Source organism: Polaribacter sp. KT 15, from assembly GCF_900143115.1.
GTDB classification, from domain to species: Bacteria; Bacteroidota; Bacteroidia; order Flavobacteriales; family Flavobacteriaceae; genus Polaribacter; species Polaribacter marinaquae.
This window is the reverse complement of sequence record NZ_LT670850.1, coordinates 1,828,388-1,943,730: the sequence shown is the minus strand read 5'-3', so window position 1 is coordinate 1,943,730 and position 115,343 is coordinate 1,828,388. Positions and strand designations below refer to the sequence as shown.

The window sequence follows — 115,343 nt, the reverse complement described above, 5'->3', positions numbered from 1 at the left end:
TGCTGTATTAAATTGCATACTACTAATCGTACTAATTTTACCTGCATTTTCTTGAATCTGATATTTAAAAACTCCTAAATTATCTGGTAAGCCAATCGCAAAACTTTCTGGTATAGCTTCAATCTTATAACCTTCGGGTATTTTAATTGAAACTACATTTTTCACTTTCCATGGTGTTGTAAAATCAACCGGAAACTTTCTTTCTTCTAATTTAAAAGGATTTCTACGTTCTGTTAAAAACAATAATGGTTCTATATATAATTTACCGTTTACACTTTCTATCAATCCGTCGCTATTAAATTTTATAGTTCTTGTAGGTATCTTATAAATGTTTTTATCATTTAAAATTTTAATATCTTCTATTTCTACATTTGTTTTTTCCTCTAAACCTGTTACAACAGCTTCTTCTGTTAGGTGATTGTGATTTTTTCTATAAGTTAAAGCACTTAAATTACTAAACTTTGTTCTGTAAAGACCGCTAATCATTAAATCATCAGAAATATTAACCATTATATTATTATCTTCTGTTGCGTGTTTTGTTGTAGCTAATTTTACCCAAGATGAGTTACCATCTTTTGTGATTCTTCTACCATTCCAATTCAATGCTCTTGTAGGTAAAATATTTGGCGTACTATATGGTTCTGTAGCATCAAGTAAAACTATACCACCAGAAGTTAATTCTACAACAGAAATAACATAATTAAAACCGTCTATTGTTGGAAAAAAAGGCACTCCGTTTGCTCTTGTACTTACTAAAACAGGGTCTGCATTTAGGCCAGAAGTACGCAACATAGATGTTAGCATTAAATTAATATCTGCAACATTACCTACTCTATCTTTAAAAGCTTTCCTTACACCTTTATCTGAATAAATACCATAATATTCATTCCATTTAACTCTCTGTTTAACAAAATTATAAATATTGAATAATCTATCTACCTCTGTTTTACTTTCTGCTAAAATTTTATTTAAATCGTCTTTATAATAACTCGATTTTGACAACTCTCCTCCGAAGCTAGAAGATTTATAAATTTGTTTTGCGACTTGTTTCCAAGAGTTGGAGTAAGATCTAAAATCTCCACCTATATTAACAAAGTTTGTTGATTCTAACTCATATTTCAAACCTCCCCTATATGTATTTATATTACTTACAAAAGGTTCATTATTTTTTAAAGCTGGTATATAAGTCGCTTTAAAATTTGATCTATTAGATTTATAATCAATTTTATCTTGGCTAAAAGTAGTTTTGCTTACATATACTCCAGTCCTTTGTTTAGAATTTATAACAATCGAACTATTTTCTACAGATAATTGTGGTCTTATTATATAATAACCTTTAGAAGCTACTTTAAAATTATAAAATTCTGGTATTTCAACTTCATAATCTAATTTTTTTACTGGAATATCAAATTGAAATTCTAAATCGTCTATTTTATAGTAAAAAGGTGAATTAATTTCATATTTGATATCAATTACACTTCCAACCTTTACATCAGGCATTGTAATTTTCTTTTGATTCCAATTATCATTAACTTTTTCTTTAAATACATTTTTGTTTGATAGTTTCTTTTTAACTATTTTACCCTTATTTGAATTAAATACATAAGCTTTAAGTCCATATATTTTTTCATCCTTTCCATTATCTGAACTGTAATAAGGTATAATTACAGTGGCTTTATCAAAACCATCCTTACTATAAACTTTTATCCTTTCATGTATTTTTGTAATCAACTCAAAACCTGAGCTTTGATTGTAATTAAAATAAGTTCTTCTTTTTTTAAAGAGGTAAGCAGCATCTGCTGTAGAATCTAGAGGATAAAATTTTTCTTCTAGTTCTTCTTTACTCACTTTACCAAATTTATAATCTTGGGCAAGTATAGATAGTTGGGTTGTTAATAATAATAGTAGAGGTAATACTTTTTTCATTTTCATTAATTTTTATTTATTGCGATTCTTAAATTTTCATATTTGGCAATACTTCTTCTAAAAGTTCTGTAAGATTTATAATCTTCTTTAGAATAAGTCCCTTCTTTTATAATTAGTGTTTTGTTATAGATAAAAGATTTTTCATTAATCTTTGTAAATGAAACTTTATACGTACCAAACTTTGAATTAATTATTTTTTCTGAAGGAAGCACGCTCAATACGTAATTTTCTGGCAAGGTTATTTTGTATGTGTCTTCGTCTTTATAGCCTCTATAAATTTTAAGTGGTAATTTTCTTTTTCGGTACCTTTTTGGCACATAATTATTTCTGTTGAATACATTTACTCTAAACAAATACTCAGATTGTGATGTAGATGCATAATTTTTTACATTTAAAACTATATCCTCTTCAAATATAATCTCTTTTTTATCATTCTTAAGTTCTACAGATTCTATGTCAGTGTTATTATTATAAGACCAAATATTAGATTTATAAGTTTTAATTAACTCTTCGTTCGTGTAAGAATCAAAATGTTGTTTATCATCATATTGTAATCCCTTTGAAACAATATTTAATGTAGCTTTTAAAGAACCATCTTTATTCAACTGAATATCAGCAGAAGTTACTTGTAAGTTTTTTTCATCCTTATAAGAAGCTGTTCTTTTAATAATACCGCCTTCTGGTGTTACAACTAGTACGTTTCTATCATGTGTAAAATCGCCTAAAAAACCAAAAGGCATATCTTGACTTGTACATTCTAACCAAACATCTTTATTTTTTGTAGGAATATTTAAAATCACATGATTTCCCTGTATAGATGTAAAATCTTTATCAATGTCCCTTTTCTCATCAGCATAAACAACTGTATAGTAAGATGTAACGCCAGCAACATTTAACAAAGCCTTTGTGTAATTGGTTAAACCCTTACAATCTCCATAACCGACTCTGTCTACTTCTTTCGCTGCTATTGGTTCCCAACCACCAATACCTACTTGTACACTTATGTATCTTGTTTTGTTTTGCATATATTGATACACTAGTTTTGCCTTTTCTATAGGATCTTCGATATCTTTTACTAAGTTTTTAATTATTGTAACTGTACTTGGATCTAACGCATCTCTACCATTTAATAGTTTAGAATGCATCCATAACCCAAATTCTTGCCAATTCTTATAAGACCCTGGCACACCTTTTAAATAAAAATTATTTAATGCAATTAAGGCTTTTGGTAATATTTCTCTGTAATGAACTGTTGAATTTTCTTGTTTATAACCTGGTTGATTTTCTATTGTAAAAAGTATTTCAGACTCATTTTCTAATTCTTTTACTGCAAAATCTTTAAAGTTTGTTTTTTTTGTTCTCCACGGAATTTTCTTTGGATTATTAATTTTATACGAACTTTTTTCGACTGAAACATAATAACCATTTATAGGTTGCCACCAAGGTATAAAACCCGTTGTTGATGTTTTATATTCTGATTCGAAAACAACTGTATAAGGATAAGATATTGGTGTATAATCTATGTATTTTACTCTAGAGTCTGAGTATAATGTACCGCCATCAACAGCACTTACATCTGTAAAATCTCTTTTTTTATACTTTTTAATTTCTGTACCATTAGCATCAAAAACTTTTACAGATAAATCTGTAATCTTTGTGTCTTCATCATAACCTTCTACTAATCTAGCATCTACATTGCCTAATTTATTTAGAACGGTTACAACTTCTCTTTTTTGAACAGTCATTCTATCGAAATCTTCTATTGTAATTTCTATAGAATTATCTCTTACAACTGCATTTGCATTTTCTAATAAATTAACTGGGATAGATTGGTAAGAGTAATCATTTTCTTGGGCCTTGATTATGTAAAAGGTAAAAAATAGGCAAATGAATGCCAGGTAAGAACTTTTTTTCATGCAACAATTTTTTATAGCGATGCAATATAAAAAGAAAACCCAAAACTTTCGTTTTGGGTTTATAATTTTTTCGATTTAAAGTTTAAATCAAATTATGCTTTTGTGTTAACTGTAAAAGAAAACTCAATCATATCATCAATAAACTTATCTTTTAAGTTATCAAAGAATTTTTTAGAACCGTATTTTACATTAAAATCTGCTCTATCTACATTAAATTTTTCACTTTTAAATGTTGTAACATTTCCTTCTGTAGTTAACGTAGCAGGTATTGTTATGCTTTTTGTAACATCTTTTACTGTTAAATTACCTGTTACAGCTAATTTACCTTCTGCTTCTTCTACATTAGTAATAACAAATTTAGACATTGGGTATGTTGCAACATCAAAAAAGTCTGGCGCAGATAAATGCCCAACTAATTTTGCACCACCTTCTGCATCTAAATCTTCGTTTTTCATAGAAGACATATCAACAACAAAAGTACCACCAACTAACTTACCTTCTTCTACGTTTAAAGAACCTTCTTTTAACATAATTGTACCGTTGTGTGCACCTGTTGGCTTTGTACCTTTCCAAGTAATTACAGAACTAGCAACATCTACATTATTTAAATCTTGCGTAGCTTCTACTTTTACCTCTTCTTTAGCTTCTACTTTTTCTTTCTTTTCACTTTTACATGCAGTTAAAACTGATGCTACTAATACTAATGATAAAACTACTTTTTTCATATTACTTTAATTTAATTAGTTTAAAATATTTTCCATGGCAAATATACAACGCTTTTATTTTCCTTGGAAAGTATTTTTTACTTTTTTATAATAAAATTAACAACATGTGCTGCTGCTTGCAAACCAAACGCTGCAGGCATAAAGCTTATTGTACCATAATACGATTTCTTAAAGTTAGTTCCGTCTGTAATTTTTACACTCTCCGGAATTTGAACTTCATCAGAAAAAACAGCTTTAACACCTTTATCTACCTTTCTTTCTTTTAGTCGTTTTCTTAAAACTCTTGCCATTGTGCAATTTTTAGTTTTAGAAATATCTTTTACCTTAATTTTAGTTGCATCTAATTTACCACCGGCACCCATAGAAGAAATAATTTTAACTTTTTTTCTTCTAGCTGCTACAATTAAATTAACTTTTGGCGTAATACTATCTATACAATCTAATACATAATCAAAATCTTTAGATACAATTTCATAAGCTCTTTCTGGAGATAAAAACTCTTGCAAAACTGTTAGTTCTATAGTAGGATTGATATCTTTTAATCTTTCTGCTAAAACTGTTACTTTTGGCTTACCAATTGTAGAGTTTAAAGCTGGTAATTGTCTGTTTTTATTTGTTTCATCAAAAACATCACCATCTACAATTGTCATTTTATTTACACCTGCTCTAGCTATAAATTCTGCTGCATAAGAACCAACACCACCTAAACCAACTACTAAAATATTGGCATTTTTTAATTTTTCTAAACCTTCTTTTTGCACCAATAACTCCGTACGCTCTAACCAACTCATTAAATAAATATATTTTTAAAATTTTGCTCTACTTGTTTTTGAAGTTCTGTTACTTCAATATTTTTAATTTCTGATGCTTTTTTGTAAACATCAAAAATAGTTACATCATCATTATCTGTTTCTAAAAGAATAGCGTTTAATGGCAATTTTTTAAAAACCTCTGCTATTTTATTTCTATTGATAATTGCCTTTCCAAAAGACAATATAATTCCGTTTTTAAGACAACTTTCTGCAAGTTGCAAACTTTTATTAAATCCATGAAACACCCAAACTTGTTTAGGTTTTAATGTTTTTTTTAACTCAATTATTTCTTGATGTGCTTTAACACAATGAATTATTAACGGCTTTTTATATTTTTCTGACAATTGAATTTGTTTAACAAATACTTCTTTCTGAGTTTGAAAATCTACTTCTGTTAATTTATCTAAACCGCACTCTCCTATAGCTAAACAATTTTTATGCTGTATCTTTTCTTCTAAAACCTTAAATTGTGTATTAAGTGTTTTTACTTTAATAAACCAAGGATGAATACCAATTGAAAATGGATGCGAAAAATTTTCTGATACAGGATATTTATTTACAATAGACAAAACATTTTCTTCTTTAGAAAAAGTATGCGTATGTGCATCGAAATAATTCATCAAAACTATTCTTTGTTTTTAGAATCTATAATAATTGTAACTGGACCATCATTTAAAAGTGCTACTTTCATGTCTGCACCAAACTCACCTGTTTGCACTTCTTTATCGATATTTTTCTGAAGAGTTTTTACAAAGTTTTCGTACAACGGAATTGCAACATCTGGTTTTGCAGCTTTAATATAACTTGGCCTATTTCCTTTTTTGGTCGAAGCATGTAAAGTAAACTGACTTACAACGATTACGTCGCCTTTAGCATCTAAAAGAGACTGATTCATTACACCGTTTTCATCATTAAAAATTCTAAGGTTTGTAATTTTACGCACTAACCAATCGATATCTTCTTGCGTGTCTTCGTTTACAATACCAACTAGAATTAAAAGCCCTTGGTTAATTGCTGCTACTTTAATTTTATTTATGGTTACACTTGCTTCTGTAACTCTTTGTATAACAACTTTCATAAGAATTTAAATTTTACAAAACAGCTATTCGTTGTCTTCTTCATTCCAAACATCTGTTCTAAAATGTTCTTTTTCTTCTTCTCCGTTTAATATTTGAAGATAACTTTTATAGCGAGACCACGAAATTTCTTCATTTTCTAGAGCATCTTTTACAGCACATTGTGGCTCTTTAGTATGTATACAATTGTTAAATTTACAATCTTGCTTTAATGCAAAAAATTCAGGAAAATAATCGCCAAGTTCGTATTTGTCTATATCTACAACTCCAAAACCTTTAATTCCTGGTGTGTCTATAATTTTTGCATCGAAACTTAAATCGAACATTTCTGCAAATGTTGTAGTGTGTTTTCCTTGACTATGTTGATCGGAAATTTCTTTAGTTTTTAGGTCTAAAGTTGGTTCTACAGCATTTACTAATGTAGATTTACCAACACCAGAATGCCCAACAAACATAGATGTTTTACCTAGCATTAATTCTTTTACTTGATCTACATTTTTGTTTTCTGTTGCAGAAACCTCTATACAAGTATAACCAATAGCTTGGTAAATGTCTTTTAAGTATAAAATTTCTGCTCTTTCTTCTATTTCGTACGAATCTATTTTATTAAAAACCAAAACTGTATCTATTCTGTAAGCTCTTGTAGAAACCAAAAAACGATCTATAAAAGTTGTAAAAGTTGGCGGATTATTAATTGTAATTAACAAAAAAACCTGATCTACATTAGCGGCAATAATATGTGTTTGCTTAGAAAGATTCACAGATTTTCTAACTATAAAGTTGTCTCTGTCTAAAATCTTTTTAATAACACCTGTTTCTTCGTCTCCTTTTTTTTCGATATCGAATACAACATTGTCTCCTACAGCAATAGGATTGGTGCTTTTAATTCCTTTTATTCTAAACTTCCCTTTGATTCTACATTTATAAAAATCTCCTTCTGTAGATTTTACTTGATACCAACTTCCTGTAGATTTGTATACGATTCCTGTCATTAATACAAAGATGCAGAATTTTAAATTAATTTAGTTATCAGTTCTTATGATTTTCGAATTTATAAGATAATTGTATCGAGAACTTTAAGTTAAGTGTAAGTTTTTGATCTTTATTTTTAAATACTGAAGAATTTTAGATTGAATAAATCCATAAAAAAATCCTTCAAGTTTTTATGCTTGAAGGATTCTATTTTTTATGAACTTCCTTTTATAGTTTGCGCTACACGTTAAGGATTGAGTGGTTTGTTTGAGCTCTTTTTTGTTTTTTCTACAAAAAAAGCGAGTAACGAAAGCCTGACCCTTGTGGTAACGCCCAAAAACTATCCTTTAATAATTTTTTCTTGATGATTGATAGATTCTTGATGAATTGCTTTAAACATTTTTAAAACAAACTCTTCACTTAACCCTTTACTTTCACCTTCTAAAATCATGTTTCCTAAGATTTCGTTCCATCGTTTCGATTGCAAAACTGCAACGTTTTTATCTTTCTTTAAAGCACCAATTTGATCTGCAATTTTCATTCGTTTTCCTAAAGTTTCTACCAACTGGTTATCTACCACGTTAATTTGTGCTCTTAGGTTATCTAAACTGCTTTTATATTCTGCTTCTGTGTTTGTTTCTTTTCTAATTTTTAGATCTTCCATGATTTGCTTTAACTTCGTTGGTGTAACTTGTTGTGCAGCATCTGACCATGCGTTATCTGGATCGAAATGTGTTTCTATCATTAAGCCATCGAAGTTTAAATCTAAGGCAGTTTGAGAAACATCAAAAATCATTTCTCTGTTCCCTGTAATATGAGATGGATCGCAAATTAATGGTAAATCTGGAAATTTATTTTGAAACTCGATAGCAATTTGCCATTCTGGAACATTTCTATATTTTGTTTTTTCGTATGTAGAAAAACCTCTATGAATTGCTCCTAAATTTTTAATATCTGCTGTATATAAACGCTCAATACCACCTAACCATAAAGCCAAATCTGGGTTTATTGGGTTTTTTACTAAAACAATTTTATCTGTACCGTGTAACGCATCTGCAATTTCTTGCATAATAAATGGTGATACAGCTGTTCTTGCACCAATCCAAAGTAAATCTACATCATGCTCTATGGCTAATTTACAGTGCGCTGCATTGGCAACTTCTGTACAGGTTTTCATGCCTGTTTGTTCTTTTACTTTTTTAAGCCAACCTAAACCTAATGCACCAACACCTTCAAAATTTCCTGGTCTTGTTCTAGGTTTCCAAATTCCTGCTCTATAATAGTTTACATCAGAATCTTTTAATTCGTGTGCGATTTTTAAAACCTGTTCTTCGGTTTCTGCACTACAAGGCCCTGCTATTACTAGTGGATGATCTAGTTTCATATCATCCAACCATGTTCTTAATTCTTTTGTATTCTTCATTGTTCTACTTGTTTTGGCTCTTATTTTATGCCGTTTAAAATTTGTTTTATATAATTTGTATTCTCCATTTCGTTAAAAATTTCAGAGAAATTATCTTGTTGCATCAATTCTTTAAATTTTTGTAAATTATTGATGTATTCTTCTAACGTTTCTATTACGTTTTCTTTGTTTTGTTTAAAAATTGGTGTCCACATTGCTGGCGAACTTTTTGCCAAACGCACTGTTGATGCAAAACCAGAACCTGCCATATCAAAAATATCGCGCTCGTTTTTTTCTTTATTTATTACTGTTTTACCTAACATAAATGCGCTAATGTGAGATAAGTGCGAAACATACGCAATATGCTTGTCATGCGAAACAGGATCCATGTAACGAATACGCATTCCAATAGCTCTAAAAAGGTCTAATGCTTTTTCTTGCAATTTAAAAGTTGTTTTTTCTACCTCGCAAATAATATTCGTTTTCCCTTTATATAAGCCAGAAATTGCTGCTGATGGTCCTGAGTTTTCTGTTCCAGCAATTGGGTGTGCTGCTAAAAAATTTCTTCTTTTTGGATGATGTTCAACCACTTTACAAATTGCTTCTTTTGTTGAGCCTGCATCTACAACCAACGTATTATCAGAAATTTTATCTAAAATTATTGGTAATAATTTTACAGTAGCATCTACCGGAATCGATACAATTACTAAATCGGCATTTTCTAAATTATCTAAAGTTGCTTTTTCTTCTATTACACCTAATTTTAGAGCTTCGTCTAAATGGTTTTCATTGGCATCAATTCCGAAAATTTTAACTTCTGGATTGTTATTTTTTATATCGACAGCAAAACTACCGCCAATTAAACCAATACCAATCATGTATATATTTTTCATAATCTATAATCTTGATATTGCTTCTTTAATTATATCTGTTGTTACACACAATGAAAAACGAATATATCCTTCTCCTTGCGAACCGAAAATGGTTCCTGGTGTTATAAAAATATCTTTATCGTATAAAACTGCATCTGTAACTTCTTCAGATTTTTTTCCTTCGGGTATTTTTGCCCAAACAAATAAGCCTGTTGCGTTTTTATTATAAGTAGCATCTAATTTATCTGCTAATTGCCAAATTAGATTTCTACGTTCTTCGTAAATTTTATTTTGATCAGAAAACCAACTATCAGATAATTGTAAAGCTTCTATTGCTCCTTTTTGAATTCCGTAAAACATACCAGAATCCATATTCGATTTTACTTTTAAAACTTCGTCGATATATGTTGCATTACCTAACAACATACCAACTCGCCAACCAGCCATATTAAAAGTTTTACTTAAAGAGTTCAATTCTAAAGCAATGTCTTTTGCGCCATCAACTTGTAAAATACTAATAGGGTTATCATTTAAAATAAAACTATACGGATTATCATTTACAATTAAAATATTATGCTTTTTACCAAATGCTACTAATTTTTCAAAAGTTATTAATGTTGCATCTGTACCTGTTGGCATATGCGGATAATTTACCCACATAATTTTTACATTAGATAAATCTAGATTTTCTAATGCTTCAAAATCTGGTTGCCAATTGGTTGTATCACTTAAATTGTAAAACAATGGTTCTGCACCCACCAATTTTGTTACAGATGTATACGTTGGATAACCAGGATTCGGAATTAAAACTTTATCGCCTTCGTTTAAAAAAGCCATAGAAATATGCATAATCCCTTCTTTACTTCCCATTAAAGGCAAAACTTCATTTTCTGGATTTGCATCTACAGAAAACTTGCTTTTATAAAAACTTGAAATTGCATTTCTTAATTCTGGTAAACCTTGGTAAGATTGATATTTATGTGCACTCGAATCACCCAAACTATTAGAAATTGCGTCTAATACTTTTGTGGGCGGTTGTAAATCTGGAGAACCAATTCCCATATTAATAATTGGTTTTCCTGCAGCAGCTAAACCTCTAACTTCTCTTAATTTTTTAGAGAAATAATATTCTTGTACTGTATCTAATCTTTTGGCAGCTTTAATCATTTTCTCCCATTTTTATACGTTCCTAATATCTTAAATTCTTCTGCCATTATTTCTATAATAGCTTTTGCTTTTTCGTAATCTTTGTAAGCATCAAAAGTAACATCAACAAAAAATGAATATTTCCAAGGAGATTCTATAACCGGTAAAGATTGAATTTTAGTTAAATTCATTTTACAATCGCTTAACACATTTAATATTGCTGCTAAACTTCCTCTTTTATGATCTAATTGAAATTTTAAAGATGCCTTATTAACTTTTTCGTTTATTTCTGGCACTGTTGTTTGTACAATTACAAATCTTGTTGCATTGTCTTTTATTGTTTGAATTTCATCTTCTATTACCTCTAAATTAAAAATTTCTGCAGCAATTTTTGGAGCAATAGCTGCAATACCAATTAAATTTTCTTTAGAAATTCTCTTTGCTACTTCTGCAGTATCTACATCTTCTACTAATTTTATCTGCGGATATTTTTTAAAGAACTCTTTACATTGTAATAATGCCATCGGATGCGACCAAACCTCTTTGATGTCTTCTATTTTCTGACCTTCTAAAGCCATTAAATGATGGTGTATATTTAGATATTCTTCACCGGTAATATGTAAATTATTTTTATCAATTAATGCATAATTTGGTATAATAGAACCTGCAATTGTATTTTCGATAGCCATAACACCAAGGCTTGCGGTTGCATCTAATAAATTATCTACCAAAGTATCAAAAGACATGCATTCTATTAAATCTATAGATGCACCATAAAAGTCTCTTGCAACTTTATGATGATTTGAACCTTCGGCTCCTTGTATGGCGATTACTTTTTTCATGAATTGATATCAAAAAAAAAGTCTCGAATTAAATTCGAGACTTTATATATTTTTTATTTTGTTTAATAACATGATACAAAGTCTCTCCTCTTACTAAAAAAGTAAAAGTAAAAATAGAAACGTGCCCAAGTGTTATTTAACATATTGATTCTCTTTATTGATGTGACAAATCTAAAGATTATATTGAGACAAACAAATTATATCGCATTTTTTATAAAAGAATTGACAATTTGGTAAAATATACTTAATAAAAAGTATTGGTTTTATGAATTTCTTTAATAATTAATCAATGTATCGTAAAGTTAATATCTTAATATATTATTATCCTATTAAGATATAGGATATCAAGCCATTAAAATGAGATTATTGTATTGCAATTTCTTTATACAAGATTTATTTTTATCAGAAAAATAATAGTATATTTGCACCTTCAATGAAAAAATTTCGTTGATATACATAATAATCATTTAAATAATATTGGCATGTACTTAACTAAAGAAGTTAAAGAAAGCATTTTCGAAAAACACGGTAAAGGAAAAAACGATACTGGTTCTTCAGAAGGGCAAATCGCGTTATTTACGCACAGAATTAACCATTTAACAGAGCATTTAAAAAGAAATCGTAAAGATTTTAATACAGAGCGTTCATTAGTAATGATGGTAGGTAAACGTAGAAGTTTATTAGATTATCTAAAGAAAACTGAAATCAACAGATATCGTGCGATTATCAAAGAATTAGGAATTAGAAAATAATTCTTACAAAAAAGAGGCTCTATAAACGTGCCTCTTTTTTATTACAATAAATTTAAAAAGTCTGATGCTAACTACATCAGCAACAATATAAAAAATCAAAAATAGTAACAGCATTTTTGAATTTCCATTGCAACAACAAACAACAACACAACAACACAAAGTATTAAAAAATTAGAATTAAAATTTTATGATTCCAAAAGTATTTAAAGAGGTTATAGACCTTGGTGATGGAAGAACCATCTCATTAGAAACCGGTAAATTAGCAAAACAAGCACACGGTTCTGTTGTTGTTCAAATGGGAAAAGCAATGTTATTATGTACAGTAGTATCTAATTACAAACAAGCAGATGTAGACTTTTTACCTCTTACGGTAGATTATAGAGAAAAATTTGCAGCTGCAGGTCGTTATCCTGGTGGTTTCTTTAAAAGAGAAGCAAGACCAAGTGATGGTGAAGTATTAACAATGCGTTTAGTAGACAGAGTTTTACGTCCGTTGTTTCCAAAAGATTACCACGCAGAAACTCAAGTTATGATACAGTTAATGTCTCATGATGAAGATGTTATGCCAGATGCATTAGCAGGTTTAGCTGCTTCTGCCGCTATACAATTAAGTGACTTTCCTTTCGAATGCCCAATTTCTGAAGCACGTGTTGCAAGAGTAAACGGAGAATTCGTTATCAACCCAAGTAGAGCACAATTAGCAGAGTCTGATATCGATATGATGATTGGTGCCTCTGCAGATTCTGTTATGATGGTAGAAGGTGAAATGGATGAAATTTCTGAAGAAGAAATGGCAGATGCAATTAAATTTGCACACGAATCTATTAAAGTTCAAATTAAAGCACAAGTTGCTTTAGCAGAAGCTTTTGGTAAAAAAGAAGTACGTGAGTACGCTACTGCAGAACAAAATGAAGAATTAGCAAAAAAAATACACGATTTAGCTTACGATAAATGTTATGCTATTGCAAAACAAGGAACTTCTAAAGCAGAACGTGGTGCTGCATTTGCAGAAGTAAAAGAAGAAGTAATTGCTACTTTTACAGAAGAAGAATTAGAAGAATTTGGTGGTTTAGTATCTAAATACTACAGCAAAGCAGAAAAAGAAGCAGTAAGAGAATTAACTTTAAGTGAAGGAATTCGTTTAGACGGAAGAAAAACTGATGAAATTAGACCAATTTGGTGTGAAGTAGATTACTTACCATCTACACACGGTTCTTCTATTTTTACTCGTGGTGAAACTCAAGCATTAGCAACAGTAACTTTAGGAACTTCTAGAGAAGCTAACAAAATAGACATGCCATCTTATGAAGGTGAAGAATCTTTCTATTTACATTATAACTTCCCTCCTTTTTGTACAGGTGAAGCTAGACCATTAAGAGGAACATCTCGTAGAGAAGTTGGTCATGGTAATTTAGCACAACGTGGTTTAAAAGGAATGATTCCTGATGATTGCCCATATACAGTAAGAGTTGTATCAGAAGTATTAGAATCTAACGGTTCTTCTTCTATGGCTACAGTTTGTGCGGGTACAATGGCTTTAATGGATGCTGGTGTAAAATTAACGAGACCAGTTTCTGGTATTGCTATGGGATTAATTTCTGATGGTGATCGTTATGCAGTTTTATCTGATATTTTAGGTGATGAAGATCATTTAGGTGATATGGATTTTAAAGTAACTGGTACTGCAGAAGGTATTACTGCTTGTCAAATGGATATTAAAATTAAAGGATTAAGTTACGAGATTTTAGTAAATGCTTTAAAACAAGCTCGTGATGGTCGTTTACATATTTTAGGTAAATTAACTGATACTATTGAGGCACCAAGTGCAGAAGTAAAAGCTCATGCACCGAAAATGGTTAACAGAAGAATTCCTAACGAATTAATTGGTGCATTTATTGGACCAGGTGGTAAACACATTCAAGAATTACAGAAAGAAACTGAAACTACTATTGTAATTACAGAAGACGCTGTAACAGAAGAAGGAATTATAGAGATTTTAGGAACAAAACCAGAAGGTATAGAAGCTGTTATTTCTAAAATAGAATCTATGATGTTTAAACCAGAAAAAGGTTCTGTTTACGAAGTAAAAGTAATTAAAATGTTAGATTTTGGTGCTGTTGTAGAATATACAGAAGCTCCAGGAAACGAAGTTTTATTACACGTAAGTGAGCTTGCTTGGGAACGCACAGACAATGTTTCTGATGTTGTAAAATTAGGAGACATTTTAGATGTTAAATATTTCGGAATTGACCCAAGAACTAGAAAAGAAAAAGTTTCTAGAAAAGCTTTATTAGAAAAGCCAGAAGGTTATGTTGCTAGACCACCAAGAGACGATAAGCGTTCTGGAGGTAGAGACAACCGTGGAAGAGATAACAGACGTGATGACAGAAAACCTAGAGAAAATAAAAAAGACTAATTTTTAAACTTTTTTATCTAAATACTAAAAATCGCCAAAATTATTTTGGCGATTTTTTTTGTTTAAAACGTAATAATCTAAATGCTTTTATTTTCTTTGTACTCTCTATATGAAAATTCAACGTATTACATATTTATCTTTAGGTACAAACCAAGGAAATAAGCTAGAAAACCTCCAAAAAGCCATCAACTTAATTGGAGACAAAATTGGCGCAATTCAAAAAATATCATCAATTTATAAAACTGCTTCTTGGGGTTTTGAAGGTAACGACTTTTATAATATATGTATTAAAGTCTCAACATATTTACCACCAGACACTTTACTTAAAGATGTTCTATCAATTGAACAAGAGTTAGGTAGAGAGAGAAAATCAACAGAAAATTACGAAAATCGAAATATCGATATTGATGTTTTATTATTTGAAGATGAAATTATATTTTCTAAAAATCTAATTGTACCACACTCTAAAATGTTACAAAGAAAATTTGTAATGGTTCCTTTAAAAGAAATAGCATCTAATGTAATTCATCCTATAGAAAAAAAACAAATCAATGTATGCTTACAAGGTTGCACCGATCAATCTGAAATAGAAAAAATAAGCGAACAATTGGTAAGACCAATACCAATTACAGAGAAATACAATTACATTGCAATAGAAGGTAATATTGGTGCTGGTAAAACTTCTTTAGCTAAAATGATGTCTGATGAATTTAATGCAAAATTAGTATTAGAGAGATTTGCAGACAACCCGTTTTTACCTAAATTTTATGAAGATAAAGATAGATACGCTTTCCCTTTAGAAATGAGTTTTTTGGCCGACCGATATCAACAACTTAGCGATGATTTAGCACAATTCGACTTATTTAAGAACTTCATTGTTTCAGATTATTATATTTTTAAATCTTTAATATTCGCGCAAGTTACTTTATCTAATGATGAGTACTTATTGTATCGAAAAATGTTTAATTTAATATATAAAGAAATTACTAAACCAGATCTTTATGTGTACTTATATCAAAACACTGAGCGACTTTTAGAGAATATTAAAAAAAGGGGAAGAACATACGAGCAAAATATTGAATCTGAATATCTAAAAAAAATACACGACGGTTATAAAAGCTTTATATCAACGCAAGAAAACCTGAACTTATTAATTATAGATGTGTCTGAAATAGACTTTGTTAACAACAAAAAAGATTACAATTTTATCATAAAAAAAATAAAGTATAATTAAAAAAAATATTATACTTTTGCACCGATATTAATTCCCCCCAAATTTGTTAAATATTATATACTATACCCACAATGAGGAGAATTTTTTTAATTGCAATTTTAACTTGTTTATCAAGCACTGCAATATTTAGTCAATTTACTACAGACGAAATTACTTACGGAAATAGAATAGATTTAGAAAACTCTAACAGTTGGGCTGTTGGTGGTGGTTTCAGTAACTTTATTATGCACGGAGATTTGCGTTCTATTGGTACTGGTGACGATACCAATTACTTTAACTTTGGTGGTTATGCTTATGTAAATAAAATGTTTAACCCACTTTTAGGTTTAGAATTTAAAGTTTCTTACAATAAAATTTCTGGTGGAGCTCAATATTTTTCTAATGAATCTAATTACTTTGTACTCTATTCTGAAAACAAAGTAGTAAATCAAGATAACTTAAACTTTGAAGGTGCGGCTTATGGTGCAGAACTAAATTTAATTTTTAGTTTTACAAACTTATATCAAACAGCAGCTTCAAAATGGCACGCAGCAGGATACTTTGGTGTTGGTTATCATCAATACAACTCTACATTATATGAAAGATTTTCTGATGGTAGAAATGTAGAAATTGTAGATTTTGGATTTAATCCATCAAGAAATAGCCAAAATGCAGCTAGTTCTATTTATTTATCTGCACAATTTGGTCTTAAAAGAAGATTAAATAAAAAACTAGATTTAGAATTTAGAACAGGTATGTACTTTAACTACGAAGATCATTTAGATGCTGCAATATCTAATAAACAAGATTGGGAAACATTTTTTGTTTCTAGTATAGGTGTATCTTTTAAATTAGGAAAAAAGAAAGTATTTACCATTTGGGGTGACGAAAACGGAGACAATAGAGGTAAATTTCAAATTGTTGATACCGACAAGGATGGTGTAATGGATGAATTAGACATAGAACCAAATACGCCTGCAGGTGTAATGGTTTATGGTAATGGTAAAGCTGTAGATTCTGATAAAGATGGTTTACCAGACCACAAAGACAAATGTCCTTTAGAATATGGTCCTGAATCTAACGAAGGTTGCCCATTAAATGTAGATTCTGATGGCGACGGTATTATGGATGGTAAAGATCTTTGTCCTGCAACTCCAGGAACTGTAGAGAACAGAGGTTGTCCTAAACCAGAACCAAATACTAACAATGCGTCTAACATTAACAATCAAATTGCATTATTAGCAACTAGTATATACTTTGATACTAACAGTGATAGAATTAAAACTATATCTTTTAGTACTATTGATAAGATTGTTAAATTAATGAAGCAAGTGCCAAATGTTAAGTTCCTTATTGAAGGGCATACAGATGACAGAAACAGTGATAGATATAACTTGTACTTATCTCAAAGAAGAGCAAATGCAGTTAGAAAATACATGATTAAAGAAGGTATTAGTAGTGATAACCTTAGCGCAAAAGGATTTGGAGAATCTAGACCTAAATTCTCTAACGAAAACGCTGGTGGTAGACAACTAAACAGAAGAGTAGAGATTAAACCTTCTGGTTCTTTAGAGTAATCTAAAACCATAAAAATTATAAAGAGAGCATATATTTTAATATATGCTCTCTTTTTTTTGAGGAAACTCCATAAAAAAAAGGATGTAAATAAATACATCCTTTTTTCAATTAAAATACTTTTATAATGTTACTACTTTTTAAGCTCTAATTTTTCTGCAAAATATTCACAAAAATCTCTCATTGTAGCACTCATTTTTTGATCATCTGTGGCACGTTCAAAAGTATCTGCCATAGATACCAAAGTTTGATGATAAAATTGTTTCATTTCATCAACAGGCATATCTTTTGTCCATAAATCCATACGTAATGTATCTTTCTTTTTATGATCCCAAACAGATATCATAATAGATTTAGAAGTTTCATTTTCTATGCCACCATCTTTGGCAGTCCAAGAAATTTCTTCTGGCACTTTATTTTCGTCTAAACCAACGTTAAATTTAATTTCTGAGTTATGTTTTACTGACATTATTTTCTAGGCTTATATTTAGATTTTTTATATAAATCTAATTCGTTAATTTCTAAAAGTTCTTGCAAAGATACATCATTCTGTTTCATATAAGAACGAACAATTTGCCAACCTAACCAAACACCAGCTCTACCAGGAGATAAATTATCTTGCCCCATATAAAACTTAGAAAAAGGTGCTAGTTCTAAAAAACGCTTATTCAATTTTGTATCGGTACTAAAAAGTAGTTTCTTTTCTATAAAGTACGCCCAAATTTGCTCTTCATTTTCTTTAATCCACATAAATTTATCTTCTTGATATCCTATTTTTTCGATATCAGAAACATTTGGTAAATAAAAATCTAACAAGTACATTTTTTTTCCTTCATTAATCATTTTAGCAATAAAACTTCTTTCTCTAGAAGGTAGAACTTGCCTTTTGATTATCTCGTTAGCAACATCTACAATAATATGATTTTTGGTGTTATTTGCCTTAATATAAGTTGGATAATCATTATAAAACCTGTGATTTTTGCCTAGATAAACATCTAAGGAAATAATAAGTAAACTATCTGCATAAATTACTCGACTATCATAATCTATGTTGGTTAACATGGTTACTACATTTGGCGCTTCAAATTTTGGATTGTAGTATTTTACATGCTTAAACAAAGAGGTTAGCTGACTTTTAAGCGGATTAATGTCTTTATAAATAAGTTGAGTTTCATTAAAAAGTTCTAACTCTTCTTTATTTTTCATTTTTGAAATTGAAAGACTATCTGAAATTTCTTTTGGAAAAAAATAAGGATATGTTTCTTTTAATTCTTTTAGGTTTTCCTTTTTTGATGTGTAAAAATCTACATCAAAACGCTTCACATCAAAATTAACAGTAGTGTTAGAAACATCTATTTTATTTATACTATTACTAGTATTACATGAATAAAAACTAAATAAAACCGCTAAAATCACTAGAAAAAATCTCATAAACTTTGTATATTGCTAATAGAATTATAAACGTTAAAAATACTAAAATAGTTTATCTAATGAATACAGAAAAAGTAGCAATTCATATTATTTCTTGGTTAAAAAGTTATGCTGAAAAAGCTGGTGTAAAAGGTTTTGTTGTTGGTGTTTCTGGCGGAATTGATTCTGCTTTGACATCTACACTTTGTGCTAAAACCGGCTTACCAACTTTATGCGTAGAAATGCCAATACACCAAGCAGAAAGTCAGGTTTCTAGAGCCGAAGAACATATTAAACAATTAAAAGAAAAATTTTCTAATGTTTCTGAAGTTAGAGTGAATTTAACATCTACTTTTGAAGATTTTAAAAAAGTTGTACCCAACGCAGAAAGTTCTGCTAAACTAGATTTAACTTTAGCAAATACCAGAGCAAGGTTGCGAATGACTACTTTATATTATTTTGCAGGTTTACACAGTTATTTAGTTGCCGGAACAGGAAATAAAGTTGAAGATTTTGGTGTTGGTTTCTATACTAAATATGGTGATGGAGGCGTAGATTTAAGTCCTATTGCAGATTTAATGAAATCTGAAGTCTATGATTTAGCAGCTTATCTAAATGTACCAGAATCGATTCAAAAAGCGCAACCTACAGATGGCTTGTTTGGAGATAGCAGAACCGATGAAGATCAAATTGGGGCTTCTTATGATGAATTAGAATGGGCCATGAAAATGCAAGATCTACAAAAAAATGAAGATGATTTTACAGGAAGACAAAAAGAGGTTTTTAAAATATATGAAAGGTTAAACAGAATTAATCAGCACAAAATGGTACCAATACCAGTATGTGAAATTCCAGAAAATTTGAAATAAAAAAAATCCCGTAATTAAATTGCGGGATTTTTTTTGCATTTTAGGGTAAAAATTACAGCAGATTTGCCGCAATCATCATTTTTTTAATTCTCATATACGCTCGTCTTTTAGAACCTTTAGAGATTTCGAATGGAAGAAGAATAAAAAGTTGAACAATTTTTAATAGTTGTAATACTCTTTTCATAATAAATTATTTTTCTTTAGCACGTGCAATATACAAAAATTCTATTCTGAAAAATGATACCTTAGTAGGGGAAAACACCCAATTTTACAATTTAATAACTTTAAACAACTCTATTTAACTTTTCGAACAACCTTATTTTTAGACCCGTATAGCTTTTTATTGTCTCTAAATCTATAGCGGCATCTTGACTTCCTTCTTTTATCAAGTCTTCTATTTTCTTCCCAATTAAAACTCGTCTTAAATTAAAAACAGCATCACTTACTAATTTCGGTAAAATGTCTAAAGCACCTTTAACTTCAATATTTTGACCTTCCCAATCACTTAATTGATGCTTTTCCTCATCCATAATAATAGATGTAACAGTAGAAGAAATGTCTGAGTTTTTATGGTTCACCAACGCATCTATTTCTAGTTTTTCATACTGATTTAATTGATAAATAACTTCTGTATAAATTTCTTGAAAAATAACATTTGTAAACTCTGTTTCGTCTTCTTGTAGATGCAAATATATTTCTGCAGAAACATTATTATTATATTTTCTTTGTGTTACAGTTATTCTACCCTCTTCATCCTCATTCTCAATTTCTTCTAAGAATTCAGCTTCTTCATTTCCAAATAAAAGTAAGATTCTAATAATTTCTTTTTCTAAAATAGAAAGTTGGTCTATCTTTTCTGCAGCAGTTTTACCTTTAACCAAGCCCATAGGAGCCTTTTCTTTATTTGCAAAATATTCTGCTGGTGGTTCGTTGGGATCTTGCTGAGAATTGTTTTGTTTTCTATTTATCTTATTTCTGTCTTGAATTCCTTTTTTTAATAATTGCGCTAATTCACTAAAAAGCACACGCTCAGAAATATCCATAATTCGAGCACACTCTTGCACATAAACTTCGCGTTGAATACCATCTGGAATTTTAGAAATACTTGTTACAATATCTCTAATTACACCCGCCTTTTTTACAGGATCGTTATTAGATTCTTTTAACAGCAAAGAAACTTTAAACTCTATAAAATCTTTAGACGATTCTTCTAAATAAGCTTTTAATTCTGTCGTTGAATGCGATTTTGCAAAACTATCTGGATCTTCTCCATCTGGAAACTGTACAACTTTTACATTCATACCTTGTTCTAGAATTAAATCTATACCTCTTATAGAAGCTCTAATTCCTGCCGCATCACCATCAAAAAGAACGGTAATATTTTTTGTAAGTCTATTTACAAGTCTTATTTGATCTGGTGTTAACGCTGTACCAGAAGACGCAACTACATTTTCTACACCAGATTGATGAAATGATATTACATCTGTATAACCTTCTACCAAGTAACAATTATCTTGCTTTGCAATTTCTTTTTTTGCTTGATAAAGGCCATATAAAATTTTACTCTTGTGATAAATATCGCTTTCTGGTGAATTTAAATATTTAGCTGCTTTTTTATCCGCAGTTAAAATTCTACCACCAAAACCTAAAATTCTACCAGACATAGAGTGTATAGGAAACATAACACGACCTTTAAATCTATCGAATTGTTTTGTTTCTTTAACAATAGTTAAACCTGTAGAAGCTAAATATTTAAGATCATATCCTTTTTTTAAAGCTGCTTTTGTAAAACCATCCCACTCGTCTAAACAATAACCAAGTTCAAAAGTTTTTATCGTATCATCTCTAAAACCTCTTTCTTTAAAATAAGAAAGCCCAATAGCTTTCCCTTTATTAGTATTTAATATGATATCATGAAAGTAATCTTTGGCATAAGTAGATACCATAAACATACTTTCTCTTTCGTTCATCTGAGCTTTTTCTTCTGATGTTTGCTCAGTTTCTTCAATTTCTATATTATATTTTTTTGCGAGCCATTTAATAGCTTCTGGATACGAGTAATGCTCGTGTTCCATTAAAAATGATATAGCATTTCCTCCTTTTCCAGTAGAAAAATCTTTCCAGATTTGCTTTACAGGAGAAACCATAAAAGATGGTGATTTTTCATCTACAAACGGACTTAATCCTTTAAAATTACTTCCTGATTTTTTTAGCTGAACAAACTCACCAATAACCTCTTCTACTCTTGCAGATTCAAAAACGCGGTCTATGGTACTTCTAGAAATCATTTCTTTTAATTAATTAGTGTAACAAATATAATAAGAAGTTATTCTTATAAAAAAGAGATCTCACAAGTTTAAAATAACTTGTGAGATCTTAAGTCTAAAACAATATTTTTTAAGAAGCTGCTCTTAACTTTTTTAATGTTGTATTTGTCAATTTTGCTTCTGCGTACTCTTTTGTAACATTAAATTCTTTATCGTCTGAACTTGGTAACTCAAACATTGCATCTGTAAAGATAGCTTCACATAAAGAACGTAATCCTCTAGCACCTAATTTATACTCCACAGCCTTTTCTACAATGTAATTTAAGGCATCTTCTTCTATTGTAAAAGATACATCATCCATCGTAAAAAGCTTAGAATATTGCTTAATGATAGAGTTTTTTGGCTCAGTTAAAATTGCTCTTAACGTTTTTGCATCTAAAGGATTCATATAACTTAATACCGGTAAACGACCAATAATTTCTGGTATTAAACCAAAAGATTTTAAATCTGAAGGAATAATGTATTGTAATAAGTTTTCTTCATCTACTTTGTCTTCATCTAAAGAAGCTCCAAAACCAACAGCTTGCATATTTAAACGCTTGCTAATTATTCTTTCTATTCCAGAAAAAGCTCCACCAGCAATAAATAAAATTTCTTTAGTATTTACTTCTATAAATTTTTGCTCCGGATGTTTTCTACCTCCTTTTGGCGCTACATTTACAACTGTACCTTCTAATAATTTAAGTAATGCTTGTTGTACCCCTTCCCCAGAAACATCTCTTGTAATTGATGGATTATCACCTTTTCTAGCAATTTTATCTATTTCATCAATAAAAACGATACCTCTTTGGGCTTTATCTACATCGTAATCTGCCGCTTGCAATAGTCTACTTAAAATACTTTCTACATCTTCACCAACATAACCCGCTTGCGTTAAAACTGTTGCATCTACTATAGAAAATGGAACATTTAACATTTTGGCAATTGTTTTTGCAACCAATGTTTTACCTGTACCGGTTTCTCCTACTAAAACAATATTAGATTTTTCTATTTCTACCTCATCTTCATCATCTTTGGTTTGTAATAATCTTTTGTAGTGATTATAAACCGCAACAGACATAGAACGTTTAGTTTCATCTTGACCAATTATATATTGATCTAAAAACTGTTTAATTTCTAAAGGTTTTTTTAATGTTAAATCTTTAGAAAGTCCGCTAGATTTTGCTTCAGTAATTTCTTCTTCTACAATACCATGAGCTTGTTCTATACATTTATCACAAATGTGCGCATCCATACCTGCAATTAACAAGTCTGTTTCTGCTTTTTTTCGTCCGCAAAACGAACACTCTAAGTTTTCTTCTTTCGACATTATATCAGCTTTTGATTCAGCTTAAAAATAAGCTGAAATTCTTTATACTTTTCTTGCTAAAACTTCATCAATCATTCCGTAAGCTTTCGCTTCATCCGCTTTCATCCAATAATCTCTATCAGAATCGTTGTGAACTTTTTCAATTGTTTGTCCAGAATGGTTTGCAATAATTGCATACAATTCGTCTTTTAATTTTAAGATTTCTCTTGCAGTAATCTCAATATCAGATGCTTGCCCTTGAGCACCACCTAAAGGTTGATGAATCATAATTCTAGAATGAGGTAACGCAGAACGTTTACCTTCTTGACCTGCACACATTAAAACGGCTCCCATAGAAGCTGCCATACCTGTACAAATTGTAGCAACATCTGGTTTTATAAACTGCATTGTATCATAAATACCTAAACCTGCATAAACACCTCCACCTGGTGAGTTTATATAAATTGAAATATCTTTATTAGCGTCTACACTTTCTAAAAATAATAATTGTGCTTGTATAATATTTGCAACTTGATCATTAATACCAGTTCCTAAAAAGATAATTCTATCCATCATTAAACGAGAAAAAACATCCATTTGAGTAATATTCATTTGGCGTTCTTCCATGATATATGGAGTTAAACTACTTGTAATTTTTGTATAATTTGTACTGCTTATTCCGTGGTGTTTTGTTGCGTATTTTTCGAACTCTTTTCCGTAATCCATTTTCGTGATTTTGTTTTAAGTTTAATACTGTAAATATAAGAACTATTTCTTACTCTTTTGCTTTGCGTTAGTTGCTAAAAAAACCCGAATAAAATAATTCAGGTTTTTTGTATATAATTATGCTATAATTTAAATCTTAAAGTAAGATTCAAATGAGGTATAAGCTATTATTTGTATGCTTCTTTTACAAACTCTTCGTAAGAAAGTTCTTTTGTCTTAAAAGTCATGTTTTCTTTATAAAAAGCTAACAATTTCTGACTAATTAATTGTGTTTGTAATTTTTGTGCTTCTTCTTGGTTTTGTAAAATTCTACCAGCAATTTCATCCAATTCTTTTTCTTCTGGATTCATGTTACCAAATTGAGCCATTTGCGTACGGATAAATCCTTTTGCATAGTCTACCAATTCTGCATAGTCTAATTTAATGTCGTTATCTTTCATAATCTTACCTTCGATTAATTGATAACGTAAACCTTTTTCTGATTTTTCGTATTCTGCTGCAGCTTCTTCTTCTGTTAAAGGTTTTTCACCTGCAGTTGCTAACCATTTCTTTAAGAAATCTGCTGGTAAATCGAATTTAGTATTTTCGATTAAGTGCTCTATTACAGAATTTAATAAATGTTGATCTGACTGTTGTAAGAATTGTTTTTCTGCGTCTTCTTTAATTTTTTCTCTTAATTCTGTTACAGAAGAAACACTACCGTCTGCAAACAATTTATCAAACAATTCTTTGTCTAAATCTGCTGGTTCTGTTTTAGTAATTTCTTCTACAGTTAAAGTTACTTTAATATCTAAATCTTTAATTTCATCTGCAGAAACACCTAAAATATGTTGCAACTTATTGTTGTCTTCGAATAATTTTTTAGTTTCTAATTCGATTACATCACCAACTTTAGCACCTATAACTTTCTTTTCGTTTTTCTTTCCTTTAAGATCGTTTACTAAGAAAGTACTCTTTTTTTCGATTCCTTTTTCTTCGTTTACAAAAGTACCAGTTACATTAGAGTGCTCTGTTGCTTCTTCTAACGTAGACATTTTACCATATCTAGTCTGAATGTTTTTTACCTCTTCATCTAATAAATCTTCTGTTGCAACAATGTTGTATTGATTAATCTTTTTCTTAGATTTTAAATCAACATCAAATTCTGGTGCTAAACCTAATTCGAATTCAAAAGAAAAAGTTTCTGCATCCCAGTTGAAATCGTCTTGTACTCTTGGTAAAGGATTACCTAAAATATCTAACTTTTCTTCTGTTAAGAATTTATTTAAAGATTCTTGTAAAAGCTTGTTAACCTCATCTACCATAATAGATTGACCATATTGCTTTTTTATCATACCCATTGGCACGTGTCCTTTTCTAAAACCAGGAACATCTGCTTTTTTACGGTAATCTGATAAGATATTATCTACTTTTGCCTGATAATCTTCTGCAACAATATCAACTTTTACAACTGCGTTTAACGCATCTATGTTTTCTTTTGTAATATTCATTTATTTGTTCTTTTATCTTGAAAAAATCGAGTGCAAAATTAATTATTTTTTTTTACTTAACAAGTATTTAAGTACTTCTATTTCAGTAGAAAAAAATTAAAATTACCTCTATAACTTATTATGTATTAATTTTTATTGTTGTCTTTTAATAAAGAAAATAATGCCGATCTAAAAATGGATAGTAAAATACTGAATAACAAGGCCGAAAAGAACCCAGAAACAGCAAAACCAGACACTAACTTATCTGCAAGTAAAATTATTATGGCGTTAATTACAAAAATAAACAAGCCAAAAGTTACAAGTGTGGCCGGTAAAGTAAAGAAAATTAACAATGGTCTAACCACCATATTTAACAACGCAATAACTGCGGCTACTATTATTGCAGACACGTAACCAGAAACCTCTACTCCTGGTAAAATATTTGCTAGCACTATTACAGCTAAAGCGGTTAGTAAAATTTTTAAAAATGTTTTCATCTAATGATTTTATATTATCAAAATAGCGAAAACTATACCAAATGTAAAAGACTGCTTTTTTGTCAGTAAAAAGTAAAATTTATACTTATTTACTTTTTTGCAACTCTGTAGCTTTTCTTTCTAATTCTGCCTGAAACTCTTCCATTACAGGCTTTACAGTACTTTCTGGAATATCAGAAACCTTAATATACATTAAACCATCTACAGCATTATTAAACTTAGGATCTACATTAAAAGCAACCAAACGTGCATTTTGCTTAACATACTTTTTAATTAAAACAGGTATTCTTAAAGCACCTGGTTCTATCTCATCTATAATTTTATCAAATTTTTGCATATCAGATTTTGTTGCATCAAAAACAAAATCTTTATCACCATCTTTTAATTTAACCTTGTATTCTTTCTTCGGATAAATATATTGTGCAATGTAAGGATCGTAATAATGAGATTTCATAAACTCTATCATTAACGATTTTGAAAAATCTGAAAACTGATTGCTAATAGAAACTCCGCCCATTAAATATTTATACTCTGGATGACGCAAGGTAACATGTACAATTCCTTTCCATAATAAAAATAACGGCATTGGTTTTTGCTGATATTCGCCAATAATAAAAGCTCTACCCATTTCGATGGTATTTTCCATCATTTGATGCAGTTCTGGCTCTACTCTAAATAAGGTCTGAACGTAAAAACCGTTAATTCCGTACTTTTTATAAATTTCTTTACCAAGACCCATTCTATATGCGCCAACCAAAACATTTGCTTCTCTATCCCATAAAATTAAGTGATGATAATACCTATCATATTTATCTAAGTCGATAGATTTATTTGTTCCTTCACCAACAGCTCTAAAAGTTATTTCGCGTAATCTACCAATTTCATGTAACAAATTAGGTATTTCTTTTGCACTTGCAAAAAACACTTCGTAGTTTTTACTTTCTAATAATCTACCGCCATTATCTCTAATAGCATTTACTTCTTTTACAAAAAGATCTGTGCTTCTTTGTGCTGTTATTTTTTTTGCTGGCTTTTTAATTTTGATATTCTGTGCAGAAATTAACTTGTGCGCTTTTTCAAAAGGGTTCGCCAACATGTAGGTTTTCTTCCTTATAAATTCATAAAACGCTGGTATTTCTTTAAACTCGTTTTGATCTTTTACAGAAATCGGTTTTCCTATTCTAACTTTTACAACTCTACCACCTTGATTCATTACTTCCGAAGGTAATTTTGCTGTTCTTAGCGTATCAGATATTTTAGATAGAAAGTAAAATAATCTACTATTTTTTGCATGAAAATAAATCGGAATAACTGGTACGTTTGCTTTTTTAATCAATCTAACAGCACCTTCTTCCCATGGTTTATCTACATTTAACTTACCATCTTTGTAGGTAGAAACTTCTCCTGCAGGAAAAATCCCCAATGGCTTTCCTTCTTTTAAATGCAATAAAGCACTTTTAATTCCGGCAACGCTAGATTTTGCATCCTTTCTAGTTTCAAAAGGATTAACAGGCATTACGTAAGGTTTTAATGGCTCTACTCGATGCAATAAAAAATTAGCGATAATTTTGTAATCTGCTCTTTTTTCGATTAATAGTTTTAATAGTAAAACACCATCAATACCGCCTAAAGGATGATTTGAAACAGTTATAAACGGCCCATCTTTAGGTATACGTTTTAAATCCTCTTCCGGAATTTCGAATTTTATATTACAATCATCTAAAATTCCGTTTAAAAAATCTAAATCAGATTTATTTTTGTTCTTATCGTAGATTTTATTGATAGCAGAAATGCGCAGAATTCTTAACAGAATCCAACCAATAAAAGTTCCTAAAAAGCCAAATTTTTGTAAACCAATTACTTGCGCAATTTCTTTAGATGTTACTAATGCCATAAATTATAATTAAAGCGAACTGCAAACATACTAAAAAAACAGATATTGTCTTATTAATTTGTTGCCAAAACAATTTGTATAGTCTCTTTGTTTACCTGTGTTAATAAAGAGGATCCTTTTTCTTCTATACTTGCAACGGCTTTATCATCAAAATGACGCACGGTAAATAAATCTACGCCTTTTTGAACATCAATTTTAAACTCGTTTTTAAGTTCATTGTAAAACGCCTCGAAGCCTTTAAATTTATTATCAATACAAACAGAAAAACTAATTGCAGAGTTTTGTATTAAATTAACTTTTAATTGATAATCGTGTAATTTCTTAAATATATAACTAATGTTATTTTCTACCATAAAAGAAAAATCTAATGCCGAAATAGAAACTAAAATCTGATCTTTCTTAACAATAAAACATGGTATTAATGGTTCTAAATTAGATCCTTTAGAAATTCTGGTTCCAGCTTCTTTAGGGTTTACAAAAGAACGCACCAATAACGGAATTTCTTTTCTTTCTAATGGCTGTAATGTTTTTGGATGAATTACAGATGCACCATAAAATGCCATTTCTATAGCTTCTTCATAAGAAATTTGTTTTAACAAAGTTGTTTCTTCAAAAACTCTTGGGTCGGCATTTAAAACTCCTGGTACATCTTTCCAGATAGTTACATTTTCTGCATTTAAACAATAAGCAAAAATTCCTGCAGTATAATCAGAACCTTCTCTACCTAAAGTTGTTGTGTTTTCGGTATCATTTGCGGCTATAAAACCTTGTGTTATGTTTAATTTGGTAGCATCTACTTTTTCAGTAATAATTTGTTGCGTCAAAGTCCAATCTACTTTAGCATCTCTATAATTACTATCTGTTTTAATATAATTTCTAACGTCAAACCAATTATTCTGAATTCCAACTTTTGTTAGATAAGCACTTACAATTTTTGTTGATAAAAGCTCTCCGAAACAAATAATTTGATCGTACACATAATTATACCTTTGTGATGTATTTCTGGCTAAAAACCAACTTAACTCACCTAATAAAATGTCTATTTCTTTAAAAATAGCATCATCTTTATCAAATAAATCAGACATTAAATTTTTATGAAAATCTTCTATAACTCCTAAGTTTTCAGATAATTTATCTGTTTTATTATAGTAAGCTTCTATAACCTCTTCAAAAGCATTTGTAATCTTACCCATTGCAGAAATTACCACTAATGTATTTTCTGTTCCTTCGTTTTGTAAAATACTTGTTATATTTTTTACACTTGCGGCATCTTTTACAGAAGCTCCTCCAAATTTAAAAATCTTCATTACTAATTATTTTGAATAAATTTTGCTAAATTTTCTTTGTTCATTTGTACTACAGACCAATCATTTAAATAAGTAGCACCTGTGCTTTTGTAGAAATCGATGGCATTTTTGTTCCAATCAATTACTTCCCAAGCAACTCTATTAAAATTATTATCAAACGCATATTTTAAAACTGCTTTATAAAGTGCTTTACCTGCGCCTATTTTTTGCTTGCTTTTAGTTACAATCAAATCTTCTAAATGTATTGTTCTTCCTTTCCAAGTAGAATATCGTTCGTAAAACAACGCAATACCGATGATAGTATTTTCTTGTTCTGCCACATAAATCTTAAATTTAGGATCTTTAGAAAAACCATCATTAATTAAATCTTCTACAGTTATCTCTACTGCATCTGGTTCTTTTTCAAAAACAGCCAATTCTGTAATTAAATCTAATACAGCTTGCATGTCTCCTTCTTGTCCTAATCTTATTTTAAAGTCCATGTTTCTAATTTTTTGTCAAAGATAGTCCTTTCGTTTTCGCTTAAAAATAATTAAATATTTTGCACAGTTATTTTCGATTTGTTTAAATTTTAAAATAATAAATAGTTAATATGCAAAAAACAAGTAAGATTTTTACCAAAAAAAAGCTGTACGAAAACGGTGTAGTTGTCTAAATTTTAGCATCTTTGTAACATTAACTATACACAACAACATGTTACCAAAAAAACAGACTTTAGGAGAATTTATTATTGAAAATCAGCACGCTTTTAAATACAGTTCTGGCGAACTATCTAGTTTATTAAACTCAATTAGATTAGCTGCAAAAGTTGTAAATCACGAAGTAAATAAAGCTGGTTTGGTAGATATTATTGGTGCTCACGGAGATACAAACATTCAAGGTGAAGATCAACAAAAATTAGATGTTTATGCAAATGATAAATTTATACAAACACTAACTAGAAGAAATATTGTTTGTGGCATTGCCAGTGAAGAAGAAGACAGTTTTATCTCTATAAATAGTATCGACGAGAACAATCAAAATAAATATGTTGTATTAATAGACCCTTTAGATGGCTCTTCTAATATTGATGTAAACGTTTCTGTAGGAACAATTTTTTCTATTTACAGAAGAGTTACACCAACAGGAAGCCCAGTACAACTAGAAGATTTTTTACAAAAAGGTGTTGAGCAAGTTGCAGCTGGTTACGTGGTTTATGGTACATCTACAATGCTAGTTTATACAACCGGAGATGGTGTAAATGGTTTTACATTAAACCCAGCAATTGGTACATTTTATTTATCGCACCCAAATATGACGTTTCCAGAAGATGGAAACATCTATTCTGTTAACGAAGGAAATTATTTCGATTTTCCAGAAGGTGTAAAAAAATATATAAAATACTGTCAAGAAGAAGAAGGAGAAAGACCTTACACAAGTAGATATATCGGTTCTTTGGTTTCAGATTTTCATAGAAATATGATAAAAGGAGGTATTTACATGTACCCAAAAGGTTCTAGAAATCCGAACGGAAAATTACGCTTACTTTACGAATGTAATCCTATGGCTTTTTTAGCGGAACAAGCAAATGGCTATGCTTCTGACGGTTACACTAGAACCATGGAAGTAGAACCAACAGAATTACACCAAAGAGTACCTTTTGTTTGTGGAAGTAAAAATATGGTAAACAAATTAGAGGAATTTATGCAGAAATACGGCGAATAAATCTTATTTATACTATTATAAGTTAACAAAAGGCTAATATTTTGTTCAACTGCATCATATTGAGTAAATTTACAGTATTAAAATAATACGAACTTTAAAACTTAAAAAAATGGCTTTTCAATTACCAGAATTAGGATATGCATACGATGCTTTAGAACCTAATATAGATGCTAGAACTATGGAAATTCACCATACAAAACATCACAACGGATATACAACAAAATTAAACGGAGCAATAGAAGGAACTGATTTAGAAGGAAAATCTATCGAAGATATTCTTGCTAATTTAGATATGAGTAATGGCGCTGTAAGAAATAACGGTGGTGGATTTTACAATCACTCTTTATTTTGGACAGTAATGAACCCAAACGATAGAGGTTATTTATCTGGAGATTTAAAAGACGCTATTGAAAGCGCTTTCGGATCTAAAGAAGCATTTATCGACGCTTTTTCTAAAGCAGCAGCTACTCAGTTTGGTTCTGGTTGGGCATGGTTATGTGTTTTACCTGGTGGTAAAGTAGAAGTTTGTTCTACACCTAACCAAGACAACCCATTAATGCCAGGTGTAAACTGCGAAGGAACTCCTATTTTAGGATTGGATGTTTGGGAACATGCATATTACTTAAACTACCAAAACAGAAGACCAGATTATATTAATGCATTTTTTAATGTAATTAACTGGAACGAAGTTGAGCGTAGATATGCTGCAGCAAAATAAATAGAAATCTTACTTAAGATAAAAAAAGCATCCTTTTTAAGGATGCTTTTTTAGTTTATATAATAAGGATTTAATCAATAATAATCTTTTTATTGAACAATCCCTTTTCTGTCTTAATAACTAAAATATATACCGCTTTAGACAGTTTGTTTAATTTAAAGTTTAACTCACTTTCATTACTATTTATATCCTGATTAAAAACTTCAGCTCCCAAAATATTAAACAACTTTACAGTTTCTATCTGATAATTAGATGTATTTTTAATTAAAAACTCGCCATTATCACCTCCTTGAATACTTAATAAAAATTCATCCTCTTTAAAATCTTCATTAGTTAATGTTTTATCTGTAAAAGTGATAAAAAACCTATCATCATAAGTACCCGATGCTAAATTTAGAGATTTTGGAGCTTCATCTAAATTATAGAATTTATTTAAAACTCTATCATTTAAATACACAGGTGTGTTAATTTTTATCTTTTCACTTATAGAAAAAGTAACTTCTCGATCTTGATCTAACTGAACTACCATCGGTATTTCTAAAGATTCGTCAAAATTAAACGTACCAGTAATAATATAAGGACTAGTAGAACCCTTAACTTTTAAATACAAATCTGTTGGTTGCAAGCCCCACATAACTGCATCGAAACCAATATCATACTCATCTGTTAAACCTCTAAACACTGTTGCTACTGTTCGGGTTCTAACTTCACTTTCAGATAAATTAAATTTAAAATCAATCTTTATGGTTGAAAAATCTCTAGTGCTTTTTTGTTTTGATGATGTTTTAGCAACTATTACACCAGTATCAGATAAATCATTTAAGGTTCTTTGTGAATTTTTAAAAACTAAAGTACCAGAACCTGGTGTTTCTTTTGTCACAAAAAATGCCTGCCCAATCGGTAAATATCTTCCTCCACCGACTGTTACCCCGCTAACAATAGTATTATAAGTTCCAGAATAATCTCCTCTAACATGAGTATTATCAGAAGAACCGTTATAAATATAAATTACACCATTAAATTCTGATGAATTATCACTTATAAATGCTTCTGCATCTAGTGCAGAAGGATACGGGTTACCTATTAAATTAAATTTATTTTGATCTAATGTAAAAGAATAATCTCCATCGTTTGGTGTACCAGAAAAAGTAAATGTAGCACCAACACTTTTCATATTCCACCCTTCTCCTGGAAGAAAAATAGGATCTGTTGGATCTACAAATCTTGTCCAATCACTAGCATTTACAAACTTAGCCAACCACCTAGAACTAATACTTATAGGCTCTGATGACGAATCTCCATCAAAATTAGGAGTAAAATTAATGTCAGCAGCTTCACCAACAGTTGGAGTTGCAGATGTAGCTACATTTGTTCCATCTTTTAAAACATCGTTTATTGAAAAAGGAGTGCCTGGTGTTGTACCAGAGTTTCTTACTGGAGATGACCAATAACCAGATTGATATACAGATGAGCTTGTTGCAGTTTGATCTACGAAAAGTTTACCTGACCCTGAGTTTAAATTATTACCAGTTGTATGAGTTTGTACTAATTGAGAACTACCAACTAATCTTAGTTCACCGTTATTTAAAATACCATTTTTAACTTTTAGTAACACGCCAGAATTAACAGATAAAATTCCTCCGTTTTCAATCTCAATCTCTCTAACAACAGCATCCTCGGTTAAAGTTAGCGAACCATTAGAAGTGCTTTTTACCAACAATTTAAAACAGCCATCTGTTAAATCTGGCACATTTGTAGTGGCAGAACCATTATAGTATTGCGTATCATCAACAACTATTAAATCTTGGTATTCTACAGCAAAATAATCATTATTAGAAAAAACCACGTTGTTAGCTTGATATAAACCACCACCAATGTCTGCTAAATCATAAGTAGATGTTGGTGATAATAAATCACTGTCATTATCTATAACTAATTTAAGTATAGCACAATCTTCTTTACTAGAAATATCTACGGATGATAAATCTAATATAAAACTAACGTCACCAACATCATTTCTTTTACTAATTCGCCATTTAGTAGAAGTTCTTTGTTGATAATTATCTTCATTTGTTTCAAAAACGATATCCTCTTTATTATCTCTACCCCAAAATAAAAACTCATCATTTGCAAGACTACTTGGGTTATAAATCCTAACAATTCCTGTTCCTTGAGAATCTACATGATTAGAACCATCTGTTGCTTGACCAATACCCGCAACATCATGATCAAAATTACCAGCAGATGAATCATCTTCATCGTAAAAATTATTTGAATTTAAGGTAATATTATATTTTGCCGACAAATAATTACTTACAATAATTCTTTCTGCTTCATTAATATATTTATTATACATAATTACCTCTGCAAAATCTCCTTGATGCGCTTGTGAAGCTACATAATCACCATCATTTCCTCCTGCTCCATCATCTTCACTATCTTGTTCACCAGCCAAAGCTAAAGAACCGCCAGAAGTTATAATTCTACCACTAGGAAAATTAATATTTCTATCAGTTCCGTTAAGAGATGTATTTGCCGTTCCAGAAGTTTGCCATCTATAACCAACAACATTCCAGTTTGCAGTGCTTACATTTAAGCCAGAACCCCTTGCCTGATTAGTAACATACATAGACAAATTATTGCTATTAAATAATAGAAAATCGTTATTAAGAGCAGATGATGACGCATAAGATAACACTCCGTCACCTCCTTCATTTGCATTTTCAGTTTTATTTACATAGAAGCCAGAAATTGCTGTTGTTGGAAAGTTTGTGAAGTTAGTTTTTCTCAAACGCCTATTAGATTCTTCGAACCTAACTGCATCATAGCCGTTAACAATATTTTTCTTAATTATAGGCTGAAAAGTAACATCTTCTTGAGTTAAAGTTGAATTATAACCCGATAAATCTGACCAAGAAGCAAAAGGAGCATTGTCATTTTCAGAAATATCATCTGGGTTTGTCCATAGCACAAGACTAGAAGTACCATCAATACTACCTACACCGCCGGGACCTAAATATCCTTCTGCTACAGGAGGTGGTGCTGTATAATTAACAGTAATTGTCCAACTATTATTATCAACCTTATTTTCATTAACACTACAGCCAGTTACTGTACCTTCCCAAATTACTCTTAAAACATCCATTTGAAAAGTCAAAACCCCTGTAACACTTACGCCATTTGCTATTGTTAAACCAGATCGAGCGTAAGATAATGTTCCTGGGCTATCTCCAATACCTGCAGTATAATTGTTCTCGCTTACAGCACCTTCAACATAAATTAATCTAGATCTTTGGTCTGACATCCAACCTTGAACACGTGCCGTCATTTGATAAACAACATCTACACTCGTAACAATAGATCCTGGCGGTACAATAACTTGCAACTCTGACAACGGAGCACATTGACTAGAATCCTCAAAACCTGTCGGAATATCTCCTGAACTGTACGTTGCAGTTGAAGTTTGAGCACTTAAAATAGCACCATAAAAAAGATAAAAAATAAAAATTATTCTTTTTGCTTGTTTTAACATCTTTAAAATTTTTTAAACTTGTTAACACATTACATAAGGTAATTCTTGGGGGAATTTTTCTTACATCAATTTTGATATTGATAATGTTTATCTTACTAAAATAAGGATTTTATTTTGATTTTACAATTAATAAGCTCTTTTATCGTTTCCTTCATAGTAATTAATAAAAGCTTCATTTACAACTCTATGACCACCAGGTGTAGGATAATCTCCGGTAAAATACCAATCTCCTAAGTTATTAGGGCAAGCCTTATGCAAGTTCTCTACAGTTTGATAAATTACCTCTACATCTGCCTTAACATCTTTTGTTTTTAGCATTTGGGCAATTTTTGCTGATATTTCTTCTGTTGTAAATGGTGCGTAAATTTCTTTTACATAATTTACAATTTCTTCATCTGCCTTAGATTGTTGCTCTTTAGATTTTTTATAAACTTCGCTTATAATATCTTCTTGATTTGTATCTTTTAATAATTCTATCGCAGCTTTAAACGCAATAAAAGCATCAATTCTGGCCATATCTATACCATAACAATCTGGGTAGCGTATTTGAGGCGCAGATGAAACAACCACTATCTTCTTAGGGCTAAGTCTATCTAATATTTTAATAATACTTTTCTTTAAAGTTGTTCCTCTTACAATACTATCATCTATAATTACAAGATTGTCTGTAGGTTTTACAACACCATAAGTAATATCATAAACATGTTCTACAAGGTCATCTCTAGAACTATCATCAGCAATAAATGTTCTTAACTTTGCATCTTTAATAGCTATTTTTTCAAAACGAGCTCTTTCAGATAAAATCTCTGTTACTTTTTGAGCAGATAACTTAGTACCACCTGCTAAGATTTTTTCTGTTTTTTGCTGATTAAGTAAATCTTCTGCAGCTTCCGTCATTCCATAGAAAGAAGTTTCTGCAGTATTTGGTATGTAAGAAAAAACAGTGTTAGAAATATCGCTATCTATCGATTTTAATATTTTAGGAAATACTAATTTACCTAGGTTTTTTCTTTCTTCATAGATTGATGCATCACTTCCTCTAGAAAAATAAATACGCTCGAAAGAACAAGCTTTGTTTTCTCTTGGTTCTAAAACTTGTTTAATAGCTGTTTTACCATTTTTCTTAATAATTAAAGCATGCCCTCTTTCTAATTCTTGTACTTTATCAATTTCGATATTAAATACTGTCTGAATTACGGGTCTTTCTGATGCTACAACTACAATCTCTTCATCTTCGAAGAAATATGTAGGTCTTATTCCGTTTGGATCTCTTAAAACAAAAGCATCTCCGTGGCCAACTAATCCTGCCATTGCATAACCACCATCCCAGTTTTTAGAAGACCTTTTTAAAACTTTTTTTATGCTTAAATTTTCTTCGATATAAGGCGAAGCATTCTTTTTATTAAAACCTTTCTTTTTTGCTTTCTGATATAATTTAGCCACTTCATCTTCTAAGAAATGACCAATTTTCTCCATAACGGTTACTGTATCTGTAAATTCTTTTGGATGTTGCCCCAACTCTATTAACTCTTCTAATAAATGTTTAGAATTAGTCATGTTAAAGTTACCTGCAACAATTAAGTTTTGATGTTTCCAATTACTTTGACGTAAAAACGGATGCACACTTTCGATACTGTTTTTACCAAAAGTACCATAACGAACATGACCTAAAAATAAGTTACCTATGTAAGGCATGTTTTCTTCTTGCCATGCTACATCATCTTTCTTATCTGGGTTTTGTTCTAAAACACCATTTAAGCGATCGTTAATTTGCCCAAAAACATCTTGTATTGGTTGCGATTTGTTAGAACGAACTCTGCTAATATATCTAGTACCAGGTTCTACATTAAATTTTACACTTGCAAAACCTGCACCATCTTGACCACGATTATGCTGCTTTTCCATTAATAAATACATTTTATTAATTCCGTAAAAAGCAGTACCGTATTTATCTTTGTAAAACTGTAATGGTTTTTTTAATCTAACAAGTGCAATTCCACATTCATGTTTAATAGCATCACTCATTTTTATAATATTTTTAGTTGTATTGTGTTGTTATTGTTGCAATTATATCAAAAAAAAATCCGCAGTTTAAACCGCGGATTTACATTAAGATAATTTTATATCAAATTGTGTTAAGTCTTTAAAAGCTTGTAAGCGCGTTTTAACTTCATCTGTTGTTAGCTCTTGCATGCGCTCTGTACCAAATTTCTCTACACAGAAAGAAGCTAAGTTAGAACCGTAAATTATCGCGTTCTTCATGTTTTCGAAAGATATATCTTCTGTTTTTGCTAGATATCCGCAGAAACCTCCTGCAAATGTATCTCCGGCACCAGTAGGATCAAAAACTTCTGCTAATGGTAATGCAGGTGCAAAAAACATTTTTCCTTCATTAAATAATAAAGCTCCGTGTTCTCCTTTTTTAATTACTACATATTTAGGTCCCATTTCGTGGATTTTCTTAGCAGCATTTACTAAAGAATATTCACCAGATAATTGGCGAGCTTCTTCATCATTAATTGTAATTACATCTACTCTTTTTAAAACAGTATGTAAATCATCTAAAGCAATATCCATCCAAAAATTCATAGTATCTAAAACTATTAGTTTTGGTTTTTCTGTCATTTGATCTAAAACAGAAGCTTGCGTTAACGGGTGTAAATTACCCAACATTACAATACCTGCATCTTTAAAAGAATCTGGTACAACTGGTGTAAACGTTTCTAATACATTTAATTCTGTTACTAAAGTATCTCTAGAATTCATATCGTTGTGATATTTACCGCTCCAGAAAAAAGTTTTACCTTCTTTATCTACTTCAATACCATCTGTATTAATTCCTTTAGAATTCATCATTTCTAAATAAGAATCAGGGAAATCTCCACCAACAACAGATACAACACCTGTTTCTACTCCAAATTGAGATGCTGCTAAACCTACAAAAGTTCCAGAGCCTCCTAAAATCTTATCTGTTTTACCAAAAGGTGTCTCGATAGCATCAAAAGCTACTGTACCAACTGCTAATAATTTACTCATTTCTTATAATTTATGCGTAATTTTGCTTTTTACAATAAAACGCTTTTTGAAAGCGCAAAAATAAGTTTTAAAAATGACTATCAAAGAAATACAAGAAGAAATTATTGATGAGTTTTCTATGTTTGATGATTGGATGGATCGTTACGAATACATAATAGAGCTTGGTAAATCTTTGCCTATGATTGAAGATACACATAAATTAGACGAAAATTTAATTAAAGGATGCCAATCTAAAGTTTGGTTATATTCTGAATTAGATGCAGATAAAATTAAGTTTACTGCAGATAGTGATGCTATTTTAACTAAAGGAATTGTGGCATTATTATTGAGGGTATTCTCGGAACAAAAACCGGCAGATATTTTAACTGCAGAAACCACTTTTATAGATCAAATAGGTTTAAAAGAACATTTAAGTCCTACGCGAGCAAACGGTTTGGTATCTATGGTTAAACAAATAAAATTGTACGCAATTGCGCAACAAACTAAATTACAGAATTAAGAAATTATATAATGACAGATAAAGAATTAGAAGAAATTGGAGATAAAATTGTAGGTGTTTTAAAAACAATTTACGATCCAGAAATACCTGTAGACATTTATGAGCTTGGTTTAATTTATGATGTTTTTGTTTCTGATGAAAATAATGCAAAAATTTTAATGACACTAACATCTCCGAACTGCCCAGTTGCAGAGAGTTTACCTGTAGAAATTGAAGATAAAGTTAAGTCTTTAAAAGAATTAAATAACTGCGAAGTAGAAATTACATTCGACCCAACTTGGACACAAGAAATGATGAGCGAAGAAGCAAAACTAGAGTTAGGAATGCTTTAATTACATATAAATTTAACAGAAAAAGCAATTATTAATAATTGCTTTTTCTGTTAATAAAACTTAAGTTTTTATTTATTTTAAACAATAAAGTAAAAATATAAATGGCAGAAGAAATTATAAATAGAGTAGCAAATAGCAAGTTAAAAACCTTTGACCTAGAAGAGATTTATCCTGAAGGAAAAAGAGTCTCATTTGATATTAAAGATTGGCTATTTGAAGAAATAATTTTAAAAGAAAAAGATTTTAGAAATGCAGTAAAAAATCATGATTGGTCTCAATACAAAAACTGTTTTGTAGCTGTTAATTGCTCTGTAGATGCAATTATACCTTCTTGGGCTTTTATGCTAATTGCTGCAGAAGCAACACCATATGCCAACAAAGTTGTTATTGGTAATTTAGAATTATTAGAAACTGTTTTATACCAAGAACTTTTAAATTTTGTCGATCTTAGAGATTATGCAGATTGCCCTGTAATAATTAAAGGTTGTGCAGAAAAACCAATACCAGATTCTGCATTTGCTTTTTTAATTGCAAAACTACAACCTATTGCCAAATCTATTATGTTTGGCGAAGCTTGTTCTACAGTACCTTTATATAAATCGAAGAAATAAATTTACACATTTATAAATCAAAAGAAATTAACATTAAAAACACTTAAAATGAGAAGACTAGCAACCCTTCTTTTATTTATTTTTATAGCAAGTAATTCTTATTCTCAAAAGAAGAAACTAGACACTTTACCTAAGCCAAAATGGAAAGTAAACGGTAGACTTGCCTTTGTTTTTAATCAATCTTCTTTTTCTAATTGGGCTTCTGGTGGCCAAAACACAGTTGCAGGAAACATCAATATAAATTACGATTTTAATTATAAGAAAAATAATGTAAACTGGGATACTCGATTATTATCTGGTTATGGTTTAAGTCATATCAGCGAAAAAGGCTACAGAAAAACAAACGATCGATTTGAACTAAATTCTTTATTAGGTATAAAAACAACAACTTATTGGTTTCTTTCTTTTATTGCCAATTTTAAAACACAATATACCAAAGGGTTCGATTATTCAAAAGAGCCTAAACTACTAGTATCAGAGTTTTTATCTCCTGCTTATTTAACTTTTGGACCAGGAATGTTATGGAAAAAATCTGATGACTTAAATTTAAACATTGCACCAGCTACAGCCAGATATACATTTGTAAACGAGTTTTTCACAAAAGATTCTGGTAAATTTGGTGTAGACGAAGGTAAAACTCTTGCTTTTGGACTAGGTTTTAACCTTTCTGGTTACTATAAATTTGCCTTGATGAAAAATATTGAAATGGAAAACATCTTAACAATGTATACAGATTATCTTGCAAATGTTGGTAATGTCGATTTAGATTATCAAACAAATTTGCGTTTTACTGTAAATAAACATATTAAAATGCACATGACTTTTCATACAATTATTGATGATAACTCATCAAGTAAAATTCAATTTAGACAGCTTTTTGGTTTAGGCATGAATTATAGCTTTCACGAAAAAGTGACTTATTAATATTTTTCTTGTCTAAAAGAATAAAAGTGTACTTTTGCACGCTTAAATTTAAAAATAGTCAACATGAAAAAATTATCAATCTTAATTTTATTGGTATTTATTAGCTTTTCTGCAAGCGCACAAACAGCAGAAGAATTAAAGAAGGAACAAGCTCCTAAAAAAGCTCAAATTGCTAAATTACAAGGAGAAGTTAATGCGATACAAGCAAAAATTGATGCTTTACCTGGTTGGAGAAAAGGTGCTTTTGGTACTATAGGTGCAAGTTTATCTGGTTTTAACAACTGGTACGCTAGAACAGCTCCTACTGCATCTGCAGGTAATATTGGTGTAACTGTAAATGGTTTTGCTAATTTAATTGAAGAAGACTTTTTCTGGAGAAACTCCGCTGCAATTAACTTAGGTTGGGTTAAGTTAGATGAAAAAGGTGTTGCCGGAGACGAAGGTTTTGATACTGCTACAGATGTATTTACAATCTCTTCTTTATACGGTAAAAGGTTAAATAAAAAATGGGCTTTATCTGCACTTGCAGAATACAGAACTACAATTATAGATAATTTTAACGATCCTGGTTATTTAGATTTTGGTGCTGGTCTTACTTGGACGCCAACAAGCAACTTAGTAGTTGTTATGCACCCAGGAAACTACAACTTTGTATTTAGTAGTGGTGAAACAGTTTTCGAATCTTCTTTAGGTGCTAAAATTGTTGCAGATTATTCTAAAAAATATGGTAAATTAAGTGTAAAATCTAATTTATCTGTTTTTCAAAGCTATAAAACTTCAGACTTATCTAACTGGACATGGACAAACTCTTTTGGTTACACTGTTTGGAAAGGAATTGGAGTTGGTTTAGAATTAGGTTTACGTAAAAACAAACAAGAAGCATTAAACAATGCATTAATAGACAATCCTGCAGAAACTTTTTCTACTGTAGACAACAAATTACAATCTTATTATTTAGTTGGTATGAGCTATGCTTTCTAAATAGAAAACAATATTTTAAAAGAAACCTCAAGAAGAAATTCTTGAGGTTTTTTTATTTTATGTAAATTAGCATCTCAAATAAATAATACATGACTTTATTAATAATTTTTGCAACAATTTCTATTTTCTTTTCTTTTTTATGCTCTATTTTAGAAGCTGTATTGTTAAGTATTACGCCAACTTTTATCAATCTTAAAAAAAGTGAAGGTGAACAATATGCTACGCAATTAGAAACTTTTAAAAAAGATGTTGATAAGCCTTTAATTGCTATTTTAACTATTAACACCATTGCACATACGGTTGGTGCAATTTTAGTAGGTGTGCAAGCAAAAGTTGCTTACGCAGAAATGTATGGTACAGATGTAAAAACAGTATTTGGCATTAAAATTACAGAAGATGTAATGGTTGGTTTAGTTTCTACTATAATGACAATTTTAATTCTAGTCGCATCAGAAATTATACCTAAAACCATTGGAGCTACTTACTGGAAACAACTTGCTAATTTTACAGCTAAAGCTTTAAACATAATGATTTTCCCGTTGAAATGGACAGGAATATTATGGATTTTACAATTAACAACAAAGTTAATTGGTGGCAAAGGTCATGGAAGCATTTTAAGCAGAGAAAGCTTTTTAGTAATGGCAGACATGGCAGAAAAAGAAGGTGTTTTTCAGAAAAATGAAAGTAAAGTTATTAGAAACTTACTTGGTTTTAAAGAAATTAAAGTAAATGATGTAATGACACCAAGATCTGTAATAGAAACCGCAGATGAAACTCAAACAATAAGCTCTTTTTATAACGATCATAAAAAATTAAGATTCTCTAGAATTCCTGTTTTTTCTGAAAACCCAGATGCAATAACAGGTTACTTTTTAAAAGATAATTTATTGGAAGCAATTATTAATGGTAAAGGTGAAGAAACTTTAGCTACTATTAAAAGAGATATTGTTGTTACAGAAAGAGAATTATCTATACCAGATTTGTTTGACAAACTAATCAAAGAGAAAGAACACATTGCACTTGTAGTAGATGAATATGGTTCTGTAAGCGGTCTTGTTTCTCAAGAAGATGTAATAGAAACTTTACTTGGTTTAGAAATTATGGATGAAAGTGATTCTGTTGCAGATTTACAAGCTTTAGCAAGAAAATCTTGGGAAAACAGAGCAAAAAGAATGGGCATTATAAAAGAAGATGATTCAAAAGAATAATCTTTAAAATGAAAGCATAAAAAAAATCCTACTGCAATACTTCGCAGTAGGATTTTTTTTATTCTTCCTCTTTATATTCGTAATATAAAAAGTCGTTATAAGGAAAACGCTGAACATGTATTTTCTTTACTTCTTCGTACGTTTTGTCTTTAAAATCATCTAAATTTTCTTTATTTAGCGCAGAAATAAATATTGATTCTACTTCTTTATCGTTCATCCAAGTTTTTTTCCAGTCTTGTAAAGTATAATGCTCTTTCCCTTTTTCTGTTTCTAAATCATCTGCATCAATTGTTTCATGCTCGTAAGCATCAATCTTATTAAACACCATTAAGGTAGGTTTATCTGCACATTTAATATCATCTAATATTGTATTAACAGATGCAATATGATCTTCAAAATTAGGATGCGAAATATCTACAACATGCAATAACAAGTCTGCTTCTCTAACCTCATCTAAAGTAGATTTAAAAGATTCTACCAATTGTGTTGGCAATTTTCTAATAAACCCAACAGTATCTGTCATTAAAAAAGGAATGTTTTTTATAACTACTTTACGAACCGTTGTATCTAAAGTTGCAAATAATTTATTTTCTGCAAAAACATCACTTTTACTAATCACGTTCATAAGTGTAGATTTACCAACATTGGTGTAACCAACTAAAGCAACTCTTACCATCTTACCACGATTCTTTCTTTGAATCGCCATTTGCTTGTCTATTGTTTTTAGACGTTTTTTTAATACGGATATTTTATCACGAATTATACGTCTATCTGTTTCAATTTCTGTTTCACCAGGTCCACGCATTCCAATACCACCTTTTTGTTTATCAAGGTGTGTCCAAAGTCTTGTTAAACGAGGTAACAAATATTCGCTTTGGGCAAGTTCTACTTGTGTTTTTGCAGAACTAGTTTGTGCTCTTTGCGCAAAAATATCTAATATTAAATTGGTTCTATCTAAAATTTTACAATCAAGAATTTTTTCGATATTTCTTAACTGTGCAGGCGATAACTCATCATCAAAAATAGCTGTACCAATTGCATTGGCATGTATAAAATCTTTAACATCTTCTAGCTTACCAGCTCCTAAAAAAGTTTTCGGATTTGGTCTTTCCATTTTTTGCACAAAGCGTTTAACAACAACACCGCCGGCAGTTTGTGTTAAAAACTCTAATTCATCTAAATATTCATCAGATTGTGTTTCGTTTTGTTGCTGTGTAATTACACCAATTAAAACTGCTTTTTCTGAAATTGCTTCTTTTGCGTCTATCATAGAATGCAAAAATACAAACAATTCTTGTCTTTTAGGCCAAAAAAAAACCTTAGCAAAAGCTAAGGTTTTATATTACTAATTCAAATTCAAAACAGAAAGTTTACAACGTTTTCTGCGCAACAAAAGTAGCTTAATAATAAAAGAACTATGTATTCTTTACATTAAGAAACCCTTTAATTTTTGTTAATTTAGTTTTGTTTTAAAAATTTTACAGGCACTCTATATGTTTTTAAAATTTCTAATTTTTCTATAGATGCTATTTGGTAGTTTAATCTTTTTTTTATGAAAGAAGTTACATTCGGTTTTTTAGAATCTACAGATACAACAATTATCTCTCCTTTTTTGTTTATAATAAAGTCTACAGTAGTTTTTATGTTTGAGTCTAGATTTCCTTTATAGTTTCCTAATAATTCGATAATTTTTTTTCTTAATTTTAAATCGATTTCTTTCACGTCGTCATTGTTGTTAGAAAACGTAGATACACTTGTCAATAATGCTACTAAAAATACAATTGCTAATTTTTTCATGATTAATTTTTTAAAAATTCTTTTTTTTTGTGTTGCTAACTTGCACTGTAAAATTAGTTTAAGAGTTCGAAAAAAATCAAAATAAAATGTTATAAAAACAACTTTTTTAAGTTAGAAATCAGTTAATTACACCGGTTTTAACACTTAAGAAATATTGCTTATATTTTATTAAAAAAAATAAAATTTAAAGTAAGTTATCACTAAAAACCACAGTTTAATATCAATACTACAATACAAATAGCTTTTAGATTTTAATTCGATAAAATCACTAGTTAATTTAATGTAAAGTCTGTAGATTATTTTGTTACTTTTACCATTAAAATATTTATATGTTTCCTTCGATTAAGTCTTCTAAACAAAGTAAAAAAATTACAACAATTGGTTTTTACAATGTAGAAAATCTGTTTGATACAGAAGACAATCCTAAAACTTTTGATGATGATTATACAAGTGACGGAAAAAGAAAATGGACATACAAAAGATATAAGATAAAAATTAAAAAATTAGGCTCTGTAATATCTCAACTAGGTTTAAACAGGTCTAAATATCCGCCTGCAATTGTTGGTTTGGTTGAAGTAGAAAACGCTAAGGTGGTTAGAGATTTAATAAATTCTTCTAACTTAAAAAAGCATCATTATGGTTTTGCACATTATGATTCTCCTGACGAAAGAGGTATTGATGTTGCCTTATTATACAATAAAAGAGTTTTTGAATTTTTAAAATCAGAAACATTCCCAGTTTTTCTAGAAGATGACGAAGGCGAAAGAGATTATACAAGAGATATTTTAAAAGTTAGCGGTAATTTACATGGCGAACTTGTACATATAATTGTAAACCATTGGTCTTCTAGAAGAGAAGGTGCAGCAGAAACAGAACACAAAAGAGTTACCGCAGCAATTACTGCTAGAAATATTATAAAAGACATTAAAGACAAACATTACGATGCAAAAATAATTGTAATGGGAGATTTTAATGACGACCCAACAAGTAAGAGTGTAAAAACCTTGGTTTCTGATGATTTTATAAATCCGATGGAAACTATTTTAGACAGAGAAAAGTTAGGTTCTTTAACCTATGATGGTAAGTGGAATTTATTCGATCAGATTATATTTTCTAAAAATTTCACAGAAAAGAAAGAAGGAAAACTTTACTTTACACACGCAGAAGTATTTAATAAAGAATGGTTAAAAATTTTTAAAGGAAAATTAAAAGGCAGCCCGTTTAGAACTTATATTGGTCCTTGGTATCAAGGCGGATTTTCAGATCATTTTCCGGTATATGCTTTTCTAAAGAAAAAAGACGAGTAACTACTCTTTACCTACATTTTTAAAGGCACTTCTTAGTTTTTCATCATTAATAATATACTTTTTATATTTTCCATCTTTATATCTAAAATAAATAAATATTGGCATAAATATAAAAGACAAGTACAAAACGCCTAACCCCATTACAACTTGGGCTTTTTCGTGTTCTGTATTAATTAAATATGCTCCTAATGCCATCCAAACTAAAAAGATAACAAACATTATTTTTAACGCTAATTTCATGTTGCAAAATTACAAAAGTTCTATCTTTAATTTCTAATTTTATTAAAAATGAAATCGATTTTAGTATTTTTACTTGGTTTATTACTTATTTCTTGCACTTCAAACAAAAATAAATTTAAAATGAATAACAAAATTGTGATTGCTCACAGAGGCGCTTCTGGTTACTTACCAGAACATACGCTAGAGTCTAAAGCTATGGCTTACGCAATGAAACCAAATTTTATAGAGCAAGATTTAGTACTTAGTAAAGATGATGTTCCTGTTGTTATTCATGATATTTATTTGGATGATGTTACAGATGTTGCAATAAAGTTTCCTCATAGAAAAAGAGAAGATAATAGGTTTTATGTAATAGATTTTACTTTTGATGAATTGCAAACTCTTAATGTTTACGAGCGTTTCAATCCAAAAACTGGTAAGCAAGTTTATAAAGACAGATTCCCTACCAAAACAGGTAACTTTAAATTACATTCTTTGCAACAAGAAATCGAATTGATACAAGGTTTAAATGCTTCTACTGGCAGTAATATCGGAATTTACCCAGAAATTAAAGCTCCTGAGTTCCATAAGCAGGAAGGTAAAAAATTAACAGAAATTGTTTTAAAAGTTCTTACTGATTATGGCTACACAACAAAAAAAGACAATTGTATTTTACAATGTTTTGATGCTAAGGAATTAGAACGAATTAGAAAAGATTTAAAGTCTGATTTATTTTTGGTGCAATTGATAGAGTTTACGGAAGAAACTAAGCAATTAAAACATTTTGCAAGTTATTCCGACGGAATTGGGCCTTGGTACAAACAAATTTTAGATAAAAAAGTTAATGGCAAATGGCAGTTTACTTCTTTAGTTTCTGATGCACATCAATTAGATTTAAAAGTGCATCCTTATACATTTAGAGCAGATGCTTTAGATGAATTTTCTACATTCGAAGAAATGATGCAAACCTTAATTTATGAAGCAAATATAGATGGTGCTTTCACAGATTTTCCTGATAAAATGGTAAACTTTATAAACTCTAATAATTAAGATGGATAAACTTGTTTATAAAATTAGTCATGCCACAAATAATTTACAGATTTATAATACTGAAAATGAGTTTGCATTTTTTTCTAGTTGGTTTTTAGAATTTGGTAAAACAACCGCAGAAATTTACAATACCGAAGAAGAAATTATTTATAAAATTACCAAGAAATTTAAATTCTGGAAATGGCGAATTTCTTATGAAATTGAAACTAAAAGAGGCAAAAAACTAGTTTTAATTTCTGGTAATAAGCAAAATTCAATTTTTAAACTTCAATTAAACGACTCTAATTTTGAGGTTAAAATTCACTATTTTGACAAAAAATCTATTTTTAAAAACGGAGTTAAAATTGCAGAAATAGACGAATCTTTTTTCTCCTCTAAAGAAAAAAACATTAGTAGTGTATTGCTTTCAAATAAAGAAGACTTAGAATTAATCTTTCTTATATTTTCTTGCTTAAAAACAGGCGAAACACATCAAAAGCCGATAATGAAATCTCAAAAAGAATGGATTTCTATAAAAGAGGAATGGTCTTCTTAAAACCACTATAGCTTTGGCAAGCTTTTTAGCCCTGATTGAAGCGGCATCCTTTTTATTATTAATTTGTGAAGCTATGAATAAATTAATAATAAAAAGATATAGCAGAAAGCAGGAAATTGCTTCTAAAAAAACTAATTAGTAACTTCTATTAATTTATTTCTATACGCGGTTAATAATTTCGATTTCGAGATAAAACCAACATATTTTTCATTTTTTACAACGGGTAAATTCCATGCGTTGCTTTCTTTAAATTTTTGCATCACTTTTTCTACCGAGTCATTATGAAAAATTATTGCTGGCGCAGATTTCATAAAATCTGAAACAAAAGTTGTTTCGTATTGTGATTGATCGAACATCATTGGTCTAACATCATCAAGTAATACAATTCCTAAAAAGCGTTTTTCGTTGTCTAAAACCGGAAAAATATTACGTTTCGATTTTGCCACTGCATTTTTTAGCATTGCGCCAAATGTAGTTTCTGGTGTAATTGGTATAAAGTTCTTTTCTATTAATGTATCTATTCGCATCATCATTAAAACATTTTTGTCTTTGTTGTGCGTAATTAATTCTCCTCGTTTTGCCAACTCTACCGTGTAAATAGAGTTAGAAATAAAGTATTTTGTAAAAGCAAAACTAATAGCGGCAACCAACATTAATGGTACAAATAAATCGTAACCACCGGTAATTTCTGCAATTAAGAAAATTGCGGTTAAAGGTGCGTGTAAAACTCCGGCCATTAAACCTGTAATACCAATTAATGTAAAATTAGATTCTGATACAGAAAAACCTAATTGATTGATAATTTTAGCTATTGCATTACCCAACACAGAACCCATAAATATTGTTGGTATGAAGATGCCTCCAACTCCGCCAGCAGCAAATGTGGTTGTCATTGCAATTGCTTTAAAAATGGCAATTATCAACAACATAAAACCTACCATATATGCGTTATTTAAATCTACATTATAAGGTATATCTTTTAAAGCATTTGCTGTATTGCCATTTAACAAACTATTTATTAAACCGTAACCTTCACCGTATAAAGGCGGAATTAAATACAACATAATTCCAATAGCAATACCGCCAATAATCAATTTTTTAAACGGACTCGAAAATCGCTCGAAAAAACGTGTTATTGCAAAATACATTTTAGAAAAATATACGGATGCTATTCCTGTAAAGAAAGCCAAAACAATATAAAAAGGAATATCTTTTACCTGAAAGACATCTACCAACTTAAACCCAAACAAAACATCTGTTCCTGCAAAAAAATAAGAGGTAATTATTGCCGAAACTGATGCTAACAATAACGGAACCAAAGATGCAAATGCTAAATCTAAACTAAAAATTTCTACGGCAAAAATAATAGCAGCTACAGGCGCTTTAAACATAGAAGACATTGCACCAGCAGTTGCACAACCAATTAACAACAATCTGGTTTTTGCATTCATATGAAATAATCTAGCAACATTAGATCCCAAAGCCGCACCAGTACTTACCGCAGGCCCTTGTAAACCTGCAGAACCACCAAAACCAACTGTTAACGGTGCTGTTATTAAAGAAGCAAACATTTTGTAACGTTCTATAATTCCGTTTTTCTTAGAAATAGAATGCAATGTTGTAGATATACCGTGCCCAATTTCTTTTTTAATAATAAACTTTTTAATAGAGTACACTAAAAACAAACCAATTATAGGAAAGATGAAGTACAACGAATAATGGTAATCTTTTATTAAATTTCCTTCTAATAAATCTTCTATTACAAAGGTTAAATACTTTAATATGAAAGTTCCAACACCTGCTAAAAAACCCACAAAAACACTTAAAACATAAATAAACTGTCTTTCAGAAATATATTTATATCTCCAAATTAAAACCTTTTTAAGTATTTTATATTTGTTCGGCATTTAGTTTTTAATAGATAAAAAATCTGTACCTAAATAAGTATTGTCTTTATTAAAATACCAAGCTCTAGCTTTTGGCATTTTAATATTATTTACAATTTCTAAATTAGAAAGTATAATGTATTCACCATCATTTTTGGTCTCATCTTTAAAAAATTGATACACTTGCATTGCATACGTTTCAGGATCAAAATAAAAGTACCAAGTATCTTTACCTACTTCTTTACTGTAAGTTGCTTTTAACACCAAATAGTCTTTTCCTTTAAAAGTTTTCTTTGCTACTTTTTGATCGATAATTGTACCATTATCTTTTAATTTCATTGGCAAACCGTACAAATAAGTGTAATAGTTTTTCATGAATTTTGCACGTTCGCAATTTAAACTGTATTTCTTTTTTTGTGCTTCGGATGGATTTGTATTACCATTAATAGCAAAACTGCAATCTGTTTTATGCACTGCATATTCTGTAATAATTGTATCTCTTGCAGCTTTTAAAAAAAAGTATTGTTCTGGCAAATTAATTCTGATTCTACTTTTTCTAGGACTTCGTTTTGGGGTTTCCATCGTTACAAAAAATTCTCCAGAAAAGGTAGACCAATTACCACTTGGATCGTGAAAATTAATTGCTTTCTCCAAAAGTTCATCACCAGTAATTTCTTGAGAAAATAGTGTTATCGATACTAAAAGTAAAAAAATTGTAGCTAAGTTTTTCATAACTTAAAAGTAATAAAAAATCCCGCAAAAGCGGGATTTCCAATTTTATTCTTTATCTTGAATATTTAATTTCAAACTTAATTCTGTTAGTTGCTCATCGTCTATAAAAGCCGGTGCATCTATCATTACATCTCGACCAGAATTATTTTTTGGAAACGCAATAAAATCTCTAATCGTTTCTTGTCCGCCTAAAATAGCAACCAATCTATCCAAACCAAAAGCCAAACCTCCGTGAGGTGGCGCTCCGTATTCAAAAGCATCCATTAAGAAACCAAACTGTGCTTTCGCTTCTTCCTCAGAAAAACCTAAATGCTTTAACATAGTCGCTTGAATTTGCTTATCGTGAATTCTAATTGAACCTCCACCAATTTCGTTTCCGTTTAAAACTAAATCATACGCATTTGCTTTTACTTCTCCTGGTTTAGAATCTAACAACTCTAATTGCCCTGGTTTTGGCGAAGTAAATGGATGGTGCATTGCGTGGTAATGCCCAGTTTCTTCATCTAATTCTAATAATGGAAAATCGATTACCCAAAGTGGCGCAAATACTTTAGGATCTCTTAATCCTAAACGTTCTGCTAACTCCATTCTTAAAGCAGACATTTGTGCTCTTACTTTGTTTGTTTCTCCAGACAATACACATACTAAATCACCTGGTTTTGCACCTGTAATTTCTGCCCATTTTGCTAAATCTTCTTGATCATAGAATTTATCTACAGAAGATTTAAATGTTCCGTCTTCGTTTACACGTGCGTAAATCATACCTAAAGCACCAACTTGCGGACGCTTTACCCACTTTATAATATTATCTATTTCTTTTCTTGTATATGCGTTTCCGCCAGGAACTGCAATACCAATTACCAATTCTGCAGAATTAAAAACACCAAAATCTTTGTGTTGTGTAATAGCGTTTAACTCGCCAAACTCCATACCAAAACGAATATCTGGTTTGTCGTTTCCATACAAACGCATTGCATCATCATACAACATTCTTGGAAATTTATCTACCTCTACATTATTTACTTCTTTTAGTAAATGACGTGTTAATCCTTCAAAAATATTTAAAATATCTTCTTGTTCTACAAACGCCATTTCACAATCTATTTGTGTAAATTCTGGTTGTCTGTCTGCACGTAAATCTTCGTCTCTAAAACATTTTACAATCTGAAAATATTTATCCATTCCACCAACCATCAACAATTGTTTAAATGTCTGCGGCGATTGTGGTAATGCATAAAATTGTCCTTCATTCATTCTAGAAGGTACAACAAAATCTCTTGCGCCTTCTGGCGTAGATTTTATTAAATATGGCGTTTCAACTTCTATAAATTCTTGATCAGACAAGTATTTACGAACTTCCATTGCTACTTTATGACGAAAAATTAAACTGTCTTTAACCGGGTTTCTTCGAATGTCTAAGTATCTATATTTCATTCGGATGTCTTCTCCTCCATCCGTTTTATCTTCAATTGTAAATGGTGGTAATTTTGCTTCGTTTAAAATTTCTAATTTAGAAACCAAAACTTCTACCTCACCAGTTGGTATGTTTGTATTTTTAGATTCACGTTCTATTACCGTTCCTGTAACTTGTATTACAAATTCTCTACCTAAAGATTTTGCCTTATCCATCATTTCTTTTGGCGTGCGCTCTTCATCAAAAATAAGCTGAGTAATTCCGTATCTATCACGTAAATCTACCCAAACCATAAATCCTTTATCACGTGATTTTTGTACCCAACCCGCTAAGGTTACCTCTGTATTTATATGCGATGCTCTTAACTCGCCACAAGAATTACTTCTATACATTATTTCTAAAAATTTAAGATGCAAAATTAAACAATTTCCTATTAATATTGGTTTTTTGGGCGTTCATTTCTTATCAGAAATGGCCCGCTTTTCGCACTCGCTTTTTTCGTACCTCAAAAGAGCTCAAACAAATGCTACAATCGGTAACGCAAAATCCGTCTTATTCTTTGTAAATTTGCTTTATGAGCGTAATAAATATTCAAGAAAAATTTAACTTGTTTCAAGACTTATGGTCTCCAAAAAAAGTTGGTCAATTAAACGGACAACAAGTATTATTGGCAAAATTAAAAGGCGAATTTGTTTTTCATAAACACGACAATGAAGACGAACTTTTTCTAGTTATAAAAGGAACTCTAGACATCGAATTACGAGATAAAACAGTAACTTTAAACCAAGGAGAATTTTATATTGTACCTAAAGGTGTAGAACACAAACCTATTGCAAAAGAAGAAGTACATGTTGTTTTATTTGAACCTTTAAACATAAAACACACCGGAGATGTTATTGCAGATATTACTGTAGAAACGTATGAGTCTATTTAACAATAAACTGTTATTAGTTTTTCTTTTTGATTACTGATAATTAAGAAACGATTAAAAACAATGAGTAAATTATATTTAGTACCAACACCAATTGGTAATTTAGAAGACATGACTTTTAGAGCTATAAAAGTTTTAAAAGAAGTAGATTTTATTTTAGCAGAAGATACACGCACAAGTGGCAAATTATTAAAACATTTTGAAATTGCTACGCAAATGCACAGTCATCATATGCACAACGAACACAAATCTGTAAAAGGAATTGTACAAAGAATTCAAAACGGAGAAACGTGTGCTTTAATTTCTGATGCCGGAACACCTGCAATTTCAGATCCTGGTTTTTTACTAACAAGAGCTTGTGTAGAAAATAATATTGATGTTGAGTGTTTACCTGGCGCAACAGCTTTTGTACCAGCACTAGTAAACTCTGGATTGCCAAATGATAAATTTGTTTTCGAAGGATTTTTACCCGTAAAAAAGGGAAGACAAACTCGTTTTCTTTTTTTAACCGAAGAAAAAAGAACCATGATTTTTTACGAATCGCCACACAAACTGTTAAAAACTTTAGGCCATTTTATAGAATATTTTGGCGCAGAAAGACAAGTTTCTGTTTCAAGAGAACTCACAAAAATGTTTGAAGAAACTGTAAGAGGAACCGCAACTGAGGTTTTGGCTCATTTTACAAAAAAACCTCCAAAAGGAGAAATTGTAGTAATTGTTGAAGGAAAATCATCTAAATAAAACTAAAAACCTCAATAAATAGAAAAATTATTTATTGAGGTTTTTAATTATCGCTTAATAAAATTCTTAATTCTTCGTTGTAATTAATATCACACCATTTGGCGCATTATATTTTTTCAAAGCTTTTTCACCTTTTAAAACCTCCATTTTTTCAATATATCTTGGCGCTAAAGAGTCTAAAACTTTTCTACTTGAAACCACACCATCTATAATTACTAGCGGCTCCTTTTTAGTGTCTTTAGTTAATAATTTCTCTTTTTTTTCTTTATCAGACCAATCTATAGGTTTATAATGCTTTGTATTAATTATAATGACTCCATTAGGCGCATTATATTCAGCTAACGCCTTTTCTCCTTTTAAAATATGCATCGATTCTATTTGAGATTGATCTATTAACTCAACAGGAAACTCAAACTTTTTTCCGTCTACTATAATTAGTGGCTTTTTATCATCTTTTACTTTTACATATAGGTTTTTCTTATTTGTATTTTGAGCTAAAACAGTAAAATTACATGCCATTAATAGCACTAATAAGATGGTTATTTTTTTCATGATATTTATTATTTTAATTTAGTTTTTATTCTTGTTTAGTATACACAATTATCAATTCGTCTTCAAAAATGATGGTTTCATTATCAGTAAACATACTTCTTGCTTCATTAAGTAAAAGTTCTTTTTCTTCAGTGCTCTGCTCATTATTAGAAAAACTATAAAATGCTAACGTAATTAAAACCGCTACAGAAGCTACAGCTCCAAAAAATTTATATCTAAAACTGTATTTGTTTGCTATTTTAGGTTCAAAAGAATTCCATAGTTTATCATTAAAATTATTTGGAGCAACTTTTTTGTTAGTTTTTACAAAATTTGCCCAATTTCCTAATCCTTCTTCGGTATTCTTTACACTATCAAACAAATAAGCTTCTTCTTCTAAAGTAGTATTACCTAACTTATATTTTTCTACTAAATTTTTAATATTTTCCTCTTTCATAACTGTATGTTTTTTCTAAGGTTGTACTAATTTGTTTTCTGGCTCTAGAGAGTAAAACTCTTACATGCGAGGTTTTAATTTGTAATGCGGCAGCTATTTCTTCAAAATCGAAACCATCTAAATCTCTCATTATAAATACTTCTTTCTGTTGCTCTGGTATCGTTTTTAAAATTGTACTTATGTGGCTATTCAACTCTTCCCATTCTAAATTTAGATGCTCATTTGTAGATTTTACTAATTTTAAAACATCCGAAGAATCTTCTAGTAAAACTTTCTTTTTTCTTAATAAATCTAAACAATAATTACGAGCAGTTAAGACTACAAAACCCTTAATATTAGGATGTTTACTTAACTGTTTGCGCTTGTGCCATAATTTTATCATTATTTCTTGTATTGCATCTTCTGCTTTAGAAGTACTGCCCAACATTCTACTTACCATAGGAAATAGCAATTCTGATAATGAAAAAACGGTATGTTTAAAGTCTTGTTTGGTCATTCTATATATATAACGTTAAAGTAGATATATTTATAACAGCGATTTGGTTTTTATTTGAAAATTCTTAAAAATTTGATTTTACTTATAGTATTTTTGACTTGATAATCTTATTTGATTCAAAAACAAAAAAATGATCATTCAAGAATTTAAGACAAAGTTAAAATCGAATCCTAGCGCTATATTATTTGCTGACACAATGCAAGTAATAGAAGACAACTATAATTTTACACCAACTCCTTTTAAAAACGGAACTATCGAAAATAAAGCAGGTGAAAATGCTGGTTCTTGTAAATTATTTGCTTTTGCAAAACTTCAAAAATTAACCAAAGAAGAAACTTTATTTTGTTTTGGTGAACATTATAAAAATGTTTTAGAGGATGCAAACGGTACTTCTCACCAAAACATTAGAAACTTTATGAAAACTGGTTTTGATGGTTTAACTTTTGAAAGTGAGGCATTAACTTTAAAGTAAATAAGTTCATAAAATTAGTAATTGCATTAAACTTAGGTTTTATTCTGTTCTATTTTTGATGAAAATCTAATTTTATGGAATCTAAACATTACGACGTTTTTGTAATAGGAAGCGGAATTGCAGGACAAACAGCTGCTAAAATTTGTGCCAAAAACGGACTAAAAGTTGCTATTGCAGACAAACAAGCCTTTGGCGGCACTTGCGCTATTAGAGGTTGCGATCCTAAAAAGGTAATGCTTCAGTTTGCTGATATTTTAAAAAAAACAGCAGACTTAAAAGGTTTAGGTATTAAAAAAGTTCCAGAAATTAGTTGGAAAGACATCTTAAATTTTAAAGATTCTTTTGTAAAAAAAGTACCTAAAGAAACCGAAGAAAATTTAACGGAATTAGGCATCGATTTATACCATCAAACTCCAAAATTTAAAAGTAAAAATGAACTTTTAGTTGAAGGAAAGTTAATTTCTGCAGATAAGTTTGTTATTGCAACGGGCTTAACACCAAGAAAACTAAATTTTGAAGGTGCTAATTTCTTAAAAACATCTAGTGATTTTTTTAATCTAACAAAATTACCAAAATCTGCAACTTTTATTGGCGCCGGTTATGTTGGTATGGAATTTTCTTATCTTTTGGCTACACTTGGTTGCAAAGTTACAATTATCGATAGAGGTGAAATGGCATTGTCTCAATTCGAACCTTTTTTAGTTAAAAAGCTTGTAGATAAAATGCAAAAAAGTGGTATTAATTTCATTTTTGAGGCAGAAATTGATTCCGTAGAAAAACTTAGAAAAAATTTTAGGGTTCATTTTAAACATAACAAGAAGATAAAAAAGGTAAAATCTACTGTAGTTTTTAATACTTCTGGTCGTGTGCCAGCAACAAATTTATTAGATTTAGAAAACGCAGATATTAAAAACGACAATACTGGTGTTTTAGTAAATAATTACCTTAAAAGTAATAGCAATAAAAATGTGTATGCTTGTGGCGATGTTTCTAGCAAATCTTTGCCATTAACACCGCTTTCTGGTTTACAAGGTTATATTGTTGGTAACAATATTTTAAAAAATAATTCGAAAAAATTTAGCAATCCGCTGGTACCTTCTGTCGTATTTACAAATCCTAATTTGGCAACAGTGGGCTTAACAGAAGAAAAAGCTAAAGAGCAATATAATGCTATTAAAGTTTTTAAAGGTGATGCATCTCACTTTTACAATGCAAAAAAAGAAAATGCAGATTTGTATGCTTATAAAATAATTGTAAATGATAAAACAAAAGTTATTGTTGGTGCTCATTTATTATCCGCAGAGGCAAATGAATGCATTAATATTTTTTCGATGGCAATTCATCAAAAAATGACGACTAAAGAATTTAAAAAGCTTATTTTCACATATCCTTCTTTTGCTAGCGATTTAAAGTCGATGCTAAAAGATTCAGATTAATATATGTGAAACAACTTTTATCAGAAATAAAAAATTGCAGAATTTGCGAACCTCATCTAGATTTAGGAGCAAATCCTGTTGTTACTGCTCATAAAAATTCGAAAATTGTAATTATTGGGCAAGCTCCCGGAACAAAAGTGCACAAATCTGGAATTCCTTGGGATGATGCAAGCGGGAAACAATTACGTAAGTGGTTAAATGTTACTGATAAAGATTTTTATGATGTTGAAAAATTTGCCATAATTCCGATGGGTTTTTGTTACCCAGGAAAAGGAAAATCTGGCGACAAACCTCCAAGAAAAGAATGCGCTCCGCAATGGCATCAACAATTATTCGATTTTATGCCAAATTTAGAATTGGTTATTTTAATAGGCATGTATGCGCAGAATTATTACTTAAAAGAAAAAGCAAAAAGAACACTTACAGAAACGGTAGATAATTATCCAGAGTATTTACCAAGCTATTTTGTACTACCGCATCCTTCGCCAAGAAATCGATTTTGGTTAACAAAAAATTCTTGGTTTGAAAAAAATGTAGTCCCTACTTTACAAAAAACAGTTTCTAAAATTATCAAATAAAAAAACTACATTTATAACTTCTAAATTTAGAGTTATGCTTAAAAAAATTGTTTCCTTTTTAATAGTATCAATACTTATAACCAATTGTAAAAAAGAAGATGAAGTTGTTATACTTTCTACTGATAATTATTCTGATGTAATTAATAAAGAATTTACAGGAGATTTAGCCTACGAAACAACTGCTTTTGTAGAAAAATATTGGCGTGTAGTTGGAAATACTGGCTTTAACGAAAGTGTTTTTAATATTGCTAAAAACTTAGAAAAAGCAGGTTTTATTTTAGAAGAAAAAGCTACCGAAGGTAATTTATTAACCTATAGAATCGAAAAAAGACCTTTAAAAAGACCAACTTGGGAATCTGTAAATGCTAACGTAAAAATTAAAGGAGATGCTACTTATTTGTTAGAGCACGCAACCAATAGAAACATGATTGCATTAAACTCTTATAGCACACCAGAAAAAGGAATTGAAGCTGATGTTGTGTATATTAAAGATGTAAAAAATCTTGGTAAAACAAATGTAAAAGGTAAAATTGTATTTGCAGAAACGAGTCCGTATAGAATTTTTAAGACAGCAATTATTGATGGCAAAGCAGCGGGAATTTTAACCTATAATAATCCTGATTATTTACAACCAGAAAAAAACAAAACTTCTATTCAATTCAGATCTATTCCTTTAGATACCGTTCATAAACCTTGGGCAATTGCACTCTCTTTTGAAGCTAAAGAACGCTTAAAAAAGTCTTTAGAAAAAGGAAAAGTAACTTTAAATGTAAACGTAGAAACTAAAATTTATCCATCCGAAGAATTAACAATTGTAGCAGATATTAAAGGTACAGAAAGGCCTAAAGAACGTTTGGTATTTAGTGCGCACATACAAGAACCTGGCGCCAATGATAATGCTACCGGGGTTGGTGTAGCTCTAGAAATGGCAAGTTTAACAGCAAAATTTATAAAAGATAAAAGCTTTACCCCTAAAAGAACTCTAACTTTTTTATGGGGTGATGAAATTGTTTCTACAAGAAGATATGTTCAAGAAGATTCTATTAGAGCAAAAAATATAAAATGGGGAATTTCTTTAGACATGGTTGGTGAGAATACTGATAAAACTGGCGGAGTTTTCCTTATCGAAAAAATGCCAGATCCGAGTGCTATTTGGACACGTGGAAATGATAAACACACAGAATGGGGTGGTTCTAAAATGAGTTTAGACCAAATGAAACCACACTATTTAAATGACTTTTTAATAAATAAATTTAAAGCTCAAGGTAAACTTGCTAATTGGCAAGTAAGTACAAATCCTTTTGAAGGTGGTAGTGATCACGTTCCTTTTTTAAGGGAAAATATACCGAGTGTTTTATTTTGGCACTTTACAGATCAATTTTACCATACAGATAATGACAGAATTGATAAAGTTTCTAAAACGACTCTTAAAAATGTAGGTACAACAGCATTAATTGCCGCTTACACTTTACTAAATGCTGATGCGAAAACAGCAAAATCAATTATAACTGAAATTGAAATCGCTGCAAAAAGTAGACTTAATGAAGAACTTAAGCAAAGTAAGATAGCTATAAACAACAATCAATCTCTAGAAACGCAAATAGAAATTATTACTGCTTGGAATAATTGGTATCAAAAATCAATAGAAACCACCACAGATTTAGTTATCAATAAAGATGATATTAATAAAGAAATCGTTCGTTCTAAAAAGTTAATAGATTCGATATCTAAAACTATTATATTTAAGCTTGCAAAAAATTAAAGCATCAATTTTTGTTTGCTCTTTTCTATTTTTTGATACATTTTATTAAAAAACATTTTTCTAGCAACAGAGCTTTCGCCAGAAATATTTGTAGAATATTGCAGTTGTTTATTTAAATGTTTTTCTACTTGAACACTTGTTTCTACATCTGTTACTTTAAAATAAGTTAAATTAGTGTAGGGTACAAATGCTTTTTTTAAAGTATCTGTTTGCATAAAGATAGTATCTGATAAAGAGATAAGATTATTGCAATATAATTTAAAAGTATTATCGTTTACGGCTCTCTTTTCATATTTAGCCTGTTGTTCTAATTGCTGTAATGTATTTACCAATCCTTCTAAAATTGCTATAGCTTCATCTTCTTTTAATAAGCCAATTTCAAAAAAGTAAGTTATTTGGTTTATTAAATTATCTATTGTAAAATCGTTCCAAATTTCTATTAAAGCTACTTTTTTATAATTTTCTACAAAAGAATCATAAGCATCTAAAATGGTATCTGAAGGGTTAAAATTAGCAAAAGAAATTGTTTTAACATTCTCTTTTTTTGGCAACATACTCACTAGCAGATATATTCTAAATTTTTTTAAAATACTATTATTAATATGATAACAAGGTAGGTCATTTGCACAACTTATAATTTTTCCCTTTTTAGAATTTAGTACTGCCTGAATTTCAATATTACAAGTATTTAAATAATTGTATAAAAAATCTATAGAAATTTCACCGTGGGTTTTCTCTACGCTTATCACCTTATTTTCTGATGAATTTTCTGATGATAAATTTTTAAGATCTAAATTGTAGTGTTTAGATAAAACAAGCGCTTCGTTTAAAGTAAGTGCTGTTTTACCTTTAATTCTTCTGTAAGCTGCATCGTAATTTACATCTAAAACACTAGCAACGTCTTCAATTAAAGAGACATTTTTTGGTAAGTTTTCTCTAATTAACTTAAATAATCTTTCTTCTGCCTTATTCATTCTGTCCTATCATTCACTTCTATCAAATTTTACAAAATATAATTTGCCATTTTGTGAAATTTGCAATAATAACCTTCTTTATTTAACTAAATTTGAAATTAAATTGAAGAGGTTGGGGGACCTTTACATTTGAAAAACAAGCCTTTTCAGTATTATTTGAAAAGGCTTTCTTTTTGTAAATATAAAAAGTTTCTACGTAATTTTAAAATTAAACATGTTTACCAACTTCAAAACCATGTTTTCCTAAGTACTTATCGCCACTTTCAATTGCATCTTCTTCTAGGGTTGTTCCCATAGAGTCATTCCATCTATTTAAGTAGCCAAATAAAGAAATTACACCTAACATTTCTACAATTTCTCCTTCGTTCCAATATTTATATAATTCTTCTTTAATTTTTGCATCTACTGCATTTGGCACCATTGATGCTGCTAAAGAAAAATCTAATGCTGCTCTTTCTGCATCAGAAAAAGCAGGATGCGTTTTATACTCCCAAATATTATCTAATTGCTCTTGTTCTGCACCATAACGCTCTGCAGCTCTAATTGCATGTGCTTGGCAATATCTGCAACCAGTAGCGTTACTAGAAACCCAAGCAATCATTCTTTTTAACGCAGAAGTTACTTTACCTTCATTTGCCATAACTGCTTTATTTAGATTGATAAAAGCTTTTGATATTGCAGGCCTTCGCTGCATTGTTAGTACTGAATTAGGACAAAAACCCAAAGTTTCATTAAAAAATTCTGCTAACTTTTTTGTTTCTAAATCGTGCTCTGCTTCTAGAGGAGTTACTAATGCCATATTTTTATATCTTTAATTAATTTGTGCTTACATTTGTATTAAAGCACAATTTAATACTTCATTTTTAAAAAAATAGATTTTATGATTAAAAATACAGTTACAACGGTTTGGACACAGAAATCGCAATTTGAAACTGATAACCCAAGTGGGCATAAATTTACAATGTTTGATAAATCGCAAGATAACGGAGACGTGGTTGGTTATGCGCCAAAAGCATTAATGTTGTCTTCTTTAGCTGGTTGCTCTGGTTTAGATGTAGTTTCTTTATTAACTAAAATGCATGCAGAAGTTGCAGATTTTAAAATTGAGGTTACAGCGAATTTAACAGACGAACATCCAAAATTTTACGATAAAGTAAAAGTAGATTATCATTTTTCTGATGCAGAATTACAGCCAAAAAAAATACAAAAAGCGGTAAATTTATCGGTTACAAAGTATTGCGGTGTTATGGAAATGTTTCGTCAATTTGCAGATGTAGAGATAGAAATTCATTTGCATAATTTATAAAAAGTAGAAAAAATTGCTATGAGATGGACGCTTAAGCAAAATCCAGAAAAAGAAAAAGTAGAAAAATTAGCAAAGGATTTACAAGTAAATAAAACAATTGCTACCATACTTTGTCAAAGAAATATTGAAACTTTTGACCAAGCAAAAAGTTTTTTTCGTCCTAGTTTAGAAGATATTCACGATCCTTTTTTAATGAAGGATATGGATTTAGCAGTAGAACGTATAGAAAAAGCAATTGCCAATAATGAAAACATTTTAATTTATGGTGATTATGATGTTGACGGCACAACTGCAGTTTCTTTGGTTGCCTCTTATTTAAAAACTATTCATCCTAATATTGCAACTTATATTCCAGATCGATACGCAGAAGGTTATGGGGTTTCTTATATAGGAATTGATTTTGCGCATGACAATGATTTCTCTTTAATTATAGCTTTAGATTGCGGTATAAAAGCAATCGAAAAAGTTGCTTACGCATCAGAAAAAAACATAGATTTTATCATTTGCGATCATCACAAACCTGGTGATAAAATACCAGAAGCTGTTGCAGTTTTAAATGCTAAAAGAGACGATTGTACATATCCTTTTGATGAACTTTGTGGTTGTGGTGTTGGTTTTAAATTGATACAGGCTTTGGGTTCTAAAAGAAACCAAAACATAGAAGATTTTATACCTTATTTAGATTTAGTTGCTACTGCAATTGCTGCAGATATTGTACCTATGAATGGCGAAAACAGGGTTTTGGCATATTATGGCTTGCAAGTTATTAATGAAAATCCTAGAAACGGAATTAAAGCAATAATTCATCAAACCAAAAAAACAACGCTTACAATAACAGACGTGGTTTTTATAATTGCACCAAGAATTAATGCTGCCGGAAGAATGAAACACGGTAATTATGCTGTTGAATTATTAACAGAAATGGACTTTGACTCGGCAGTAGAATTTGCTGCAGCGATAGAAATTTTTAATGCCGACAGAAAAGATTTAGATAAAAAAATTACAGATCAAGCTTTAATTCAAATTATTGATAATGAAGAAGAAAATTGTTTTACATCTGTAGTTTATCAAGAAGATTGGCACAAAGGTGTTATCGGTATTGTTGCCTCTAGATTAATAGAAACCTATTACAGACCAACTTTAGTTTTTACAAAAAGTGGCGATAAATTAGCTGCTTCTGCAAGATCGGTAAAAGGTTTTGATGTTTACAATGCATTACATGAATGCGAAGAATTTATAGAGCAATTTGGCGGACATAAATATGCAGCTGGTTTGACTTTATTGCCAGAAAATTATCAAAATTTTAAAAATAAGTTCGAAGAAGTTGTAAAAAATACAATTGATAAAGAATTATTAACTCCAGAAATTTCTGTGGATGCCACAATAGAATTATCTGAAATAACTCCAAAATTTTTTAGAATTATCGAACAAATGCCACCTTTTGGTCCAATGAACATGAAACCAACATTTGTTTCTACTTGCGTTAGAGATAATGGTTATGGTAAACAAGTTGGTGCAGATAAAAGTCATTTGAAATTAAATGTTTTTCAGGGAGATAATAAACAAACTTTTGGTGCAATTGGATTTGGTTTGGGTAATAAAATTGAGCACGTTAAAAACAATTTTGATATTGCTTATGCCTTGGATGAGAATGAATGGAACGGACACAAATCGATACAATTGGTTTTAAAAGACTTAAAGTAACTCGCAAAAAACTAAATTTTTGCAAACAAGTTTAGCCCTGATTGAACGGCTTGTTTGAGCTCTTTTTTATTCTTTTTCGGAATAAAAAAAGCGAGTAGTGAAAGCAGGAAATAGCTTCTAAAAAAAAATAAAACCCACTTCTAAGAAGAAGTGGGAAAATTGCTATGAAAAAGAAATGATAAGAAGTTTCTTATCATAATTGTTTAGACGTATAACTTTGTATAAACTTACAAAAAAACTTAAAAATTATTTTTCTATTGTCATTAAAACCATTCGCAACTCCATATAAGAAAACGTTTTATCTACTTTTTCTTTAAGTTCTGTTAGGCTTTTAAATTCTATTTTTTCAATCTCGTCTACTAATTTTTTATATTTTTTTAACGGAATTAACTCTAAAATATCGACATCGCCAGAAGGAATATAACTTGCCAAATGACTTTCTATTGTATTGGTTGTTAAACTACGTTCTTTAGCGATTTCTTTAACCGAAAGCCCCGACCTAAACAACTCTAAAGTGATTTGTTTGGTTGGTTTTTTGTCTTCTCTTTTTTGCTCGTTTTGCTTATTAATGCCATTTTCTTTGCAATATGTTTCTATAACTTCTAAAATTTCTTCTCCGTATTTAGAAACACGTGTTTTACCCATTCCTTTTACATTAAGCAACTCTTTTTCGGTTCTTGGTAAACTCTCGCAAATTGCATAAAGAGTTTCTTGTGTAAATATTTGAAATGCTGGTATGTTTTCTGCAACTCTAATTTCGTCTCTTAATTCACGTAATTTTAGCGCCAACAAAGGGTCTTTTCTGTTCGATATTTTTTTCTTTTTTGCTGTGGGTGCAGATTTTTGCAAAACTGCTTTTGCTCTAACTTCTAAATATTTATCTACCTTAAAGCTTTCTGTCATTTTATTTAAAGCAAATAATTTTTCTAATAATTTTTCTTGAAGTGCATCAAATTGCTTTTTAAAATCTGTTTTTACCGATTTATTATCCGAAGAAAATGCAATGGTATTTAATGGTTTTAAAATGTTGTTTTTAGTTTGATTTAAAAAATAATTTACAGCTTTTGTAAAACGCTCTTGAATTTGAGAGCTGTTTTCTGGTAGAATATTGTCTTCTGATATTTCTGATAATTGCCTTTTAAAGCCGTTAGAAACTTTCATTAAAGCTACTACTCCATCGTCTTTTATTGTTTGTAAATGATCGATAACATCACCTTTTATGCTTGTTTTATTTTTGTAATATATATCGATTAATCGAGTGGTTGGATATAAAAATGGTTGGTAATCGAATAATTCTGCAATTAAATTTAATTGAAATTCCTTTTCAGAATTATTTAAAACAGTTTCGTCTGGATGATTTTCTTCTACACTTTCATTAAAAACACTTACGGTTCTATCGTTAATAATTGCGTTGCTGGTAATTGGCGTTTTTAAAACCAAACCTTCTAAAGAAGTACATCTACTTAAGGCAACATAGGTTTGCCCGTGTGCAAAAGATGCTTCTGCATCGATAATTGCTTTGTCGAAAGTTAAACCCTGACTTTTATGAATTGTAATTGCCCAAGCCAATCGTAACGGAATTTGAGAAAAAGAACCCGAAATGTCTTCTTTTATTTCTTTAGTTTCTTCGTTTATAGAGTAATTGATGTTTTCCCACTTTTCTCTTTCTGTAACAATTTCTTCTAATTCATCACCACAATGCACTGTTACCGTTTCTCTAGAAATATCTGTTACGATACCTATTTTACCGTTAAAATATCTTTTTTCTGGCGAAGAATCATTTTTGATAAACATTACTTGTGCACCAATTTTTAATTCTAATTTTTCTGAATTTGGATATGAATTCTCGTTAAACTTACCAGATACTTCTGCATCAAAATAATAACTTTTATTTTTTATTTTATTTAATTCTGAATTGTTAATTAAATTGGCTCTATTATTATGTGTTGTTAAGGTTATATAACCATCGTCTTTTGTTGGCGAAAAAGATGGATTGTAATTTTTATTTAAAATTTTAGCAGATTCATCAGACAAAGTATCGGTTCTAATTTCATTTAAAATCTTAATAAAATCTTCGTTTTTCTGACGATAAATATGCTTTAATTCTATTGATACAACGTTTGCTTCTTGGTACGCTTTAGAACTAAAAAAGTACACGGTACTGTAATGCTGTTGCAGTAAACTCCATTCGTTTGGTCTAACAACTGGCGCTAATTGTTGCAAATCTCCTATCATTAAAACTTGTGCACCACCAAATACTTTATTCCTATTTTTATAACGACGCATTACTTGATCGATACCATCTAACAAGTCTGCTCTAACCATAGAAATTTCGTCAATAATTACTAAATCTAAAGACTTAATAATATCTATTTTAGTTTTAGAAAACTTACGTTGTTGGTTTGTATTTGCTATTTGATTTGGTAATATAGGACCAAATGGCATTTGAAAAAAAGAATGAATAGTAACGCCTTTTGCATTTATTGCAGCAACACCTGTTGGCGCAACAATCACCATTCGTTTAAGAGAATCTGATTTTATTTTATGTAAAAATGTAGTTTTTCCAGTTCCTGCTTTTCCGGTAATAAATAAATTACGATCTGTCTTTTCTATAAATTGTAAAGCAAGTTCTAACTCTGGGTTTTTTGGCATTGTAGCTTTTTATTGCAAGGTAAATAAATTCAAAAAGAAAAATCTATTTAATATTTAAGAACGTAAAATTTTCTCCATTTTTCTTCCTTTAGCAAGTTCATCTATTAACTTTTCCATTTGTCTACATTTTTTATAGACTTCAAATTCGTCTTCGATTTCTTCAATTCTATAACCACAAACAACTCCTTTTATTAAATGTGCATTTGGATTTATTTTTGCTTGTTCAAAAAAAGTTCTAAAGGTTACTTTTTCTTCGATTAAAGATTGTAGTTTTTCTTCATTAAAACCAGTTAACCATTCTAAAACCTGATGAAATTCTTCTTTCGTTCGTCCGTTTTTTTCTAATCTATCCCAATAAAGCGGATAAATAGATGAGAAAACCATATTGGCAACTTTTTCATTTTTTTCTGGTGTAACTTTCATGTTTGTAGATTTAAATTAAACCAATCCTTTTATTCTTTTTCATAATCGTGTACAAATGTAATTTTAGAACTACTCGCCATTAAATTGGGGTTTGTACCTTCAATTCCTTCTGAAATTGGTTGATTTCTTACTTCATAATACTTTACCCAACTTGCCATTGGTTTACCTGATTTATCATTAAACGTCATCGGATGTGTAAGAAAAGGCAAATCTTCTTTAGACAAATTTTGAGAAGAAAACATTTTGTAAACTAATTCAGAACAGTAATAAGAAGTATCATCCCATAAAAAAACTGCATCATAAGGTATTCCAATTCTTTCGATTCCGTAATTAATTGCTTTAGAAATATAAGGCTGATACATACTATCTAATCTTGCAACTGTAGTTTGAGATTTGTCTTGCTTATTTTTATTTCGATTCAAAAATTCAGTTATCGGTGTTTTGCTAATTCCTATTTTCGGAATTGCTTCTACCACAAACCATTTATCATCTTCTTGCATTGCAATACCAACATGAGAATAATTTTTAGCTTTAGAGGTTGCAGTTACATCTTTTATAGCATTATCTATTTCGTCTGTTCCTGTATTTTGAAATAATAAATCTCCTTGTTGTAGCTTAAACTCTTTCTTTTTTTTATCAGTAGTACAACTAAGTAATACCAATATGGTTAATAAAGTCGCTATCAATGATTTTAATATTTTATGCATCATTATAATTTTATTTTCTACTTAACAAAGTACGTGTTTTTTAATGAATTATTGCTAATTTGATGAATCCTAAACTAAAGACGTTATTAGAAATACTTCAAAAAAAAAACCCAAACTTAATAGCTTGGGATTTTTTAATATCAATAAAGTAAAATACTATTTTACATTTCTAATGCTTTCTTAGGATTGTTGTCCATTAACAATTCTACAGGATTTTCTAATGCCTCTTTAACTGCAACTAAGAAACCTACAGACTCTCTACCATCAATTATTCTATGATCGTAAGATAAAGCAACATACATAATTGGTTGTATAATAACACCACCGTTAACAGCCATTGGTCTGTTTACGATATTATGCATTCCTAAAATACCACTCTGTGGAGGATTAATAATTGGTGTAGATAACATAGAACCAAATACACCACCATTTGTAATTGTAAATGTACCACCGGTCATTTCATCAACAGTAATTTGCCCGTCTCTTGCTCTTAAAGCCAAACGTTTAACTTCACTTTCTACACCTCTAAAAGATAAGTTTTCTGCATTTCTAATTACAGGTACCATTAAACCTTTAGGTCCAGAAACCGCAATAGAAATATCTTGAAAATCGTGTTTTATTTGAAAGTCTCCATCAATCATAGAATTAACATCTGGATACATTTTTAAAGCTCTAACAACTGCCAAAGTAAAGAAAGACATAAAACCTAAACCAACACCGTGTTTTGCTTTAAAATCTTCTTTATATTCTTTACGTAAATCAAAAATTGGTTGCATGTTTACTTCGTTAAAAGTAGTTAACATAGCTGTTTCGCTTTTTACTGCAACTAAACGCTCTGCTACTTTTCTACGCAACATAGACATTTTTTTACGCTCTGTATTTCTAGAACCATTCGCTGGCTGAGTTCCCATAGAAGGTACAGCTTTAACTGCATCATCTTTAGTAATTCTACCATCTTTACCAGTTCCGTTTACAGATTTAGCGTCAATACCTTTTTCTGCCAAAACCTTTTTTGCTGCTGGCGATGCTACACCAGATGCATATGTGTCTTTTTTCTCTACTGCAGGCGAAACTTTTTCTGTTTGTGCAGGTGCTTCTTTCGTAGGTTTTGCATCATCATTAGAGGCATCTCCTTCTGGTTTAGCAGCACTTGTATCAATTAAACAAACTACAGCACCAACGGCCACAGCATCACCTTCTTCTGCCTTTAAAGTTATAATTCCACTTTCTTCTGCAGGCAATTCTAACGTTGCTTTGTCTGAATCTACTTCTGCAATTGGTTGATCTTTTTCAACATAATCTCCATCTTCAACTAACCAAGTTGCAATTTCTACTTCTGTAATTGATTCTCCTGGAGAAGGAACTTTCATTTCTAAAACACTCATGGTTTCTTATTTTACTTTTGCTAAATAAATAGCTTTTTAATTACTTTATTTTCTATTCTTTTTGGGCGTTTTAACAGGCTTTACACTATATCTTTTAATTTTTTGTTCTCGATACAAATTTGCTCATTCTTCTCAAATTTACTCGAACTGACAAAATTAAAAGGATGTCGTTTCAATCCTTAACGCGCTTACTCATTATCATTAAAAACGCTATCAATAACCGCTTTATGACGTTTTTTAAATCTTGTACTAGAACCAGCTGCTGGTACTGCATAATATTTACGAGAACGAACATTTAGTTTTACTAAATCAAAACGCTCTAACATAAAGCTCCATGCACCCATATTTCTTGGCTCTTCTTGTGCCCAAACATAGTTTTCTACGTTCGGATACCTATCTATTACTTTTTGTAATTTATCTAAATGTAAAGGAAATAATTGTTCTATTCTAACAAGAGCAACATCTTCTCTACCTAATTTTTCTCTTTCTTCTAATAAGTCGTAATAGAATTTACCCATACAAAATACTAATTTCTTAACATTTTTAGGATTTAATGTATCATCTATTACTTCTTGAAATTCTCCTGTAGCTAACTCTTCGATAGTGTTAATCGCTTTCGGGTGTCTTAATAAACTTTTTGGCGTAAATACAATTAACGGCTTTCTAAAATCACGTTTCATTTGTCTACGCAATAAATGATAAAAATTTGCCGGAGTTGTACAATTTGCAACTGTCATGTTATCTTCTGCACACAACTGTAAATAACGTTCTATTCTTGCAGATGAATGCTCAGATCCTTGTCCTTCATATCCGTGAGGTAATAAAACAACTATTCCGTTTTGTAACTTCCACTTATCTTCTGCTGCAGAAATATATTGATCAAACATTATTTGAGCACCGTTAGAAAAATCTCCAAACTGAGCCTCCCAAATAGTAAGTGTATTAGGGTTTGCCATGGCATAACCATAATCGAAACCTAAAACACCATATTCAGACAATAAAGAATTGTAAATATACATCTGTCCTTTATTCTCTGGATTTGTGTTTAATAGGTTAATTCTTTCTTCTGTAATTTCATCTCTTAAAATGGCGTGTCTATGAGAAAAAGTTCCTCTTTCTACATCTTGACCAGAAATTCTTACATTAAAACCTTCTTCCATTAAAGATCCATATGCTAAATTTTCTGCCATTCCCCAATCTAACTCATTGGTTTCAAAAGCCATTTTTGCTCTACCTTGCAAGATACGTTCTGCTTTTCTTAAAAACTTAACACCATCTGGTACCGTAGAAACTACTTTTGCAATATGTTTAAGCTGTTCTGCTTTATAACTTGTATCTACAGGTTCTAACATTGTGGTTAGATCTTCTCTATCAAAACCTTCCCAAGTAGATTTCATAAATTCTTTTACCTTAGAATTTTTATCTTCTTTTGATAAATCGAATTCTCTTTCTAGCATTCCTTTAAACTCAGAAGTTATTTCTGTTAAATAACCTTTGTCTATGCTACCTTCTTCAATTAACTTATCAGCATAAATATCTTTAACATTTTTATGTTTAGATATTGCTTTATATAATTTAGGTTGTGTAAAACGAGGTTCATCACCTTCATTATGCCCATATTTTCTGTAACCTAGCAGGTCAATAAAAATATCTGTCTTAAACTTCATTCTAAACTCTAAAGCCATTTGCATTGCATGACAAACTGCTTCTGTGTCATCTGCATTTACATGTAAAACTGGTGATAATGTAACTTTACCAACATCTGTACAGTATGTACTAGAACGTGCATCTAAATAATTTGTAGTAAAACCAACTTGGTTGTTTACAACAATATGAATTGTACCACCTGTTTTATATCCATTTAGTTTTGCCATTTGAACAATTTCATAAGCAATACCTTGACCAGCAATTGCTGCATCACCATGAATAACGATTGGTAAAATCTTACTAGAATCTCCGTTATATTTTCTATCAATTTTAGCTCTTGTAATACCTTCTGCTACTGCTGCAACAGTTTCTAGGTGAGAAGGGTTAGGAACTAAATTCATTTTTATTTCATTACCATCTCTATAAGTTTTACTTAAAGTTAAACCTAAATGGTATTTTACATCTCCATCAATGTCATCATCTTCAAAATCTTTACCTTCAAACTCGCTAAATAAATCTCTAACTGGTTTTTTAAAGATATTAACCAATGTATTTAAACGACCTCTATGAGCCATACCTAAAACACATTCTTTAACACCAAATGTTTCTGCTGCTTCTCTTAATGCAACACTAATACCTGGTATTAAAGCTTCACCACCTTCTAAAGAAAAACGTTTTTGACCAACATATTTAGTTTGTAAAAAACTTTCGAAAGAAACGGCTTGGTTTAATTTGGATAAAATATATTTTTTTGCATCTACAGAATATTTAGGATGATTATCGTTTTCATTCAAACGATTTTGCCACCACTTTAATTTTTCTGGATTTCGCATATACATGTACTCTACACCAATAGAATCGCAGTAAATGCTTTTTAAGTGATTTATAATTACAGATAGTTTTACTCTACCTAAACCTAATACATCTCCTGCAGAAAACTCTTTATCTAAATCGTTTTCGGTTAAACCAAAGTTAGATAACTCTAATGTTGGTTGGTATTGCCTTCTATCTCTAACAGGATTTGTTTTAGTAAATAAATGTCCTCTTGTTCTGTATCCATTTATTAAATCTACTACTAAAAATTCTTTTTTTACATCTTGAGGAATCTCTATCGAAGTTTCTTCATCAGAAAAAGAATAATTTTCATTTGCTAAATCATATCCCTGAAAAAAGCTTCTCCAACTTGGTTCTACAGAATCAGGATTAATTAAATATTGATCGTATAAATCGGCTATAAAGCCCGTATGTGCTGCGTTTAAGAACGAAAATTTGTCCATATAATAGTTTGTGCTTTATGTTTTAAGCATATTATTATAGCAAAAATACAATATTTTGAAATTAAAGAAGAATTTATTCCAAATATATTAAAATGAAAAAAAAATCATTTTTTTTTGAAATTTATTTGGTGAAGTATAAAAAAGGTGTATATTTGCACTCGCAAAACACAAATAGTGTCGCAAACTCCTCTTTAGCTCAGTTGGTTAGAGCATCTGACTGTTAATCAGAGGGTCCAAGGTTCGAGTCCTTGAAGAGGAGCAAAGTTCATAAACATTGACTGCGAAAGTAGCTCAGGGGTAGAGCATCACCTTGCCAAGGTGAGGGTCGCGGGTTCAAATCCCGTCTTTCGCTCTAATATGACAAGCATACCAATGCTGAAGTGGTGGAATTGGTAGACACGCTGGACTTAAAATCCAGTGGTCAGTAATGGCCGTATGGGTTCAAGTCCCATCTTCAGTACTAAAACCGTAACATTTATTTGTTACGGTTTTTTTTATGCGCTATTTTTTAGACTTTTAAAACACTTGATTACTAACTCCTAGATAAATTAAAACATTAAAAAAGGCTAATTTTATAAATAAAATTAGCCTTTTTTAATGTTTTTGATACTGATTAAGAAAAGTATATATAAATACCAATTACTATTATACAAATAAAAACTCCTACTGGTTTTAAATATTTCCACGGAGTAATATCTACTTCTTTAGAATCAAACTGTATATATGCTTCTTTTCTTGGATAAAACTTTCCTATCAACAACATAATAATAACATTAAACAAAAAGAGTATAGCCAAAATATGTAAAAAATGTGGATATGTATTGCCTGTTATAGTTTCTACACCATTTACAATTTCAATTACATCAAAATTAGGCTGAATAATAAACTGACTAATAGAATATAATACAACACCTGATATTAAACCAATTTTTGCTGCAATTGCAGGCACATACTTGGTAGTATAACCAACTACTACAATTGTTAAAATAGGAATCGAATATGTACCATTAATTTCTTGTAAATAACCAAAAACACTTCCTGCATTTGCGATAAATGGCGCAACAACCATCGCTAAAACTGCCAGAAATACACCAAACGTTTTTCCTGCTTTTACAACCTGCTTTTCTGTTGCGTCTTTTTTAATGTATTCTTGATAAATATCAATACCAAAAAGAGTTACGCAGCTATTTAAAGCTGAATTAAAAGAACTTAAAATAGCACCAAATAAAACTGCTGCAAAAAAACCAACCAATGGTTTTGGTAATACTTCTGTTACTAAAGATGCGTATGCTAAATCTGGTTTTGCCAATTCACCTTTAAAAATATGAAAAGCTATGATTCCTGGTAAAACCAATAATAACGGACCTAATATTTTTAAAAATGCAGCATATACCAAACCTTTTTGACCTTCTTTTAAGTTTTTAGCTCCTAGAGCTCGCTGAATAATTGCTTGGTTTGTTCCCCAATAAAAAAGGTTGATTAATAGCATACCCGTAAATAACGTAGATAAAGGAACATAAGAATCTTCTGAACCTGTAGAAATGAATTTCTCTGGATGCATGGTCATTAAAGTATCTATACCCGCAAACATATCTCCGTCACCGATGTAAGTTAAACCAAAATACGGAATCATCAAACCTCCAATAATTAATCCTATAGCGTTTATTGTATCTGAAACAGCAACCGCTTTTAAACCACCAAATACCGCATAAATAGAACCAATAATTCCAATACCAAATACTGTAAACCAAAGTGCTGTATTTTCTGAAACTCCAAAAACTGCAGGCACATCAAACATTGTATTGATTGCAGATGCACCTGTATATAAAACTACGGGTAAAAAAATAGTTACATAACCAGATAAAAACAATCCAGAAACAATTGCTTTCGTGGTTTTATCATATCTACGTTCTAAAAATTGCGGAATTGTAGAAATACCACCTTTTAAATAACGAGGTAAAAGAAAAACTGCAATTATAACCATAGTTATGGCTGCTAAAGTTTCCCAAGCCATAACTAAAATTCCTTGTTCATATGCTTGTCCATTTAAACCTACAATTTGTTCTGTAGATAAATTGGTTAACAAAAGAGATCCCGCAATTACGATTCCGGTTAAACTTCTTCCACCTAAAAAATACCCATCTTTAGAGGTTTCATTAGTAGATCTTGTTGCTAAATAGGATATTAAAGCAACAAGTGCTGTAAAACCTAAAAATGTTAAAATTTGCATAGTTAATTATTTAGTGTAATGTAATAATTTTATAATTACTATAAATTACCGTCTCTTATTTTTTTTCCCATTGCCATGAAGAACTTAACATTTCGTTTAACGTTTTATTTGCAGACCAACCTAATTTTAATTTTGCTAAATCGGTAGATGCAAATAATTGAGATACATCTCATGGTTTTCTTTCTATAATTTCATAATTTAATTTATACTCAATAAAATACTACTTTCAAATCTGTAATTTGATGTATTCTATCTAAAGTTTTTTTCGAAGAGTTCGATAAATCGTCTATAATAACTACTTCAAAATTATTCTCTATCAATTCTATTACAGTGTGATAACCTATATAATCGCAACCACCAGTTACTACAATTTTATTATTCATACTGTGTTAAATATAATTATGATATGCAAATGAACAAAATAAAAAACTCACAATAACATACTAGTACCAACTAGTCGATTTATTTGAACGTTAATTATATATTTGCAACATGAGTTTAGTTACCTTAAATAAGAAATCTAAAGTACCAAAGTACAAACAAATTATTGCATCTATAGAAGATGCTGTACAAAACGGTACGTTTAAAAAAGGAGATAAACTACCATCAATAAACAGTTTAAGAGATACTTACAAATTATCTAGAGATACTGTTTTAATGGCTTTTAATGAATTAAAAAACCGAGGAATTATACATTCTGTAGTTGGTAAAGGATATTATTTATCATCAGAAAATGTAAGTGTTTCTCAAAAAATATTTTTACTTTTCGATGAGTTTAATGCCTTTAAAGAAGATTTATACAATTCTTTTTTAAGTAATTTAGATGCTAATATTAAAGTTGATATTTACTTTCATCATTTTAATCCTAAAATATTTAACGCTTTAATTCTAGACAATATTGGCGATTATAATCATTACATAATTATGCCAGCCAATATAGAAAACACAGAGTTAGTTCTAGAAAATTTACCAAAAGAGAAAGTATTTATTTTAGATCAACTAAACCCAGAATTAAAAGCATATTCGGCAATTTTTCAAAATTTTGAAAAAAATATATTTACTGGTTTAAATGAAGTTAAAGATAAACTAGCAAACTACATCAAGTTGATTTTTGTGTATGATAAAAAAATTCAGCCTAAAGCAATGTTAGATGGCTTCGAAAGTTTCTGTGAAAAAGAAAAATTTGAAAATGAAGTTATTGATACTTTAACTACAAGAAAAATTGAAAAGGGTGAAGTATATATTATTCCTGAAGATAAAAATCTAATACAAATTATTAAGAAAATTAAAGAGACCTATTTAATTCTTAAAAAAGATATTGGTATAGTTTGTTATAACGATACTATGTTAAAAGAAATTGTAGAAGGCGGCATTACAACTATCTCTACAGATTTTACAGCAATGGGTAAAAATCTTGCATCAATTATAACGACAAAAGAAAAAGTTCAAATAGAAAATCCATCAAAAATAATTGTTAGAAATTCCTTGTAAATTATGATAACGGTTAAACATTTAGAAGATAATAAAATTATAGAGTTTAAAAACACGCTAAATAATTCTGTTGCTATTATCAATTTAGAATTAGGAGGAAGTTTACAAAAACTTCAAATTAATGGCGAACAAATTCTTGCAGACATGCATCCTGTTCCATACGAAACTTGCTATCACTCGGCAATTCTATTTCCTTTTGTAAACAGAATTGATAACGGAAAATACATATTTAATAAAAAAGAATTTCAATTTAAAATAAACGAACCCGGTAATAACAATGCTTTGCATGGTTTGGTTTTCGATAAAGAATTCCTTTTTGAAAATCAAAATACATCAGTAAATAGCACTTCTATTACTTTAAGTTACACAGAAAAAGATAAAAATCCCGCATTTCCGTATGTATATAAAATTACATTAATCTACACATTTTCTAATACAAGTGTTGCTTTAGAAATTAAAGTTGATAATATAGATTCAGAGAGTTTTCCTTTTACATTAGGTTGGCATCCATATTTCTATTCTAAAAACTTATCTAAAAGTACCCTTAAATTTAATGCTGATAAAAAAGTAAATCATAATAATAAAATGATTACAAAAAACTTAGAAGCAACCAATATAAACGAATTAAAAGATTTAGATTCTGGTAATTACGATGATTGTTTTAGTTTAAGAAGTAGTAAAGTTATTTTTGAAACTCCGACTTACAATTTTACTTTAAATTCTAATTTAAAAGAGAATTATCTACAAATTTATACTCCGGAAAATAAAAATGCCATTGCTATTGAACCAATAACAGGTATATCAGATAGTTTTAATAATAAAGTAGGACTTCAACTATTAAAACCGAACACAAGTTTTTCTTCAATTTATACCTTATCAGTAGATATTTAGCACATTATATTATGAAAAAAAAATTAATAAAAGAGGTTAAAAAAATTTTCAAGAAACACTTTAATGTAAAACCAATTATGGTGTTTTCTCCTGGTAGAATTAATTTAATAGGAGAACATACAGATTATAATGATGGTTTTGTTTTTCCTGCTGCTATAGATAAAGGTATTGCATTAGCAATTTATAAAAATGACGAAAATGTGAGCAATGTGTACGCTTTAAACAAAGAAGAAATGTATTCTTTCGGTTTAGAGAACATAGCTCCTTTAAAAGATGGTGGTTGGCGAAATTATATTTTAGGTGTTGTTTCAGAAATTCAAAAATTAAATATTCAATTAGATAATTTTAATTGTGTTTTTGCAGGGGATATTCCTGGTGGCGCAGGTATGTCATCATCAGCAGCATTAGAAAATAGCGTTGTTTTTGGTTTGAATGAATTGTTTGATTTAAAACTCACAAAAGAACAAATGATTTTAATTTCTCAAAAAGCAGAACATAATTATGCCGGAGTAAAGTGCGGTATAATGGATCAGTATGCTAGTATGTTTGGCGAAAAGAAAAGCGCGCTATTGTTAGATTGTAGATCTATAGAATCTACATCTTTTAAAATTGATTTTAAAAAATACAAACTCCTTTTAATTAATAGTAATGTAAAGCACGATTTATCTGAAAGTGCATATAATGATAGAAGAGCGGTTTGTGAAAAGGTTTCTAAATTATTAAACGTAACTGCTCTTAGAGATGCTACGTTAGAAGATTTAAATGCAATAAAATCTAAAATATCTAATGCAGATTATGAAAAGACTTCTTATGTTATTGAAGAAAATTCTAGAGTAGAAAAATTTTCTGAAGCAATACAAAAAAATGATATTGAAACTTTAGGAGATTTAATTTATCAATCTCATGATGGTTTAAGTTCTAAATATAAAGTTAGCTGTAAAGAATTGGATTTTTTAGTTGATGAAACTAGAAATAATTCTAAAATTTTAGGTGCAAGAATGATGGGCGGTGGTTTTGGCGGATGTACAATAAACCTTATTAAAAAATCTGAAATTGAAGATTTTAAAAATGAAATTTCTAAAAATTTCAAAAAAGAATTTGGCAAAGAATGTTCTATTTATCAGGTGAAATTATCTGAAGGAACAAGAATCATAAAAAAATAATTGCTATGAATACACACTTACAAGATTATTCTCATAAGAGATTAAATATTTTAACTGGTGAATGGGTTCTAGTTTCACCACATAGATCTAAAAGACCTTGGCAAGGTCAAAACGAAGAAATTTCGAATGAGAAAAGACCTTCATATGATGAAAACTGTTATTTGTGCGCAACAAATACTAGAATTAATGGCGAAGTAAATCCAGATTATAAAGATGTATTTGTTTTTACAAACGACTTTGCTGCATTACAAAAAGATTCACCATCTTTTAAAATAGACGATGGTTTATTTAAAGCAAAAAGCGAAACCGGAATTTGTAAAGTTATTTGTTTTAGTCCAGATCATTCTAAAAGTTTAGCAGATATGGACGTTAAAGACATTAAAAAAGTAGTGAATGTTTGGCAACAAGAATATATATCTTTAGGTAAAAATAAAGACATCAATTATGTTCAAATTTTTGAAAATAAAGGTGCAGTAATGGGCTGTAGTAATCCGCATCCACATGGTCAAATCTGGAGTCAATCTGCATTACCAAATGAAGTTGAAAAGAAAGACAATCAACAATTAAAATATTACAATACCAAAAATAGCAACCTTTTAGAAGATTATTTAAAACAAGAATTAGAAGCTAACGAAAGAATTATATTTCAAAATAAAGATTTTGTTGTATTAACTCCGTTTTGGGCCATTTGGCCATTTGAGGTAATGATTGCTCCTAAAAAAGCACAAGAAAATATTACTAAGATGACAGATGAAGAAGCTTTAAATTATGCTGAAGCCATATCTGTAATAACCAAAGCTTACGACAAATTATTTAACACCTCTTTTCCTTATTCTAGTGGTATACATCAATCGCCAACTAATAATAAAGAGAACAAGCATTGGCATTGGCACATGAGTTTTTATCCGCCATTATTAAGAAGTGCAACTGTAAAAAAGTTTATGGTTGGATACGAAATGTTTGGATCACCGCAACGAGATATAACTGCAGAATTAGCAGCAAAAAGATTAAAAAATCTTATATAAAAAAAAAGCCTTTGTAATTAAACAAAGGCTTTTTTTATTATCAATTCAAAAAAATAAAAATTTTTATTTTTTTCTATTTACAAGTTCCCCAACTCATAAACATAACTAATTTTGATAAAATAACTCAACTTTTTATTATGAAAATGTATCTACCTCTAAATACACTTCAAAGATACATCGTATATGTGTTGTTAAATTTAATTTTCGATAAGTGATTTAGAATTATCGACGAATGGCATTAGTTATTAGACAAACTGTTTACAACAAGTTTAACCTTTTCATCAATTCGGTTTTATGAGACCTACTAATAGGAATCACGTGCTTTTTAATCAAAACGCTGTTATCTTCTATATCTATAATTTCTGAAGTATTAATAATATAAGACCTATGGATTCTAAGAAAAGAATCTAACGGAAGCTTCTTTTCTATTTTTTTTAAAGTAGAATGTACAATAAAACTTTTCTTATCTGTTCTAATACCAATATAATCTCCTTTAGCCTCTATTAAAAGTATTTCTGGTATATTAATTTTAACCAAACGCTTTTCTACATTCACAAAAATGTAATCTTTATTTTCTATACTTTTACTAGGCTGTTTCTCTTTTGGTTTATCTGTATTTAAATTAATTAACTTATCTACAGATTTTAAAAACCTTTCTTTTGCTATTGGTTTTAATAAATAATCTACAACACTTTTATATTCAAAAGCTTCTAAAGCAAAGTTTTTATCTGATGTTGTAAGTATAATTTTTACGTTTGATTTAATTGTTTTAATAAAGTCAATACCCGAAAAAGTAGGCATATGAATATCTAAAAAAGCTACATCGATATTTTTATTTGAATTTAAAAACTTAATTGCTTCTATAGCAGAAGAAAACTCTTCTATTATTTCTAAATCTGTTTCTTTACATAACTGCCTAATTATTAATCTAGCAGATACATCATCATCTATTATTATACAGTTCATAGTGTAGTTAGTACTATTGGTTTTTTAAATATACGTTAATTCTCTCTAAAATAAATACAAGCTCTGTATATTGTTCAATATTACCTTTTTTTGCATCATTTTCTATTTTAGAAGCAAATTCTAAAGCCATTGGCATACCCAACATACCTATTTTGTGTTTTATTTTATGAATACACAAACTTAATTCTTCATAATTTTTACGCTCGTAAAAACTTTTTAATGATAATAATTCTTCCGGAAAATCAGTTTTTAAAATAGTTAACATACTATTTTCAAAACTAGCATCACCGCCAGAAACTTCTTTTAAATAATTTAGATTAGGGTTTTCCAAAGGATTAAATATTTATTTGTCTTTTAATTTGTTGGTCTAATGAAATAAATGTTTCTGTTCTTAAAACATTTTTTATTGGCTGAATTTTATCATTTAAAATACGCATTAAACTCTCGTTATCTTTACATAGTATTTTTACCAAAATAGCATAATTACCAGTTGTATAATGACTTTCTATAACCTCTGGTATTTCTTTTAATCTTTTTATTGATGATGAAAGCTGACTTGAAGAATCTAAATAAACCCCAACAAAAGCAGTCGTTGTATAACCCAAAGATTTGGGATTAATAATCATATTGTACCCTTCTATCAGTTTAGATTTTTCTAATTTTTTTAATCTTTGATGAATTGCCGCACCAGATATACCTACTTCTCGAGCAATACTTAAAATAGGTGTTCTAGCATCTTTAACCAAAGTTCTAATTATTGTTTTATCAATTCCATCAATTTTCATAATTCAACATATATTAACTATAAAGGTAAAAAAAATAGAGAATACAAACTGTATTCTCTATTTAACTTTATTATTATAACTAAATAGTAAGATTTTAACTCATTGTAAAATCTTCCATAAACTTAGTTGTATAATTACCTGCAACATAATCTGGATGATCCATTAATTGTCTATGAAAAGGTATCGTTGTTTTAATTCCTTCAATAACAAACTCATCTAATGCACGCTTCATTTTATTAATTGCTTCTTCTCTTGTTTGAGCAGTTGTAATTAATTTAGCAATCATAGAATCGTAATTTGGCGGAATCATATATCCTGCATATACGTGCGTATCGATTCTTATTCCGTGCCCACCAGGAGCATGAAAAGTAGTAATTTTACCCGGAGCTGGTCTAAAATTATTATGAGGATCTTCAGCATTAATTCTACATTCTATAGAATGCATTTTAGGATAATAATTTTTACCAGAAATTGGCACACCAGCAGCAACTAAAATTTGCTCTCTAATTAAGTCGTAATCTACAACCTCTTCTGTAATTGGGTGCTCTACTTGTATACGAGTATTCATCTCCATAAAGTAGAAGTTTCTGTGCTTATCAACTAAAAACTCTACAGTACCTGCACCTTCATATTTAATAAACTCTGCGGCTTTTACGGCTGCATTACCCATTGCTTCTCTTAATTCATCTGTCATGAAAGGAGAAGGTGTTTCTTCTGTTAATTTTTGATGACGTCTTTGTACAGAACAATCTCTTTCTGATAAATGACATGCTTTCCCAAAAGAATCTCCTACAATTTGAATTTCGATATGTCTTGGCTCTTCAATAAGCTTTTCCATATACATATCGTCGTTACCAAATGCAGCTTTAGATTCTTGTCTTGCAGAATCCCAAGCATCTTTTAAGTCTTCTGGTTTCCAAACGGCACGCATACCTTTACCTCCACCTCCGGCAGAAGCTTTAAGCATTACTGGGTAACCTGTTTCTACAGCTAACTTTTCACACTCTTCAAAATCGGTAATTACACCTTCACTTCCAGGTACACAAGGTACACCGGCAGCTTTCATAGTAGATTTAGCATTTGCTTTATCTCCCATTTGGTCAATCATTTCACCTGTTGCACCAATAAACTTAATATTATGCTCGTCACATAATTTAGAAAATTTAGCATTTTCAGATAAAAACCCGTAACCTGGGTGAATAGCATCTGCATTTGTTATTTCTGCAGCAGCAATAATGTTAGACATCTTTAAATAAGATTCTGAACTTTGTGCTGGACCAATACAAACGGCTTCATCTGCAAATCTAACGTGTAAACTTTCTGCATCTGCAGTAGAATATACTGCTACAGTTTTTATACCCATTTCTCTACAGGTTCTAATAACACGTAATGCTATTTCACCTCTATTGGCAATTAATATTTTTTTAAACATATTATAAAAAATTATGAATTATGAATTTGTAGTTACAATCAAGACATATCTTGTTCGTAATTTTAATTCATAATTAATTATTATGATGGGTCTACCAAAAATAATGGTTGATCAAATTCTACCGGAGAAGAATCGTCTACTAATACTTTAACAATTTTACCAGAAATCTCTGATTCAATTTCGTTAAATAATTTCATAGCTTCGATAACACACACTGTATCACCAACTTTAACCTCTGTACCAACTTCTACAAAATTTGGTTTGTCTGGAGAAGGCTTTCTATAAAAAGTTCCAATAATTGGAGATTTTATAGTAATAAATTTAGAATCATCATTATCAGACACAGGTGCAGCAGCTTGTTCTACAGCAGCAACTGGTGCCGATGGCGCTTGTTGTTGTGCAGGCATTTGAGGTAAACCTTGCATTGGTGCAGCTTGCACAATAGTAGTTTCTGTTTTACCTGAACCCGTTCTAATTGTAATTTTTACATCTTCCATTTCTAACTTTACCTCGCTTGCACCAGATTTAGCTACAAATTTTATAAGATTTTGAATTTCTTTAATATCCATTTCCTTATTGTTTAGTTGTTATTTTATATAAATTAGTAAGCCCATTTAAGGTACGCAGCTCCCCATGTGAAACCACCACCAAATGCGGCAAATATTAAATTATCTCCTTTTTTAAGCTTATTTTCGTAATCAGCTAATAATAATGGTAAGGTTGCAGAAGTAGTGTTACCATATCGATGAATATTCATCATTACTTTTTCTGCAGAAACACCAACTCTTTTTGCTGTTGCTTCTATTATTCTTTTATTAGCTTGATGTGCAACTAACCATTGAATATCTGGTTCTGTTAAGTTATTTCTAACCAACATTTTTTCTGCAACATCTGCCATATTAGAAACGGCATATTTAAAAACAGTTTTACCTTCTTGATAAACAAAGTGCTTACCATCTTCTACTGTTTGTTTTGTAGCTGGCATTTGAGAACCACCTGCTTCAATTCTTAAGAAATCTCTACCAATACCATCACTTCTTAAGTATTCATCTTGAAAACCTAAACCTTCTGTATTTGGTTCAAATAAAGCAGCTCCTGCTCCGTCACCAAAAATAATACAAGTTGCTCTATCTGTATAATCTATTATAGAAGACATTTTATCGGCTCCTATTAATAAAACTTTTTTATATCTACCAGATTCTATATAACTTGTAACAGTAGACATACCATATAAAAAACTAGAGCAAGCCGCTTGTAAATCGTAAGCAAAAGCATTTGTTGCACCTATTTCTGTAGCAACATAAGCCGCTGTAGATGCAACTGGTAAATCTGGTGTTGCAGTCGCAACAATTACCAAATCTATTTCTTTAGGGTCTAAATTTTTCTTGCTGATTAAATCTTCTGACGCTTTAATAGCCATATAAGAAGTACCAAGACCTTCACCTTTTAAGATTCTTCTTTCTTTAATACCAGTTCTAGTAGTAATCCATTCGTCATTGGTATCTACATAGCTTTCTAACTCTTTGTTAGTTAAAACATATTCAGGAACATATTTCCCTACTGCTGTAATTGCTGCAGTGATTTTTGTCATAATACTTAGTTTGTTATCCCAATGTTAAGGAATTTCAAAGAAATGAAATTTATTTTACTTTTTAGAATAAAAAGTATTAAAACGATGGGATTTCGTATAAAAACGCAAAAAAACCCTCAAATTTGAGGGTTTTTTATGTAAAATAAAAATTTTCTATGCTTCTGCTGCTGCAGATTCTAATACTACTTGACCTCTATAGTAAAGTTTACCTTCGTGCCAGTGAGCTCTGTGATATAAGTGCGCTTCACCTGTTGTTGGGTCTGTAGCAATCTGTTGTGCAGATGCTTTATAATGCGTTCTCCTTTTATCTCTTCTCGTTTTCGATATTTTTCTTTTAGGATGTGCCATTTTATGTCTTTTTTTCTGTTATTAAATTCTTTAATTTATCCCATCTAGGGTCTGTTGTTTCAACAGTTTTTTCTTCTTTTATTTCTAACTCTTCTAATTTGCTCAAAGCTTCAGATTTCATCGTACCATCTAGTACTTTTGGATGAACTCTTTTACTTGGAACAGCTAACACAATCATTTCATAAATAAACTGTGCTACATTAAATTGATATACTTCATGTGGCAAAATTAAAATCTCTTCATTGTCATCATTATATTCTGGTCCAAATTTTACAACTAAAGGTAATTTAGAGGTAATTTCAAGGTCAAAATACTCATTTGTTACATCACAAGGCACATTAACTGTACCTGAAGCTGTAAATAAAAGCTCAAAAAAAGTGCTTTTTTTTACAAATTCTAAAGTAACATTTATAGAAGATTTTTTAAATTCACTATAATTATAAAACTCAAAGAACGTATTATCAATACTATACTCAAATAGATGTTTACCTTCCTTTAATCCTACAAACTGTATGTTGTATTGTTTCAAGTCTTTCATTATCAAACATCAATTGAGCGTGCAAAGATATAAAAAAATGTTTTTATACACTGTTTTCTTTAAAAAAAAGAAAATTATTTTTAATGCTTTGCTAAAAGTGGGTTTTTAGTTAGTTCTTTATAATCGTTTCTAGTCTTGTAAATATGAATTGCAGAAAACAATGCTTCTTTAAAAGACGATGGGTTTGCTAGGTTTTTACCTGCAATATCAAAACCTGTTCCGTGATCTGGTGATGTTCTAATTTCACTTAATCCTGCTGTAAAATTTACACCATTACCAAAAGACAATGCTTTAAAAGGCGCCAAACCTTGATCGTGATAAGTTGCCAAAACACCATCAAACTGTTTATATGTTTCAGATCCGAAGAAACCATCCGCAGCATAAGGTCCAAAAACTAGCTTGCCACTTTCTTTAATTTCTTCTATAGTAGGTTTAATAATTTCATCATCTTCTTTACCAATTACACCTTTATCTCCACAATGAGGATTTAAACCTAAAACTGCAATTTTTGGTTTTGCAATGCCAAAATCTTTCTTTAAAGAAGCATGCATTGTCGACACTTTTTCTTTAATAATTTCTGGAGTAATAGCTTCTGCTACTTTCGAAATAGGAATATGACCCGTTATTAAACCAATTCTTAATACATCTGTCATAAGAATCATTAAGCTTTTACCTGGCAAGTTTTCTTCTAAATATTCTGTATGACCCGGAAAATTAAATGTTTCAGACTGTATGGTTTCTTTATTAATAGGTGCGGTTAATAAAACATCTACACTTTTATTCTTTAAATGCTCTACCGCAGCTTCTAAAGATTTTGCTGCATACGAACCAGAAACTTTAGTTTCCTCTCCTAATTTAATAGAAACATCTTCTTTCCAAACATTTAAAACATTTATTTTAGAATGATTTATTTGATTAATTTGGTTAATTCCATGTACAGGAACCTCTAATTTTAAAGCTTTTTTATGATAAGACACAACTTTCATTGCTCCAAATAAAACTGGTGTACAGAAATCTAACATTCGTTTATCTTCAAATGTTTTTAAAATAACTTCAATACCTATACCATTTAAATCTCCTATTGAAATTCCGACGATTATTTTATCAGTTTTATCAGCCATAACTCTTGTAATATTCTTAATTTTGATGTTCTACAAAAGTAACTAAAATTTAGAGAAATGTTTACAGGAATAATAGAGACACTTGGTAAAGTAACAAACTTAGTAAGTGAGCAAGATAATCTTCATATAACAGTAAGTAGCAATATTACAAACGAGTTAAAAATAGATCAAAGCGTTGCCCATAATGGCGTATGTTTAACTGTTGTTGACATCAACGAAAATGAATACACAGTTACCGCTATTAAAGAAACTTTAAACAAAACAAATATAGGAGCGTTAAAAATAGATTCTATTGTAAACTTAGAAAGAGCAATGAAACTTGGCGATCGACTAGACGGTCATATAGTGCAAGGACATGTAGATGAAACTGGGATTTGTACAAATATTGAAAACCAAAACGGAAGCACTGTTTTTACTTTTCGTTATAATGCAACGATAAATAATAATATTACAATTGAGAAAGGTTCTATAACAGTAAACGGAGTGAGTTTAACGGTTGTAAACTCGAAAGATGATTCTTTTAGTGTTGCAATTATACCTTACACTTTAGAAAACACTTCTTTTAAAACTTTAGCAGTAGATGATAAAGTAAATTTAGAATTCGATGTAATTGGCAAATACGTAAGTCGTCTTACTAAAAGATCCTAAGAAATTTAAAAATTAAGATTAGTTTCTTAGTTTTGCTACACCATAAATTAAAGCAGAAGCTAGTAAAAATATCACACCTCCATCAACAGACAAACCTGGTGGTGGTGGTGGTGGAATTGGTGGTGGTACCATTTGACCACAAACCAATTGAGTAGAAAGGAGCACTATAATTAGTACTAAGTATTTTATTTTCTTCATTTTATATCCCCCCAGATTAAAATTTTGAAATTTTTTGTTTTTACAAATATCTAATTTTTATTTGATATATGCTAAAAAAAATAAAGTGGTCCCACTTGGGCTCGAACCAAGGACCACCTGATTATGAGTCAGGTGCTCTAACCAACTGAGCTATGGGACCAAAATTATTGGATGCAAATGTACTATTATTTTTAATAATCTAGTGAAAAAAAATAAAAATCTTATACAGATCGATTCATCAACCAAAGACCAAAATCCTTAAGAGATTGTTTATCAACATCTTCGATACTCATTTTAGCCAAAGTATCAAAAGCTTTTTCTGTATAATTTGCTATTTCTTGCTTAATTAAAAGCGGAATATCGTTCAATTCGAAGATTCTTCTTACCTCAGAAATCTTAACAGAGTTCTCGTTAAGCTTCTTTTTATAAAAATATTGCAACTTACCTTTCTCATCATCATTAGCAACTTCTAACGCTTTTAGATATAAATAGGTTTTTTTATTTTCGATAATATCGCCTCCAACTTGCTTACCAAATGTCTCTGGATCGCCAAAAGTATCTAAATAATCATCTTGTAATTGAAATGCTAAACCTAGATTTAAACCAAAATCGTAAATTAAACTCGCATTTTCTTCAGTTGTTTCAGCAACAATTGCACCCATTTTTAATGCAGCAGCAACTAAAACTGATGTTTTTAAACGAATCATATTTATATATTCCGGAATCGTAACATCAGATCTAGTTTCAAAATCAACATCCAACTGTTGTCCGTCACATACTTCTAAAGCGGTTTTGCTAAATAATTTGGCTAATTTCTGAAACACAACAGGTTCGTAATTCTCGAAATATTGATAAGCTAATATTAACATAGCATCCCCAGAAAGTATACCTGTATTTATATTCCATTTTTCATGAACCGTTGCTTTACCTCTTCTCAAAGGCGCATCATCCATAATATCATCATGTACCAATGTAAAGTTATGAAAAACCTCTACCGCTAAAGCAGCTGGCAAAGCCTTACTTACATTGTTAGAAAATATATCTGCAGCCATTAAAGTTAAGACAGGTCTAATTCTTTTTCCGCCTAATTGCAAAATGTAATCTATTGGTTCGTACAAGTTTTTAGGCTCGTGAATCCATTTTTTTGATTCTAAATAAGAAAGAAATTCCTTTTGATATTGTAAAATGTCCAAATCTAAAATTTTTTGTAAAAATAATGTAAAGAAATTCTTATTTGAAGTTCTAACGTTAAAAAATGTTTAAAACTTTGGAAACTATTTTTGTTTCTAAAGTTTCCTTTTGTACATTTGCACCCGAATTATGAGAGAAAAAATATTAGACAAATCTAAAGAACTCTTCTTAAACCTTGGTTTTAAGAGTGTAACCATGGATGAAATTGCCAGTTCTTTAGGTGTCTCTAAAAAAACAATTTACAAGTATTTTAAAAACAAAACAGAACTTGTAGACGCTGTAACATTATACATGTTTGATAATGTATGTTGTGGCATTGACTCTATATGTGGTTTAAACCTTAATCCGATAGACGAACTTTTTACCATTAAAAAGTTTATCATGGAAAATTTAAAGGACGAAAAATCTTCACCTCAGTATCAACTTCAAAAATATTATCCAAAGATTTACGCTCCTTTAAAGAAAAAGCAATTTTTAATTATGCAAGATTTTGTAATTAAGAATTTAAATGAAGGAATCAGTATTGGCTTATATAGAAAAGATATTGATGTAGAATTTATTTCTAGAATTTATTTTAACGGTATGATAGGTATTAAAGACAAAGACCTTTTTCCGTTAAGAGATTATTCTATGAACACATTAATGCAATATCACTTAGAATACCATTTAAGAGGTATTTGCACAGAATCTGGAATACAACAATTAGAAACCCAATTAAAACTGAAATAAATCTACCATGAAAAAAAGAATACTGGTATACTTTAGCACCTGTTTTTTCTTAATAACAAATGCCCAAGAAAAAACACAAACGCTATCTCTTAAAGAAGCAATTAACTTTGCATTAGAGAATAGTTATAACACCAAAGCTTCTAAAAACGACATTTTAGCAGCAGAAAAAAAAGTTTGGGAAACCACAACAATTGGTTTACCGCAAATTGATGGTAATATCGATTATCAAAACTTTATAAAACAACCAATTACGTTGGCAGATTTTGACCAAGACGGTACAAACGAAGAGTTTATTTTTGGTACAAAACAAAACATGAATGCAACCGTAACTTTAAGACAATTGCTTTTTGATGGTTCTTATCTTGTAGGTTTACAAGCATCTAAAACTTATTTAAAAATCTCTGAACAAGCAAACGAGAAAACAGAAATGCTAACCAAAGAAGCTGTTATTAATGCCTACGGTAATGTTTTAGTTACAGAAAATAGTATTGCAATTTTAGAAGGAAACATTAAAATTCTTCAGAAAAATTTTGATGACGCTAAAAAGATTTACGAAAACGGTTTAAATGAAGAAGAAGATGTAGAACAGTTAGAAATTACATTAGGTAACTTAAAAAATCAGCTGAATAATACTAAAAGGATGAAAGAGATTGCATACCAAATGTTAAATCTTTCTTTAGGTAATCCTATTTCTACAAAATTAATTCTAACAGATTCTTTAGATTCTTTAGCTGAGGATAACATCAGCTTAAAACTAATTTCAGAAACATTTAACGTTAACAATCACATCGATTTTAAAATCTCTGAAAATGACTTAGAAACTAAAAGATTAATGGTAAAACTAGAGCAAAGTAAGGCCCTACCTACTTTAAGTGCCTTTTTAAATTATGGCGCACAAGCAAACTCAGATTCTTTTACTTTTTTAAATAGCAATCAGCGTTGGTTCGATTCTTCTTTATTGGGCGTAAGTTTAAAAATTCCTATTTTTAGTAGTTTTGGTAGAAGTGCAAAAACTGCACAAGCTAAAATTGCATTAGAAACTGCCGACTTAAGGTTGCAAGAAATAAAGCAAAAACTGTCTTTAGAAGCTCAGAAAGCTAAAAACGATTACCAAATTAGCATAGACAATTATCAAACAAATAAAAAGAATGTTGGTTTGGCAGAAAGAATCGAAAAGAAACAACGTGTAAAGTTTTTTGAAGGAATTTCTTCTAGTTTCGATTTATTACAAGCTCAAAATCAATTATACACGCAGCAACAAAACTACATACAATCTATGTTAGAAGTTATTGCTAAAAAAGCAACATTAGAAAACGCATTAAACCTACCAATCAAATAATACATTACAATGAAAAAAATATATTCATTATTCGTTATATCAGCTATTTTAGTTTCTTGTGGTAAAAACAAAGAAACATCTGTAGAAAGCATCATTTCTTCTGGTAATTTAAAAGAATTAACAGCAAAAAAGAAAGAAATAACTTCTAAGTTAGAAGAAATAAACAAAAATTTAGAAGCTATAAACACAGCTATTTCAGAAAAAGACACAGTAAAAAAACTACCTTTAATTACAACATTTGTAGCAAAAGACACAGTTTTTAATCATTATTTAGAATTACAAGGAAACGTAACTACCAAACAAAACATATTAGTATATCCAGAAATGCCTGGTATTTTAAAAAGAGTTTTGGTTAAAGAAGGGCAAAAAGTTTATAAAGGACAGTTATTGGCTACAATAGACGATGGTGGTTTGGCAAATCAAGTTGCACAATTAGAAGCAACTACACAACTAGCTAAAACAACTTACGAGCGTCAAAAACGTTTATGGGAACAAAAAATTGGTTCTGAAATACAGTTTTTACAAACAAAAACAAATTACCAAGCACAAACAAGCAGTTTAAAGCAATTAAAAAGTCAGTTAGCAAAAGCTTCTATTAGAGCTCCTTTTTCTGGAGTTATAGATGATGTTTTTAAAGAAGCAGGTACAGTAATTGCACCAGGGCAAGGTTCTGAAGTTTTTAGAATTGTTAACTTAAACAATATGTATATCGAAGCAGAAGTGCCAGAAAGATATATTACAAGCATTACAAAAAACAAAGCTGTTAAAGTTAGTTTTCCTGTTTTAGGAATTTCTTTAGACAGTAAAGTTAATCAGGTTGGTAGCTACATCAATCCTAACAACAGGTCTTTTAAAATAGAAGTTCCTGTTGCTAACAAAAGCGGAAATGTAAAACCTAACTTAACGGCAAAACTTCAAATTAATGATTATTCTGATGAAGAATCTGTATTAATTCCTCAAAGTATTATTTCTGAAAATGCTAACGGAGAGCAGTTTATTTATGTTATTAGAGATAAAAATGATGCACAAGAAGCTACAGCAGAAAGAGTAATTATTAAAACTGGTAAAACACAAGGCAACCTTATAGAAGTTTTAGAAAACTTACCTGTTGGTACAGAAATTATTGATGAAGGTGCAAGAAGTGTAAACAATGGTCAAACTGTAAAGGTTATCAATAAATAAAAACTCATCTAAGATGTCAAAAGAAAAAAAGAAAGTAGACAAAGAGTTTAAATTATCTTCTTGGGCAATTAACAATAAAACTACCATTTATGTAATAATGGGTGTGTTGTTTTTCTATGGTATTACTGCATATTTTAGTATGGCCAGAGAAAATTTTCCGGAAGTAAAAGAAACTAAAATATATATTAGTACTGTATATCCTGGTAACACTGCAGAAGATATAGAAAAACTAATTACAGATCCTTTAGAAGATAAAGTAAAAACCGTAAGTAATGTTGTAGAAGTTACCTCTACTTCTCAAGAAGATTATTCTATTGTAATTGTAGAGTTTGATGAAAACATTACCGTAGAACAGGCTAAACAAAAGATTAAAGACGAAATAGATACAGAAACTTCTAGCGAAGATTGGCCTACTTTTAATGGCGCAAAAGTAGAACCAAACGTATTTAATTTAAGTATGTCTGAAGAAATGCCAATTTTAAATATTAATATTTCTGGCGATTATCCTGTTTATAAATTAAAAGAGTTTGGTGAGTATTTGCAAGATGAAATTGAAGATTTACCAGAAATTAAAAAAGCAGATATTAGAGGTGCTCAAGAAAAAGAAGTAGAAGTTGCTGTTGATGTTTATAAAATGATGGCTAATAAAGTTAGCTTTAATGATATTACAACTGCAATAGGAAACGGAAACGTTACTATGTCTGCCGGTAATTTTATAAATAGCGGTCAAAGAAGAACTATTAGAATTATTGGAGAGATAGATAAACCTTCAGAATTAGAAAATTTTGTAATTAAATCTGAATTTAATAATCCTATTTACTTAAAAGATGTTGCAAAAGTATCTTTTAAAGACAAAGACAAAACTACGTATGCAAGAGAACGTGGTGAACCGGTTGTAATGTTAGATGTTAAAAAGCGTGCTGGTAAAAACATGGTAGCCGCTGCAGAAAAAATTCAAGTAATTGTAAATGATGCTATTGCTAACGAATTTCCAAAAGATTTAAAAGTTACAATTGCCAATGACCAATCTCCTAAAACTATTGGGCAGGTAGATGATTTAGTAAACAACATTATTTTTGGTGTAATACTAGTGGTTGTTGTTTTAATGTTTTTCTTAGGATTTAAAAACGCAGTTTTTGTTGGTTTTGCAATTCCTATGTCTATGTTTATGTCTTTAATGATTTTAAACATGTTAGGTTACACCATGAATACCATGATACTTTTCGGACTTATTATGGGACTTGGTATGTTGGTTGATAACGGAATTGTAGTTGTAGAAAACGTATACCGTTTAATGGATGAAGAAGGAATGAATAAAGTTGATGCCGCCAAAAAAGGTATTAGCGAAATTGCTTTTCCTATTATTATTTCTACTGCAACAACAGTTGCTGCATTTATTCCTTTAGGCCTTTGGCCCGGAATTATGGGAGACTTTATGAAGTTGTTACCAATTACATTATCTACAGTGTTAGGTTCTTCTTTATTAGTTGCAATTTTCTTTAACTCTGTACTTGTATCACAATACATGAGTGTAGAAGATAAAGATATGCCAGTAAAAAGAATTGTAATTATTACAAGTATTATGACAGCTTTAGGTATTTTGGTTTTAATAACTGGTGGCGCTTATAGAGCTTTAGGTACTTTAATGATTTTTACTGCAATAATGCTTTGGGCTTACAGATTGTTTTTAAGAGGTTGGGCAAATAGTTTTCAAAATAAAGTATTACCAAAATTAGAATCTTGGTACGAAAGACAATTAAAAAGAGCATTATCTGGTTGGACTCCTTATGTTTTAACCGTAGGTACTTTTGTTTTATTAATTGTAGCTTTTATGTCTTTTGGTATGTCTTTACAATCACAAAGAACAAAAGTTGAATTTTTTCCAGACAACAAACCAAATCAAATTATTGTATATATAGAATACCCAGAAGGTACAGATATCGAAAAAACTAATAACATTACTAAATTAATAGAACAAAAGGTTTCTGATGTTTTATATAGTGATGATTATATGGATGGCGAGTACAACTTTATGGTAGAAAGTTTAGTTTCTCAGGTTGGTGAAGGTGCCGGAAACCCACAAACAGACGGTGGTTCTGCAGCAGAAATGCCGCACAAAGGTAAGATTACCGCTTCTATGAGAGAGTACAAATATAGAAGAGGTTTAGATAGCGAACTTTTAAGACAAAAAGTACAAACTGCTTTGGTAGGTATTTATCCTGGTGTTTTAATTTCTGTTGAAAAAGATGCGAACGGACCACCTGTTGGAGCGCCAATTAATATCGAAATTCAAGGTGATGATTACGCAGAGTTAATTACAACTGCGCAAAGAATGCGAGATTTTATTAATACTAAAAGTATTTCTGGTATTGATGAATTAAAAATTGATGTTAACAGAGACAAACCAGCAATGAAAGTTGTTGTAGATAGAAAAAAAGCAGGTGAACTAGGTGTTTCTACAGGTCAAGTTGGGCAACAGTTAAGAGCTTCTATCTTTGGTAACAAAGCTGGTGTTTATAAAGAAGATGGCGAAGATTATGATATTTATGTTCGTTTTAATAAAGAAGATAGATACAATAAAAGTGCCGTTTTTAATCAGAATATAATCTTTAGAGACATGGCTTCTGGTAAAATAAAAGAAATTCCGGTTTCTACAGTGGCTACACAAACAAACAACTCTGGTTTTAGTGCAATTAAGCATAAAAAATTAAAACGTGTTGTAACGGTTTACTCTGCATTAGCTCCTGGAGAAACAGATGCAGGTGCTGTTGTTGGTAAAATTAGAGAAGAAATGAAAAACTTTAAAAATTTACCTAAAGGAATTAAAATAGATTACACTGGTCAACTAGAAGAACAAGAAAAGCAAATGAACTTTTTAGTTGGAGCGTTTTTTACAGGATTAGCATTGATCTTTTTTATCTTAATTTTCCAATTTAATTCAGTTTCGAAACCAGGAATTATAATGCTTGCTATCTTTTTAAGTTTTATTGGTGTTTTTGGTGGTTTGGTTATTTCTGGTGCTCCTTTTGTTATTATGATGACAATGATGGGAATTATTTCTCTTGCTGGTATTGTAGTAAATAATGGTGTAGTTTTACTAGATTACGCACAATTATTAATTGATAGAAGAAAAGATAGTTTAGATTTAGAAGAAGATGAATTTTTACCAAAAGAAGAATTATTTGCTAGTATTGTACAAGCAGGTAAAGCGCGTTTAAGACCTGTATTATTAACTGCTATTACTACAATTTTAGGGTTGATACCTTTGGCAATTGGTTTAAACATTAACTTTTTTACATTATTTAGCGAGTTTAACCCACATATTTATTTTGGTGGAGATAATGTTGTTTTCTGGGGACCATTAGCTTGGACAGTTATTTACGGTCTTGTAGTTGCAACTTTCTTAACGCTTATTGTTGTACCAATTTTATTCTTCTTAATTACGAAGTTTAAAATGAGAATTAAAGGACAACTGAACAATGATGTAGACAATACACAAATTGCTTACACAGAAGTACAAGAATAGCTTTTAGTAGAAAATGTAAATAAATAAAGGGATGAAATCGTTTAGGTTTCATCCCTTTTTATATTTTTGAACCAATGATGCAGAAAAAATCGTTTACCGTAGAAGAAATTAAACGCAAGATAGAACAGTATTGTGTCTACCAAGATCGTTGCCATAAAGAGGTAGAACAAAAAATGCGCGATTATAATTTAATTCCGGAAGCTAGAGAACTTATACTTTTAAGTTTAATGAAAGATAATTTTCTAAACGAAGAACGCTTTGCTAAAAGTTTTGCAAGAGGAAAGTTCAGAATTAAAAATTGGGGCAAACAAAGAATTGTTAGAGAGTTAAAGTTTAAAGATATTTCTGCTTACAATATAAAAACCGCACTTAAAGAGATTGATGAAGAAGAATATATTGAAACTATTTATAGGATTACCGAAAATAGAAATGCTGTAATTTCTGAAAGTGATATTTACAAGCGTAAAAATAAATTAATAGGCTTTTTGATGCGAAAAGGTTTTGAAAATGAGCTTATTTTTAAAGTAGTAAACGAAGTTGTTAGTTCTTAAAACAAGCTAACAAACACACTTAGCCCTGATAGAGCAATTTGTTTGAGCTCTTTTGAGGAACGAAAAAAGCGAGTTGCGAAAGCAGGAAATAGCTTCTAAAATTAATTCTTATATTTTTCTAAGAATTTAGCATCGTTTTCTTTTTTTGCTTTTATAACTTTTTGCACATCGTCGTTTGGTATTGCTACAGATAAAACATATTGCTTAATTTGCCATTTACCATTGCTATTTTCTAAAACTCCAGAACCTCTACAAGTACCCATCCAAGTATTTAAAAGCTCGTCAAACCACACAAAATTTTTGTTTTGGTTTACATAAACATTTCTTTCTAAAGTTGTAAAAGACCATGCTTTACCTCTATCAAAAAAAGGTTTGCTAAAGCCAATAAATTCCTTTTTAGTCCAAATTTCTTCGGCTGCGGTACCAATATAAACTGCGTCTTTAGACATTGCATTAAAGTAATTATCAAAATTTGCATCGGCCGCAGCTTTGTGCCAATTAACCATAAAAACATTTACTTCTTCTTTTACGGTTTCAACATCCTTTTTTATAATTTTTGATGTAGAACAAGCGCCTAAAACTAAAATACTTATTAATAATGCAATTGCTTTTTTCATAATTTTTACTGCCTTTTTCTAGAACCTTTGTCTAAATTATTTTTTTCTATTAACTTTTCTTTCATTCTTAAATCTATAGATTTTTTAGAAACGGTATCTAATCGCGTAGAATCTAAACCAATAAAATCTACATCGATATCAATTTCATTTTCGAATCTAATTTTAGCTAAAACGGTATTTATTTTTGTGTTGATATCAGAAAAAGCAGACATGGTTTTGTCTACTTGGTTATTAACTTCTGCTGACTCTATTGCACTAATTTCTGTAATATCTGCAAGTCTTAAAACCTCATTATACAAAATATTGATTCTAGCATTTACAGACGGAATATCAAATTTTTTGGGTTTAAGACTATCTTTTAAACTTTTAACCAAATCTTTTAACTCTACAGCGTTACTTAAGGCTTCGTTAGGCGATATTTTTTGATATTTAACAAAAAAAGAATCAACTTCTTTTAGGTATTTCCAATCTTTTACTTCATCGTAAAATGTAGGTAAAACGGGCGCTGTTTTGGCATGAGATTGCACCAAAGTCATTAATGGTTTCGGTTTAATTTCTTCTTTATTTTCTTGTTTACTTCCACAAGAAACTACAAAAACACTTAGTACTAAAAGGTATATATATTTCACGATGTTATTTAAAAAAGTAAAAATACACATTTTTAAGCGTAAATTAGATTTTAAAGAAATGATAACAAATTGGTTATATAAGCTAATAAATTACTGAATAATTATTTTATTAAATAATTATTACGAATACTTAAATTAAGTACCTTTGTTGTTGATTTTAATTCAATCTAAAAATGAGTGAAACTATTTTAGTTTTAGGCGCCAGCGGGCAAATTGGTAACGAGTTAACCCAAAAACTACGTACAATTTACGGTAATAACAATGTTATTGCTTCTGATATTAGAGAAGGTAATGCAGACATGATGACTTCTGGTCCTTTTGAAATTATAGATGCCACAGATAAAGAAACCATTTTAAAAATGGTTAAAAAGTACAATGTTACTCAGGTTTATTTATTAGCGGCAATGTTGTCTGCAACTGCAGAGAAATTTCCACAAAAAGCTTGGGATTTAAACATGACATCTTTACTCGGCGTATTAGATTTAGCTAAAGAAAAACATATAAAACAAGTCTATTGGCCAAGTTCTATAGCCGTATTTGGACCAACAACTCCTAAAGAAAATACACCACAAAAAACAATAATGGAACCAAGTACTGTTTACGGAATTAGTAAACTTTCGGGTGAATTTTGGTGTAATTATTATCACGAAAAATTTGGGGTTGATGTTAGAAGTATTCGATATCCTGGTATTATTTCTTGGAAAACAAAACCTGGTGGTGGCACAACAGATTATGCCGTAGATATTTATTTTAAAGCATTAGAAGAAGGTAATTATGAGTGTTTTTTATCAGAAAAAACACGTTTACCAATGATGTTTATGGATGATGCGGTAAATGCAACCATACAACTTATGCAAGCAAAACCAGAAGATGTAAAAGTAAGAACTGCATACAATTTAGCAGCTATAGATTTTACACCAGAAGAAATTGCATTAGAAATTAAAAAACATTTACCAGATTTTAAAATTTCTTACAAACCTGATTTTAGACAAGAAATTGCAGATAGTTGGCCTTCTATAATCGATGATTCTGAAGCGCGAAAAGATTGGAACTGGCAACATAAATTTAATTTAGAAACCATGACTAAAGAAATTTTATCCAACTTAAAAAAGTAAAATATAAGCGTTGTAAGTTTATTAAAAACACACGTCTAAACTCTTGAATTAAGTTAAGCAATTTTAGCATGAAAGAAATTATAGAAAATAGTCTTAAAAACACAATTTCTTACGCAGAGTACAGAAGTTTAGTTAGTAGTTTGTTAGAAGAAGGTAAAGCAACAGGACCAATACAATCTGAAGCTTTAACCAATTATAGTTTATTAAATGATAAACGTATGAAGCGTTTAGATAAAACTATTAAAATTTCTGAAGAAACAATCTCTGAATTTCAAAAGGTAACCGAACCTCAAACTTGGTTGGTTATAACAGAAGGTTGGTGTGGTGACGCTGCACAAAATATTCCTGTACTTCAAAAAATTGCAGATATTACAGATAAAGTAGATTTAAAAATAGTTTTAAGAGACGAAAACTTACCTTTAATGGATTTGTTTCTTACAAACGGAGGTAGAAGCATACCTAAACTAATTGCTTTAGATAAAGATAATAATGTTATCAATACTTGGGGACCAAGACCTTCTACAGCAACTAAAATGGTTGCAGATTATAAAGAAGAACATGGCAGTTTAGACGCACAATTTAAACAAGATTTACAAGTTTGGTATAATAAAAATAAAGGTAAAAATGTGCAAGAAGATTTAGTTAAGCTTGCTACACAAATACCGGCAAAAAAAATATAAATATTATTCACCTTTTTAAAAACCGCAAACACATTTTCTGTTTGCGGTTTTTCTTTTGGTTATATTTGCACTCTAAATAAAATAGAATGTTTGTAGATTTTAAAGAAATACCAGAAGATGCAAAAGTTTGGGTATATCCTTCTAGTAGAAAATTTTACACAAATGAAATTGAACCTTTAGAAGAAAAGGTAAAAGCATTTATTAGCACTTGGAAACAAGATGACGATACTTTTAAAGCTTCTTATAAAATTTTATACAATCGGTTTATTGTAATTACTGCAGACAATGTTACAACTCCTTTAAAGGGGGCAGATATAGATGCTTCTGTATCTTTTATTTTAGGTTTACAGCAAGAATATGAGGTAGAACTTTTAGACAGAATGAATGTTTGTTTTAAACAAGGAGAATTTGTACAATACAAAGATTTAAAAGACTTTAAAAAGTTATTAAAAAACAAAGCTTTAACAGGTAAATCTATTGTTTTTGATAACTTAATTACAACAAAAGAAGATTTTGAGAATTTTTGGGAAATCCCTATTGAAGACAGTTGGTACAACCGTTTTTTGAAATAACTATTGATGAAAAAATACGATTATATTATTGCAGGTTCTGGATGCGCAGGTTTAAGCTTGCTATATCGCATATTAAAAGAACCTACACTACAACATAAATCTATTTTAGTAATCGATAAAGACTCTAAAAAAAACAATGATAGAACTTGGTGTTATTGGGAAAAAGAAGCTGGTATTTTTGATAAGCTTGTTTCTGCAAAATGGAATAATCTTGCTTTTATAACTACAGATTTTAAAAAACATCTAGATTTAGGCAGTTATACTTACAAGATGATTCAAGGGTTAGATTTTTATCAATATGTATTAAATTATGCCCAAAAGTTTACTAACGTAACTTTTATTCAAGAAAATATTCTTTCCATTTCTTCTGATGATAGTGTTGGCATTGTAAAAACAAACATTGCTAGCTATACGAGTAAAGTCGTATTTAATTCAACAAGTTTATTCAATCCTGTTATAACAGAACAAAACTCTCTTTTACAACATTTTAAAGGTTGGGTTATTAAAACTGAAACTGCACAATTCGACAAAAATGTTGGTAGATTAATGGATTTTACCGTTTCGCAAGAACATGGCGCAACTTTTATGTACGTTTTACCTACTTCTAGCACAGAAGCTTTGGTAGAATATACTTTATTTACACCAAAACTTATAGAAAAAGAAGACTACAAGAAAGCTTTAGTAAAATATATTAAAGAAGATTTAAAAATAGAAAAGTACACAATTACTCACGAAGAATTTGGAATTATACCAATGTCTCTTGCCAATTTTAAAAGAACCGTAGACAAAACAATAATAAACATGGGTACTGCTGGCGGATTTACAAAAGCAAGCAGTGGTTATACGTTTCAGTTCATTCAAAAAAATGTATCAGAAATTATATTAGATTTAAAAAATAATCGTCCAATTTTAAATAAAACTACTTTTAAAGACAAACTTTATAATTGGTACGATAGAACTTTAATTGATGTACTACTTTCTAATAAATTAACCGGTAAAGAGGTTTTTACAAGAATATTCAAAAAGAATTCCCCAGAAAAAATTTTAGCTTTTTTAGGAAATGAAAGTAGTTTGAAAGAAGATGTTTTAATTATGAAAAACTTACCACTTCTTCCTTTTTTAATAGCTGGTATTCGACAACTTTTTACCAAAAGATAATTTAAAACAAAAAAAAGGATAGATTTAAAATCTATCCTTTTGTGTTAACTATTGTATGCGCTATTAAGAATTATAATCTTCTATTGTTTCATTTAACTCTTCACGTAAATCATCAAACTTTTCGTTTAATTCTTCTAAATTCTGTTTTACGTTTTTAGCAGGTTCATTTCTTTCATCTAAAAGTTTTTTATACTCTTCTTGCACATCATCGATATCTTCTAAAACCTCTTCTGTTTTTAACCAAGCAGGAATCGTGTTTCCTAAATTGTTTACAGAATTATTTAAGCCTTCGATAATTTCTGAATTTACTGCTAAATCTCTCTCTTCAATTTCCATCAACTCACGATTTGCATCGTTAAAACCATCCCAATCGTTAAATGCTAAATGTCCTTCTGAGTCTACTTTGTACTCAACTGTTTGTCCGTCTGCAATTTTAATTTCCATTGTTTTATATTCAGTATCCGTAGCATTATTACAAGACATAAATAATAAACCTGTAACTGTTAAAACTGCTGTAAATTTTTTAATAATTTTCATAATATGTGTTTTAATTTGATACAAAATTAAAGGAAACAAGCACTGTTTTTTAACGCAGATAAATCGATTATTAACTCTTTGCAAAAGAGCTAATAATCGATTTCAACAAAAAAGGTAGACCTAAAGTCTACCTTTTTAAAATTTTATTTAAGAAGTTTTTTTATTGTTCCTTCTCAATCATTTTATCTAATTTTTTAATTTCTTCGTTATATTCTTCTATTGCTGCATCGATCTTTCCTTTTTTAAACTCTTCGTTAAATTCTTCGATTGCAGACTCATTAATTTTAGTATACTCTTCTACAGTTTCATCTAACTCTTCTCTTAAATCGTCAAATTTTTCAGATAATTCTTCTAAATTTTCTTTCATTTCACTTTCAGAAGCATCAGCATCTTCTATTAATTCTAAATATTCTTTCTGCACATCTGCTACATCTTCCATCACCTCTTCGGTTTTTAACCAAGCCGGAATTGTATTACCTAAGTTAGCAATTCTATAGTTCATGTTTCTTACTCTTTGGGCAGTTGTAACATAATTTGTTTTTCTAATCTCTGCTAATTCAGAATTAACAACTGTATAATCAGACCAATCATCAAAACCAACAATACCTTTTTCATCTAAATTATAAACAATCGCAGTACCATCTTTCATTTTGTAGGTTCTGGTCTTCACTTCCATTTCCTCATCCACCTCATTTACCCCTTCTTCTAAACCTTCTTCTGCAGAATCTATTATTTCAGCAACTTCTTCTTTAGCTTCCTCTGTTTTCTTTTTTGTATTATCACAAGAAACAAGCATAAAACTAGATACTGTTAATGCTGTTACGAATAATTTTATCGAATTCATTTTTATATTTTTCATAATATTCATTTTAAGTTCGATACAAAACTATAAGATATGTAAACTATTTTTTAACGCATTCAAAAATTATGTTGACTCTTTCAATAAAGCTTATTTCTAAACTATTATAAAGATTCTTGTTACTGATAAACTAACTATCTTTGAGATTTTAAAATAAATATGTTAAAGCACTTGCAATCTTTTAAGACAGATATTTCTGGCATACAACTGCCAGAGAAATTTACATTTCCGTTTTATTACGAACCACATCCTTTAACTAAAATTGCGAGTAATGAGCTGCAAGAATACTTAATAAATCAGCAAGATTTTAAACACAATTTTGGTTTAAATAACGATACAACAACTTTGCCGATAGGTAAAATGTTTGGTGTTTTAATAGTAAAAGATAAAAATGATAATATTGGTTATTTAGCAGCTTTTTCTGGTAAACTAGCAGATAAAAGTTTGCCAGAAAAATTTGTGCCTCCTGTTTTTAACATGCGTACAGAAGGAAGTTTTTACATAAAAGGCGAATTAGAAATAGACGCTATAAATGCAAAACTTAGTGCAATAACAAATAGCATCGAATTTATAACTGCTAAAAAAAATGTAAAAAAATTATCTAAAGAAATAGAAGATGACTTGGCTTTTCAAAGAAAAAAAATGAAGTCTTTAAAGTCTGAAAGAAAAGCAATTAAAAAGAATGCTGAAAAGTCTTTAAGTAAATTAGAATTTGATAAGCTTACCAAAAAACTGATGCAAGAAAGTTACAACAATCAGTTTTTTATGAAAGAATTACAAGAGTATTATCAAGATAAATTATCAAAAGTTAGTAGTAATTATTTGTTACTTAAAGATGAAATATCAGCATTAAAAAAATCTAGAAAAGAAAAATCGAATTATTTACAGCAAACCTTATTTAGCAAATATGCTTTTTTAAATAAAGATAAAGAGCTTAAAAACTTATTAGATATATTTAATGATCCAGCAATTAAACCACCTGCTGGTTCTGGAGAATGCTCTGCGCCAAAACTTTTACAATATGCTTTTAAAAATGATTTAACCCCAATTGCAATGGCAGAATTTTGGTGGGGAATTTCGCCAAACTCAGCAATTAGAAAACATAAAAACTATTATCCGGCTTGCCAAAGTAGATGTAAACCCATTTTATCTCATATGTTGAAAGGTGTTAAAATGGATGACAATTTATTATTGGAGAATTTAGCTGAAAATAAAGAATTAGAAATAATTTATGAGGATGATGTACTACTCGCAGTAAACAAACCTGCAGAGTTTTTATCTGTACCAGGTAAAGACATTAAAGATTCTGTTTACACTAGAATTAAAGATAAATATCCGGAAGCAACTGGACCAATAATTGTGCATCGATTAGATATGTCTACATCTGGTATTTTATTACTAACCAAAACGAAAGAAGCTAATAAAATTTTGCAAAGTCAGTTTATTAATAGAACTATTAAAAAACGTTATGTTGCTTTGCTAGACGGCATTTTACAAAACAATAAAGGAAAAATAAAATTACCGCTTCGAGTAGATTTAGACGACAGACCAAAACAACTGGTAGATTTTAAGTTTGGGAAACCTGCGGAAACCGATTGGGAAATAATTTCTGAAATTAATAACAAAACGAAAGTTTACTTTTATCCAATAACTGGTAGAACTCACCAGTTAAGAGTTCATGCGGCTCATAAAAACGGATTAAACACTCCTATTGTGGGTGATGATCTTTATGGTAACAAACAAAACAGATTGCATTTACATGCAGAATTTATAGAGTTTAATCATCCTGTAACTCTTAAAAAAATGAGCTTAAAAGTTGATGCCGATTTTTAAATAAACCTTATTCTTTTTTTAAATTTTCTATAAAACTTTCTACAGAAAGAGCATTATCAACAGAAAAATCTCCAATTTTAGTTCTTCTTAATACTGATAAATGTGCACCAGAATTTAAAGCCTTTCCGTAATCAAAAGCTAAAGACCTTATATAAGTTCCTTTACTACAAACGATTCTAAATTCTACTTCTGGTAAATTTACTTTTGTTATTTCAAATTTTGAAACCGTAACAGTTCTTGCTTTAATTTCTGTTGTTTCTCCTTTTCTAGCCAATTCATACAAACGTTTTCCGTCTTTTTTAATTGCAGAAAAAATAGGTGGTTTTTGCTGAATTTCGCCAACAAATTGCTTTGTAGTTTCGTGCAATAAATCTTCTGTAATATGTGCTGTAGAAAATGTTTTATCGATTTCTGTTTCTAAATCGTAACTAGGTGTTGTTGCACCAATTGTAAACGTACCTGTATACTCTTTAATTTGCCCTTGATATGTATCTATTTGCTTGGTTTGTTTACCTGTACAAATAATAAGCAAACCCGTTGCTAAAGGATCTAAAGTACCAGCATGACCAACCTTTATTTTCTTGATATTAAAGCGTTGTCTAATTTCCCAACGTAATTTATTTACTACTTGAAAAGAAGTCCAAGTTAGTGGTTTATCAATCAGTAAAACCTGTCCGTTTTTATAATCTTCTTCAGTCATTTATGCTGAATCGTTTTGTAAAATTAATTTAAAAGAGAATATCCTATTGCAATAAAACCTACAATAGCACAATACACAGAAAAGTAAGAAAGTTTGCTTTTCTTCACCAAAGAAATCATCCATTTACAAGCCAATAAACCCGCTAAAAAAGCAGCTATAAAACCTGCAATAATTGGCATCATTTCTGATGATTGAAAATTTAAATCTCCGCTTAAAACATCTTTCCCAATTTTACCAAAAATTAAAGGCACAACCATTAAAAAAGAAAATTTAGCTGCTCTAGTTCTATCAATACCTAATAATACTGATGTAGAAATTGTTGCACCAGATCTAGAAATACCAGGCAACATTGCAATTGCTTGCGAAACACCAATAATTACTGCATTAAAAAATGATACTTTTTTTTCTGTCTTTTTAGCTTTATCTGCCAACAATAATAACAAAGCTGTTAATAAAAGCATGCAACCTACAAGCAAGATTTTACCGCCAAAGAAAGATTCTAACTGTTCTTCAAATAATAATCCTATGGCTACTGCGGGAATCATAGAAATTATAATTTTAAGAGAAAACTTAAACTCTTCGTTCCATTTAAATTGAAACAATCCTTTAAGAATTTCTAAAATTTCTTTTCTAAAGATTACAATTGTACTTAAAGCTGTTGCAAAATGCAAAACTACCGTAAAAGTTAAACTTTCTTCTGGCACAGAAGTATCACCTAAAATAGCTTTTGCCAATTCTAAATGACCACTAGAAGAAACAGGTAAAAATTCTGTTAAACCTTGAATAATTCCAAGAATTATAGCTTCTAAAATATCCATATTTATTTATTAGGATTTAATAAGATTGCATAAATTTCTATTGCCAAACCAACAATTACTAATGTTGGCGCAAGTCTAATTCTTTGCCAATTATATATTTCTTTATTAAAAACCTCTGGGTTATCACTACCGCCACCAGACATAAAAATAAATCCTAAACTAATTACTGCAATACCAATAATCATAAAAATATAGTTCTTTTTCCCAAAAAGAAATTCTGGATTTTGTACCTGTTCGTCTTTCATTGTATTAATAATAAAGTTCTTCTGTTTGTAAATTTAAAAGGCGCTGTGTTGCAAAAAACGTACTTAACCATGTTATAATAAAAGCAGATAATAACACACCTGCAACCAAATAACTAATAGTAACATAATCTTTTAACAACCTTAAACTTGGTGCTAAACTATCTAAATAATAGATTACTAAACCTAAACCTATAAGTGCTAAAATTGCACCAATTATACCTAATTTTATACCTTGCCAAATAAACGGTTTTCTAATAAAACCTTTTGTAGCACCAACCATTTGCATGGTTTTTATATTAAACCTTTTCGAGTAAATAGATAATCTAATAGCACTATTAATTAGTATAATTGCCACCAAACTAAAAAAACCACTTAAGGCTAATAACCAAAAGCTAATTCTTTTAATATTCTTGGTAAGTATATTTATTAAGGGTTTATCGTAAGAAACATCTGCAACAAATGCATTTTTTAAAAACCTAGATTCTAACTCTTCCATTTTTTCTGGAGTAACAAAATCTGCTTTTAAATAGATGTCTATTCCGTTTTTAAGAGGATTCTCGCCTAAAAACTTCATAAAATCTTCTCCAATTTCTTTACTGTATTGTTTTGCAGCTTGGGTTTTTGAAGTATAAATTACTCGTTTTGTAAACACTTCTTTTTGAATTGACTCTTTAAAAGAATTGATTTGCTTTCTGTTTACATTATCTTTTAAAAATAGTGTTATTGCTACTTTTTCTTTTACTCGATTAGAAACCAAAGTAGATTTTAAAAGTACCAAACCTAACACACCAACCATAAAAAGTACTAAAGCAATACTAATTACAACAGAAATGTAAGAAGATGCTAAGCGTCTTTTTTGATAAGATTCGAATTTTGAAGGCATTTACAATAACTTTTAAAACTGTGGCAAGATAATAATTAGTATGCAGTTAACAGTGTCTGTTAGCAGTATTTTAACTATTCAATCTCTTGGCATAACTCAATTAAAACACCGTTTGTTGTTTTAGGGTGTAAAAAAGCAACTAATTTATTGTCAGCTCCTTTTTTTGGAGTTTCGTTTAACACAGTAAAACCTTCGTTTTTTAATCTAGTTATTTCTGCATTGATATCGGCTACAGCAAATGCTATGTGGTGAATTCCTTCTCCTTTTTTATCTATAAATTTGGCAATTGGGCTATCTTCTTTTGTTGCTTGTAACAATTCTACTTTATTGGGTCCTGTTTTAAAAAATGAAGTTTTAACACCTTCGGATTCAACTTCTTCTTCTTTGTAATGCTTTTCGCCAAAAAGTGATGCAAATAATTTATTTGAAACCTTTAAATCTTTAACTGCAATACCTATGTGTTCTATTTTATCCATAGGGTAAAAATAGTAAAAGCTATTTAACCATCATAACCAAAACCACTTTTGTCTTCAACCTCTAATTTTTCTATTTTTAGATAAACATTATTCATTAATAAGTTTTCTGAATTTAAATTTACTGCATTCAAAAACAAAGAATCTTTTTCTCTTAATAATAAAGTTATAGATTTATTAGTAGATTTTACAGCATGATAACTTTTAGTTTCTTTATTAATTACTGCAGTAATTTCAGATTTATAATTATTTACATATAAACTTAATTCTGATGTAGCATCTTTATAAAATGTACTTAAAGAGTTTTGACTAAAACCCCAATCTATTTTATAAATGCCATACACAGGAATAGTTAATTTCTTATTCGTAACAGAACCATGTTTAGAATTAAAATCTACATCACCAGATAGCGTTAGTTCTTTTAATTCCTCATAAAATGTAAATCCGGTAGTTTTATCTAATACAATTTCCATAATTTTTTATTTCAAAAATACATGTAGATTTTTGTATTTATCTAAGGAAAAACACCCATAAATAGCAGTATTTTAATCTTTTGCTATAATTTTTACATTATCTAATTCGTAAGTTCCATCAAAGTTTACATTGCCATTACCTTTGTATTTAAAAGCGATATATGCAGTGCCCGAATAATTAGATAAATCTATATATGTAGAATGTATCCAATTTTTAAAACCTTCTCCATCAGAAACAATTTTAGCAGGTAAAACGGTCCAGTTTGCTGTTTTAATATTATTAGAATCACCATTAAAATCCGTAGAAATTAAAACTTCTAATTCACTACCATTGGCAAAACTATTTGATGTTTCAAAAGAAAGAAACTCCTCTAAAGTAGCATCTAAATCAACACCTTTGGTTATCAGCCAAGTTATTGTACTGGCATCAGAAGAATTAGCAGAACCTATTCTTGCAGCTTTACTTTGCGAATAAGTATCTGTGTAAGATCTCCAAGATTTTGTACCTTCTTCTCTATAATTTAACCAATCTGCTACTCTTATTTCTCCAGAAGTTGTCTCAAAACCTTCTTCTAATAAGGTAATATTAAAATCTTGTTCGGTTTGCGTGGTACATCTTTCATTAGACATTAAAACATCTTCTGTAGAATTTAATACAAGTACTAAAAAATCGCCATTATAATCTTTAGAAACCAATGCGTTAATTGTTCCGCCACCAGTTGGTAGCGCATTATTTGCAAAGTTTGCAAAAGAACTTGTTTCTAAAACAAGATCTGCAAAACCTAATGTTTGGCAAGTTTGAATTTTTCTTTGTGTATCAAAATCTTCTGTAGGATCTACATAAGATTTACCTGCTAAGTTTTCTGGAAAAATTACATTATTTACAGAAACAAAAGTACCTATATCATAAGCACTTAATGCTGCTAAAGAAACTGCTTTAGGTACAATTATTTCTGCTTTTTCTGAACGAAAAAAATGACCATCTATTTGTTTAGAAGAAACACTTTCTATTTCGTTTTCATTTGTAATACTTAATTTACCACCTATTGTTATAATTCCGTCACCAGAATTTAATTCACCAATAAATAAATCTTTTAACCGAATGTAAACCTCTCTACCCAAATTAAATTTATTGAATGTATTGGTTAGGTTAACTGCTATTTTAATTCCGGAAGTAGGATTTTCTGGAGCATCTTGCATATAAAACTCTCTAAAATAATTCCCGTTTTCATCAGAAGAATTCACATAGCCTTTCACAACAATATCAGAAGTAATTTTTAATGGCTTGTTGCCAGAAATGTATAATTCTTTTAATGCTTTTATAGATTTCAACTCCAAGAGATTACTATTTATACTATCTAATACCTCTGTAAGTTTTTGGTTTTCTTCTTCACCTAAATTTTCTGGAACTGTATAATCACTATCTGCTACACAAGTAATAAATAGCAAACTTGTAATAATTAATAAAGTTGTTAATGTATTTCTTTTCATTTTAAATATTTTTAGAAGCTGATGTTTAGGTTTAAAAAGTAAGTTGTACCTCTACCGTACCAATATTTATTACCAAACACCGGTTTTGCCAAACTTTTGTCTGCTTTTAATTCGTTGTAGTTTGCATTTCTACCTTGTTCGAAACCGCCAGATTTGTATTCTTTATTTAATAAGTTATTAATGGTAGCAAATACACTTATGTAGTATTTTTTAATTTTATAAGATTTACCACCAACAATATTTACAACCTTATAACTATCAAATTTTTCTTGTTTTAATAATTCTCTAGCAATTTCTGTGTTATAATTAGAAAAACTTAAACCATCCGAATCTGTATAAAAATTGCTTGTTCTTGTTAACGGAGCAATGTCTACATATGTATTTGAAAAGAAATTGGTTGTGGCACCAACCCACCAATAATCTGGATCTCTATATTCGAAGCCAACAGAATAGGCGTTATGTGGGCCAGCTGCAATTTTATAATTATTAAGATTTGATGTATAATTTTTAGATCTTCCGTTTTCATCAAAAATACCAGTATTAGAAATATCTGATGTTAAATATAAATCAGGATTATTATTGTAAACAAAACTACCCACAGAAGCGGCTCCTTTTAATTTTAAAGTCGCTGTAATTTGTGCTTCTAATCCTAATTCTAAACCTAATTGTCTTTTTTCTATTCCGGATAAAATTTCTTGTACAAAAGCTGTGTTATCACCACCTAAACCATCTGCAAAATAGAACGAAATTTCTGTAGCGTCTTTTATGCTTGTATAATAACCTGTTAATCTTGCTGTAATCACAGGACTTCTTCTAATATAACTTATATCTGTAGTTAAAATTTTTTCACTTTGTAAATCATCAACTAAATTGTTATTTTCTCTAGAATTGGAAAAAGAATTTCTTAATATTGGTGCTTGAGTTATGTAACCAAAATTAGCATTGATTATATTTCGACCGTTTATTTTATAAGTAGCACCAGATTTAAAACCATAATTTGTAAAATTTAGTTTTTCTGAATTGCCTAAAGAATTGTTTTCAAATCTTCCGTTTTTATAAAGCCCTTCTCTATAACTGGTAGAATTAGAAATTTTTAATGCAGCAAAAAAATCTAACTTATTATATTTAAACTGTGCTTGTAAAAAAGCATTTATAACTGTTGAATTTAAGTTGAAATTGTATTTAAATTTTTCTCCTACACCTACAATTCTATCAGGATTTTGTAAATCGTTTTGCATTTGAGCTTTAGAAGCTGCAAAATTATTTACATCTAAATAACCATTTCCGCCTAACAAATCTATTACTTCTGCAAAGTTTTCAGATTTTAACTGTTTATACTCTAACTTAGAGTTGATGGAAAAATTATCATTTATTTCTAAATTATAAATACTATTTAACGTTATTAATTTGTCATCATTTCTATCTTCATATAGAACAAAAGCACTATTAGAATCGGTGTTTGCTGCAGTAACATTTGCATCAAAAATAGTTCTCCAATTTATTTGGCCGTCATCTAAAAAATTTTCTTGAGCAGTATATGCTTCTGCCAAATTATTGGTTCGTAAAAAATAACTTGGTAATTTTTGATAATAAGACGGACTCGGGTTTGCACCACCATTAAAATCGATTCTGCTGTTTCCTATATTACCAAATTGATAAGAAATATTTGTTTGTAAAGACGCTTTTTTAGAAATAGTCCAAAAATGATTCAGCATTAAAATAGGTTCTGCAACTTCTTTAATTCTCGCATTCAACTTATTTCCATTTAAAAAACCCCAATATTCGTTGTATGCGATTCCTTTTAAATCAAAAACTTCTTGTGTATTTGGTGAGGATTTACCTCGTCTATTTGGTGTAAAAATTCCTGTAAAGTTTAAACTATGTGCATCATTAAACTTTTTTTCTATGGATGCAAAAGCTGAATACGCATTGTAAGAAGTACCCTCATTAAAACCTTCTTCACCTACTCTTCTACTTCCAGAAAAAGTAAAAGACCAACCTTTTTTTGAAATCCCAGAGCTGTAAGTTGCCATTAATCTATGTACATAACTTCTATTAGAAGATGAATATGAAACTCTACTGCCGGGTCTTTGTAATGATGCTCTAGTATCTATATTAGTTGCGCCTAAAATTCCGCCAAAAGTAAAATTAGAAGCGGCTAAACCGTTGGTAAACTCTTGATTTCTTAGCACATCATTCAATCCACCCCAATTGCTCCATTGAGCTCTTCCGTCGTAAATCTTATTCATTTCTATTCCGTTTATTAGAACTTTTCCGTTACCAGAATCTAAACCACGAACTCTAAAAAAAGATGAACTAAACTCAAAAGCAGCAGTTCTTAAAAAAACATCTCTAGAAGATTGCAACAAACCCGCTATATTATCTGCAGAATTAGCATCATCATTTAACTCATCATCAGTAATTGTAATAATACTTAAGTCTTCTTGTTCTATATCTAACTTATACAGTATAATTTCACCAAGATTGATGTTAGTAGTATTTAAATCAATGGGGAAATTTTGAGTTTCGTAACCCAAAAAAGAGATTTGCAAAAGATGTTTTCCTTTAGGAATATTTTTTAGTTTAAATACTCCATTTTCTGTAGTTTTAGTTTCAATATTTAATTTATTAATTCTTATTGAAACATTTTCTAAAGGCTCTTTAGAATGGTGACTCATCACAATTCCTTCTAAAATATTTTGAGTAAAAATTTTAGTATAGCACAATAGAAATACAACTATTAAAATAATAGTTCTATTCATAAAGTTTTCTTTTTCAGTTTTATAGCGCTCTAAATTTAGAGTTTTTTTTCTAAAAAAGAATACTAAATACTATTTTTCTTTTATTTGAATCTAAATGTTTTATAGATTTGTTTAAAAAAAATGCGAAATTATTTATGTCTTTTCTTTCTCTTTATTCTTTGTACTTCTAATTCTTTTTCTCAGAAAAACAGCAAAAAATATGCTATTAGAACAATTGCTTTTTACAACTTAGAAAATTTATTTGACACAATTAATGATGTTTCTTTAAATGATGAAGCTAGCCCTATAATGGAGTTAAAATTTAATCGATCTAAGGTTTATTGGGATAAAATAGACAAACTTTCGAGCACAATTTCAAAAATTGGTTTCAAAAAATCAAATACAAGTCCGGCAATAATTGGTGTTTCTGAAATAGAAAATTTAAATGTTTTAGAAGATTTAATTAATTCGAAACATTTAAAAGATAAAAACTATGGTATTGTGCATTACGATTCTCCAGATAAAAGAGGTATTGATGTAGCGTTATTATATCAAAAAAGATATTTTAAACCCATTTATCATGAAGCATTCAACCCAAATATTTACAAAGAAAACAAGAAGATTTCCACTAGAGATCAGTTACTAGTTTCGGGTTATTTAGACGACGAGCTAATACATATTATTGTAAATCATTGGCCATCTAGAAGAGGCGGAGAATCTAAAAGTAGACCTTTAAGGGAAAAAGCAGCGTATCAGAATTTAAAAATTATCGAAAAAATAAGATCTGAAAATGAAAATGCTAAGATTTTAACTATGGGCGATTTTAATGATGACCCAATAAATTCTAGTTTCAAAAACGTTCTTAAAACTAAAAGCAGAAAAAAGAATGTGCTAGAGAAAGACATTTATAATCCGTATGAAGATTTATACCGAAGAGGCTTTAATACTTTGGCTTATAGAGATAAGTTAAATCTTTTTGATATGATTCTAATTTCATCTACTCTTTTAAACAAGGGCAAAAAAGATTTTTCTAGTTATAAAATGTTTAAAGCTATGATTTTTAACAAGCAATTTTTAAGTCATAAAAAAGGAAAGTTTAAAGGATATCCGTTTCGAAGTTTTTCTAACGGATCTTATACTGGCGGATATTCTGACCATTATCCTGTTTACATGTATTTGATAAAAGAAAAAAACTAAAATTTATTGTTTTAAAAACAGAAAAACCCGAAACTAAAGAAGTTTCGGGTTTTTTTTGATAATAAATTATTGCCTTTTACAGCTATTAATTAATCTCTAGGAGATTTAAATTTATAGTGTAAGTATGTGTAAGCATCTCTAGGTATAATAGTAATCCACTTTTTATGTTTTAAATACCATTTAAAACGTATAGAATTTACGCCTTTTAATAAATATGCAGCAATAAAAGGATGCAAGTGTAATTGAATCTTTTTATTCTTTGGATTAGAAATAAATTTTTCTAAATCTGCTTCTATCTTGTCTAATAAGACAATTGGCGCTTCTACATCTCCGTTTTTGTTTGGGTTGGCTTCGGTAGTTTTTATACTTAACTCTGGTCTTACCCTTTGTCTAGTAATTTGTACCAATCCAAATTTACTTGGAGGTAATATTTTGTGTTTTGTTCTATCTAAAGCCATTTGCTCTTTCAAGTGCTGGTACAGTTTGTTTCTGTTTTCAGCTTTATGCATATCAATAAAATCAACAACTATAATTCCGCCCATATCTCGCAATTGCAATTGACGGGCAATTTCTGTTGCAGAAATTAAATTTACTTCTAATGCAGTATCTTCTTGAGAGCCAGCTTTGTTAGAACGGTTTCCGCTATTTACATCAATAACGTGTAATGCTTCTGTGTGCTCTATAACTAAATAGGCACCTTTACTCATAGAAACTGTTTTACCAAACGATGTTTTTATTTGTCTTTCTATTCCATATTTTTCGAAAATAGGAGTTTCCGATCTGTGTAACTTCACTATTTTTTCTTTTTCTGGATAAATTTCTTGTAGATATTCTTTAATTTCTACTTTTAGAGTTTCATCATTTGTAACAATACTTGTAAAAGTTTCATTCATAACATCTCTTAATATAGAAGATGCTCTGTTTAACTCGCTTAAGATTTTAGTTGGTGTGTTTGTATTTGCTATACTTTTACACATTCTTTTCCAGCGATCTAATGAGTTTTGCAAATCTTTGTCTAGTTCTGCTACTTTTTTACCTTCGGCAACAGTTCTTAAAATAACACCAAAACCTTTTGGTTTAATGCTTTTTGCTAATCTTTTTAATCGTTCTTTTTCTTTTGGGTCTGCTATTTTTTGTGATACAGAAACTCTGTTAGAAAAAGGAACTAACACCAAAAATCTACCTGCTATAGACAACTCAGAACTTAATCTTGGTCCTTTTGTAGAAATTGGTTCTTTTACAATTTGTACTAACAGGTTTTGCCCTGTTTTAAGTACATCATTAATACTACCGTCTTTGTTAATGTCTTCCTCAAATCGGAAGTTTTTTAGAGTGAACTCTTTATACTTACCTGTGCTTACTTTCTTAATGAATGCATTTAATGAGTTTACTTGCGCTCCTAAATCATGATAATGTAAAAACCCATCTTTTGGGTAACCTACATTTACAAAAGAGGCATTTAAACCTGTTAATACTTTTCCTATTTTGGCTAAAAAAATATCGCCAACAGAAAATTTATTTCCAGTTGTTTCATTATTTAATTCAATAAGTTTTCCATCTCTTAATAAGGCAAAATCAATATCAGATGAATTCGAACGAATTATTAATTCTGTTTTCATGCTGAATTTGGTTTTAACACTGCACTTAATTGTGCAGATGGATTAATATTGTAAGGTATTTTTAATACCGTGAGAAAATTTACAGCCTTACACAGCTAATAAATTTTCTAATGTCAATGAACTTTTTGTTTGTTTGGTTGATTGTTTTTTTCGTCTAAATAATAAACGAAAAAGTAAGCGAATGCTTACTTTTTCTTGTGTCTATTTGCTCTAGCTCTTTTCTTTCTTTTGTGCGTAGAGATCTTAGCTCTCTTTCTTTTTTTACCACTTGGCATAATGTCTGTTGTTTTATAAACCTTTTTTTATTTAGGTTTAGATTAGTATTTTGTTATTTTACTACTACTTTACTTTTAACTCCTTCTGTAAAAGTTTTAGCTGGTTTAAAAGCTGGTATATTATGTGCAGGAATCTTAATAGTTGTATTCTTAGAAATATTTCTACCAGTCTTTTCTGCTCTTGTTTTGATAATAAAGCTACCAAAACCTCTTAAATAAACGTTATCGCCATTTTCTAATGCACCTTTAACTTCAGTCATAAATGCTTCCACAGTTGCCAAAACATCTGTTTTTTCAATTCCTGATTTATCTGAAATTTTCGATACGATATCTGCTTTCGTCATGTCTCTATTTTTACTATATTTTTATTAATTTACTTTCAAAAATGCGGATGCAAATATATGATAATTAATCAATTCCAAAAAGATAAAGACTTAAATTTATGTGAATTTTAAAATGTAATATTGCAAATCTATTTTTTATTCATGGAATTTTCTAACACATTAATATACTGGTATTTACAAAACAACAGAGAATTGCCTTGGCGCAAAACTAAGAATCCATATTTTATTTGGCTAAGCGAAATCATGCTACAGCAAACAAGAGTTGCGCAAGGTTTGTCATATTATCTGAAATTTACAAGCAGTTTTCCAACAGTTTTTGATCTTGCAAATGCAGACGAAAGTACCGTTTTAAAAATGTGGCAAGGTTTGGGTTATTATTCCAGAGCAAGAAATTTACATTATTCTGCAAAAGTTATTGCAAATGAATTAAACGGCGAATTTCCTTCTACATATAAAGAGATCATAAAACTAAAAGGAATTGGAGATTATACAGCGTCTGCAATTGCTTCTATTTGCTTTAATGAACCCGCAGCAGTTGTAGATGGTAATGTTTATAGAGTACTTTCTAGATATTACGGCATTAATACACCAATAAATTCAACAAAAGGAATTAAAGAATTTAAAATTTTAGCACAATCTTTAATAGACTCAAAGCAACCAGGTACTTTTAACCAAGCAATAATGGATTTTGGTGCGTTGCACTGCAAACCTCAAAATCCGTTATGTGATTCTTGCCCTTTAGCAGACAGTTGTGTCGCTTTCGAAAAAAAACTTACTAGAGAACTACCTATTAAAGAGAAGAAAATTAAAATTAAAAAAAGGTTTTTTAACTTTATGGTTATTAAAACCCAAGACAACAAAACAATTATCGAAGAAAGAAAAGGCAAAGGTATTTGGCAAGGTTTATATCAATTTCCTTTAATTGAAAGTAATAAAAACCTAAATAAAGAAGATTTAATAGCTACTGATGATTTTAAAAATCTTTTTCCTGATGAAACCACGATATCATTATTTAATCAAAAAGAAATTGTACATAAACTTTCTCATCAGCATTTATATACACAATTCTGGATTGTAGAAACCAACAAACATAAAAACGCAACCACACTTTGGCAAAATATTCAAGATTTTCCTGTACCTATATTAATTGCTAATTTTTTAGAAGCATTCGACGTTAAAAAGTAATTGATATTTTTAGTACATTTGATTAGTTAAACAATATTATTATGGCAGCAGGTACAATAAATAAAGTTATACTTATTGGTAATTTAGGTGACGATGTTAAAATGCATTATTTTGATGACAAAAATAGTGTTGGTCGCTTTCCTATAGCAACATCAGAAAGTTATACAAATAAACAAACCGGAGAAAAAGTAACCAATACAGATTGGCATAATATTGTTGTAAGAAATAAGTTAGCAGAAATTTGCGAAAAATACTTATCTAAAGGAGATAAGGTTTATGTTGAAGGAAAACTTAAAAACAGGCAATGGGAACAAGATGGCGTAAAACGCTACTCTACAGAGGTTCTTGTTTCTGAAATGACGATGTTATCATCTAAGAAGAATTCTGAAAACAACACAATGGCTGCACAACAAAATACACCAGTACAAAATACACCTAAGCCAATTGCTCAAGAAGAAGAAAATGACGATTTACCATTTTAATTACTAATTAATAACACATAATTTTGGATCCAGATCCCAATCATATATTTATATTTTTAGCATCAATAGACCTTTT

109 protein-coding genes, 4 tRNA genes and 1 pseudogene (2 of these 114 running past the window's edge) are annotated in these 115,343 nt (G+C 29.9%); 46 read left to right on the top strand and 68 right to left on the bottom strand.

Going from position 1 to position 115,343, the window contains the following annotated elements; genetic code table 11:
- The 11 genes from B5464_RS08760 to B5464_RS08710 form a co-directional block, all read right to left on the bottom strand.
- A protein-coding gene (locus tag B5464_RS08760; RefSeq protein ID WP_079738998.1) for a DUF3857 domain-containing protein crosses the window boundary here: on the bottom strand, positions 1 to 1,926 show its 5' portion. 93 nt of this gene lie to the left of the window's left edge; 1,926 of the gene's 2,019 nt are visible here — the first part of the coding sequence; its start codon is at positions 1,924 to 1,926; the stop codon falls past the left edge of the window.
- A 5-nt stretch (positions 1,927 to 1,931) separates the two neighbouring features.
- Positions 1,932 to 3,842: a DUF3857 domain-containing protein gene (locus B5464_RS08755; protein ID WP_079738059.1), complete on the bottom strand. Its 1,911-nt coding sequence runs from the start codon at positions 3,840 to 3,842 to the stop codon at positions 1,932 to 1,934.
- A gap of 92 nt (positions 3,843 to 3,934) precedes the next feature.
- Positions 3,935 to 4,567, bottom strand: coding sequence for a YceI family protein (locus B5464_RS08750; protein ID WP_079738058.1), 633 nt, complete (start codon positions 4,565 to 4,567; stop codon positions 3,935 to 3,937).
- Positions 4,568 to 4,644: 77 nt separating this feature from the next.
- A complete protein-coding gene (locus B5464_RS08745) occupies positions 4,645 to 5,358 on the bottom strand; it encodes a ThiF family adenylyltransferase (RefSeq protein ID WP_077811009.1) in 714 nt (237 codons plus the stop codon).
- A complete protein-coding gene (locus tag B5464_RS08740; protein ID WP_079738057.1) occupies positions 5,358 to 5,999 on the bottom strand; it encodes a TatD family hydrolase in 642 nt (213 codons plus the stop codon). Before B5464_RS08740 ends, B5464_RS08745 begins: the two co-directional genes overlap by 1 nt.
- Positions 6,000 to 6,004: 5 nt before the next feature.
- Positions 6,005 to 6,457, bottom strand: coding sequence for a D-aminoacyl-tRNA deacylase (gene dtd / locus B5464_RS08735; RefSeq protein ID WP_079738056.1), 453 nt, complete (start codon positions 6,455 to 6,457; stop codon positions 6,005 to 6,007).
- Between the two features lie 24 nt (positions 6,458 to 6,481).
- Positions 6,482 to 7,447 (bottom strand): ribosome small subunit-dependent GTPase A, encoded by a 966-nt coding sequence (rsgA, locus tag B5464_RS08730; protein ID WP_079738055.1) that lies wholly within the window; start codon positions 7,445 to 7,447, stop codon positions 6,482 to 6,484.
- Between the two features lie 320 nt (positions 7,448 to 7,767).
- A complete protein-coding gene (locus B5464_RS08725; protein ID WP_077811004.1) occupies positions 7,768 to 8,850 on the bottom strand; it encodes a bifunctional 3-deoxy-7-phosphoheptulonate synthase/chorismate mutase type II in 1,083 nt (360 codons plus the stop codon).
- Between the two features lie 20 nt (positions 8,851 to 8,870).
- Positions 8,871 to 9,722 (bottom strand): prephenate dehydrogenase, encoded by an 852-nt coding sequence (locus B5464_RS08720; RefSeq protein WP_079738054.1) that lies wholly within the window; start codon positions 9,720 to 9,722, stop codon positions 8,871 to 8,873.
- Between the two features lie 3 nt (positions 9,723 to 9,725).
- On the bottom strand, positions 9,726 to 10,868 hold the full coding sequence (locus B5464_RS08715; RefSeq protein WP_079738053.1) for a pyridoxal phosphate-dependent aminotransferase: 1,143 nt from the start codon (positions 10,866 to 10,868) through the stop codon (positions 9,726 to 9,728).
- Positions 10,865 to 11,689: a prephenate dehydratase gene (locus tag B5464_RS08710; protein WP_079738052.1), complete on the bottom strand. Its 825-nt coding sequence runs from the start codon at positions 11,687 to 11,689 to the stop codon at positions 10,865 to 10,867. The genes B5464_RS08715 and B5464_RS08710 overlap by 4 nt, the downstream gene beginning before the upstream one ends.
- 482 nt (positions 11,690 to 12,171) lie before the next feature.
- Between B5464_RS08710 and rpsO the strand changes: the two genes are divergently transcribed.
- The 4 genes from rpsO (at position 12,172) to B5464_RS08690 (ending at position 17,647) form a co-directional block, all read left to right on the top strand.
- Positions 12,172 to 12,441, top strand: a complete 270-nt coding sequence (rpsO, locus tag B5464_RS08705) for a 30S ribosomal protein S15 (protein ID WP_077811000.1) — start codon at positions 12,172 to 12,174, stop codon at positions 12,439 to 12,441.
- 187 nt (positions 12,442 to 12,628) lie between these two features.
- Entirely contained in the window at positions 12,629 to 14,857 is a 2,229-nt protein-coding gene (locus tag B5464_RS08700; protein WP_079738051.1) for a polyribonucleotide nucleotidyltransferase, read from the top strand.
- A gap of 109 nt (positions 14,858 to 14,966) precedes the next feature.
- Positions 14,967 to 16,091 carry a 2-amino-4-hydroxy-6-hydroxymethyldihydropteridine diphosphokinase gene (gene folK / locus B5464_RS08695; protein WP_079738050.1) on the top strand — a complete coding sequence of 375 codons (1,125 nt, stop codon included), beginning with the start codon at positions 14,967 to 14,969 and terminating at the stop codon, positions 16,089 to 16,091.
- 71 nt (positions 16,092 to 16,162) lie between these two features.
- Complete coding sequence (locus B5464_RS08690) at positions 16,163 to 17,647, top strand: OmpA family protein (RefSeq protein WP_079738049.1); 1,485 nt, start codon at positions 16,163 to 16,165, stop codon at positions 17,645 to 17,647.
- Between the two features lie 131 nt (positions 17,648 to 17,778).
- Here the strand turns inward: B5464_RS08690 and gldC are convergent, their stop codons facing one another.
- Both gldC and gldB read right to left on the bottom strand, forming a co-directional pair.
- A complete protein-coding gene (gene gldC, locus B5464_RS08685; protein WP_077810996.1) occupies positions 17,779 to 18,114 on the bottom strand; it encodes a gliding motility protein GldC in 336 nt (111 codons plus the stop codon).
- Positions 18,114 to 19,076 (bottom strand): gliding motility lipoprotein GldB, encoded by a 963-nt coding sequence (gene gldB, locus B5464_RS08680; protein WP_079738048.1) that lies wholly within the window; start codon positions 19,074 to 19,076, stop codon positions 18,114 to 18,116. The genes gldC and gldB overlap by 1 nt, the downstream gene beginning before the upstream one ends.
- Before the next feature lie 59 nt (positions 19,077 to 19,135).
- Between gldB and nadE the strand changes: the two genes are divergently transcribed.
- Positions 19,136 to 19,924, top strand: coding sequence for an NAD(+) synthase (gene nadE / locus B5464_RS08675; RefSeq protein WP_079738047.1), 789 nt, complete (start codon positions 19,136 to 19,138; stop codon positions 19,922 to 19,924).
- Between the two features lie 284 nt (positions 19,925 to 20,208).
- Here nadE and dnaG read toward each other — a convergent pair whose 3' ends face one another.
- The 8 genes from dnaG to B5464_RS08635 form a co-directional block, all read right to left on the bottom strand.
- Positions 20,209 to 22,212, bottom strand: coding sequence for a DNA primase (dnaG, locus tag B5464_RS08670; protein ID WP_079738046.1), 2,004 nt, complete (start codon positions 22,210 to 22,212; stop codon positions 20,209 to 20,211).
- A 109-nt stretch (positions 22,213 to 22,321) separates the two neighbouring features.
- The gene (gene clpX / locus B5464_RS08665; protein ID WP_079738045.1) at positions 22,322 to 23,560 is read right to left on the bottom strand and encodes an ATP-dependent Clp protease ATP-binding subunit ClpX; all 1,239 of its coding nucleotides are present in this window, start codon (positions 23,558 to 23,560) and stop codon (positions 22,322 to 22,324) included.
- Positions 23,561 to 23,602: 42 nt separating this feature from the next.
- The gene (gene clpP, locus B5464_RS08660; protein ID WP_077810991.1) at positions 23,603 to 24,265 is read right to left on the bottom strand and encodes an ATP-dependent Clp endopeptidase proteolytic subunit ClpP; all 663 of its coding nucleotides are present in this window, start codon (positions 24,263 to 24,265) and stop codon (positions 23,603 to 23,605) included.
- Between the two features lie 167 nt (positions 24,266 to 24,432).
- Positions 24,433 to 25,755: a trigger factor gene (gene tig / locus B5464_RS08655; RefSeq protein ID WP_079738044.1), complete on the bottom strand. Its 1,323-nt coding sequence runs from the start codon at positions 25,753 to 25,755 to the stop codon at positions 24,433 to 24,435.
- A gap of 125 nt (positions 25,756 to 25,880) precedes the next feature.
- A complete protein-coding gene (locus B5464_RS08650; RefSeq protein WP_079738043.1) occupies positions 25,881 to 26,231 on the bottom strand; it encodes a phage holin family protein in 351 nt (116 codons plus the stop codon).
- An 85-nt stretch (positions 26,232 to 26,316) separates the two neighbouring features.
- Complete coding sequence (locus B5464_RS08645; protein ID WP_079738042.1) at positions 26,317 to 28,125, bottom strand: lysophospholipid acyltransferase family protein; 1,809 nt, start codon at positions 28,123 to 28,125, stop codon at positions 26,317 to 26,319.
- Between the two features lie 53 nt (positions 28,126 to 28,178).
- Positions 28,179 to 29,432 carry an aspartate kinase gene (locus B5464_RS08640; protein WP_079738041.1) on the bottom strand — a complete coding sequence of 418 codons (1,254 nt, stop codon included), beginning with the start codon at positions 29,430 to 29,432 and terminating at the stop codon, positions 28,179 to 28,181.
- 2 nt (positions 29,433 to 29,434) lie between these two features.
- Positions 29,435 to 29,914 (bottom strand): GNAT family N-acetyltransferase, encoded by a 480-nt coding sequence (locus tag B5464_RS08635; protein WP_079738040.1) that lies wholly within the window; start codon positions 29,912 to 29,914, stop codon positions 29,435 to 29,437.
- A gap of 211 nt (positions 29,915 to 30,125) precedes the next feature.
- On the opposite strand from B5464_RS08635, the gene fbp reads away from it, so the two are divergent.
- Positions 30,126 to 31,136: a class 1 fructose-bisphosphatase gene (gene fbp, locus B5464_RS08630; RefSeq protein WP_077810985.1), complete on the top strand. Its 1,011-nt coding sequence runs from the start codon at positions 30,126 to 30,128 to the stop codon at positions 31,134 to 31,136.
- A 109-nt stretch (positions 31,137 to 31,245) separates the two neighbouring features.
- Complete coding sequence (locus B5464_RS08625; RefSeq protein WP_079738039.1) at positions 31,246 to 31,854, top strand: superoxide dismutase; 609 nt, start codon at positions 31,246 to 31,248, stop codon at positions 31,852 to 31,854.
- 70 nt (positions 31,855 to 31,924) lie between these two features.
- Here B5464_RS08625 and B5464_RS08620 read toward each other — a convergent pair whose 3' ends face one another.
- The 3 genes from B5464_RS08620 to B5464_RS08610 form a co-directional block, all read right to left on the bottom strand.
- The gene (locus tag B5464_RS08620) at positions 31,925 to 35,386 is read right to left on the bottom strand and encodes a T9SS type A sorting domain-containing protein (protein ID WP_079738038.1); all 3,462 of its coding nucleotides are present in this window, start codon (positions 35,384 to 35,386) and stop codon (positions 31,925 to 31,927) included.
- 126 nt (positions 35,387 to 35,512) lie between these two features.
- Positions 35,513 to 37,411, bottom strand: a complete 1,899-nt coding sequence (locus B5464_RS08615) for an amidophosphoribosyltransferase (protein ID WP_079738037.1) — start codon at positions 37,409 to 37,411, stop codon at positions 35,513 to 35,515.
- Between the two features lie 84 nt (positions 37,412 to 37,495).
- Positions 37,496 to 38,422 carry a PfkB family carbohydrate kinase gene (locus B5464_RS08610; protein ID WP_079738036.1) on the bottom strand — a complete coding sequence of 309 codons (927 nt, stop codon included), beginning with the start codon at positions 38,420 to 38,422 and terminating at the stop codon, positions 37,496 to 37,498.
- A 73-nt stretch (positions 38,423 to 38,495) separates the two neighbouring features.
- Here B5464_RS08610 and B5464_RS08605 point away from each other — a divergent pair, with 73 nt between their 5' ends.
- The 6 genes from B5464_RS08605 to B5464_RS08580 all read left to right on the top strand — a co-directional run bounded on the left by B5464_RS08605 (position 38,496) and on the right by B5464_RS08580 (position 42,977).
- Positions 38,496 to 38,921, top strand: coding sequence for a SufE family protein (locus tag B5464_RS08605; protein WP_079738035.1), 426 nt, complete (start codon positions 38,496 to 38,498; stop codon positions 38,919 to 38,921).
- Between the two features lie 11 nt (positions 38,922 to 38,932).
- A complete protein-coding gene (locus B5464_RS08600; protein ID WP_077810979.1) occupies positions 38,933 to 39,253 on the top strand; it encodes a DUF59 domain-containing protein in 321 nt (106 codons plus the stop codon).
- Positions 39,254 to 39,354: 101 nt separating this feature from the next.
- Positions 39,355 to 39,864, top strand: a complete 510-nt coding sequence (locus B5464_RS08595) for a DUF2480 family protein (RefSeq protein WP_079738034.1) — start codon at positions 39,355 to 39,357, stop codon at positions 39,862 to 39,864.
- Between the two features lie 48 nt (positions 39,865 to 39,912).
- Entirely contained in the window at positions 39,913 to 40,788 is an 876-nt protein-coding gene (locus B5464_RS08590) for a DUF3078 domain-containing protein (protein ID WP_079738033.1), read from the top strand.
- Between the two features lie 63 nt (positions 40,789 to 40,851).
- The gene (locus B5464_RS08585) at positions 40,852 to 41,769 is read left to right on the top strand and encodes a DUF3078 domain-containing protein (protein WP_077810976.1); all 918 of its coding nucleotides are present in this window, start codon (positions 40,852 to 40,854) and stop codon (positions 41,767 to 41,769) included.
- Between the two features lie 89 nt (positions 41,770 to 41,858).
- Entirely contained in the window at positions 41,859 to 42,977 is a 1,119-nt protein-coding gene (locus B5464_RS08580; RefSeq protein WP_079738032.1) for a CNNM domain-containing protein, read from the top strand.
- 58 nt (positions 42,978 to 43,035) lie between these two features.
- Here the strand turns inward: B5464_RS08580 and hflX are convergent, their stop codons facing one another.
- Positions 43,036 to 44,247 carry a GTPase HflX gene (hflX, locus tag B5464_RS08575; protein WP_079738031.1) on the bottom strand — a complete coding sequence of 404 codons (1,212 nt, stop codon included), beginning with the start codon at positions 44,245 to 44,247 and terminating at the stop codon, positions 43,036 to 43,038.
- 188 nt (positions 44,248 to 44,435) lie between these two features.
- Complete coding sequence (locus B5464_RS08570; protein ID WP_079738030.1) at positions 44,436 to 44,774, bottom strand: hypothetical protein; 339 nt, start codon at positions 44,772 to 44,774, stop codon at positions 44,436 to 44,438.
- 329 nt (positions 44,775 to 45,103) lie between these two features.
- On the opposite strand from B5464_RS08570, the gene B5464_RS08565 reads away from it, so the two are divergent.
- Positions 45,104 to 46,081 (top strand): endonuclease, encoded by a 978-nt coding sequence (locus B5464_RS08565; RefSeq protein ID WP_079738029.1) that lies wholly within the window; start codon positions 45,104 to 45,106, stop codon positions 46,079 to 46,081.
- On the opposite strand, the gene B5464_RS08560 is transcribed toward B5464_RS08565, so the two are convergent.
- On the bottom strand, positions 46,082 to 46,321 hold the full coding sequence (locus B5464_RS08560; protein ID WP_079738028.1) for a hypothetical protein: 240 nt from the start codon (positions 46,319 to 46,321) through the stop codon (positions 46,082 to 46,084).
- Positions 46,322 to 46,369: 48 nt separating this feature from the next.
- On the opposite strand from B5464_RS08560, the gene glpQ reads away from it, so the two are divergent.
- Both glpQ and B5464_RS08550 read left to right on the top strand, forming a co-directional pair.
- The gene (gene glpQ / locus B5464_RS08555) at positions 46,370 to 47,350 is read left to right on the top strand and encodes a glycerophosphodiester phosphodiesterase (protein WP_079738027.1); all 981 of its coding nucleotides are present in this window, start codon (positions 46,370 to 46,372) and stop codon (positions 47,348 to 47,350) included.
- Between the two features lies 1 nt (position 47,351).
- A complete protein-coding gene (locus B5464_RS08550) occupies positions 47,352 to 47,885 on the top strand; it encodes a hypothetical protein (RefSeq protein WP_079738026.1) in 534 nt (177 codons plus the stop codon).
- 131 nt (positions 47,886 to 48,016) lie between these two features.
- Here B5464_RS08550 and B5464_RS08545 read toward each other — a convergent pair whose 3' ends face one another.
- The 3 genes from B5464_RS08545 to aspS are packed head-to-tail and all read right to left on the bottom strand — an operon-like array spanning position 48,017 to position 52,309.
- Positions 48,017 to 49,792 carry a chloride channel protein gene (locus B5464_RS08545; protein WP_079738025.1) on the bottom strand — a complete coding sequence of 592 codons (1,776 nt, stop codon included), beginning with the start codon at positions 49,790 to 49,792 and terminating at the stop codon, positions 48,017 to 48,019.
- Positions 49,793 to 50,503 carry a DUF6503 family protein gene (locus B5464_RS08540; RefSeq protein ID WP_079738024.1) on the bottom strand — a complete coding sequence of 237 codons (711 nt, stop codon included), beginning with the start codon at positions 50,501 to 50,503 and terminating at the stop codon, positions 49,793 to 49,795.
- A gap of 45 nt (positions 50,504 to 50,548) precedes the next feature.
- Entirely contained in the window at positions 50,549 to 52,309 is a 1,761-nt protein-coding gene (gene aspS / locus B5464_RS08535) for an aspartate--tRNA ligase (protein ID WP_079738022.1), read from the bottom strand.
- A gap of 182 nt (positions 52,310 to 52,491) precedes the next feature.
- Between aspS and B5464_RS08530 the strand changes: the two genes are divergently transcribed.
- Together B5464_RS08530 and rsmI are read left to right on the top strand one after the other, a co-directional pair.
- A complete protein-coding gene (locus tag B5464_RS08530; protein ID WP_079738021.1) occupies positions 52,492 to 52,851 on the top strand; it encodes a cupin domain-containing protein in 360 nt (119 codons plus the stop codon).
- A gap of 60 nt (positions 52,852 to 52,911) precedes the next feature.
- Positions 52,912 to 53,589 carry a 16S rRNA (cytidine(1402)-2'-O)-methyltransferase gene (gene rsmI / locus B5464_RS08525; protein ID WP_079738020.1) on the top strand — a complete coding sequence of 226 codons (678 nt, stop codon included), beginning with the start codon at positions 52,912 to 52,914 and terminating at the stop codon, positions 53,587 to 53,589.
- 66 nt (positions 53,590 to 53,655) lie between these two features.
- Here rsmI and B5464_RS08520 read toward each other — a convergent pair whose 3' ends face one another.
- Genes B5464_RS08520 through B5464_RS08510 form a run of 3 tightly spaced genes read right to left on the bottom strand, consistent with a single transcriptional unit; the run spans position 53,656 to position 55,073 of the window.
- Positions 53,656 to 54,141 carry a hypothetical protein gene (locus B5464_RS08520; protein ID WP_154066955.1) on the bottom strand — a complete coding sequence of 162 codons (486 nt, stop codon included), beginning with the start codon at positions 54,139 to 54,141 and terminating at the stop codon, positions 53,656 to 53,658.
- 25 nt (positions 54,142 to 54,166) lie between these two features.
- Complete coding sequence (locus tag B5464_RS08515) at positions 54,167 to 54,577, bottom strand: hypothetical protein (protein ID WP_079738018.1); 411 nt, start codon at positions 54,575 to 54,577, stop codon at positions 54,167 to 54,169.
- Complete coding sequence (locus B5464_RS08510; protein WP_079738017.1) at positions 54,558 to 55,073, bottom strand: RNA polymerase sigma factor; 516 nt, start codon at positions 55,071 to 55,073, stop codon at positions 54,558 to 54,560. Before B5464_RS08510 ends, B5464_RS08515 begins: the two co-directional genes overlap by 20 nt.
- Positions 55,074 to 55,203: 130 nt before the next feature.
- On the opposite strand from B5464_RS08510, the gene B5464_RS08505 reads away from it, so the two are divergent.
- The 4 genes from B5464_RS08505 (at position 55,204) to B5464_RS08490 (ending at position 59,321) form a co-directional block, all read left to right on the top strand.
- Positions 55,204 to 55,545: a HopJ type III effector protein gene (locus B5464_RS08505; protein WP_079738016.1), complete on the top strand. Its 342-nt coding sequence runs from the start codon at positions 55,204 to 55,206 to the stop codon at positions 55,543 to 55,545.
- 74 nt (positions 55,546 to 55,619) lie between these two features.
- The gene (locus B5464_RS08500; protein WP_079738015.1) at positions 55,620 to 56,981 is read left to right on the top strand and encodes an NAD(P)/FAD-dependent oxidoreductase; all 1,362 of its coding nucleotides are present in this window, start codon (positions 55,620 to 55,622) and stop codon (positions 56,979 to 56,981) included.
- 5 nt (positions 56,982 to 56,986) lie between these two features.
- Positions 56,987 to 57,559, top strand: coding sequence for a uracil-DNA glycosylase family protein (locus tag B5464_RS08495; RefSeq protein WP_079738014.1), 573 nt, complete (start codon positions 56,987 to 56,989; stop codon positions 57,557 to 57,559).
- A 34-nt stretch (positions 57,560 to 57,593) separates the two neighbouring features.
- Positions 57,594 to 59,321 (top strand): M28 family peptidase, encoded by a 1,728-nt coding sequence (locus B5464_RS08490; RefSeq protein ID WP_079738013.1) that lies wholly within the window; start codon positions 57,594 to 57,596, stop codon positions 59,319 to 59,321.
- Here B5464_RS08490 and B5464_RS08485 read toward each other — a convergent pair.
- The gene (locus tag B5464_RS08485) at positions 59,318 to 60,295 is read right to left on the bottom strand and encodes a hypothetical protein (protein WP_079738012.1); all 978 of its coding nucleotides are present in this window, start codon (positions 60,293 to 60,295) and stop codon (positions 59,318 to 59,320) included. The genes B5464_RS08490 and B5464_RS08485 overlap by 4 nt on opposite strands.
- Positions 60,296 to 60,503: 208 nt before the next feature.
- Complete coding sequence (locus tag B5464_RS08480; RefSeq protein ID WP_077810955.1) at positions 60,504 to 61,094, bottom strand: carboxymuconolactone decarboxylase family protein; 591 nt, start codon at positions 61,092 to 61,094, stop codon at positions 60,504 to 60,506.
- An 81-nt stretch (positions 61,095 to 61,175) separates the two neighbouring features.
- Between B5464_RS08480 and B5464_RS08475 the strand changes: the two genes are divergently transcribed.
- On the top strand, positions 61,176 to 61,601 hold the full coding sequence (locus B5464_RS08475) for an OsmC family protein (RefSeq protein ID WP_079738011.1): 426 nt from the start codon (positions 61,176 to 61,178) through the stop codon (positions 61,599 to 61,601).
- Positions 61,602 to 61,619: 18 nt separating this feature from the next.
- Positions 61,620 to 63,305, top strand: coding sequence for a single-stranded-DNA-specific exonuclease RecJ (recJ, locus tag B5464_RS08470; RefSeq protein WP_079738010.1), 1,686 nt, complete (start codon positions 61,620 to 61,622; stop codon positions 63,303 to 63,305).
- Positions 63,306 to 63,551: 246 nt separating this feature from the next.
- Here the strand turns inward: recJ and B5464_RS08465 are convergent, their stop codons facing one another.
- The 5 genes from B5464_RS08465 to B5464_RS08445 all read right to left on the bottom strand — a co-directional run bounded on the left by B5464_RS08465 (position 63,552) and on the right by B5464_RS08445 (position 71,396).
- Positions 63,552 to 65,957 carry a helix-turn-helix domain-containing protein gene (locus B5464_RS08465; protein WP_079738009.1) on the bottom strand — a complete coding sequence of 802 codons (2,406 nt, stop codon included), beginning with the start codon at positions 65,955 to 65,957 and terminating at the stop codon, positions 63,552 to 63,554.
- A gap of 54 nt (positions 65,958 to 66,011) precedes the next feature.
- Positions 66,012 to 66,380 (bottom strand): DUF2200 domain-containing protein, encoded by a 369-nt coding sequence (locus B5464_RS08460; RefSeq protein ID WP_079738008.1) that lies wholly within the window; start codon positions 66,378 to 66,380, stop codon positions 66,012 to 66,014.
- Positions 66,381 to 66,409: 29 nt separating this feature from the next.
- Positions 66,410 to 67,090 carry a YiiX/YebB-like N1pC/P60 family cysteine hydrolase gene (locus B5464_RS08455; RefSeq protein ID WP_079738007.1) on the bottom strand — a complete coding sequence of 227 codons (681 nt, stop codon included), beginning with the start codon at positions 67,088 to 67,090 and terminating at the stop codon, positions 66,410 to 66,412.
- A gap of 158 nt (positions 67,091 to 67,248) precedes the next feature.
- Complete coding sequence (odhB, locus tag B5464_RS08450; protein WP_079738006.1) at positions 67,249 to 68,472, bottom strand: 2-oxoglutarate dehydrogenase complex dihydrolipoyllysine-residue succinyltransferase; 1,224 nt, start codon at positions 68,470 to 68,472, stop codon at positions 67,249 to 67,251.
- 188 nt (positions 68,473 to 68,660) lie between these two features.
- On the bottom strand, positions 68,661 to 71,396 hold the full coding sequence (locus B5464_RS08445) for a 2-oxoglutarate dehydrogenase E1 component (protein ID WP_079738005.1): 2,736 nt from the start codon (positions 71,394 to 71,396) through the stop codon (positions 68,661 to 68,663).
- Positions 71,397 to 71,581: 185 nt separating this feature from the next.
- Here B5464_RS08445 and B5464_RS08440 point away from each other — a divergent pair.
- The 3 genes from B5464_RS08440 to B5464_RS08430 all read left to right on the top strand — a co-directional run bounded on the left by B5464_RS08440 (position 71,582) and on the right by B5464_RS08430 (position 71,856).
- Positions 71,582 to 71,655 (top strand) — tRNA-Asn (locus B5464_RS08440).
- Between the two features lie 21 nt (positions 71,656 to 71,676).
- Positions 71,677 to 71,748 (top strand) — tRNA-Gly (locus tag B5464_RS08435).
- A 22-nt stretch (positions 71,749 to 71,770) separates the two neighbouring features.
- Positions 71,771 to 71,856, top strand: a tRNA-Leu gene (locus B5464_RS08430).
- Positions 71,857 to 72,009: 153 nt separating this feature from the next.
- Here B5464_RS08430 and B5464_RS08425 read toward each other — a convergent pair.
- Together B5464_RS08425 and B5464_RS14345 are read right to left on the bottom strand one after the other, a co-directional pair.
- Positions 72,010 to 73,626 (bottom strand): solute:sodium symporter family transporter, encoded by a 1,617-nt coding sequence (locus B5464_RS08425; RefSeq protein WP_079738004.1) that lies wholly within the window; start codon positions 73,624 to 73,626, stop codon positions 72,010 to 72,012.
- Between the two features lie 224 nt (positions 73,627 to 73,850).
- Positions 73,851 to 74,009 (bottom strand): annotated as a pseudogene (locus B5464_RS14345) (UDP-glucose 4-epimerase GalE); the annotation flags it as partial.
- A 109-nt stretch (positions 74,010 to 74,118) separates the two neighbouring features.
- Between B5464_RS14345 and B5464_RS08420 the strand changes: the two are divergent.
- The 4 genes from B5464_RS08420 to B5464_RS08405 are packed head-to-tail and all read left to right on the top strand — an operon-like array spanning position 74,119 to position 78,196.
- Positions 74,119 to 75,117, top strand: coding sequence for a winged helix-turn-helix domain-containing protein (locus B5464_RS08420; RefSeq protein ID WP_079738003.1), 999 nt, complete (start codon positions 74,119 to 74,121; stop codon positions 75,115 to 75,117).
- A gap of 3 nt (positions 75,118 to 75,120) precedes the next feature.
- Entirely contained in the window at positions 75,121 to 76,008 is an 888-nt protein-coding gene (locus B5464_RS08415; protein WP_079738002.1) for an aldose 1-epimerase, read from the top strand.
- An 11-nt stretch (positions 76,009 to 76,019) separates the two neighbouring features.
- Positions 76,020 to 77,171 carry a galactokinase gene (gene galK / locus B5464_RS08410; RefSeq protein WP_079738001.1) on the top strand — a complete coding sequence of 384 codons (1,152 nt, stop codon included), beginning with the start codon at positions 76,020 to 76,022 and terminating at the stop codon, positions 77,169 to 77,171.
- Between the two features lie 5 nt (positions 77,172 to 77,176).
- A complete protein-coding gene (locus B5464_RS08405; RefSeq protein WP_079738000.1) occupies positions 77,177 to 78,196 on the top strand; it encodes a UDP-glucose--hexose-1-phosphate uridylyltransferase in 1,020 nt (339 codons plus the stop codon).
- Between the two features lie 258 nt (positions 78,197 to 78,454).
- On the opposite strand, the gene B5464_RS08400 is transcribed toward B5464_RS08405, so the two are convergent.
- The 9 genes from B5464_RS08400 to pdxA form a co-directional block, all read right to left on the bottom strand.
- Positions 78,455 to 79,162 (bottom strand): LytTR family DNA-binding domain-containing protein, encoded by a 708-nt coding sequence (locus B5464_RS08400; RefSeq protein WP_079737999.1) that lies wholly within the window; start codon positions 79,160 to 79,162, stop codon positions 78,455 to 78,457.
- 13 nt (positions 79,163 to 79,175) lie between these two features.
- Positions 79,176 to 79,493, bottom strand: a complete 318-nt coding sequence (locus tag B5464_RS08395; protein WP_079737998.1) for an Hpt domain-containing protein — start codon at positions 79,491 to 79,493, stop codon at positions 79,176 to 79,178.
- A gap of 4 nt (positions 79,494 to 79,497) precedes the next feature.
- A complete protein-coding gene (locus B5464_RS08390; RefSeq protein ID WP_077810914.1) occupies positions 79,498 to 79,947 on the bottom strand; it encodes an Lrp/AsnC family transcriptional regulator in 450 nt (149 codons plus the stop codon).
- 94 nt (positions 79,948 to 80,041) lie between these two features.
- Entirely contained in the window at positions 80,042 to 81,379 is a 1,338-nt protein-coding gene (accC, locus tag B5464_RS08385) for an acetyl-CoA carboxylase biotin carboxylase subunit (RefSeq protein WP_079737997.1), read from the bottom strand.
- Between the two features lie 80 nt (positions 81,380 to 81,459).
- Positions 81,460 to 81,948, bottom strand: a complete 489-nt coding sequence (gene accB / locus B5464_RS08380) for an acetyl-CoA carboxylase biotin carboxyl carrier protein (protein WP_079737996.1) — start codon at positions 81,946 to 81,948, stop codon at positions 81,460 to 81,462.
- 32 nt (positions 81,949 to 81,980) lie between these two features.
- The gene (locus B5464_RS08375; protein ID WP_077810911.1) at positions 81,981 to 82,970 is read right to left on the bottom strand and encodes a beta-ketoacyl-ACP synthase III; all 990 of its coding nucleotides are present in this window, start codon (positions 82,968 to 82,970) and stop codon (positions 81,981 to 81,983) included.
- Positions 82,971 to 83,123: 153 nt separating this feature from the next.
- Positions 83,124 to 83,318: a 50S ribosomal protein L32 gene (gene rpmF, locus B5464_RS08370; RefSeq protein WP_068361688.1), complete on the bottom strand. Its 195-nt coding sequence runs from the start codon at positions 83,316 to 83,318 to the stop codon at positions 83,124 to 83,126.
- Position 83,319: 1 nt separating this feature from the next.
- Positions 83,320 to 83,856, bottom strand: coding sequence for a DUF177 domain-containing protein (locus B5464_RS08365; protein ID WP_077810910.1), 537 nt, complete (start codon positions 83,854 to 83,856; stop codon positions 83,320 to 83,322).
- A gap of 80 nt (positions 83,857 to 83,936) precedes the next feature.
- Positions 83,937 to 84,977, bottom strand: a complete 1,041-nt coding sequence (pdxA, locus tag B5464_RS08360; protein ID WP_077810909.1) for a 4-hydroxythreonine-4-phosphate dehydrogenase PdxA — start codon at positions 84,975 to 84,977, stop codon at positions 83,937 to 83,939.
- 57 nt (positions 84,978 to 85,034) lie between these two features.
- Here pdxA and B5464_RS08355 point away from each other — a divergent pair, with 57 nt between their 5' ends.
- A complete protein-coding gene (locus tag B5464_RS08355) occupies positions 85,035 to 85,625 on the top strand; it encodes a riboflavin synthase (RefSeq protein WP_079737995.1) in 591 nt (196 codons plus the stop codon).
- Between the two features lie 18 nt (positions 85,626 to 85,643).
- Here the strand turns inward: B5464_RS08355 and B5464_RS14340 are convergent, their stop codons facing one another.
- The 3 genes from B5464_RS14340 to B5464_RS08345 form a co-directional block, all read right to left on the bottom strand.
- Positions 85,644 to 85,823: a PID-CTERM protein-sorting domain-containing protein gene (locus B5464_RS14340; protein ID WP_149025906.1), complete on the bottom strand. Its 180-nt coding sequence runs from the start codon at positions 85,821 to 85,823 to the stop codon at positions 85,644 to 85,646.
- A gap of 86 nt (positions 85,824 to 85,909) precedes the next feature.
- Positions 85,910 to 85,983: transfer RNA gene (locus B5464_RS08350), tRNA-Ile, on the bottom strand.
- A gap of 61 nt (positions 85,984 to 86,044) precedes the next feature.
- Positions 86,045 to 87,016, bottom strand: coding sequence for a polyprenyl synthetase family protein (locus B5464_RS08345; protein WP_079737994.1), 972 nt, complete (start codon positions 87,014 to 87,016; stop codon positions 86,045 to 86,047).
- 127 nt (positions 87,017 to 87,143) lie between these two features.
- Here B5464_RS08345 and B5464_RS08340 point away from each other — a divergent pair, with 127 nt between their 5' ends.
- From B5464_RS08340 to B5464_RS08320, 5 genes are all read left to right on the top strand, one after another.
- Positions 87,144 to 87,743 (top strand): TetR/AcrR family transcriptional regulator, encoded by a 600-nt coding sequence (locus B5464_RS08340; RefSeq protein WP_079737993.1) that lies wholly within the window; start codon positions 87,144 to 87,146, stop codon positions 87,741 to 87,743.
- Positions 87,744 to 87,750: 7 nt separating this feature from the next.
- Entirely contained in the window at positions 87,751 to 89,082 is a 1,332-nt protein-coding gene (locus B5464_RS08335) for a TolC family protein (RefSeq protein ID WP_079737992.1), read from the top strand.
- Positions 89,083 to 89,091: 9 nt separating this feature from the next.
- A complete protein-coding gene (locus B5464_RS08330; protein ID WP_079737991.1) occupies positions 89,092 to 90,264 on the top strand; it encodes an efflux RND transporter periplasmic adaptor subunit in 1,173 nt (390 codons plus the stop codon).
- A 13-nt stretch (positions 90,265 to 90,277) separates the two neighbouring features.
- A complete protein-coding gene (locus B5464_RS08325) occupies positions 90,278 to 93,790 on the top strand; it encodes an efflux RND transporter permease subunit (protein WP_079737990.1) in 3,513 nt (1,170 codons plus the stop codon).
- Between the two features lie 74 nt (positions 93,791 to 93,864).
- On the top strand, positions 93,865 to 94,341 hold the full coding sequence (locus tag B5464_RS08320) for a regulatory protein RecX (protein WP_231963573.1): 477 nt from the start codon (positions 93,865 to 93,867) through the stop codon (positions 94,339 to 94,341).
- A gap of 101 nt (positions 94,342 to 94,442) precedes the next feature.
- Here the strand turns inward: B5464_RS08320 and B5464_RS08315 are convergent, their stop codons facing one another.
- Entirely contained in the window at positions 94,443 to 94,958 is a 516-nt protein-coding gene (locus B5464_RS08315) for a nuclear transport factor 2 family protein (protein ID WP_079737989.1), read from the bottom strand.
- A gap of 5 nt (positions 94,959 to 94,963) precedes the next feature.
- Positions 94,964 to 95,587, bottom strand: a complete 624-nt coding sequence (locus tag B5464_RS08310; protein ID WP_154066954.1) for a hypothetical protein — start codon at positions 95,585 to 95,587, stop codon at positions 94,964 to 94,966.
- Between the two features lie 173 nt (positions 95,588 to 95,760).
- Between B5464_RS08310 and B5464_RS08305 the strand changes: the two genes are divergently transcribed.
- From B5464_RS08305 to B5464_RS08290, 4 genes are all read left to right on the top strand, one after another.
- Positions 95,761 to 96,702: an NAD-dependent epimerase/dehydratase family protein gene (locus tag B5464_RS08305; RefSeq protein ID WP_079737987.1), complete on the top strand. Its 942-nt coding sequence runs from the start codon at positions 95,761 to 95,763 to the stop codon at positions 96,700 to 96,702.
- A gap of 68 nt (positions 96,703 to 96,770) precedes the next feature.
- Positions 96,771 to 97,382 (top strand): thioredoxin family protein, encoded by a 612-nt coding sequence (locus B5464_RS08300; protein WP_079737986.1) that lies wholly within the window; start codon positions 96,771 to 96,773, stop codon positions 97,380 to 97,382.
- A gap of 86 nt (positions 97,383 to 97,468) precedes the next feature.
- Entirely contained in the window at positions 97,469 to 97,954 is a 486-nt protein-coding gene (locus B5464_RS08295) for an ABC transporter ATPase (RefSeq protein WP_079737985.1), read from the top strand.
- 6 nt (positions 97,955 to 97,960) lie between these two features.
- On the top strand, positions 97,961 to 99,112 hold the full coding sequence (locus B5464_RS08290) for a lycopene cyclase family protein (RefSeq protein WP_079737984.1): 1,152 nt from the start codon (positions 97,961 to 97,963) through the stop codon (positions 99,110 to 99,112).
- Between the two features lie 63 nt (positions 99,113 to 99,175).
- Here the strand turns inward: B5464_RS08290 and B5464_RS08285 are convergent, their stop codons facing one another.
- Together B5464_RS08285 and B5464_RS08280 are read right to left on the bottom strand one after the other, a co-directional pair.
- The gene (locus tag B5464_RS08285) at positions 99,176 to 99,649 is read right to left on the bottom strand and encodes a hypothetical protein (protein WP_079737983.1); all 474 of its coding nucleotides are present in this window, start codon (positions 99,647 to 99,649) and stop codon (positions 99,176 to 99,178) included.
- Between the two features lie 160 nt (positions 99,650 to 99,809).
- Positions 99,810 to 100,508, bottom strand: a complete 699-nt coding sequence (locus tag B5464_RS08280; protein WP_079737982.1) for a hypothetical protein — start codon at positions 100,506 to 100,508, stop codon at positions 99,810 to 99,812.
- A gap of 159 nt (positions 100,509 to 100,667) precedes the next feature.
- Here B5464_RS08280 and B5464_RS08275 point away from each other — a divergent pair, with 159 nt between their 5' ends.
- Positions 100,668 to 102,341 (top strand): RluA family pseudouridine synthase, encoded by a 1,674-nt coding sequence (locus B5464_RS08275; protein ID WP_079737981.1) that lies wholly within the window; start codon positions 100,668 to 100,670, stop codon positions 102,339 to 102,341.
- Between the two features lie 7 nt (positions 102,342 to 102,348).
- Here the strand turns inward: B5464_RS08275 and truB are convergent, their stop codons facing one another.
- The 8 genes from truB to B5464_RS08235 form a co-directional block, all read right to left on the bottom strand.
- The gene (gene truB / locus B5464_RS08270) at positions 102,349 to 103,041 is read right to left on the bottom strand and encodes a tRNA pseudouridine(55) synthase TruB (protein ID WP_079737980.1); all 693 of its coding nucleotides are present in this window, start codon (positions 103,039 to 103,041) and stop codon (positions 102,349 to 102,351) included.
- Between the two features lie 23 nt (positions 103,042 to 103,064).
- Positions 103,065 to 103,859 (bottom strand): undecaprenyl-diphosphate phosphatase, encoded by a 795-nt coding sequence (locus B5464_RS08265; RefSeq protein WP_079737979.1) that lies wholly within the window; start codon positions 103,857 to 103,859, stop codon positions 103,065 to 103,067.
- Between the two features lie 2 nt (positions 103,860 to 103,861).
- Positions 103,862 to 104,104, bottom strand: a complete 243-nt coding sequence (locus B5464_RS08260) for a DUF3098 domain-containing protein (RefSeq protein WP_079737978.1) — start codon at positions 104,102 to 104,104, stop codon at positions 103,862 to 103,864.
- 4 nt (positions 104,105 to 104,108) lie between these two features.
- Positions 104,109 to 104,987: an ABC transporter permease gene (locus B5464_RS08255; RefSeq protein WP_077810889.1), complete on the bottom strand. Its 879-nt coding sequence runs from the start codon at positions 104,985 to 104,987 to the stop codon at positions 104,109 to 104,111.
- Between the two features lie 74 nt (positions 104,988 to 105,061).
- Entirely contained in the window at positions 105,062 to 105,463 is a 402-nt protein-coding gene (gene mce, locus B5464_RS08250) for a methylmalonyl-CoA epimerase (RefSeq protein ID WP_079737977.1), read from the bottom strand.
- Positions 105,464 to 105,486: 23 nt separating this feature from the next.
- Complete coding sequence (locus B5464_RS08245; RefSeq protein ID WP_079737976.1) at positions 105,487 to 105,933, bottom strand: hypothetical protein; 447 nt, start codon at positions 105,931 to 105,933, stop codon at positions 105,487 to 105,489.
- A gap of 72 nt (positions 105,934 to 106,005) precedes the next feature.
- Positions 106,006 to 107,424, bottom strand: coding sequence for a DUF5689 domain-containing protein (locus B5464_RS08240; protein WP_079737975.1), 1,419 nt, complete (start codon positions 107,422 to 107,424; stop codon positions 106,006 to 106,008).
- Positions 107,425 to 107,435: 11 nt separating this feature from the next.
- Positions 107,436 to 110,186: a TonB-dependent receptor gene (locus B5464_RS08235; RefSeq protein ID WP_079737974.1), complete on the bottom strand. Its 2,751-nt coding sequence runs from the start codon at positions 110,184 to 110,186 to the stop codon at positions 107,436 to 107,438.
- A 120-nt stretch (positions 110,187 to 110,306) separates the two neighbouring features.
- On the opposite strand from B5464_RS08235, the gene B5464_RS08230 reads away from it, so the two are divergent.
- Positions 110,307 to 111,362 carry an endonuclease gene (locus B5464_RS08230; protein WP_079737973.1) on the top strand — a complete coding sequence of 352 codons (1,056 nt, stop codon included), beginning with the start codon at positions 110,307 to 110,309 and terminating at the stop codon, positions 111,360 to 111,362.
- Positions 111,363 to 111,451: 89 nt separating this feature from the next.
- Here the strand turns inward: B5464_RS08230 and B5464_RS08225 are convergent, their stop codons facing one another.
- Together B5464_RS08225 and B5464_RS08220 are read right to left on the bottom strand one after the other, a co-directional pair.
- Positions 111,452 to 112,981, bottom strand: coding sequence for a ribonuclease E/G (locus tag B5464_RS08225; RefSeq protein ID WP_077810883.1), 1,530 nt, complete (start codon positions 112,979 to 112,981; stop codon positions 111,452 to 111,454).
- Between the two features lie 328 nt (positions 112,982 to 113,309).
- On the bottom strand, positions 113,310 to 113,600 hold the full coding sequence (locus B5464_RS08220; RefSeq protein ID WP_077810882.1) for an HU family DNA-binding protein: 291 nt from the start codon (positions 113,598 to 113,600) through the stop codon (positions 113,310 to 113,312).
- A 141-nt stretch (positions 113,601 to 113,741) separates the two neighbouring features.
- On the opposite strand from B5464_RS08220, the gene mutY reads away from it, so the two are divergent.
- The 3 genes in view from mutY to gldE are tightly spaced (at most 41 nt apart) and all read left to right on the top strand, a layout consistent with a single transcriptional unit that may run on beyond the window.
- Positions 113,742 to 114,785, top strand: a complete 1,044-nt coding sequence (mutY, locus tag B5464_RS08215; RefSeq protein ID WP_079737972.1) for an A/G-specific adenine glycosylase — start codon at positions 113,742 to 113,744, stop codon at positions 114,783 to 114,785.
- Between the two features lie 41 nt (positions 114,786 to 114,826).
- Positions 114,827 to 115,267, top strand: coding sequence for a single-stranded DNA-binding protein (locus B5464_RS08210; RefSeq protein ID WP_077810880.1), 441 nt, complete (start codon positions 114,827 to 114,829; stop codon positions 115,265 to 115,267).
- Positions 115,268 to 115,290: 23 nt separating this feature from the next.
- Positions 115,291 to 115,343, top strand: partial view of a gliding motility-associated protein GldE gene (gene gldE, locus B5464_RS08205; protein ID WP_172830874.1) — the 5' end (the start) only. 1,276 nt of this gene lie beyond the right edge of the window; only the first 53 of its 1,329 coding nucleotides appear in the window; its start codon is at positions 115,291 to 115,293; the stop codon falls past the right edge of the window.

Coding starts and splice junctions, on each gene's coding strand:
- B5464_RS08755 (WP_079738059.1), bottom strand. CDS start 3,842: ATGAAAAAAAGTTCTTACCTGGCATTCATTTGCCTATTTTTTACCTTT.
- B5464_RS08750 (WP_079738058.1), bottom strand. CDS start 4,567: ATGAAAAAAGTAGTTTTATCATTAGTATTAGTAGCATCAGTTTTAACT.
- B5464_RS08745 (WP_077811009.1), bottom strand. CDS start 5,358: ATGAGTTGGTTAGAGCGTACGGAGTTATTGGTGCAAAAAGAAGGTTTA.
- B5464_RS08740 (WP_079738057.1), bottom strand. CDS start 5,999: ATGAATTATTTCGATGCACATACGCATACTTTTTCTAAAGAAGAAAAT.
- dtd (WP_079738056.1), bottom strand. CDS start 6,457: ATGAAAGTTGTTATACAAAGAGTTACAGAAGCAAGTGTAACCATAAAT.
- rsgA (WP_079738055.1), bottom strand. CDS start 7,447: ATGACAGGAATCGTATACAAATCTACAGGAAGTTGGTATCAAGTAAAA.
- B5464_RS08725 (WP_077811004.1), bottom strand. CDS start 8,850: ATGAAGAATACAAAAGAATTAAGAACATGGTTGGATGATATGAAACTA.
- B5464_RS08720 (WP_079738054.1), bottom strand. CDS start 9,722: ATGAAAAATATATACATGATTGGTATTGGTTTAATTGGCGGTAGTTTT.
- B5464_RS08715 (WP_079738053.1), bottom strand. CDS start 10,868: ATGATTAAAGCTGCCAAAAGATTAGATACAGTACAAGAATATTATTTC.
- B5464_RS08710 (WP_079738052.1), bottom strand. CDS start 11,689: ATGAAAAAAGTAATCGCCATACAAGGAGCCGAAGGTTCAAATCATCAT.
- rpsO (WP_077811000.1), top strand. CDS start 12,172: ATGTACTTAACTAAAGAAGTTAAAGAAAGCATTTTCGAAAAACACGGT.
- B5464_RS08700 (WP_079738051.1), top strand. CDS start 12,629: ATGATTCCAAAAGTATTTAAAGAGGTTATAGACCTTGGTGATGGAAGA.
- folK (WP_079738050.1), top strand. CDS start 14,967: ATGAAAATTCAACGTATTACATATTTATCTTTAGGTACAAACCAAGGA.
- B5464_RS08690 (WP_079738049.1), top strand. CDS start 16,163: ATGAGGAGAATTTTTTTAATTGCAATTTTAACTTGTTTATCAAGCACT.
- gldC (WP_077810996.1), bottom strand. CDS start 18,114: ATGTCAGTAAAACATAACTCAGAAATTAAATTTAACGTTGGTTTAGAC.
- gldB (WP_079738048.1), bottom strand. CDS start 19,076: ATGAGATTTTTTCTAGTGATTTTAGCGGTTTTATTTAGTTTTTATTCA.
- nadE (WP_079738047.1), top strand. CDS start 19,136: ATGAATACAGAAAAAGTAGCAATTCATATTATTTCTTGGTTAAAAAGT.
- dnaG (WP_079738046.1), bottom strand. CDS start 22,212: ATGATTTCTAGAAGTACCATAGACCGCGTTTTTGAATCTGCAAGAGTA.
- clpX (WP_079738045.1), bottom strand. CDS start 23,560: ATGTCGAAAGAAGAAAACTTAGAGTGTTCGTTTTGCGGACGAAAAAAA.
- clpP (WP_077810991.1), bottom strand. CDS start 24,265: ATGGATTACGGAAAAGAGTTCGAAAAATACGCAACAAAACACCACGGA.
- tig (WP_079738044.1), bottom strand. CDS start 25,755: ATGAATATTACAAAAGAAAACATAGATGCGTTAAACGCAGTTGTAAAA.
- B5464_RS08650 (WP_079738043.1), bottom strand. CDS start 26,231: ATGAAAACATTTTTAAAAATTTTACTAACCGCTTTAGCTGTAATAGTG.
- B5464_RS08645 (WP_079738042.1), bottom strand. CDS start 28,125: ATGGCATTAGTAACATCTAAAGAAATTGCGCAAGTAATTGGTTTACAA.
- B5464_RS08640 (WP_079738041.1), bottom strand. CDS start 29,432: ATGAAGATTTTTAAATTTGGAGGAGCTTCTGTAAAAGATGCCGCAAGT.
- B5464_RS08635 (WP_079738040.1), bottom strand. CDS start 29,914: ATGGACTTTAAAATAAGATTAGGACAAGAAGGAGACATGCAAGCTGTA.
- fbp (WP_077810985.1), top strand. CDS start 30,126: ATGTTACCAAAAAAACAGACTTTAGGAGAATTTATTATTGAAAATCAG.
- B5464_RS08625 (WP_079738039.1), top strand. CDS start 31,246: ATGGCTTTTCAATTACCAGAATTAGGATATGCATACGATGCTTTAGAA.
- B5464_RS08620 (WP_079738038.1), bottom strand. CDS start 35,386: ATGTTAAAACAAGCAAAAAGAATAATTTTTATTTTTTATCTTTTTTAT.
- B5464_RS08615 (WP_079738037.1), bottom strand. CDS start 37,411: ATGAGTGATGCTATTAAACATGAATGTGGAATTGCACTTGTTAGATTA.
- B5464_RS08610 (WP_079738036.1), bottom strand. CDS start 38,422: ATGAGTAAATTATTAGCAGTTGGTACAGTAGCTTTTGATGCTATCGAG.
- B5464_RS08605 (WP_079738035.1), top strand. CDS start 38,496: ATGACTATCAAAGAAATACAAGAAGAAATTATTGATGAGTTTTCTATG.
- B5464_RS08600 (WP_077810979.1), top strand. CDS start 38,933: ATGACAGATAAAGAATTAGAAGAAATTGGAGATAAAATTGTAGGTGTT.
- B5464_RS08595 (WP_079738034.1), top strand. CDS start 39,355: ATGGCAGAAGAAATTATAAATAGAGTAGCAAATAGCAAGTTAAAAACC.
- B5464_RS08590 (WP_079738033.1), top strand. CDS start 39,913: ATGAGAAGACTAGCAACCCTTCTTTTATTTATTTTTATAGCAAGTAAT.
- B5464_RS08585 (WP_077810976.1), top strand. CDS start 40,852: ATGAAAAAATTATCAATCTTAATTTTATTGGTATTTATTAGCTTTTCT.
- B5464_RS08580 (WP_079738032.1), top strand. CDS start 41,859: ATGACTTTATTAATAATTTTTGCAACAATTTCTATTTTCTTTTCTTTT.
- hflX (WP_079738031.1), bottom strand. CDS start 44,247: ATGATAGACGCAAAAGAAGCAATTTCAGAAAAAGCAGTTTTAATTGGT.
- B5464_RS08570 (WP_079738030.1), bottom strand. CDS start 44,774: ATGAAAAAATTAGCAATTGTATTTTTAGTAGCATTATTGACAAGTGTA.
- B5464_RS08565 (WP_079738029.1), top strand. CDS start 45,104: ATGTTTCCTTCGATTAAGTCTTCTAAACAAAGTAAAAAAATTACAACA.
- B5464_RS08560 (WP_079738028.1), bottom strand. CDS start 46,321: ATGAAATTAGCGTTAAAAATAATGTTTGTTATCTTTTTAGTTTGGATG.
- glpQ (WP_079738027.1), top strand. CDS start 46,370: ATGAAATCGATTTTAGTATTTTTACTTGGTTTATTACTTATTTCTTGC.
- B5464_RS08550 (WP_079738026.1), top strand. CDS start 47,352: ATGGATAAACTTGTTTATAAAATTAGTCATGCCACAAATAATTTACAG.
- B5464_RS08545 (WP_079738025.1), bottom strand. CDS start 49,792: ATGCCGAACAAATATAAAATACTTAAAAAGGTTTTAATTTGGAGATAT.
- B5464_RS08540 (WP_079738024.1), bottom strand. CDS start 50,503: ATGAAAAACTTAGCTACAATTTTTTTACTTTTAGTATCGATAACACTA.
- aspS (WP_079738022.1), bottom strand. CDS start 52,309: ATGTATAGAAGTAATTCTTGTGGCGAGTTAAGAGCATCGCATATAAAT.
- B5464_RS08530 (WP_079738021.1), top strand. CDS start 52,492: ATGAGCGTAATAAATATTCAAGAAAAATTTAACTTGTTTCAAGACTTA.
- rsmI (WP_079738020.1), top strand. CDS start 52,912: ATGAGTAAATTATATTTAGTACCAACACCAATTGGTAATTTAGAAGAC.
- B5464_RS08520 (WP_154066955.1), bottom strand. CDS start 54,141: ATGAAAAAAATAACCATCTTATTAGTGCTATTAATGGCATGTAATTTT.
- B5464_RS08515 (WP_079738018.1), bottom strand. CDS start 54,577: ATGAAAGAGGAAAATATTAAAAATTTAGTAGAAAAATATAAGTTAGGT.
- B5464_RS08510 (WP_079738017.1), bottom strand. CDS start 55,073: ATGACCAAACAAGACTTTAAACATACCGTTTTTTCATTATCAGAATTG.
- B5464_RS08505 (WP_079738016.1), top strand. CDS start 55,204: ATGATCATTCAAGAATTTAAGACAAAGTTAAAATCGAATCCTAGCGCT.
- B5464_RS08500 (WP_079738015.1), top strand. CDS start 55,620: ATGGAATCTAAACATTACGACGTTTTTGTAATAGGAAGCGGAATTGCA.
- B5464_RS08490 (WP_079738013.1), top strand. CDS start 57,594: ATGCTTAAAAAAATTGTTTCCTTTTTAATAGTATCAATACTTATAACC.
- B5464_RS08485 (WP_079738012.1), bottom strand. CDS start 60,295: ATGAATAAGGCAGAAGAAAGATTATTTAAGTTAATTAGAGAAAACTTA.
- B5464_RS08480 (WP_077810955.1), bottom strand. CDS start 61,094: ATGGCATTAGTAACTCCTCTAGAAGCAGAGCACGATTTAGAAACAAAA.
- B5464_RS08475 (WP_079738011.1), top strand. CDS start 61,176: ATGATTAAAAATACAGTTACAACGGTTTGGACACAGAAATCGCAATTT.
- recJ (WP_079738010.1), top strand. CDS start 61,620: ATGAGATGGACGCTTAAGCAAAATCCAGAAAAAGAAAAAGTAGAAAAA.
- B5464_RS08465 (WP_079738009.1), bottom strand. CDS start 65,957: ATGCCAAAAAACCCAGAGTTAGAACTTGCTTTACAATTTATAGAAAAG.
- B5464_RS08460 (WP_079738008.1), bottom strand. CDS start 66,380: ATGAAAGTTACACCAGAAAAAAATGAAAAAGTTGCCAATATGGTTTTC.
- B5464_RS08455 (WP_079738007.1), bottom strand. CDS start 67,090: ATGATGCATAAAATATTAAAATCATTGATAGCGACTTTATTAACCATA.
- odhB (WP_079738006.1), bottom strand. CDS start 68,472: ATGAGTGTTTTAGAAATGAAAGTTCCTTCTCCAGGAGAATCAATTACA.
- B5464_RS08445 (WP_079738005.1), bottom strand. CDS start 71,396: ATGGACAAATTTTCGTTCTTAAACGCAGCACATACGGGCTTTATAGCC.
- B5464_RS08425 (WP_079738004.1), bottom strand. CDS start 73,626: ATGCAAATTTTAACATTTTTAGGTTTTACAGCACTTGTTGCTTTAATA.
- B5464_RS08420 (WP_079738003.1), top strand. CDS start 74,119: ATGAGTTTAGTTACCTTAAATAAGAAATCTAAAGTACCAAAGTACAAA.
- B5464_RS08415 (WP_079738002.1), top strand. CDS start 75,121: ATGATAACGGTTAAACATTTAGAAGATAATAAAATTATAGAGTTTAAA.
- galK (WP_079738001.1), top strand. CDS start 76,020: ATGAAAAAAAAATTAATAAAAGAGGTTAAAAAAATTTTCAAGAAACAC.
- B5464_RS08405 (WP_079738000.1), top strand. CDS start 77,177: ATGAATACACACTTACAAGATTATTCTCATAAGAGATTAAATATTTTA.
- B5464_RS08400 (WP_079737999.1), bottom strand. CDS start 79,162: ATGAACTGTATAATAATAGATGATGATGTATCTGCTAGATTAATAATT.
- B5464_RS08390 (WP_077810914.1), bottom strand. CDS start 79,947: ATGAAAATTGATGGAATTGATAAAACAATAATTAGAACTTTGGTTAAA.
- accC (WP_079737997.1), bottom strand. CDS start 81,379: ATGTTTAAAAAAATATTAATTGCCAATAGAGGTGAAATAGCATTACGT.
- accB (WP_079737996.1), bottom strand. CDS start 81,948: ATGGATATTAAAGAAATTCAAAATCTTATAAAATTTGTAGCTAAATCT.
- B5464_RS08375 (WP_077810911.1), bottom strand. CDS start 82,970: ATGACAAAAATCACTGCAGCAATTACAGCAGTAGGGAAATATGTTCCT.
- rpmF (WP_068361688.1), bottom strand. CDS start 83,318: ATGGCACATCCTAAAAGAAAAATATCGAAAACGAGAAGAGATAAAAGG.
- B5464_RS08365 (WP_077810910.1), bottom strand. CDS start 83,856: ATGAAAGACTTGAAACAATACAACATACAGTTTGTAGGATTAAAGGAA.
- pdxA (WP_077810909.1), bottom strand. CDS start 84,977: ATGGCTGATAAAACTGATAAAATAATCGTCGGAATTTCAATAGGAGAT.
- B5464_RS08355 (WP_079737995.1), top strand. CDS start 85,035: ATGTTTACAGGAATAATAGAGACACTTGGTAAAGTAACAAACTTAGTA.
- B5464_RS14340 (WP_149025906.1), bottom strand. CDS start 85,823: ATGAAGAAAATAAAATACTTAGTACTAATTATAGTGCTCCTTTCTACT.
- B5464_RS08340 (WP_079737993.1), top strand. CDS start 87,144: ATGAGAGAAAAAATATTAGACAAATCTAAAGAACTCTTCTTAAACCTT.
- B5464_RS08335 (WP_079737992.1), top strand. CDS start 87,751: ATGAAAAAAAGAATACTGGTATACTTTAGCACCTGTTTTTTCTTAATA.
- B5464_RS08330 (WP_079737991.1), top strand. CDS start 89,092: ATGAAAAAAATATATTCATTATTCGTTATATCAGCTATTTTAGTTTCT.
- B5464_RS08325 (WP_079737990.1), top strand. CDS start 90,278: ATGTCAAAAGAAAAAAAGAAAGTAGACAAAGAGTTTAAATTATCTTCT.
- B5464_RS08320 (WP_231963573.1), top strand. CDS start 93,865: ATGATGCAGAAAAAATCGTTTACCGTAGAAGAAATTAAACGCAAGATA.
- B5464_RS08315 (WP_079737989.1), bottom strand. CDS start 94,958: ATGAAAAAAGCAATTGCATTATTAATAAGTATTTTAGTTTTAGGCGCT.
- B5464_RS08305 (WP_079737987.1), top strand. CDS start 95,761: ATGAGTGAAACTATTTTAGTTTTAGGCGCCAGCGGGCAAATTGGTAAC.
- B5464_RS08300 (WP_079737986.1), top strand. CDS start 96,771: ATGAAAGAAATTATAGAAAATAGTCTTAAAAACACAATTTCTTACGCA.
- B5464_RS08295 (WP_079737985.1), top strand. CDS start 97,469: ATGTTTGTAGATTTTAAAGAAATACCAGAAGATGCAAAAGTTTGGGTA.
- B5464_RS08290 (WP_079737984.1), top strand. CDS start 97,961: ATGAAAAAATACGATTATATTATTGCAGGTTCTGGATGCGCAGGTTTA.
- B5464_RS08285 (WP_079737983.1), bottom strand. CDS start 99,649: ATGAAAATTATTAAAAAATTTACAGCAGTTTTAACAGTTACAGGTTTA.
- B5464_RS08280 (WP_079737982.1), bottom strand. CDS start 100,508: ATGAAAAATATAAAAATGAATTCGATAAAATTATTCGTAACAGCATTA.
- B5464_RS08275 (WP_079737981.1), top strand. CDS start 100,668: ATGTTAAAGCACTTGCAATCTTTTAAGACAGATATTTCTGGCATACAA.
- truB (WP_079737980.1), bottom strand. CDS start 103,041: ATGACTGAAGAAGATTATAAAAACGGACAGGTTTTACTGATTGATAAA.
- B5464_RS08265 (WP_079737979.1), bottom strand. CDS start 103,859: ATGGATATTTTAGAAGCTATAATTCTTGGAATTATTCAAGGTTTAACA.
- B5464_RS08260 (WP_079737978.1), bottom strand. CDS start 104,104: ATGAAAGACGAACAGGTACAAAATCCAGAATTTCTTTTTGGGAAAAAG.
- B5464_RS08255 (WP_077810889.1), bottom strand. CDS start 104,987: ATGCCTTCAAAATTCGAATCTTATCAAAAAAGACGCTTAGCATCTTCT.
- mce (WP_079737977.1), bottom strand. CDS start 105,463: ATGGATAAAATAGAACACATAGGTATTGCAGTTAAAGATTTAAAGGTT.
- B5464_RS08245 (WP_079737976.1), bottom strand. CDS start 105,933: ATGGAAATTGTATTAGATAAAACTACCGGATTTACATTTTATGAGGAA.
- B5464_RS08240 (WP_079737975.1), bottom strand. CDS start 107,424: ATGAAAAGAAATACATTAACAACTTTATTAATTATTACAAGTTTGCTA.
- B5464_RS08235 (WP_079737974.1), bottom strand. CDS start 110,186: ATGAATAGAACTATTATTTTAATAGTTGTATTTCTATTGTGCTATACT.
- B5464_RS08230 (WP_079737973.1), top strand. CDS start 110,307: ATGCGAAATTATTTATGTCTTTTCTTTCTCTTTATTCTTTGTACTTCT.
- B5464_RS08225 (WP_077810883.1), bottom strand. CDS start 112,981: ATGAAAACAGAATTAATAATTCGTTCGAATTCATCTGATATTGATTTT.
- B5464_RS08220 (WP_077810882.1), bottom strand. CDS start 113,600: ATGACGAAAGCAGATATCGTATCGAAAATTTCAGATAAATCAGGAATT.
- mutY (WP_079737972.1), top strand. CDS start 113,742: ATGGAATTTTCTAACACATTAATATACTGGTATTTACAAAACAACAGA.
- B5464_RS08210 (WP_077810880.1), top strand. CDS start 114,827: ATGGCAGCAGGTACAATAAATAAAGTTATACTTATTGGTAATTTAGGT.